Origin of the sequence: Xanthomonas sp. NCPPB 3582, assembly GCF_041475735.2 — a bacterium.
Lineage (GTDB): Bacteria > Pseudomonadota > Gammaproteobacteria > Xanthomonadales > Xanthomonadaceae > Xanthomonas > Xanthomonas codiaei.
The window spans coordinates 2,609,038-2,724,380 of the sequence record NZ_CM192968.1; the positions used below are offsets into that span (position 1 = coordinate 2,609,038).

A 115,343-nucleotide genomic window follows, 5' to 3' on the forward strand; every position below is an offset into this window, starting at 1 on the left:
TTCGGCGTGGACCTGCCGTTGGGTGGCGCCGGCACCATCGTCGGTGCGGCGGTGACGTCGGGCCAGGACCGCGCGCAGATCGATGCCTCGGCCAGCCGCCTGCGTTCGGATCGTTATGCGATGACTGCGTATCTGTACCAGCCCATCGGCCAGGCCTATCTGTCGGGCATCGGCTCGTACGGCATGAGCACGGTGGAGACCGAGCGCAGCGTACAGGCCGGCACCGTCGGCGAGCGTCTGCAGGATCGCCGCCACGACAGCAACTGGTCGCTGCGCGCGGAGGTCGGACTGATGCCGCAGGCAGGGGTGTCGCCGTTCGTTGCCGCGGGTGTGGTCAGCCAGACCCAGGACGCGTTCAGCGAGACCTCGGTGACCGGCCTGGGCCTGAGCGCCGGCAGCGACAGCCTGCGGGCCGGCTATGCCGAGGCGGGCGTGCGCGGTCAGCTGACGCGCGGCAAGTGGGGCCTGGATGGGTTGCTCGCTTACCGCTCGCTGCTGGGCGATCCGAATGCCGACTTCACCGCGTGGTTCACCGGTCTGCCGGAAGCGCGCTTCACTGTCTCCGGCGCTCCGGTCACCAAGCAGGCGGCACGTGCGTCGGTCGGCGTGCGTTACCAAGTCAACGAGGCGTTTTCCGTCTACGGCAACGTGGGTGCAGAACGCGCAAGCTCCAGTGCCGACAGCATCAATGCCAATGTCGGCCTGCGCTGGCAGTTCTGATCGCCTACGCGTGATCGTGTCCACGTGCCCGTCGCTCCGGCGCGTTCGAAGACAGGTACCACAGAGACGCCCCGGCATGCCGGGGCGTATCTGTTTTGCATGGCCGACCATGCAGTTCTGTCGCTTGCAGTCAGTGCGGTGCGATCAGTTCATCTGGATCGGCTCATCGGACGCTGGCGATCAGAAGCTCCAGCCCCAGGTTACCTGCCCGCCATAGGCGGTCTGGCCATCGCCTTCGAGCCCTTGCAGCGACAACGACATGCGGCTGTTCGGGGAGGTGATCAGGCTCACTCCCAGCTCACCGATCACCGCGTTCTTGGCCAGCGTGACGCTCTGCACCGCAAACTGCGCATCGGTGCCGAGGAAACCGGCAGAGCGCTGCACGGCGCGATCGCCGAACGCATGCCGCCAGCCCAGCGAGGCATGCAGCGCCGCCTGCTGACCGAGCGCCCAGCGCCCACGCACGCCCAGCGTGCTGGTGATGAACTCGTCGGTGGCACCCGCCACCGCCAGCCCGGCAATCCCGCCGCGCTCGCTGAAGCCATCGGTCTTCAGGCGGGTGTAGTCGGCGGCCAGGAACGGGGTGTAGACCGCGTCGCCGCTGCGCAGTTGCCAGGACGCTTCCAGCGATGCGGCGATCGCGGTGGCGTCGTAGTCGCTGGTGAGGCGTTCTTCGAGCACATCGGGCAGCAGCACACGGCGCGATCCGTCCACCCGGTAGTCGGCGTAGTCCAGCGCTCCCTGCAGCGAGAATGCCGACCACGCCGCCTGGGCGTACACGCCGGCATGCGTGCCCTTGATGTCGGCGCGATCGCCCCACTCGCGCGACCAGCTGTCGATGTCCTGACTCCCCACGGCAACGCCGACCACGCTGCGCTCGCCGACGCGACGTTCTGCACCGGCCATGACGCCGTTGTCCTCGCGGCGCACCGCGTACGTGTCGGCGTCGCCATCGACGCGGTTGGGCAGGCTGCGTCCGGTGATCCAGACCGTGGTCTCGCCGATCCGGGTGTCCTGGCTGTCGCCACGCAGGTGGCTACCGATGCCGCTGGTGAGGAAACGGCTGTCCAGCATCGCGGTGGCGGTACTGGCATGGCTTTCTCCCGACAGCGACGCGAAGGCGGTGGCCAACGCGGTGGGGTCGTCCGGCAGCCGCACGACCGACTGATACACCGGGCTGGTCACCGGCAGGCCATCCACGGCGGATGCCGCGGCCTGCTGGTTGGGGGTGGTGACCGTGTCGATCATTCCCACGGTGTTACGCCCCAGGAAGATCGACAGCCCGGTGGCGGTGCTGTTGAAGTTCGGGTCGACGAAGGCGTAATCGGCGACGACGTTGCTGAATTGCCCGCTCACGCCACCGGCTGCATTGATCACCGGGATGTCGGTGAACAGCGGCCACTCGGCGGCACGCACCATCTGCAAGGTGCTGCCTGGTGCCACGGTGGCTGCACCGCCCACTGTCACCGGCGTCACGGCTCCATTGGCTCCTGGCGCGACCTGCACGGTGGACCCGCTGCCGATCGTGGCATTGCCGCTGACACTGACGCTGCCATTGGCGCCGCCGATGAGCAGGTTGCCGCCGGACAGCACGAGGCTGCCGATGGTGCCGTTGCCGGTGAGCGTACCGCCCGGCCCCACGGTGACCGGCCCGCCAAGCGCGGCGCCTGGATTGGCGAGGTTGCCCACGCTCAAGGTGCCGGCGTTGACAGCTGTCGCACCGGCGAAGCCGCCGCTGTCCGCCGTGATCAGGAGTGTGCCGGTGCCCTCCTTGACCAGGCTCCCAGTGCCCGACAGGACTCCTGCGTAGGTACCGTTCGCGTTCTGCAGGAATACCAGCGCACTGGTGTCGACGATGTTGCCTTGCAAGCTGTCGGTATCGCCAATCAAGGTACCCGCGCTGACGGTGGTGCCCCCCAGGTAGGTGTTGGTGCCATCCAGGGTCAGCGCACCGGTGCCGGTCTTGATCAACGAGCCGCTGCCGGTGATGTTGCCGGCGAAGGTGCCATCCCCGGCCTGGTCGAACACCAGCACCGCATTGTCGAGGATGTTGCCCTGCAGGCTGCTGGTGTTGCCCTGCAGGGTGCCGCTGGCAACGGTGGTACCGCCGCTGTAGGCATTGCTGCCGGCCAGCGTGAGGACACCGGCACCCTGCTTCACCACGCTGCCGACGCCGCTGATGGCGCCGGCAAACGTGCCGTCGCCGGCCTGGTCGAACACCAGCACCGCATTGTCGACGATATTGCCCTGCAGGCTGGTGGTATCGCCGATCAGAGTCCCCGCACTGACCAGGGTGCCGCCGGTATAGCTGTTGGCGCCGGTCAGCTGCAGTGCGCCGCTGCCGGTCTTTTCCAGTGAGCCGGTGCCGCTGACCACGCCTGCATACACGCCGCCGCTGCCCTGGTTGAACACCAGCGCCGCAGTGTTGGCGATATCGCCCTGCAGGCTGCTGGTGTCGCCGATCAGGCTGCCGGCGACGATCGTGGTCCCGCCGGTGTAGCCGTTGGCGCCGTTGAGCAGCAAGGCACCGGCGCCATCCTTGACCAGGCTGCCGGTGCCGGTGATCGAGCCGGTAAACACGCCATCGCCAGCCTGGTCGAACACCAGCGTGGCGTTGTCGACGATCGCTCCCTGCAGGCTCGCATTATTGCCGACCAAGGTGCCTGCATCGAGCGTCGTACCACCGCTGTAGGTATTGCTGCCGGCCAGCGTCAGCGTCCCGGTGCCGGTCTTGATCAGCGCGCCGCTGCCGGCGATAGCGCCGGCCAGGCTCAGGTCAGCCGGGGTAGCGACGGTCAGCGCAGCGCCCAGGTTGATCGCGTTGCCCAGCGCGGCGGCAATCGCATTGCTGAGCACCGAATCGCCAGTCACCGACAGCGCGCCGCTTCCCAGCGCCGTGTTGCTGCCGACCAGTAGCGTGCCGGCGTTCAATACGCTGCCGCCGGTGTAGCTGTTGTTGCCGGCAAGGGTGAGCGTGCTGCTGCCGTTCTTGATCAACCCACCCGCCCCGCTGACCGTCCCGGACAGCCCCAGGTCGTTGCTGCCGGGCAGCGTCACCGCACCATCGAGCACCACCGCGTTGCCCACGGTCAGCGCCTGGTTGCTGTCGATGCTGGTGCCGCCGGCGGCGGTCAGCACGCCGCTGCCCAGGGCCTGCGCATCGCCCAGCACCAACGTGCCGCCGCCCAGCGACGTGCCGCCGGCATAGCTGTTGGCGGCATCGAGCACCAGGGTGCCGGTATCGAGTTTCTGCAGGGCGCCAGCGCCGCCGATGGCAACGTCGATGGTGCCGGTGACGCCGGGATCGACGCGGATGATGGTGGTGGCGGCATTGGCGCTCAGCGCACCGGCGCTGGCATCGTTCAGCACATAGCCATCGGTGAGGAACTGCATGCCGGTGATGCCCTGGGTGCCCTGCACACCCACGGTACCGGCGCTGCCGCCGAAGACGGCAAAACTGTTCTGCCAGGCATCGTTGGTCAAGCCGTCGATCGCGGTCCAGTTGGTGGCAGTGCCGGTCCACGTCCCGCTGCCGCCGTCGATGGCGCCGTTGGCGACGGTCTGCGCGCCATCCCAGAACTGCACGTTGCTGCCGGGCGAGAGCACCACCACGTTGACCTGTTGGGCAAGCGCCGTCTGCAAGCTCAGCTGGGTGGGATCCACGCTGCCGGGCAGCGTGCCGATGCTCATGCCGTTATCGGTCAGCGCACCGGTGTAGTCGATCAAACGGTAGACGCCACTGCCGAAGCCGCCGATGTCGGTGATGTTGAGCGTACCGTCCAGCGTGAGGTTGCCATTGACCGCCAGCACGCCGGTCTGGCTGGGGATTCCGAGGAAGGCGTCGAGCGTGGCATTGGGAGCCATGCTCAGGCTGCCGGTGGTCAGCAGTGCGCCGCTGCTCACCACCAGGCGGCCGCCATCGTTGACGGTGACTGCGGCATCGACCACACCGCTGCCGCTCAATGTGCCGCCACTGCCCACGCTGACGCCGCCAGCGCTGGCCAGGGTGCCATCCACGTCCAGCGTGCCGCCGATGACCTGGGTGGTGCCACCCAGCGCGCTGCTGCCGGTGAGCTGCAAGGTGCCGGTACCGGCCTTGTCCAGATTGCCGGCACCGCTGAAGCTGCCGGCAAAGATCCGGTCGCTGTTGTCGCCTCCCAGTTGCAAGCTGCTGCCGCCGGCAATGGCGACATCGCCCAGCCCGCTCACCGCGCTCAGGTTGGTGCTGCTGCCCAGCGCCAGTTGCGCACCAGCCGCCACATCCACCGTGCTGGCGCCCCCCAGGGTGCCGCCGGCGGAGGTGGCAAGCACGCCGGCCTGCACGCTTACCGGACCACTGAAGCTGTTGGCGGCGGACAGGGTCATGGTTCCGAGCCCGGTCTTGGTGAGTGCGCCGGTACCGCTGAGCGTGCCGGTCAGCGCCAGATCGGCGGCGCTGGCGATGGTCAGATCGGCACCGAGATCGACGTTATTGCCCAGTGCCAGCGCAATTGCATTGCTTAAGGTGGAATTGCCCAGCACCGACAGACTGCCCGTCCCCAGGGCGGTGTTGCTGCCCACCGCCAGGGTACCGGCATTCAACACGCTGCCGCCGGTGTAGCTGTTGTTGCCGGCAAGGGTGAGCGTGCTGGTGCCGTTCTTGATCAACCCACCCGCCCCACTGACCGCCCCGGACAGCCCCAGATCGTTGCTGCCGGGCAGCGTCACCGCACCGTCGAGCACCACCGCGTTGCCCACGGTCAGCGCCTGGTTGCTGTCGATGCCGGTGCCGCCGGCGGCGGTCAGCACGCCGCTGCCCAGGGCCTGCGCATCGCCCAGCACCAGCGTGCCGCCGCCCAGCGACGTGCCGCCGGCATAGCTGTTGGCGGCATCGAGCACCAGGGTGCCGGTGTCGAGTTTCTGCACGCCGCCGATCCCGGAGATGGCGACATCGATCGTCGCCGTTGCACCGGGGTCCACGCGAATGGCGGTGAGCGGCGCGGTGACGTTGAGCGCACCGGCACCGGCGTCGGTCAACCGATAGCCATCGCTCACGAACTGCAGGCCACCCAGCTCCTGCGTGCCCTGCACGCCCACAGTGCCTGCCGTACCGGAGAACACCGCAAAGTCGCCCTGCCAGGTGCTGTTGGCCGAGCCATCCTGGCCGGTCCAGTTGGTGGCGGCACCCCACACCCCCGAGCCACCGTCCACCGTGCCGTTGGCAACGGTCTGTGCGCCGTCCCAGAACTGCACGATGCTGCCCGGCGCCGTCACCACCAGGTTGATCTGCTGGCCGATGGCGGTCTGCAAGGCCAACTGGCTGATGTCGACGCTGCCCGGTATCGCGCCGAACAGCATGCCGTTGTTGGTCAGCGCACCGGTGTAATCGATCAACCGATACACACCGGTGCCGAAGCCGCCGATGTCGGTGACATTGAGCGTGCCATCCAGGGTGAGATTGCCGTTGACCGCCAACAGGCGCGTGGCGCTCGGCGCGGCCAGCGCGACATCCACGATCGCGCCCGGTGCCAGCGTCAGGCTGCCCACGCTGAGCGATGCGCCGCTGGTCAATGCCAACCGGCCGCCGTTGCCGATGGTGGTGTCGCTGGAGACGCTGCCGTTGGGGCCGGAACCGGTCAGCGTGCCGCCGAGCGCAACGTTCACCGCACTGGTGCCAAGGCTGCCGACCACATCCAGGGTGCCACCGCTGACCTGGGTCGCACCACCAATCACGCTGTTGCCGAGCAGACGCACGATGCCCGTGCCGATCTTGTCCAGGTTGCCGCCACCGCCGAGGCTGCCGGCAAAGTCGCCGCTGCCCAACTGCAGGGTCGCACCGGCATCGGTATCCACGCTGCCCGCACCGGCCAGCGCGTTGATCAGGCCACCGTTGGTCAGGTTCAGCGACGCGCCAGCGGCAACGTCGACCAGGCTGGCATTGCCCAGCGAGGCCGCGGTGCTGGCTACCACCGTTCCGCCCTGGATCGCCAGCGGGCCGGTGTAGGTATTGCTGCCACTCAGCGTCAAGGTGCCGAGACCGGTCTTGGTGAATGCGCCGGCACCGCCAATGGTGCCGCTGGCCAGCATGTCCGCCGCGTTGTCGATGGTCAGCGCGGCGCCCAGGTCGATGTCGTTGCCGAGGGCCACGGCGATCGCATTGCTCAGCACCGAATCGCCGATGACCGACAGGCTGCCGGTGCCGAGCGCAGCATCGGCGCCGACCGCGAGCGTGCCCGCCGCGAGCGTGGTGCCGCCGCTGTAGCTGTTGCCCGCCGTGAGCGCCAGTGTGGCCGCGCCGTTCTTGATCAGGCTGCCGGTGCCGCTAATGACGCCATTCACCGCCAGATCGTTGCTGCCGACCAGGCTGAGCTGGCTGTTCAACTGCACGGCATTCCCGATACCCAGCGCCGTGTTGGCATCCAGTTCCGCCGCACCGGCGACCGTCAGATCACCGATGCCCAACGCATTGCCGTTGCCCAGCACCAGGCGACCGGCGTCGAGGGTGAGGCCGCCGCTGAAGGTATTGGCGTTGCCCAGGCTCAGGGTGGCGAGGCCCTGCTTCTGCAGGCTGCCGGTGCCGCTGATCACGCCGTCCAGTGCGATGTCCTGCGTCCCTGGCAGCGTCAGCGCACCATTCAACGCCAGCGCGTTCGCCAATGTCACCGCGCTGCTGGCATCCAGCGACGTACCGCCAGCGGCGGTGAGCGTACCTGTCCCCAGCGCCGTGTTGCTGCCAACCACCAGGGCGCCGGCCTGCAACTGCAAGCCGCCCGACCAGGTATTGGCGCCGCTGAGCGTGAGTGTTTGCGTGCCGTTCTTGATCAGGCTTCCGGCACCGTCGATGAGGCCGGCCAGGCCCAGGTCCTGCCCATCGATGCCCAGCGCGCCGTTCACCGTGATGGCGTTCTGCAAGGCGACCGCGGTGCTTGCGTTGAGCGTGGTGCCATCGGCGGCGGTCAGCGCGCCGGTCCCAAGCGCGGCATTGCTGCCGACCACCAGCGAACCGGCATCCAGCAGCGTTCCGCCGGTGTAGAGATTGTTGCCGATCAGCGTCAATGCACCGGTGCCCTGTTTGACCAGACTGCCCGTCCCACTGACGGTGCCGGTCAACCCGAGGCTGTTGTTGCCGGTCAGCGACAGCGCGCCATTCAACGCGACATCGTTCGCCAGGGTGATGGCGCTGGTCGCCTGCAACTGCGTGCCGTTGGCGGCGGTCAACACGCCGCTGCCCAGGCCCGTGCTGCTGCCGACCAGCAAGGCGCCTGCATTGAGATCCACGCCGCCCGCAAAGGTGTTGGCACCACCCAGGCTCAACGCCGCGTTGCCGTCCTTGACCAGCCCCCCCGCCCCGCTGACCACGCCATTGAGCGCGAGCGCCTGACTGCCGCCGATCGCCAGATCCGCATCCAGCACGACGTCATTGGCGAGCGTGCGCGCCGCCGTGCCATCGAGCAGGCCGCCGGCAACGGTCAGGGCGCCGCTGCCCAGCGCCGTATCGCTACCCAGCAACAGGCTGCCTGCGGTCAGCCGTGTGCCTCCGGCATACGTGTTGTTCCCTGCCAGGGTCAGGCTGGCGGGGCCGAGCTTGTCCAGGCCGCCGGCGCCGCCGATGGTGCCGGTGAGCGTGAGCGCATTGCTGCCGCCGATGTTGACCAGCCCGGTCAAGGCGATGGCATTGGCAAGCGTGCTGACCGCGAGGGTATCCAGCGTGGTGCCGGCAGCGGCAGTGAGCGCACCGATGCCAAGCGCAGTATTGCTGCCCAAGTTGAGCCGGCCCGCACTCAGCGTGGTGCCGCCGCTATAGGTGTTGTTGCCGGTCAGGGCCAGATCCCCGCTCCCGGACTTGACCAGGCTGCCGGCGCCACCGATGCCGCCGCCAAGCGTCAGTGCCTGCGCGCCATCGAGCGTGAGTGCCCCGGCATTCAACGCGATCGCATTGTTCAACGTGGTTGGCGCGCTGCCTTGCAGGGCGGCATTGCCGGTGACCGTCAGGGTGCCGCTGCCGAGCGCGTTGCCGTTCGCTACCTGCAAGGTGCCGGCGTTGAGCGTGGTACCGCCGCTATAGGTATTCAGGCCACTGACGGTGAGCGTGCCGGCACCGAGCTTGTTCAATGCGCCCACGCCGCTGATGGTGCCGGCCAGGTTCAACGCGGTCCCATTGCTGGCCAGGCCCAGCGTGCCTGTCAGCGACATCGCATTGGTCACTGTCGCCGCGGTGCTCGCATCGAGGGTGCCGCCGCTGGCAGTGAGCGTGCCGGTGCCCAGCGCCGCATTGGCGCCGACCACCAGCCGCCCATTGCTCAGGGTGGTGCCGCCGGTATAGCCATTGCTGTTGGTCAGGGTGAGATCGCCGGCGCCGCTCTTGATCAGGCTGCCAGCGCCATTGATCACGCCGCCCAGGGTGAGTGCCTGCGTGCCGGTCCAGCTCAACGGCCCGGCGAGATTGACGGCATTGCCCAGCGTCAGCGGGGCGCTGGTGCTCAGGTTGGACGCACCGGTGACATTCAATGCGCCGCTGCCGAGCGCAGCGGTGTTATCGAGCTGCAGCGTGCCTGCTGCCAGCGTCGTGCCGCCGGCGTAGGTGTTGGCGCCACTGAGCGCAAGCGTGCCGGTGCCCGTCTTGGCGAGTCCACCGCTACCTGACAGCACACCGGTCAGTGTCAGCGCATTGCCGCCGGCGCCCAGGCCCAGCGTGCTGTTCAACGCGAATGCATTGCCCAGCGTCAACGGCGCGGTGGTATCCAGCAGGCCGCCTGCCGCAGTGACTGTCCCGCTGCCGAGCGCACTGGCAGTCTCCAGCACCGTGGTCCCCGCGCTCAGCGTGGTTCCCCCCACATAGCTGTTGGCGCCGCCCAGGGTGAGCGTGCCTGTACCGGTCTTGTTCAAGGCGCCGGTTCCGCTGACGACGCCACCAAGGCGCAGGTTGTTCGCGCCGCCGATGCCCAGGGCGGTATTCAACACCACTGCATTCGGCAGATCGAGTGCGGCACCGGCCAGCAAGCTGCCACCGGATGCGGTGATGGCGCCCGCTCCCAACGCGTTGTTGTTGCCGACCGTCAGGGAGCCGGCAGCCAGAGTCACGCCGCCGGTGAAGGTATTGGTGCCGGTCAGGCTTAGCCCACCGGTGCCGGTCTTGATCAACGCTCCGCTGCCGCTCAACGGACTGCCGATGGTCAGCGTGTTGGCGCCTTGCACGGTCAGGCCACCTGCGGCTAACGCGATGCCACCGGTCGGCGACAGCGTCAGGCCGGTAGCGGTGGCTTCCAGCGTGCCGCCGTTGGCGGTAATGGCGGTGCCCAGCTGCGCAGGCGTGGCAAATCGCAGCACGCCGCCGTTGAGCGCGCTGCTGCCAAAGTTGCTTGCACCGCCCAGTGTCCAGGTCCCGCTGTTGACGCGCAGGCCGTTGAAGTTGATGTACTGATCCGTACTCAGCGTACCGGTGCCAGCATTGCCGCTGCCTGTTCCGCTCACCGCGTTCTGCGCGACCAGCGTGTTGCTTCCCCCGGCGCCACCATCGACCACGCCGGTTCGCGCAAAGCTCAGCAGGCCGCCGGGACCGAGCAGTTCCAGGCCGAGCCCACCGGCGGCACTGACGCTGCTGCCGGTCACCGCCGTGAAGGTATTGGCGCTGTTGACGCCCATCGCCACGCTGCCGTTGATGGTGCCGGCATTGATGAAGGTATTGCCGGCGGCGGACGACTGAAACCCGACGCGTCCTTCGATGGTGCCGGTGTTGACGGCGTTGACGGTACCGCCGCCGCTGACTGCGATCACCGGGGTGTCGGCACCCAGGATCGACAGGTTGAGCAGCGGTCTGCTGCTGATCAAGCCGGCATTGTTGATCTGGACCGAGCCATTGCTGGCCGAGGTGATCCCCAGCGCCATGCCGTCGAGATTGAGCAGGTTGGCGCCGAGCAGCCCGCCGGTGCCGTAGATGCTGCCGCCCGCAAGATTGTTGGCAATCACCGATGTCGAGCTTGCGTTGCCCATGGTGACGCCGGTGGACAGCACCGACAACAGGCCGAGCACGGAGGGGTCGATGGAGCCGCTGTTGTTGAGCGTGGCATTGGTGCCGCCGAGTGCGATCGCGGTGCCGCCCAACAAGCCGGCGGTCATTTGCGTGCCGGCCACCACGTTGACGGTCAGATTGTTTGCGTTGCTGGAGAAGGCGTTGCTGGTGATCGCCAGACCGCTGCATGTGACGGTTGCGCCCGCGGCGGGAATCGCAGGCGTGCAGGCTGCCCAGACCAGCGAGGGGCTGGCGGCTCCTGCAGCCAATATCACCAGGCCCGGCAACGTGCGCCGCCCGGCGCCAGGCTTGCGTCGACGACGTACCAGTTCATGGGTCACCACCCAGTTGCCGATGGCTGCGTTCCAGACAAGCGCAAATGCACGATTCATCCTGCTTCCCCTGATAGCCGCCCACGCGCACGCGCCGATGGATGCGCCTGCTTAATGTCGGCAGTGGATTGAGATTCGATTTTTATCAAGCAAAACACCGGCCATTTCCGCCTCATGGAAGGCGAAAGGGTGATTAATACCAATCGCAAATTCAGTGGTGGAGATTAGTAGTCGAACCCATACTATTGAAACTGTGCCGAATATCACTAACCATGCACCCATCCGGTGAAACAAAATCAATGTGTCGAATAGTTCGCTTGCGCCCGCTTCCGTGCATTCAGGGAAGCCAGTCCGACCCAAGCAATAGTAGAGAATGCTTATTGATCGAAGATCTTTGCGATATTTCAGGACATGAGGCACCTTTCCAACTGCGCTTGGCAGCGACTGGCAGCCTGATGCAGGCGTTTCACAGCGATAGCGAGGCGAACCATTGCAATATATTGAAGAGCACGCCATTCCGATCTGCAGTCGAGCCATTCGGTGCCCGATTTTCACATGTGCCTGCTTGTTGGATAAGACCAATTCCAAGCGGCAAGCCAGGCTGGAAAGGATTCGCTTGGAAGGCGATATGTCAGGACGTTATTTTCGTCGAGCCCGGTTGCTCACATCCGGATACCGGCTTGCGTTTATCCTGTTCACGGCCATGCTGGGATTCATCGATCCACGACCGGCGTTGTTCCAGAAGGTGTGCGGTGTGTGACTTTCGACACGGAGTCTGACCAATGACGCTTGGCACGGGGGACAAATCGCAGGAACGCCATTCCGACTGGTCGGGGGTTCCAATCGACCTGGGCGGCATGGAGCCGCTCGAACAGATCGCACGTCTGCTGTGTCACGCACTGGTCGCCCCGGCGGCGGCACTCACCATCACCGAGGGCGGCCGCATGCGTGTGCTCGCGGCGCGCGGCATCGATCCAGGCCATGTCGAACAGGCGATTGCGCTGTGCCCATCGCCACTGGGTTCGATCAACGGTGTCGCAGAACTGATCGAGTGCGATGCACTGGAGCCGATCCAACTCGGCGACGCGGCCTTCCCCGGCTTGCCTGCGCGGTTTATCGCCTGTGTTGCGGTCGGCGCGCCGCAGACCGGCATCTTCGGCACCTTGTGCGTCATCGATTCGCGCGAGCGCCGTCTGGCCAGCCAGGAGCATCAGCAGCTGCGCATGTTCGCCAATGTGGCCGCTGCGCAGCTCGAACTGCAGTTCGGTGCGGGCCGTCGCGAGCCGCATAGCGGGCTGTTCAATGCGCGCCAGCTGCAGTCGGATCTGGATGCACTCGCCCTGGGCAGCCACTGTCTGCCCACCATCGCCGCCTTCATCGAGGTCTACGACACGCAGGCGGCCAACGAGGCGCGCCAGGCGCTGGGGATGCAACCGCTGGAGGAATTGATCCGGCATGCCAGCTACGTACTGACGCGCGCCTTGCGCGGCAAGGCGACGGTCTACCATGTGGCACCGATGCGCTTTGCGTTCTTCCTGCTCAACTCTGCGCCCGACGAGATGGAAGACCTGCTGCTGGATCTACGCGACATGCTGCAGAAGCCGGTGGACGCGGCCGGGGTACCGATGTCGCTGACCTTTCATGCCGGTGTGGTCCGTTTTGCACCGCAGCAGCCCGATACCAACGATGCGATGCGCAAGGGCCTGGTATCGCTAGGCGATGCGATCAACAACCACGCCGTGGTGTGCTGGTACAGCGCATCGCAGGACGATGCCATCCAGCGCTCGTACCGCCTGGCGCTGGATGCGGAAAAAGCGCTGGATGCCGGCGATTTCCGTCTGGTCTTCCAGCCGCGCATCAGTCTGGAAGACCTGTCGGTGACCGGATTCGAAGCATTGTTGCGCTGGCACCACGCCAGCCTTGGGCCGATTGGCCCGGACGAGTTCATTCCCCTGTTCGAAAAGACCGCACTGATGTGCACGGTCACCAACTGGGTGATCGAACATGCCCTGCTGCAGCTGGCGCAGTGGCGGGCGCAAGGGCTGGATTTCTCCGTCTCGATCAACCTGTCCTCGCGCGATTTCGGCAACACCAATCTGGCCGCGGACGTGATCAACCGCTGCAACGAACTGGCGATCCCGACTACGCGAATCGAACTTGAAATCACCGAAGGCCGCTGGCTGCGCAGCAACGTCGAGGCGATTCCGCGCCTGCGTGCACTGCGCGAGGCCGGCGTGAGCGTGGCCATCGACGACTTCGGGACCGGCTACAGCAACTTCGGGTACCTCACCGAATTGCCGATCAACGTTCTCAAGCTGGACCGCTCGCTGGTCACCGGTATCGCCACCAAAGCCGGCATGCAGATGCGCGCAGAAGCGGTGGTGCGGCTGGCCAGTGCGCTGGGCTACCGCACCGTGGCCGAAGGCATCGAGCATGCCGACGAAATCGCCCTGCTGCGCAGCTGGGGCTGCGACGAGGCGCAGGGATATCTGCTGTCCCGGCCGATGGAAGCGCACCTAGTGGCTGGGTACGTGCAGCAGGCCGCAGAACGACAAGGCCTTCCCTGAAACGACGAAACCGGCATGCAGATCGCGCCGGCTCGACCAGCAGTCAGCCTCCCCACCGTGATGGAAGTCCTTGCACACGCAGGGCATGCGTCCTCAGGGAGCCGACAGCGCGTAGTCCAGCGCAGCGCAGATCGCCGCCACCTGCGCCGCATTGCATTGCGCAGGCGTGGCGCGCGGGCTGTCCGGGTACACCTCGGTGGTGGTGCGATAGCGCGCATCGGTCACGCCGGCGCACAGACCCAGCCGCCGCACCGGATAGTTGATGACGCCATGACCCACCACCGGCGAGCCGATGATCTGCCCCTGCGCATCAGCCGGCGCGATATGCGTGACCCGGGCCACCGCGGCGATCACCGCCTGTTGAAAGGCGGGCTGCGGGTCTTCGCTGTCGCCGACCAGGTAGAACCCATCCGGAATGCTGCCCGGCACGAACGCCACGCCATCGCGTGCCGCCAGCGCAGGGCGGAACTCGCTCTCGTCGCTGTCGGTGGTCTCATGCAGGTCGATATGCACCAGCATCTTGCCGGCGGTGTCGGCGACCAGCTGCATCAGCGCTGCCGACTCGGCGGCCGGGCTGTCGTCGCGGAACGCGCGGTTGGGATCGATCGCCTCGGCATTCCAGCGTTGGATCCGCTCGTAGCCCCAGGGATTGATGCAGGGAGCGACCAGCAGGTTCAACTTGCCCGCATAGTCGGCACCGCGTTGCTGCAGGAATTGCAGGGCGCCCTGCACTCCACTGGTTTCGTAACCGTGCACGCCGCCGGTCACCAGCGCGCACGGCAGCGCGCTGTCCCATGTGGCGCTGCGCAATGCCAGCAGCGGGTACTGCGTGGATCCCGCCGCAATCGTTCCGTACTGCACGCGCGTATAGCCATCGCCCAGCACCTCGATGGCCCGTACCACCTCGGCTGCGTAACTGCGCTGTATCCGCTGCCTGGCGCGCCACGCGCCGCGCTCTTCATCGCCCCACGCCTGGCCTGGGGTACCGATCGGATAGCCGAGCTGTGTCTTCATCGCCAAGGTTGCGCCATTGGAAAGCGCCCAAGGGTACGCGCTGGGCATGCAGAAAGAAAAATCCAGGCTGCGTGGCGGCTCAGAGCGCGGCCACTATGAGCACAGAGGTCTCGCTAACGGTGGCGGGCGAGACTGCATATGTGGATGTGCGGCGCGGCAGGGGAACTCACGACGCACAGCTTCCACTTCGCGCCGCTGCCTTGCCGCGATCTCGGCCGCCATCGGTCCACAGGCGTCTCGCGTCTGAGGGCAGGCGGATACCTCGCCCCCCATGCCACTGCGATGCCTGCAAATTTTGCCTGCAGCGCACCGCCTTCAACGCCGACACGGAAAATTTTCCTGCAATCGATGGTGAAAAGGAAAAGACCCGGCAAAAATTTCCGCACCGTTCGTGACGCGTTGTGCAACAGGCGTTTGCCCGAGTCGATGTCCCGCAAACCGGTCTGATGCACCCGATCCGGTACGCCATCATGCAATCGATTGCCTACCGGGGCGCGCCAGATATTTGCCTGCTGCCCCTTCAAACAGCAGGCCCTGCGCCATACCGGCACAGGACCTGCGCCCCTGAAAGCGGCGAATGGAGCGTAGCGCGCATTCGCCAGATGCCTGCGAACGGCGTGCTCGGAACGGGAGCGGGTGCGGTACCTGCCGATTCCGGGCGCCGACCGCGCCAGCCTGGCGGGTGCACAGGCGTTTTGTCAGCCGCTCCTGGCAGCATGCCTTGCATGCTGCCACTCGGTCATGCGGATTCTTCCTGCGGCTTGGCCTGCTTGGAGCGACCGCCCTTGCTGCCGATGCGCGACATGTGATCGCGGTCGCGACTTACTGCCTGGCCGCCCTTGCGGCCTGCCTCGCGTGCTTCGTCGCTGGTGAATTCATGCGCATTGCCGCTGGCGTGCGCAGCCTTGCCACCGCTGCTGGCCAGTACGCGACGCTTTTCCGGGTCCAATGCGGCAAAACCGCGCCGGCTACGAGTACTGTTCTGTGCGTCTTCCATTGTGCCTCCTCTCGATGCATCGGGTACGTCATTGGGTAATGTTCATACCGCAACAATCGTGCCAACCCGCAAAAGCAGGCTATACGGTGGCAAACGGGCACATGCAGGAAAAAACCGCTGCGCTCGCTGCGCAAATCTTGCACACCTTCACAGCCAATCCGGCTGCGCTGCGCCGTGCGATGGGTAGCGCTACCACATGGATGCACTCATCGGCCCTATTCCGCAATCCGCTCTTCGGCACCGGTGGTACACGGGCTTCTGCAGTCCGCCGGAGCGTGACCCCGACCAGGCGGCAATGCGTCACGGTAACGCGCCATGGCGCGTTCGGCGTTCAACCGGGATCGCCGACAGTGCGGGATGTCGATGACCACCACCTGCCATCGGGACGATCAACGGCACACGCGTGGATTCCTCAGCCCAGGCGCCGGCCCGCCATGCAGCTACGGCGCTGGCCGGCCTGACCGGGTGAGGTCGGCGCACTCACCTGGTGGGCGATCGATCGGCCTGCAGGTGCGCAGGCGACCGGCAAGGCCGTTCCAGCCCCCGCGCGAGCGGATGGGAGTGCGAACGGCGCATGCCGGGCAGGCTGCAAGACGTCAGCGATCGAACCAGCGCGTTGCTGTCCTGCTGCGCGGCCGATGTCGCGTCACCCCTAGCCCACTGCCTGTTCCAGAACCGGAGCAAGGCGATCGTCGCAAGCGGCCGACGCCTGTGTGAGCGCATCGCCCACCAGCAGCAGGGTCGGCAGGCCCGGCAGCAAGGCCGCTGCAGTGGCGCCCAGCTCGCCCAGCGTGGTGAGGCGGCGTTGTTGCTCGGGACGTGTGGCCGCCTGCACGATGGCTGCCGGCGTACTGGCTGGCAGATGCGCCAGCAGCGCCGTCGCCAGCGCATCAGCGCGCCGCAGGCCCATGTAGATGCCCAGCGTGGTGCCGCTGGCGGCCAGCGCGCCCCAGTTCGGCTCGCCGTGGTCGTGCGTATGCGCAGTGACGAAGGTGATGCCGTGGCAATGATCGCGATGGGTCAGCGACACTTCCAGCGAGGCGGCGGCGGCGAACGCGGCGCTGACCCCATTGATCACCTGCACGCCGACGCCGGCGCGGCGCAGGAAATCGATCTCTTCGCCGGCCCGCCCGAACAACAAGGCATCGCCGCCCTTGACGCGCACCACGCGCAGGCCCTGCAACGCATAGCGACGCATCAGCCGGCAGATGAACTCCTGCGGCGTGGAGCGGCAACCGCCGCGCTTGCCGACCCGGATCACGCGCGCCTGCGGCGCCAGCTCGACGATGTCGGGGTTGGCCAGATCGTCGAGCAGCAGCACCTGGGCCGCTGCCAGCGCCTTGACCGCCTTGATGGTCAGCAACTCCAGATCGCCGGGGCCGGCAGACAGCAACACCACATCACGCGCGCAGGAAGGTGTGACGGACATGAAAGATCTCGCAGTGTGTGGAGGAAGATGGAACATCAGGCCAGCCGCGGTTGGCGGCAGAGCCGGGTCAGTTGCGGAACGCAGGAGCCGCAGACGGTGCCGCAGCCCAGGCGTTGTTTGAGCTGCGCCACATCGGCGCCATCGTCGATGGCCGCATGGATCGCCGATGCCGCGACGTTCATGCAGGTGCAGACGATCGGATCGCTGGGCGCCGCAGGCGTCTGCGCGAACACCGCCAGCCGCGCGCCGCGCCAGGGCTTACCCGCCAATGCGGTGGTCAGTAGCGCCTGATTGGCCTGGCTGGGTTGCGCGGCAGTGAGCAACAGTCCGTCGATATGACTGAGCCCGTTCTGCATTCGCCAGCCGACGCGGCGCATCAGCCCGCGGCGCAGGTCTCGATACTCCAGAACATCGGCGCCAGCCGGCAACTGCAGCGCGGCGACCAGCCGATCGATCCACGCTGCGTCCGGCGCTCGCTCGCAGGCGGCGTGCAACACCGCCCACTCCCCGGCCGACTCGGGCAGCGGTTCGGCATGCAGCCGCAGGCTGGCATAGCCGCACTCGCGCAGTAACGGCTGCAGCGCCTGCTGCAGCGCCAGCGCATCACCGCGCCGTGCCGCCAGCAGATGCCAGCCGAACGCGGCCTTCTCCACCCGCACCGCCGCGTGCTTGAGCTCGGGCTGCTGCGAGCGCGCGTCCACTGCCGGCGTACTCACTTCGTTGATGCCGCCGCTGGAAAGCGTCTGCCCGCTCCAGTGCATCGCTGCGAACACGGTACCCGAGCGCAGCTCGTCGGACAGTTCCAGCGGCAGCACCAGCGCGCCACGCTTGCTGGCCACCTGCACCAGTTCGCCGGCCACCAGTCCGCGTCGCGCCGCATCGTCGGGATGCATGCGCAAGGCCGGTTCCGGGCTGTGCGCGAACGCAGCCGCCACCCGCCCGGTGCGCGACATGCCATGCCATTGATCGCGAAGGCGACCGGTCAACAGCCGCATCGGAAAGCGCGCCGAGGTCGCCTCGGCCACCTTGCGATAAGCGGTGGCATGGAAGCGCGCGCGCCCGTTGTCGGTGGCGAAGACGCCATCGGTGTAACGCCGCGCCTGCCCCTGCGTGCTGCCGGCGGGAAACGGCCATTGCTGCGGACCGTTGTCCAGCACTGCGTAATCCAGCCCGCCGATATCCAGGTCGCGGCCCACCGTCAATGCGCGGTGTTCGTCGAACACCTGCGCAGTGGTGTCGAAGGCGAACAGCCCGGCCGCGGCGCCGGGTTGCAGCTTCGCCTGCAGCCGGCGTGCCACCTCATTGGCAATCCACCAATCCGCACGCGCCTGGCCCGGCGGCTCCACCGCCTTGCGCACGCGGGTGATGCGGCGCTCGGAGTTGGTCACGGTGCCGTCCTTCTCGCCCCAGCTGGCGGCAGGCAGCAGCACATCGGCGTACGGCACGGTGTCGGTGCCGGAAAACGCATCCTGCACGACCACCAGCTCGGCCTGCTCCAGCGCTGCGCGAATGCCGGCCACTTCCGGCATCGAGTGCACGGGATTGGTGCACACGATCCACACCGCCTTCAGCGTGCCGGCACGCAGGCGCTCGAACAACTCCACGGCCGGCGTGCCTGGCGTGGCACTGATGCGCCCGGCTGGCACGCCCCACAGCGCTTCCACCTCCGCACGATGCGCGGCGTTGCCGATCTCGCGGTGCGCGGCCAGCATCGTCGCCATGCCACCGACCTCACGCCCACCCATCGCGTTGGGCTGGCCGGTCAACGAAAACGGACCTGCACCGGGCTTGCCGATCTGCCCGGTGGCCAGATGCAGGTTGGTCAACGCCAGGTTCTTGTCGGTGCCGTGCGCGGACTGGTTCAAGCCCATGCAATACAGCGACAGCGCCGCCGGGCTGCGCCCGAACCACTCGGCCGCCTGCACCAGGTCCTCGTGCGAGATCCCGCAGATCTCGGCGCTCATGCGCGGGGTGTACTCGCGCAGCATCCGCTTGAGGGCGTCGAAGTCCTCGGTGTGCGCCGCAACGAAACGCGCATCCACCAGACCCTCCCAGATCAGGTGATGCAGCATGCCGTTGAACAGTGCGACGTCGGTCCCGGGTTCGATCGCCAGGTGCAGGTCGGCCATGGCCGCGGTATCGGTGCGGCGCGGATCGACCACGATCCAGCGGATCTCCGGGTTGCGTGCGCGCGCGTCTTCCAACCGGCGAAACAGCACCGGGTGCGCGTAGGCCATGTTGCTGCCGGCGAACAGCACCGTCTGCGCCAGATCCAGGTCCTCATAGCAGGTGGGCGGGCCATCGGCGCCCAGCGCCAGCTTGTAGCCGGTGACCGCGCTGGACATGCACAGCCGCGAATTGGTGTCGATGTTGTTGGTGCCGAGCAGGCCCTTGGCCAGCTTGTTGAAGACGTAGTAGTCCTCGGTGAGCAGTTGCCCGGACAGATAGAACGCCACCGCGTCCGGGCCATGCTCCTGGACGATGGCCGCCAGTTTGCTGGTGACATGCTGCAGGGCCTGATCCCAGCTCACCGGCGCACGCGGCGCCTGCCGATGCCGACGCAGTTCGGGGGCAAGCACGCGCCCCTGCGTGCTGGCGGTGGTCTGCGGCAGCGCCAGACCCTTGCTGCACAGGCGACCGTGATTGGCCGGGTGCTGCGGGTCGCCTTCGATGCCCACGATGCGCTCGCCGGTATCGTCGTGCTGGCTGTGGATCAACACGCCGCAGCCGACACCGCAGTAGCAACAGGTCGAGCGCGTGATGCGGTGCATCGGCGATGCCGCTGCTCCCTGCGCAACGGTCTGCGATGCCGGCGGCGTCAGGCCCTCGCTCATGCGGCCGGCTCGGCAACGGCCTGCGGCTCGGGCACCGGCTGCAACACGATCCATACCGCGCCGGCATCCACCTTCACCGGATACCGGGGCGCGCAGCCCACGTCCGGCGCGCAGGCCTGCCCGCTCTGCAAGCCGATCGCCCAGCCATGCAATGGGCAGGTGACCGTATCGCCGGCCACGATGCCCTGCGACAACGGACCACCCTTGTGCGGGCAGCGATCGCGCAGCGCAAAGACCTGATCGCTGGCAGTGCGGAAGATGGCGATCGGCGGCAGGCCATCGACCTCCAGCACGCGCGCACCCAGCGTCGGCAACTCCTGCAATGCGCACACATGCACCCACGCGTGATCGGGCATGCTCATTCCTCCACCGTTGCCGCAGGTGCTGCGATGCGCAGCGGTTGATACTCCTGGCGACGCTCGCCAGCGATGCGCGCCTTCCATGGGTCGACCAGGCCTTCGAGCGAAAACAGCAGTCGCTCGTACAGCGCTCGCCGGTTTGCCGCGTCCTCCACCACCTGCGCGCGGATGTAATCCAGGCCCACGCGTGCGATGTAGTGCACGGTGCGGTCCAGGTAATAGGCCTGCTCGCGGTACAGCTGCAGGAAGGCGCCGGTGTATTCGCGCACCTCCTCGGGCGTGCTGACCTTGACCAGGAAGCGCGCCACCTCGGTCTTGATGCCGCCGTTGCCGCCGACATGCAGTTCCCAGCCCGAATCCACCGCGATGATGCCCACGTCCTTGATGCCGGATTCGGCGCAGTTGCGCGGGCAGCCGGACACCGCCAGCTTCACCTTGTGCGGGCTCCACATATTGGCCAGCATGGTTTCCAGGTCGATGCCCATCTGGGTGCTGTTCTGGGTGCCGAAGCGGCAGAATTCGCTGCCCACGCAGGTCTTCACCGTGCGGATGGACTTGCCGTAGGCATGGCCCGACGGCATGCCCAGATCGCGCCACACATCCACCAGGTCTTCCTTCTTGACCCCGAGCAGATCGATGCGCTGGCCGCCGGTGACCTTGACCATCGGCACCGCGTACTTGTCGGCGACATCGGCGATGCGGCGCAGTTCGCCGGCATTGGTCACCCCGCCCTTCATCTGCGGAATCACCGAGAAGGTGCCGTCCTTCTGGATGTTGGCGTGGGCACGCTCGTTGATGAAACGCGATTGCGGGTCGTCGATGGCTTCATGCGGCCAGGTCGAGAGCATGTAGTAGTTGATCGCCGGCCGGCAGGTGGCGCAACCGTTGGGCGTGCGCCATTCCATGAAGGCATAGGCCTGCGCATGGGTGAGCAGCTTGTGCTCGCGAATGGCGCGGCGCACCTCGCCGTGGCTCAGGTCGGTGCAGGCGCACACGGCCTTGGTCTTGGGAGTTTCCTGGAAGTTGGAGCCCAGGCAGTTCATCAGGATCTGTTCCACCAGACCGGTGCACGAACCACAGGAACTGGCTGCCTTGGTGTGCTTTTTCACCTCGTCGACGGTGAACAGGCCTTGTTCGCTGATCGCCTTGACGATCGTGCCCTTGCACACGCCGTTGCAGCCGCAGACCTCGTCGCTGTCGGCCATGACGCTGGCGCGGTCCTGGCCGCCGGTGCCGGCATCGCCCAGGGCGCTTTCGCCGAAGATCAGCTGATCGCGCTGCGCCTGGATCGGCGTGCCGTCCTTGAGCAACTTGAAGTACCAACCGCCGTCGCTGGTGTCGCCATACAGGCAGGCCCCCACCAGCACGTCGTCGCGGATCACCAGCTTCTTGTAGACGCCGCCGGCCGGGTCGGACAGCACGATTTCCTCGCAACCATCGCCGCCCATGAAATCCCCGGCGGAAAACAGATCGATGCCGGTGACCTTGAGCTTGGTCGATGCCACCGAACCGCGATAGATGCCGATACCGAATTGCGCCAGATGGTTCGCGCACACCTTGGCCTGCTCGAACAGCGGCGCCACCAGGCCGTAGGCGATGCCGCGATGGTTTGCGCACTCGCCCACCGCATACACGCGGGGATCGAAGCTCTGCAGGCTGTCGTTGACCACGATGCCGCGCGAGCAATGGATACCGGCTTCTTCGGCCAGACGCGTGTTCGGGCGGATGCCGGCGGCCATCACCACCAGGTCGGCCGGGATTTCGCTGCCATCGGCGAACTTCACCCCCACCACCTCGCCCTGGGCATTGCCGAGCAGCGCGCTGGTGGCGGTATTCAGGCGGAATTCCAGCCCGCGCGCGCGCAGTGCCTGCTGCAGCAGGTTGCCGGCCACCGGGTCGAGCTGGCGTTCCAGCAACCAACTGGCCAGGTGCACCACGGTGACGTCCATGCCGCGCAGCTTCAGCCCGTTGGCCGCTTCCAGGCCAAGCAGGCCGCCGCCGATCACCACCGCATGCTGCTTGCTGCGCGCGGTATCGATCATGGTGCGGGTGTCCTGGATATCGCGATACCCGATGACACCTTTCAGATCGTTGCCGGGAATCGGCAGCACGAACGGTACCGAACCGGTGGCGATCAGCAGCCGGTCGTACTCGGCTTCGGTGCCGTCGGCGGCGATCACCCGGCGGCGCACGCGGTCGATGCGCGTCACCTCCTTGTTCAGATGCAGATGGATCCCATTGTCGCGGTACCAATCCAGCGGATTGAGCACGATATCGTCGAACTCCTGTTCGCCGGCCAGCACCGGGGAAAGCAGGATGCGGTTGTAGTTGGGATGCGGCTCGGCGCCGAACACGGTGATGTGGTACATGCCCGGCATCAGCTTGAGCAGCTCCTCCACGGTGCGGATGCCGGCCATGCCATTGCCGATGACGACGAGTCTGGGTTGCTTCATTGCCTGGATTCCTGTCGACATGTCAGACGCGTGCCGTGCCGGCGGTGGACCATTCGCTGCGCCACTGGGTCTTGACGCCTGCCAGGAGTCCCCAGCCGCCCAGCGCGAAGGCAGCGAACAGCCACATGCCCAACGCATAGCTGCCGGTGTGCTGCTTGAGCACGCCCAACCCGGCCGCAAGCGCAAAGCCACCGATGCCGCCGGCCATGCCGATCAAGCCGGTCATCACCCCGATGTCCTGGCCGAAGCGCTGCGGCACCAGCTGGAACACCGCGCCATTGCCGGCGCCCAGGCACAGCAACGTCAACACGAACAGCGCCAGCGTGATGGTGGCGCCTCCGGCACCGAACCCGGCAATACCCACCAGCGTGGCAACCAGCAGATACACCGCCAGCAAGGCGCGCGTGCCGCCTACGCGGTCGGCGATCACGCCACCCAACGGACGCATCACCGAGCCGGCCAGCACGCAGGCCGCAGTGGCCCAGCCCGCGGTGCGTGCGTCGAAATCGAACTGGTCGTGGAAGTAGCCCGGCAAGGCGCTGGCAAAGCCGGAAAAACCACCGAAGGTGATCGCGTAGAACAACATGAAACGCCATGCGTCGCGGTTGCCCACCAGCACGCGGCCGTAGTCGGACCACTGCTTGCGCGCGACCGGCGTTGGTGCCTCCTTGGCAATCGACGCAAACACGATCAGCGTCAGCACCAACGGAATGCATGCCAGTCCGAACACGTTCTGGTAACCGAAGGCGGCCGCCAGCATCGGGGCGAACAACGCCGCCAGCACCGTGCCGGAATTGCCTGCACCGGCGATGCCCATCGCCGTGCCCTGATGCTCGGGCGGATACCAGCGCGATGCCAGCGGCAACGCCACCGCAAACGACGCACCGGCAATGCCGAGCAGCACACCCAGCAGCAGCACCTGCCCCATGCTGTGCACGCCCAGCTGCCAGGCGCCGAACAGCGCAGCGATCACCGCCAGCTGCGCCACCATGCCGGCGCGCTTGGCGCCGATGCGATCGGCGAACATGCCCAGCACCAGGCGCAACACGGCCCCGCACAGGATCGGCACCGCCACCATCAGGGCGCGTTGCTGCGTGTCCAGGCCCAGCGATTGCGCGATCGGCACCTGCAAGGGACCGAGCAGGTACCACACCATGAAACTCAGGTCGAAATACAGGAAGGAAGCGAACAAGGTGGGCGTGTGCCCGGATCGCCAGAACGAGCGCTGCATAGAGACCTCTTGGAATGCGATGGTCAAAAAAAACGGCGCCCCTCCGGTAGACCGGAAGGACGCCGTTGCCCTGGATGCGTGCGGATCGCCGTTGAACCGCTGCACCGTGTACGTCTTGTTGCAGGTACGCCGTTGCACCTGCACGTAAGCACTACGCAATCACCATGCCAACTTTTTCACCCGTGCATCACGGCCACACAAGTTGTTGAGAAATAAGTGATTTGCTTATGGGATACCTGGCTTTTCGGGAATGCGGCCGTGCCGATGGCAGCGCTCGATTCCCGGCTTTCGTGCAGCGATGCACCAAACGTGTGCGGCGCATTCTGCGGCGCTGGGCAAGTCAGGAATTCGCAATCGCGCCACCGATTACGCGCGCTCCAAGACACGCAGCGCTACCAGCAGCTCGCTCGTCCCATGCACACCGACCCTCTCGACCGGTCCTTGCCCGCTCAGCGTCGCGGGACCTTATGCGGCATGGATGCCGCATAAGAGCCTCCACGGATGGATTCACGGCGTGTCCCGCGATGGTGGGCGGGCAAGGGCCCTGCAGCCACGCCTCAGATCAGCAGCGTCGCACGCCGATCATCGCAAGCGCGCAGGCACATCAATCCAAAGGCCTGCAGAAGAAGCGCAAGTCCACCAACAGATCCTCAGACACATGTATGGGTCTGAGGGACGCGAGAATCAGCCGCCTCAAGGCGTGTCGAACAAGAGGTTGCTGCGATGATCGCTGTCCGGCACCGCCACGCCCACGCGCGCCGCGGCACGACGGTAGTTGTCCAGGCGATGGATATCGCGTAACCGCGCGATATCCTCGTCGTGGATGGCATGCCATCCCCAGCGCTGGAACTGGCTCAGGAACCATTCGCCGTCGGACAGCCACGGCATGTTCACCGCACCATCGCGATGAAAGGCCAGTGACGTCGCATCGATACTGGGCGCATCGGCGTCGGCATCCAGGCACGCCGCCAAATGCGCTGCCGACACCCCGATATGCTGCGGTTCGGCCAGCCACTGCGCACACTGCGCGCGGTGGTCGGGCCCAGCATCCAGCCAGCGGCAGGCCTCCAGCACGCAGGCCGTCAGCTGCTGCGTCAGGTCCGGCTGCAGGGCGGCGAATTCGCGCCGGCACGCCAGCACCTTCTCCGGATGGCCGGGCCACAGCTCGCCGCTGCGGATCACCCGTGCCCCCACGCCTTGCGCCTGCGCCACCGCTGCCCACGGCTCGCCGGAGCAATAGCCATCCACCAGCCCGCTGCCCAGTGCGTCGGGCATCTGCGGTGGCGGAATGCTGAGCACATCGACATCGCGCATCGGATCCACCCCGCCTGCGGCCAGCCAGTAGTACAGCCACAATGCATGCGTGCCGGTGGGAAAGGTCTGCGCGAACACCGCGCGTCGTCCCAGGCCGGCCAGTGCCTGCGGCAACGCCTGCCCGTCGGCCAGCGCCTGCGCCAAGGTTGGCGCCAGGGTGATCGCCTGACCATTGTGGTTGAGCGTCATCAGCAAGGCCATCGCGCATTGCGGCCCGGCAATGCCCAGGTCGATGGCGTAGACCAGGCTGGCCAGCGCGTGGGCGGCGTCCACCTCGCCCGCCAGCAGCCGATCGCGCACGCCCGCCCAGGAGGCCTGCCGTTGCAACTCCAGGTGCAGGCCATGCGCGTGGTCCAGCCCCAGCCGCTGCGCAGCCACCAGCGGCGCGCAATCGATCAGCGGCATGTAGGCCACACGCAGTATGGGAAGGTCGGCTTGGCTCATCGGTTCATCCCAGCAATTCGGCCATGGCCACGATGCGTCGCGCCACTTCGGCCAGCTTGACGCCCTGCTTCATCGCCTGCTGGCGCAGCGCGGCATAGGCATCGGCCTCGCTGAGGCCGCGTTTCTCCATCAACAGGCCCTTGGCGCGATCGATCTGTTTGCGGTCCTGCAAGGCCTGCTGCACGTCGTCTAGGCGCTTGCGCATGCTGCTTTCGTGCGCAAACCGCGCCAGCGCCACCTGCACGATCGGCGCCAACCGCGCCGGCGCCAGGCCATCGACCACGTACGCGGTGACACCCGCACCCACTGCAGCGTGGATCAAGGCATCGTCGCCATCGCCGGAAAACATCACCACCGGTCGCGGCGCATGCGTGTGCAGCATCGACAACTGCTCCAGGGTGTCGCGCGAGGGCGAATCCACATCGATCACCACCACATCCGGCTGCTGGCTCTGCACCGCATGCAGCAGCGCACCCACCGAGGCCACATCGTCGAGCACCGTATAGCCGGCGCGCGTCAGCGCCTGGCGCAATTGCCCGATCGGCTTTTCGGTATCGTTGACCAGCAAAACACGCATTGGCGGCAGCGAGGCGTGTGGACGTGACCCGATGGTGCCATGCAACATGCCGTTGGTGCGAGTCATCTTTTGGAGAGTGGGCCGATGCCGTTGTTTCCGTTGTTCGCCAACCTGCAGGGGCGCGCCGTGCTGGTGATCGGTGGCGGCGAGGTCGCCACGCGCAAGGTGCTGGCGCTGCTCAAGGCCGGCGCACGGATCCGCCTGTCCGCGCATGCGCTCTCGCCCGAGCTGGCGGCCCTGATGCAGGCCGGTCGCTTCGAGCAACTGGGGGGCGACTTCGATCCGGCCTGGATCGACACGGTGTGGCTGGTGGTCGCGGCCACCGACGACACCGCCTTGAACCAACGCGTTGCTGCTGCCGCCGGGGCGCGTCAGCGCCTGGTCAACGTGGTGGACGATGCCGAGCTGTCCACCTACCAGGTACCGGCGATCGTGGACCGCGACCCGCTGGTGATCGCCATTTCCTCGGCGGGCGCCGCCCCGATGCTGGCACGGCGCCTGCGCGAGCGGCTGGAACGCGAGCTGGATGCATCGGTAGGCCGCTTCGCCGGCCTGTTTGCGCAGCATCGCGAGCGCATCCGCAGCCAGTTCCCGGACATGAACCGGCGCCGGCGCTGGTTCGATCGCGTCATCGACGGCCAGGTGCCTGTGCTGCTGCAGGCCGGCGACGAGGCAGCGGCCGAAGCCGCATTCATTGCGGCGCTGGACGACGCCGGCACGGTGCCAGCGCGTGGCAGCGTGCAGTTGGTGGGCACCGGACCGGGCGATCCGGGCCTGCTCACCCTGAAGGCGCTGCGTGCGATGAACCTGGCCGACGTGCTGGTGGCCGGCGACGACATTCCCGATGCGGTGCTCGAACTGGCGCGCCGCGACGCCTCCCGGCGCAGCATGCCGCACGCTGCCCAGGCGCAGCTGTCCCTGCTGCTGGAACTGGCCAGCGACGGGCTGCACGTGGTCGCGTTGCGCAGCGGCACCGGCTACGACGACGACGCCGCCGCACCGATCGAAACCGCATTACGCGCACAGGGGCTGGTGTGCGAGCGCGTGCCGGGGATCTACCAGGAGCGGTGCAAGCGACCTGCGGGGTGATCGCTTGGGCGGCCATCGCTTGGGCAATCACGGCGTGGGAGCACGGCGCGCCGTTCGGTACGCCGCATAAAAACAGCTTGCGCCTGGCCTTCAAACCTCGATGAAAGACAGCGTACAGGGCAGCAACACAGCTGGCCCGGCAGGTTATTCCTTGGGAAACCGCTTGCGCGCACTGTCGCGCACATCGATATCGAAGGTCACCTGCAGCGCCATGTGTTCTGCATGCCCGGCGCCCGCGTCGAAGCTGAAATGCAGGCCGTCGCGGCTGGGCAGGCGCCGCGCGTGCTCTTCCAGGGCATCGCGCGGCACCAGCAATTGCCAATGCTCGGTGGCGCAGTTGTAGGCCGCATGACCACCGGTGAGACTCACACTGTGCCGTACCAGGCGCGCGCCTTGCCCGCTGGGCAGCCGGCTCAGGTTGTCGACGCTCTGCCCGGCCAGCAGCGCCGCCAGCTCGTCCTCGTCGATGCGAAACCGCACATGCTGGCCTTCAATCTGGATTTTCATGGATGAGCTGACTCCACTGCTCGGGCGTATTGCAATTGACGAACGCGGCGCGTTCGCTGGCGGTGACAGCCACGCGATGGCAATGCAAGGACTGCTGCAGGCCACGCAGCGAGCGTGACGACGCAGCGCCGGCCATCAGGACCGCCAACGCGTCCCGCACGGTGGTGTCCACGCATAGGCGCATCGGCAGCATCTGCGCTTCGAAGCTCACGCAGCGCTGTCGTACCGGCGCCAGCAACCGCGCCAGCAGCGGCGTGGATAGCAACGGCATATCCACCGGCACCACTACCAACATGGTTCCATCGGCGACACGATCGATCACGCTTGCCAGCCCGCCAAGCGGCCCCAGGTCGGGCTGCCTGTCCGCGATGCCGGCGTACTCGGGGCGATCGCCGCTGACCAGCACGTCCTGCGCGCCCGCTGCGTGCAGCAGGGCCTGCATATGCGCAATCAACGGCTTCCCGTGCCAGCGCAGCAAGGCCTTGTCCTGCCCCATCCGCGAGGAGCGGCCACCGGCCAGCACCACACCGGTCCATGCCGATGCCGTGCTCATGCAGCGCCTGGCCTCACAGCGGCGTGTTCGCGCCGGCTCACGGCAGCACCGAGGGTGCCGCCGGCTGCAGATGCCCCAGCCCGAACACGGCCACCTGGGTGCTCGCTGCCGCGGTGTCCTCCTGCGGCTCCAGCACCGCCCACACATCGGCCTGCAACAACGGGGCGACGCGGAAGGATTCCTGCTGCGGCAGGATCTGCACGCGCAGCTCTCCCGTTGCGGTGCACTGCAATCGTGCGCGCAGATGCTGGCGCCAGGTCGGCCTTGCCTGCATCGGCGTCTCCAGGGCCACGCGCATGCCGCGCTCGGCAGGCATGCCCAACAAGCCGCGCAAGGCCGGCTCGACGAAGAACCGCAGCCCGGCGGCACTGGCCATCGGATTGCCCGGCAGGCCCATATACAACACCCCGTCGGGAAACCGCGCCAGCAGCACCGGTTTGCCCGGTCGCACCGCGACCTTGTGAAACAGCACGCTCGCGGCATGCCGCGCCAGCGCGTCGGGCACGAAGTCGTAACGCCCGCGCGAAACGGCACCGGTACTCAGAATCACATCGGCACCGGCACTGCGTGCCTGTGCAAGCGCCGCATCGAAGGCCGCATCGTCATCGCCCACCTGCCCTTGCCACACCAGCTGTGCACCTGCCGCATGCAACTGGCTGCGTAGATAGCTGCTGGTGCCATCGCGTATCTGGCCGTGCTGCAACGGCTGTGAGCAATCGCTGATCAATTCGCGCCCGGTCGCGATCAGAGCCACGCGCGGGCGACGCACGACCCGGATCTGCGCGCAGCCCAACCCGGCCAACAGCATCAGGTGCGCGCCACGCAGCACGGTGCCCGCCTCGATCACCACGTCGCCCAGGCGCACATCCTCGCCGCGGCGACGAATATGCTGCCCCGCCCGTACATCCGCGCGAAGGCGAAACCGGATGGGGCGCGCGCCATCGTGTTCTAGCACATGCACCTGTTCGATCGGCACCACCGTGTCGGCACCTGCAGGCACGCCGGCACCGGTCATGATTTCCCACGCCCCGCCCTCGGCGGCGGCAAGTGGATCTGCTCCGGCGGCCAAGGTATCGGCAACCAGGTGCTCGCTTCCGGCCATCGCACCAAGTCCGCGTGTGGCGATCGCAAAACCGTCCATCGCACTGTTATCGAAGGGCGGCAGCTCCGCCGGGCTCGACAGTGCCTGCGCAAGCACCCTGCCTTCGGCATCGGCGCTGTGCACCCATTCGCTGGCGAGCGTGGCAACCTGCTGATGCACGATGGCGAGTGCTTCGGCGTAGCTGATCATGAACGACACTGCCGACCGATGGATGACCTGGCTAGGATACCGGCCCGCCCTGTGACCGGTATAGCCGCAGCGCTGGAGCGAATTTGCCGCGGCGACTGCTTACGCGAACGCAAGCCGCGCAGCGATCGGCGCCTTGCCCAGGCGAGCTGTGTCCATCATCGGGCGTCGCGCCCGACAGCCACGCGTGCCGGCGATGCCTTGCCGACACGACTGCCGAATGCCACTCAAGGTTGCGACCCTGCAGGCAGAAACGGCAGACGCGGCGTGTAGCGCGTGCACACACAGCCCCCTGTGCGCGCTTGCCCAGACCGCACGCATCCGGCGGTTGCCCTCACGCCTCAATGGTCACTGGTCTGCTGCTGGCGACTCGCACGCTTTTTCGTCGCTGCTTTCCGCGGCTTCGCCACCTTGGTCGGCGTTGGGGTTTTTGCCACGCTTTTGCTTGTCGCCTGACTAGCAGTGGTGTTCTTGGCCGGACGCTGCGATGCGCGCTTTGCCGGTGTCGGAGTGCGCGACTTGCGCATTGCCGCCTTCTTGGCGACCACCCGCTTGCGAGTGCCCGCAGCCGCTTCGACCGCGGCGTCCGCCTGCACTGCTGCCTCCGGCAGGCGCACGCGGATCCAGGTCGGTGCATGATCGCTGGCCTTTTCCAGAGCGCGCACCCATTTATCCACACCCGCATCCTGCAGGCCGGATGCCAGTGCGTCATTGAGCAGCAAATGGTCGATCCGCAGGCCGCGGTCGCGCGCAAAGTGCTGGCGGAAATAGTCCCAGAATGTGTAAGGCGCCGCGGCGCCGTGCACTGCCAGCAGGCTGTCGGTCCAGCCCTGCGCCAGCAGCGTCGCGTAGGCCTTGCGGCTCTCCGGCTGCAGCAAGGCGTCCTTGCGCCATCCCTTGGGATCGTAGATATCCGCATCGGTCGGCACCACGTTGAAATCGCCGATCAAGGCAACCGGATGCGGCAACTCCACCAACGTTCTGGCATGACGGATCAATCGCTGGAACCAGGCCAGCTTGTAATCGAATTTCGGCCCCGGCTGCGGGTTGCCATTGGGCAGATACAGGCAGGCCACCACCACGCCGTGGATCGCCGCTTCCAGATAGCGGCTTTGTGTATCGCCAGGGTCCCACGGCAAGCCGCGTCGGATCTCCACCGGTTCTGCATCGCGTGCCAACAACGCTACGCCGTTCCAGGACCGCTGCCCCTGCCAGATCACGCCATAGCCGGCGTCACGTATCGCCCGCTCCGGAAATACCTCCTGGGCGGCTTTCAGTTCCTGCAATCCAACGATGTCCGGCTGTTCGCGCTCGAGCCATTGCAGCAGATGCGGCAGACGGCTGGCGATACCGTTGACGTTGAAGGTGGCGATCTTGCGCGTGATCGGTGCCATGGCGTCCCTGCGAGGTGTGGGTCAACGGGATACAGCCGCATCGTGCGGATAAATGACATACAGGCTCAGACGAGCCGGAGCCGTTTCGCAAGCTCCCGCAGGTGCCTGCGCCTGCGGGCCACCGCTGTTGCGAAACGTCGCTTGCCGAGCCAACGAGCGATTACCGACTGCGCAGCAGGAGAACATGGCCGTCGATCGGCGCGCCACTCAACACCGGGCGGCTGCGCCGCCGACATCACGCTCCAGGGTCGGCAGGCCCCAGCTGATGGGCGGCAAGGAGTTCTTCGATTCGTCTTGCGATCTGCGCAGCCTGTTCCGGCGAATCGGCAGCGCCGCTGATTGTCTCAGCACGTGCATGGAACACATCCCAGAAATCATCCGGGTGTTGCTTGCGGATCTGGGGCAATTGCTCTGCCAGCTCTTTCAGTTGCGCATCGATGTCGGGAGCCATGCGGATTTCCTCTCACATTCAAACGGCCGGGGGCACGCAGCGTTGGGCATCAGGCCGGGCTGCGCGCCGCTGGGAAGTTGCCCACACCACGGTATCCAGGCACGGAACCAGTATGCGAACGTGGATCGGGTACGGACATGGCTCCACCCTACTGCCGCGCCGGTGAGCCTCACGCCAACGCGTGGTGCAGCCAGCACGCGCCGCATCGCAAACGGCCGGGCACCCCGGCCGGCCAGGTGTTGGAGCACCCAGCTGCCTGCATGGCTGGCTAAGAGCAGCTAGCAAAACGACTGCGCGGCCGCCAGGCGGGCGCGGTCGGTGCTCGGTGCGGCATGTACCACTCGTACACTGCGGTTCCTCCGCGCCGTCCGCACCCACCTGACGACCGCTCGCTACGTTTTGTTAGCCGCTCTTAGTCGCGATAGCGAACTGAGCCGCTGCAACGCATAGATGATTGGTTGCATCGCGCAGCTGTGCCCACAGCTACCCGGCACCGCAGCGCCATCGAGCAAGGCATCGTGACTGCGGTCGCGCCGCGGCGGCGCCCTCGCGTGGCCAACGTCCTCGAGCAGCGGGCATCTGGCTCGCTTGTGCCGGTCACGCGATGCTCGCCACGCATAAGCGATCGAGTGCGGATTCCTTCCGATGTCGCCGTCAGCCGTCTGCAGCCGCAACCCGGGTCGAACCGCGCAGGCTGGCGCAGGTACAGCGAGCGCTGCACATTGCGCACCGGCGTTGCGCGACAATAGCGCCATGAGCAGCCACGACATCTCCCCAGCCGATGCGCGCGCGCGCGCCCTGCAGGGCGCCTTGCTGATCGATATCCGGCAACTGCACGAGCGCGCCAGCGGCCAGGCCGAGGGCGCCGCGGCCATCGCACAAGGCGACCTGGAAGCTGAGCCCAGCCACTACCTGCCCGAACGGGCGCGCGAGATCGTCTTGATCTGCCAGAGCGGCAAGCGTTCTGCGCAGACGGCCGCGACCTTGCGTGCGCGCGGGTTCACCCAGGTGAGCTCGGTGCTGGGCGGTACCACGGCGTGGCAAAACGCCGGCTTGCCGGTAGTGCGCCCGACGCTGCCTGCGGACGAGCAGGATTTTCTGGAACGCTATTCGCGGCACTTGCGGCTGCCGCAAGTCGGCTTCGACGGCCAGCAGCGACTGGCAGGTGCGCGCGTGCTGCTGATCGGCGCCGGCGGCCTGGGCTCGCCGGCCGCGTTCTATCTGGCGGCTGCGGGGGTTGGACACTTGCGTCTTGCCGACGACGATGTGGTCGACCGCAGCAATCTGCAGCGCCAGATCCTGCATACCGAAGACAGTGTGGGCATCGCCAAGGTCGACTCGGCGGCACGACGCATTGCCGCGCTCAATCCGCGCGTGCACATCGATGCAGTGCAGGCACGGGTCACCGCCGAGAATGTGGAGGCCTTGCTGCAGGACGTGGACGTTGTGGTCGATGGCGCCGACAACTTTCCCGCGCGCTATCTGCTCAACGATGCCTGCGTCAGACTCGGCAAACCGCTGATCTACGGCGCCGTGCAACAGTTCGAGGGCCAGGTGAGCGTGTTCGATGCGGGCCGCAATCGTGGCCATGCGCCCTGCTACCGCTGCCTGTTCCCCGAGCCGCCGCCGCCCGAATTCGCACCCAGCTGCGCCGAGGCCGGCGTGCTTGGCGTACTGCCCGGTGTGATCGGCCTGCTGCAGGCGACCGAGGCGGTGAAGTTGCTGCTTGGCATTGGCGACAGCCTGGCCGGGCGCCTGCTCAGCTTCGATGCGCTGTCGATGCGGTTTCGCGAAATCCGCCTGCCGCCCGATCCGCAATGCCCGGTCTGTGCGCCAGGCACCCCGTTTGCGGGGTATCCGGATTACGCCGCATTCTGCGGCAGCGCCGTCGATTGACACCCACCACCGTGCTACCTGTTTGCCGACCGGCGCAGCGTTGTCGCTGCGCGGATCGTGCACATCGGCGCCCCATGGAGTCACACCGATCCGCACGCGCCTACAGCGCGTAAGGAATCACCCGTACGATCTCGCCGGCTTCGAAACGACGCGCCTGCTCCGGCAGCACGATCAGCGCGTTGCTGTCGGCGGCGCCACGCAGCAGATGCGAGGCATCGCCACGACGCGGCAGCGCGCTCAGGCGTCCATCGGCGCCGCACTCCAGCCGCCCGCGCAGGAACTCCAGCCGTTCATGCCGCTTCTCCCAAGGACTGGCCAACGCGGCATTCCACAGCGGCCGCGGCTCGCTGCGGCCCTGCAGGCCATCCAGCAACGGCACGCCATAGGCGATCAGCGTCGCCAGCACCGAGACCGGATTGCCTGGCAGCCCCAATATCACGCAGCGGCCGATCTGCCCCAGCACCGCCGGCATGCCCGGGCGCATGCGTACGCGCCAGAAATGGATCTGGCCCAGTTCGCCGATCAGCCGCGGCAGATAATCCTTTTCGCCCGCGGACACGCCGCCACAGGTAATCACCACATCGAACGCCGCCGCTGCATCTTCCAGCATGGTACGGATGCGCTGCGGATCGTCCGGCAACGTCGGCCACGCGGTGGGCGCATAGCCCAGCGCCCGCAGCTGCGCCATCAGCATGTCGCGATTGCTGTTGTAGATCTGTCCGGGGCCCAGCGGCATGCCCGGCTCCACCAGCTCGTCGCCGGTGGCCAGCACCGCGATGGTGGGCCGCGGCGCCACCGCCAGCCGCGAGACCCCGAGCGCCGCCGCCAGACCGATGCGGGCCGGAGTCAGCACCTGCCCGGCCTGGATCACCAGATCGCCGGCACGCACATCGCTGCCAGCCAGGCGCACCGAGGCACCCGCGCCAGGCGCAGTACGGATGAGCACCAGTCCATCGCGCTCTTCGGTGTCTTCCTTGGGCACCACGGTGTCGGCACCGGCCGGCAGCGGCGCGCCGGTAGTGATGCGCAGGCATTGCCCTGGACCCAGCGTGCCGTCCCAGCATTCGCCGGCAAACTGCTCGCCGACCAGTTGCAGGCGGGTTTGCTCATTCACCAGATCGACGTGGCGCAGCGCAAAGCCGTCCATCGCACTATTGGCGAACGGTGGCAGCGCCAGCGGGGCAATCAGATCGCCGGCACAGATGCGCCCATCGGCACGCGCGGTGGCGATGGTTTCGTCCGGCGAACGGTTGGCGCCCGCCACGGCATGCAGGATCTGCAGCGCCTGCGCGTAGGCAATACGGGTGGGATAGTCGTTCATGCCACGAAGGATACCAGCGCCTCGCGAAAGGCCGGTGCGCAGCAGCACCTCGGAAGACATGGCTGCATCTGACACACGACACGCAGCGGCTCAGGCGCGGCTGCATGCGTCGTCGACATCACGACACGCATGCGCGAGGTGGTAACGGTCTTACTTGCCCTTGACGTGCCGCATCAGCCGCCGCTTGCGCGCAATCTGGCGGTCGGTCAGCGGGTTCTTCTTGCCTTCGTATGGATTGGCGCCTTCACGGAAGATGAAACGCACCGGCGTGCCGACCAGCTTGAACCGCTTGCGGAAGAAGTTTTCCAGATAGCGCTTGTACGACTCGGGCAATACCTTCAGGCGCGTACCATGCACGATGAAGGTCGGCGGGTTCGCACCGCCAGGATGCACGTAACGCAGCTTGGAGACATGGCCACGGATGCTCGGCGGCGGATTGGTCTCGTAGGCGATTTCCAGCGCCTGGTTCACTTCGCTGGTGCTGAATTCGTGCGTGGCCGAGGCGTGCGCGCGATGGATGGCCTGGAACAGCTCGCGCATGCCCGAGCCATGCAGCGCAGAGATCCGCACTGCCTCGGCCCAGTTCACGAAGCCCAGCTTGCGCGACAGCAGGTCTTCGGCCTGTGCCCGTTGGTAGTCGCTCTGCCCGTCCCATTTGTTGATCGCCACCACCAGCGCACGGCCGGCATCCAGGATCGCGCCGAGGATCGTCGCGTCCTGATCGGTCACTCCTTCGGTGGCATCGAGCATCAGCACCGCGACCTGGCATTGCTCGATCGCCTGCAGCGTCTTGAACGCGCTGAACTTCTCCACCGCCTCTTCCACCTTGCCGCGACGGCGCAGGCCGGCGGTATCGATCAGGCGGTATTGGCGATTGTCGCGTTCCAGGTCCACCGCGATCGAATCGCGGGTGGTGCCAGGCACTTCGGAGGCGATCATGCGCTCCTCGCCCAGCAACCGGTTGACCAGTGTGGACTTGCCCACGTTCGGCCGCCCTACGAAGGCGATGCGCACGCGCGCCGGGTCGTTGTCCAGCAGCTCGCCCGATCCTTCTTCCGGCAGGCGCGCGCCGACTTCGTCGAGCAACTCGTCGATCCCCTGCCGATGCGCGGCAGACAGCGCCACCACATCGGAGAACCCGTAGCGCGCGAATTCCGAGCGCACGGTTTCTTCGTCGGTGCCATCGATCTTGTTGATCACCAGCACAGTGGGGCGCGCCAGTTTGCGCAACCAGGCCAGGATCTCGTCGTCCAGCGAGGACGCACCTTCGCGGCCATCGACCACGAACAACACCAGATCGGCTTCGCCTGCGGCGGCACGCGCCTGACGCGCGGTGGCGCCGGCCAGGCCCTCTTCCTCGCCGGCGATACCGCCGGTATCGACGACGATGAAGGGTTGCTGCTCGTCGAGACGGCAGACACCGTAATTGCGGTCGCGGGTGACGCCAGGCTGGTCGTGGACCAGCGCGTCACGGGTGCGCGTCAGCGCATTGAAGATGGTGGACTTGCCGACATTGGGCCGTCCAACCAGGGCGACCAGGGGCAGCATCGCAAGGTCCTTATTGTGCCAACCGGAAGGCGGAGAGATCGCCGTCGGTATTTTGTACCAGCAGAATGCCATCGACGACCACCGGCTGCGCCAGCAGCGTGTCGCGTCCAGCGCGAGCGCGCGCGGCCAGTGCACCGTCGCTGAGCTTGAGCCAGTGCAGGTAGCCCTTGTAATCGCCGACCACGGCATAGTCGCCCTGGATGGCCACGCCGGTGAGCGAGCGCCGCGCCAGGGCAGCCTGCGACCACATCGCCGCACCGCTGCTCTTGTCCAGGCCCCACACCGAACCGGCATTGTCGGACACCACCACCACGGCCGACGACACACCAACGCCACCGGCGCCGCCGTGATCGCGCGTCCACAGCGGACGGCCGCTTGGGCCTTCCAGCGCCAGGGTTTCGTTCTTGAAGCTGGTGGCGTACAGCGTGGTGCCATCGAGCACCGGCGCACCGTCCACGTCGGACATGCGCTCCAGCTCGGTCCGGCCTTCCGGCACGCCAATGGCCTGCTCCCACAACGGGCGGCCATCCTGCAGTGCCAGCGCGCTCAAGGTGCCGCTGTCGTTGCCCACGAATACCACGCCCGGGCCGGTCACGATCGGCGCATTGCCACGCACCGACAAGGTCGGGCCTTCCTCGGAGTGGAACCAGCGACGCTCGCCGGTGGCGGCATCGAACGCGGTGACGCGGCCGTCGTTGCTGCGCACCAGCACCAGGTTCTGCGCGATCGCCGGTGCGGCGATCACTTCGTTGGGCACCTTGGCGCGCCACTTTTCGGTACCGTCGGCCTGGTTCAGGGCAATCACATCGCCAGACAGGCTACCGATCACCACCAGCCCTTCGCCGACCCCGGGGCCGCCGGACAGGCGCTGCTTGAACTTGCGATCGTTGCGCTCTTCCTTCTTGGGCTCGTATTCCCACACGCGCTTGCCGGTCTGCAGGTCGAGCGCCTGCACGCCACCGGCGATCGCCGCGGCATAGACCTTGCCGTCGGCCACGGCCGGGCGCTGACGCACACCGATATGTCCCTCGCCCTTGCCCACCCCGGTGGACCAGATCTTGTCGACCTTGACCGAGGGTTCGAACTTCACCAGCTCGGCCGGTTCCTGCGCCTTCTTGGCAGCAGCGTCCTTCCCGGCAAACCAGCCCTTGACGGTGCTGCAACCCGCCAGCGACAGACCCATCACGGCAACCAATGCAACGCGCTTGTACATATCAACCTGCTTCATCAAATCTGCTCCGCCGGATCGGGCACCTTGCCGCCCACATCCATCAGCTTGGTTTCCAGCAAGCGGCGTTGCGGCGAGGCCACATCCACCGTAGGCAGTGCCCGGGTATACAGCGCACGCGCCTCATCGGGCTTACCCTGCGCGACCAGTGCATCGCCGCGGATTTCCAGGCTGGCATGGTCCTGCGCATCGGCCAGCAGCTTGATCGCTTCGTCCGGCTTGCCGCTTTCGATCAGCACGCGCGCCAGGCGCTGCTGCACGATCTGCTTGAGCTCGCCTTCGGCGGGCACGTCACGCAAGGTCTTGATCGCTTCGGCGTTCTTGCCGGCGTCGACCTGGGCCTTGGCCAGACGCAGCGCCGCAAGCTCGGCGTAGATGCCGCCCTTGCCGTCGTCCAGCGCCACGATGTCCTTGGCGGCCTTGTCCAGGTTCTTGGCCTGGATCGACTTCACCACCGCCTCGTAACGGGCGTTGGCCTCAACCAGTTCGGTATTGGTGCGTTTCTGCCACCACTGCCAGCCCAGGATCAGTGCCAGACCGAGCAGGACGCCGCCCACCAGCCCCGCACCATTCTTTCTCAACCAGGAACGAACGCGTTCGCCTTGTTCGTGTTCGTCCAGCAGATCGTCGATCGCCATGCGTACTCTCGCTCCGTCATCCCGGAGGCGCGGAACATCAAAAGGGAAAAATGAAAAACCGCAGTCCGCTTCACTCGGAAGCAGGCACCACGGAGCCGTCGGAGGATACCGCAAAACGTGCCACGTTAGCGCGCTGGAACGGTTTCACATCGACGATACTGCCGCCTTGCTGAACCTCTACCGCCGATGCGTTGCCCAGCACGACGCGGCCCACCTGGCCCGGCGAATAGCTGCGACGTTCGCCGGCGCGAATCAGCGCCTTCTCCACCGGGCTGCCATCCGGCGCCAGGATCTGTACCCAGCTGTCGCCACTGAAACTCAGCGACAGGCTGCCGCCCTCGGCGGGCGCTGGCGTCTCGCTGGCCGGGGTCGCGCGCGGCACCGGGGTCATCGAGGCGATATACGGTGTCGGTTGCTCGCGCGGCGCGGTGGCAGGCTGGGCCGGGGCGGTGGGCTTGGCGGCCACCGGCATGCTGTCCAGCGACACGGTGCTCGGCGGCTTGCCGTCCAGGTGCGAGCGGGTCGCATACCAGACCGGCACCGCGAATACGCCGGTGATCACGACATACATCGCCTTGCGCGCAGTACTTTCGAAGATGCGGCGCGCACGCGGCGTATGGGTATGGCTGACCAGCTTGACCGGTTCGACCGGCGCGATGGTGGCCTGTTGCAACAGCGGCTCCAGGTCGACCTGCAGCAGGCGCGCATAGCTGCGCAACTGCCCGCGCACGAACACCGGCGCGCCCAGACGCTGCCAGTCTTCCTGCTCCAGCGAACGCACCACGTGGGCCGGCATGCGCAGCTTGGCCGCCACATCGTCCACACTCAGACCTGCCGCCTCGCGCGCGTCGCGCAAATGCTGTCCGCAGCCCTTTTCCTGCTCGAAAGGGTTCGGATTGGAATCACTGATCACAATGCATTGGCCCCGGGATTAGCGGTCGCTGCGTCAGGAAATTCCTTGACCAACCGCTGTTGGTAACGGCCGGCAGCTACCTTGTCGCCCAGCCCTTGCTCAATCTGAATGGCGAGTTGTAACACGGAAGCCGTTGCCGGTGCAGCCGCAAGCCGCCGTTCGATAAAGGCACGCGCTTCGAAATAGGATTTCTGCCCTACCTGGTACCGGGCCATCGACTCGAGCGCATAGGGGCTGTTCGCATCCAGCTCCAGCGCCTTGCGCAGATCACGGAAAGCACGATCCGGCTGACCGGCCTGCAATGCGCATCCGCCGACATTCGCAAGCGCGGGCGCTGGCGCGTAGCCTGGGTCCTGCAAGGCACGGTCGAACCAGGCGAGCGAGTCAGCTGCCTGACCATTGGCGCAAAGCCATGCGCCATAATTGTTGAGAACGTCGCCACGCTGTGGCGCCAATTCTGCAGTACGACGGTAGGTTTCGCCGGCAGCCGGATTGCCCTGACCCTGCTGTATGACACCAAGGAACATCAAAGCTTCCACCGAATTTGGCGATTTTTTCAACACGTCGCGAACCTGCCGCTCGGCGCCTGCATAATCACCGCTCTGGATACGGTTGTTCGCCAACCCAAGTCGCTGATCCTGTGCAATCCGCTCGCGGGTGGCTGCGCTATCACGAAAATCGTAGCTGGGGGCGACCTGCTCTACGCTCCTGATCTTTCCTGGTTTGGCATTGCGCCCGCCGCAGCCGACCGCGCACAGCGCGATCGCCACGGCGGCCATTAACGCGAGTTCACGCTGCCGCATCTCGATCGGCCTGCCCTTCCAATGTGCGGCGGAACTCCGCCTGGCGACGGGTGCGATCCATGACCTGGCCCTTGAGCTGCCCGCAAGCTGCATCGATGTCGTCGCCGCGGGTACGGCGCACCATCGTCAGCACCTGCGCGTCGAGCAGGATCTTCTGGAATGCACGGATCTCGGTCTCGCCGGAGCGCTCGTAGCGCGTGCCGGGGAACGGGTTGAACGGAATCAGGTTGACCTTGCCGGCATCCTTGGACTGCACCGCATTGTCGAACTGACGCATCAACCGCGCCAGCTGGCGCGCATGCTCCGGCTGGTCGTTGATGCCCTTCATCAAGGTGTATTCGAAGGTCACCGAATCGCGCTTCTTGCTGCCACGCAGGTAGCGGGCGCAGGACTCCATCAACTCGGCGATCGGGTACTTCTTGTTCAGCGGCACCAGGCTCTCGCGCAAGGTGTCGTTGGCAGCATGCAGCGACACCGCCAGCGAGACATCGCTCTCGGTGGACAGCCGGTCGATCATCGGCACCAGGCCCGAGGTCGACAGCGTCACCCGCTTGCTGGCCAGGCCGTAGCCCAGGTCGTCGCGCATCACGCTCATCGCGCGCACGACGTTGTCGAAATTCATCAACGGCTCGCCCATGCCCATCATCACCACGTTGGTGAGACGGCGTTGCTGGTGCGGCACGTTGCCCAGATGGCGCGCCGCCACCCACACCTGCCCGATGATCTCGGCGGTGGTCAGGTTGCGGTTGAAGCCCTGGGTGGCGGTCGAACAGAAGGTGCAGTTCAGACCGCAACCGACCTGGGAGGACACGCACAGCGTGCCGCGGCCCTTGTCGGGGATATAGACCGTCTCGATCGCATTCTTGCCGTCGGTGCCCATGGCCAGCAGCCATTTATGGGTGCCGTCGGCGGAGGGCTTGTCGAAGACGACGTTCGGGACCAGCACCTCGGCATGCTGGTGCAACTTCGCACGCAGCGCCTTGCCGAGGTCGGTCATCTGGTCGAAATCGGTGACGTAACGGTGGTGGATCCACTTCATCACCTGATGGGCACGGTAGCGCGCTTCGCCGAGGGTCTCGGCGAAGAAGCGCTCCAGTCCCTCGCGATCGAGGTCGAGCAGGTTCTGCTTGCGCACCGGCGCTGCGGGGACGGGGATGTCCTGCAACACGGAGGGGATCACGACCTCATTCACGATTCGACTCACTCGGCCTCAGCGCGAGACCACTTCGGTGGCGGCAAAGAAATACGCGACCTCGTTGGCTGCGTTCTCGACCGAGTCCGAGCCGTGGGCGGCGTTGGCATCGATCGAATCGGCGAAGTCGGCGCGGATGGTGCCCGGCGCAGCGTCCTTGGGATTGGTCGCGCCCAGCAGGTCGCGGTGCGCAGCAACGGCGTTCTCGCCTTCCAGCGCCTGGATCATCACCGGGCCGGAGATCATGAACTCGACCAGCGCGTTGAAGAACGGACGCTCGCGGTGCACGGCGTAGAAACCTTCGGCCTCACGACGCGACAGCTGCTTGTACTTGGCGGCAACGACGGTCAGGCCGGCCTTCTCGAAACGGCTGTAGATTTCGCCGATGACGTTCTTGGCGACCGCGTCGGGCTTGATGATGGAAAGGGTGCGCTCCAGCGCCATGGGGAGTTCTCCGTTGGGCGGGCCACTGAAGGCCCGAGGTTATCATGAAAAAAACCCGCGTCAAAACGCGGGCTTAGGCTTCTTTGCAATGGTCAATTCTATCTCGTCGGGTATTTGTTTGCATACCGCCCCCTGAATCGTGCTGCAGCGCCGCATGACCGGGGCACGATTCTGGCCGTAGACTCAAACAATCGTTTGATTGAGCCTGACCCGGACGCATGCCCAAGCCAGCCCACTTCTCCACCAAGGACCGCATTCTCGGTGCGGCCGAGGAGCTGTTCGCCCAGCATGGTTTTGCCGGCACCTCGCTGCGCCAGCTCACCACCCAGGCCGACGTCAACATCGCCGCAGTCAATTACCACTTCGGCTCCAAGGAAAACCTGGTCAACGAGGTGTTCCGCCGGCGCATGGACGAGATGACTGCCGCACGGCTGCAGCAGCTGGAAGCGGCGAGGAAGTCGCACCCCGGCGAACTCACCGCGGTACTGGCGGCGTTCGTCGAGCCGGCGCTGGCGATGGCGCAGGACCGCCAGAACGGCGGCGCCTTCGTGCGCGTGATCGCCCGCGCCTACGCGGAAAAGAACGACAACCTGCGCAAGTTCCTGTCCGACCACTACGGCCACGTGCTGCGCGAATTCGGCAAGGCCATCGCCGCCTGCGTGCCAGGCCTGAGCAAGGAAGAGCTGTACTGGCGCCTGGACTTCCTGGCCGGTGCGCTGACCTATGCCATGGCCGATTTCGGGCTGATCAAACGCCCGGCCGGCGTCAGCGAGGCCGAGCATCGCGCACGCGCGGCGCGCGAACTCATTCAGTTCGCGGAACCCGGTTTCCGCGCTCATTCCACACCGTAAACGTTCCACCAAGAGGCCAATCGCTATGTCCAATCCGTTGCTAGTCCGTCGCGCCGCCGTGCTCGGTGCCGGCGTCATGGGCGCGCAGATCGCCGCCCACCTCACCAATGCCGGTGTCGACACCGTGTTGTTCGACCTGCCTGCCAAGGACGGTCCGGCCGACGGCATCGTGCTCAAGGCCATCGCCAACCTGGGCAAGCTCAGCCCCGCCCCGCTGGCCAGCAAGGCGCTGGCCGAGGCGATCACGCCTGCCAATTACGAGAGCGGCCTGGAGCAGCTGCGCGATTGCGACCTGATCATCGAGGCGATCGCCGAGCGGATGGACTGGAAGCAGGACCTGTACAAGAAGATCGCCCCGTTCGTTTCCGAGCATGCGGTGCTGGCCTCCAACACCTCCGGCCTAGGCATCAACAAGCTGTCCGACGTGCTGCCCGAGCAGCTGCGCCACCGCTTTTGCGGCGTGCACTTCTTCAACCCGCCGCGCTATATGCACCTGGCCGAGCTGATCCCGGCCAAGGGCACCGACAAGGCCGTGCTGGAAGGGCTGGAAGCGTTCCTGGTCACCACCCTGGGCAAGGGCGTGGTGTATGCGAAGGACACCCCGAATTTCATCGGCAACCGCATCGGCGTGTTCTCGATCCTGTCCACCATCCACCACACGCAGGCATTCGGCCTGGGCTTCGATGAAGTGGACGGCCTGACCGGCCCGCTGGTTGGCCGCCCGAAGTCGGCGACCTACCGCACCTCGGACGTAGTCGGCCTGGACACCATGGCGCACGTGATCAAGACCATGGGCGACACCCTGCCGGACGACCCGTGGCACCAGTATTTCAAGGCGCCGAAGTGGCTGGACGCGTTGATCGCCAAGGGCGCGCTGGGCCAGAAGGTCGGCGCCGGCATCTTCCGCAAGGTCGGCAAGGACATCGTGGTGCTGGACCTGGAGAAGCAGGACTACCGTCCGGCTGATCGGGCCGCTGCGCCGGAAGTGGTCGAGATCCTCAAGATCAAGAACCCGGCCGAGAAGTTCGCCAAGCTGCGTGAAAGCCAGCACCCGCAGGCGCAGTTCCTGTGGGCCACCTTCCGCGACCTGTTCCACTACAGCGCCTACCACCTGGCCGACATCGCCGAGACCGCGCGCGATGTGGACCTGGCGATCCGCTGGGGCTACGGCTGGTCGCTGGGCCCGTTCGAAACCTGGCAGGCCGCCGGCTGGAAGCAGGTGGCGCAGTGGATCGCCGAAGACATTTCCAACGGCAAGAGCATGAGCAGCGCGCCGCTGCCGAACTGGGTATTCGATGGTCGCGACGGCGTGCATGGCGCCGAAGGCTCGTACAGCCCGGCACGCGACGCCAAGCTGCCGCGCTCGGCGCTGCCGGTGTACAAGCGCCAGCGTTTCCCGGACCCGCTGCTGGGCGAGAAGTTCTCGCCGGGCGAGACCGTGTTCGAGAATGACGGCGTGCGCATGTGGCACGACGGCGACGATATCGCCGTGGTCAGCTTCAAGACCAAGATGAACACCGTCTCCGATCACGTGCTCGACGGCCTGCAGGAAGTGGTGGGCCGTGCCGAGAAGGGCTTCGCCGGGCTGGTGATCTGGCAGCAGAAGGAGCCCTTCTCTGCCGGTGCCGATCTGTCCGGTGCGCTGGGCCTGCTGCAGGCCGGCAAGTTCGATGCGTTCGAAGCGCTGGTCGCCAACTTCCAGGCCACCAGCCAGCGCATCAAGTATTCGCAGGTGCCGGTGATCTCGGCGGTGCGCGGCCTGGCGCTGGGCGGCGGCTGCGAATTCCAGATGCATAGCGCCAAGACCGTGGCCTCGCTGGAGAGCTATATCGGCCTGGTGGAAGCCGGTGTCGGCCTGCTGCCGGCCGGTGGCGGCCTGAAGGAAATCGCCGTGCGCGCTTCGGTGGCGGCGGGTCCGGGCGGCGATGTGTTCGCCGAGCTGAAGAAGACCTTCGAAACCGTGGCAATGGCCAAGGTCTCCAATTCGGCAGTCAATGCGCAGGAGCTGGGCCTGCTGCGCGCCACCGACAAGATCGTCTTCAACAGCTACGAGGCCCTGCATATCGCCAAGGCCGAGGCGCGCGCGCTTGCCGAAGGCGGCTACCGCGCCCCGCTGCCGGCACGCCGCATCCAGGTGGCCGGCGACGTCGGCATCGCCACCTTCAAGATGCTGCTGGTCAACATGCTGGAAGGCCGTTTCATCAGCGAGTACGACTACGAGATCGCCAGCCGCATCGCTACGGTGGTCTGCGGCGGCGAAGTCGATCGCGGCGCGCTGGTGGACGAAGAATGGCTGCTCAAGCTCGAGCGCAAGCACTTCGTCGAACTGGCCCAACAGGAAAAGACCCAGGCGCGGATTGGGCACATGCTCAAGACGGGTAAGCCGTTGAGGAACTGAGATTCGGGATTGGGGATTGGGGATTCGTAACAGCGGGTCCCAAGCCCTCCAACGATTCTCGCTTCCACCAAATTCATCCGCCGGGCAGGAACATTCGGGCACGCGAGTTCGCTTTGACGAATCCCCAATCCCGAATCCCAAATCCCGGCTATCGGAGATAGCCATGAGCAAGCAGATTCAAGAAGCCTACATCGTCGCCGCCACCCGTACCCCGGTGGGCAAGGCGCCTAAGGGCGTGTTCCGCAATACCCGTCCCGACGACATGCTGGCGCACGTGTTGCGCGCCGTGGTCGCACAGGCACCGGGCATCGACACTTCGCGCATCGACGACGCCATCATCGGTTGTGCGATGCCCGAGGGAGAGCAAGGCATGAACGTGGCGCGCATCGGCGTGCTGCTGGCCGGCCTGCCCAATTCGGTGGCTGGCCAGACCATCAACCGCTTCTGCTCGTCCGGCATCCAGGCCGTGGCGATGGCGGCCGACCAGATCCGTCTGGGCAATGCCGACCTGATGCTGGCCGGCGGTACCGAGTCGATGTCGATGGTGCCGATGATGGGCAACAAGGTCGCGATGTCGCCGAGCGTGTTCGCCGACGACCATGTGGCCATTGCCTATGGCATGGGCATCACCGCCGAGAAGGTGGCCGAAGAATGGAAGGTCTCGCGCGAGGATCAGGATGCATTCGCGCTGGCCTCGCACCAGAAGGCCATCGCCGCGATCGCCGCTGGCGAGTTCCGTGACGAAATCAGCCCCTACGAGCTGACCGCGCACCTGCCCGACCTGGCTGGCAACACGATCCAGTTGCGCAAGAAGCTGATCGACACCGACGAGGGCCCGCGCCCGGATACCTCCCTGCAAGGCCTGGCCAAGTTGCGGCCGGTGTTCCGTAACGGCCAGTTCGGCGGCAGCGTCACCGCCGGCAACTCCTCGCAGATGAGCGATGGCGCCGGTGCGGTGCTGCTGGCCTCCGAGCAGGCGATCAAGGATTACGGCCTGACCCCGCTGGCACGTTTCGTCAGCTTCTCGGTGGCAGGCGTGCGCCCGGAAGTGATGGGCATCGGCCCGATCGCGGCCATTCCCAAGGCGCTCAAGCAAGCCGGCCTGACCAAGGACCAGCTCGACTGGATCGAGCTCAACGAAGCCTTCGCCGCACAGGCGTTGGCGGTGATCCGCGACAGCGAACTGGACCCTTCCAAGGTCAACCCACTGGGCGGCGCGATCGCACTGGGCCACCCGCTGGGCGCCACCGGCGCGATCCGTGCCGCCACCCTGGTGCACGGCCTGCGCCGCCGCCGGCAGAAGTACGGCATGGTCACCATGTGCATCGGCACCGGCATGGGCGCGGCCGGCATCATCGAAGCGCTGTAAGGCACTGGGCCGCGCATTGCGGGAACGGCGGTCGCGTCGCTCTCGTCCTGCCGGTCAGCCGGTCAACGAAGGCGTGCGCAAGCACGCCTTCGTTTGTTCTGTCGATGCTGACCAACGTCACGCCTCGTGCCGCACCGATAACACCACCGTGCCTTGCAACCAGAGCTGCCGGTCGCACGCCGGCGATGGCTTCATCCTATTGCTGTGGTTGCAGACAGCGCATCAGACCGACATGTCGAGGTCATTGCCGCGCTGACAGGGGGATGGGCCAGACCACACGCGGCCCGCGCACCGGCCGCCGCAAACCACTGCTGCATGCAGCGCGGCCTCGCGCTACCGGCGCGACGCCATTACAGGCCGCAGCTTAGCGCGCAACCAGCCATTGCCCGGCGCGCGCGCCGGCAAACACCAATGCCAGCCCGGCCATCAGCGTCACTGCCAGATAGAGCCCGATCATCGTGCTGCGATCGCTGCGCGCAAAGACCAGGCATTCCATCATCAACGACGAGAACGTCGTCAGCCCACCCAGCACCCCGACGATCAGCAGCGCCCGCAGCGGCCAGCTCGACGGGCCGCGCGCCTCCAGCCACACCAGCAGCACGCCGGCGAAGAACGAGCCGACCAGGTTCACTGTCAAGGTGCCCCACGGAAACCCGGCGCCGAAGCGCTGCAGCAGCGATGTACCGATCGCAAAGCGCAGGCCGGAGCCGAGCGCACCGCCGGTCATCGCCAACAACAGTTGCTGCCACCACACCGAGGCGCTCATGCGCGCACTACCCAACCGGCCGGCGGGGTGTTCGAAACAGTCGCCTGCAGCATCGGCATCGTCATCCTCGGTAGAAAAACGCAGCTGGGGCATAGAACTGCCGCCACGGCGTGGCAGTGACAGGCATCAGCTGCGTAGTGCGTGCGCGCGGCCAAAGAAGCAAGCCCACCTTTGCCCCAGCGATTATGCGGTGGGCTTGCGCGCCTTGTCAGCCCGCGCCTGCTCGCGCGCAGCGCGCAAGCGGTCGAGCTTTTCCTTGAGCTTGATCTCCAGACCGCGCGGCACCGGGTTGTAATAGACCTGCTCGCCCATCGCGTCCGGAAAGCCGGTCTGGTCCAGCGCGATGCCGCCTTCGGCGTCATGGTCGTACTGGTAATCCTGGCCGTAGCCGAGTGTCTTCATCAGCTTGGTCGGCGCGTTGCGCAAGTGCAGCGGAACTTCCTGGGTACCGGTAGCGCGCACGTCGGCCTTGGCCTGGTTGAAGGCGGCATAGCCGGCGTTCGACTTGGCGGTGCTGGCCAGGTACAGCACCAGTTGCGCAAAGGCCAGCTCGCCTTCCGGACTGCCCAGACGCTCGTAGATGTCCCAGGCTTCCAGCGCCATGCTTTGCGCGCGCGGATCGGCCAGGCCAATATCCTCGATCGCCATGCGGGTCAGCCGCCGCGCCAGATAAGCCGGATCGCAGCCGCCGTCGAGCATGCGGGTGAGCCAGTACAGCGCCGCATCCGGGTTGGAGCTGCGCACGGACTTGTGCAGGGCCGAGATCTGGTCGTAGAACTGCTCGCCGTTCTTGTCGAAACGGCGGGTGCGGTCGGCCAGTACCTGCAGCAGGGTCTGCGGCGTGATCTCCCCACCCTCGCCCGCGGCCAGCTCGGCGGCGATCTCCAGCAGCGTCAACGCGCGACGCACGTCGCCGTCGGCAGCACCGGCGATCTCCAGCAAGGACGCCTCCGCGACCCGGATGCTTTCCTGCCCCAATCCGCGCACGGGATCGTGCAGGGCGCGCTGCAGCGCCTCGACGATGTCCTGCGGCGACACCGATTCCAGCACGTGCACGCGACAACGCGACAGCAACGCGGAATTCAACTCGAACGAGGGATTCTCGGTGGTCGCGCCGACGAACAGGATGGTGCCGCGCTCGATATGCGGGAGGAAGGCATCCTGCTGCGCCTTGTTGAAGCGATGCACCTCATCGACGAACAACACCGTGCGCCGGCCGCCGGCAAAACGCTGCGCCGCTTCGGCCAGCACCTGGCGCACATCGGGCAATCCGGACAGCACTGCGGAAATCGCCTTGAATTCGGCATCGGCATACTTCGCGAGCAGCAGTGCCAGGGTGGTCTTGCCGCACCCGGGCGGGCCCCACAGGATCATCGAATGCACGCGGCCGGACTCCACCGCGCGACGCAGCGCACTGTCGGGCGTCAGCAGGCGCTTCTGCCCCACCATCTCGTCCAGCGTGCGCGGACGCATGCGCTCGGCCAGCGGGCGCAGGTGATCGGCATCGGCGCTGAGCAGATCGGCTTCGGGAGCGATGGGGAGCTTGGTTCGTGCCACGCGGCATTGTATCGCGTCGTCAGCGACCCTCTGCGAAGAAGGCCACTGGCTGCTTGCTTGCTGCAAGCGACGGCCTATTGCGCGTCGCCCACCACATCCACGCCCTTGGCCGGCGTGTAGCGGAAGGTGTCGGCGGCGAAGGCAGGATTGCGCTTCCAGCCGCTGAAACTGATCGCGGTACGCTGCCCCACCGCGTCCACCACCTCCATCTTCGCCAGGCCGTCCTTGCCGAATCCCAGCGAGGCCATCTGGAAGCTCGCCTCGGTATCGACCTTGGGCGTCAACGACAACCACTGCAAGCCGTCGCGTGGCGCGGCCTCTTCGCTGACGTCGTACTGCTTGTCCAAGCGCGCCGGATCGATCAACGCAACCAGCGGGCTGTTCTGCTCTTCGCTGCCCTGCGCGCGCACGGTCACCTGCTCCAGGTCCGGATCGAACACCCAGACCTTCTTGCCGTCGGCCACGATCAGCTGCTTGTAGGGCTTGGCGTACTCCCAGCGAAACTGGCGTGGCGCCGACAACGCCACCCGCCCGCTGGAGCGTTCCTTGACCCGGCCATTGGCATCGCTGACCTGCTGGCTGAACTGCCCGTCCAGGCCCTTCAGGCCACGGGTGAAGCTGTCCAGCTCCTGGCGCGCACCGGCGAAAGCGGTACTGGCGAACAGGGCGGTGGCAAGGACGGCATAACGGAGTTGGCGATGCATCGCGGTCTTCCAGAAAGGACTGGGTCAATTCTGAAGCTTCATAGATGAATGGGCGAGCGCTATCGCGCTGTCGCGTTCATCTGAGGCGTGTGCAGGTGCCGTGTGCTCATTGCGCCGTCTGCACCCTGGCCAGGTCGCCGTAGACGATCTGGCCCCGGAAGCCACGACGCACCTGCTGGTAGAGCTCGCGAAACGCGCGGTAGTCCTGCGGCTGGCACAGGGCCAGCGGACCACGTACGGCAGCGCGCTGCAGCCGGTGCACGGCGGTGACGGTCTGCCCCTGCCGCGTCCACTCCACCGCGTACTCGCCGGCGGCATTGCGGAACTGGCTGCTGCGCGGGATGGCGATGATGGGTACGGTATCGGGCAAGGTCACCACATAGGTTTCCTCGCGCACGCTGTCGTTGCAGTAGAACGGGGTCAGATTGTCTTCGGCCGAGGTGGTCGTATAGACCGCGCGCGTGGATTCGGCGCCAGGCATGTCCGGCAAGGTCATGCCGCCGACCACCGAAAAATCCACCGCATCGCTGGCCTGGAAGGCATAGCGATAATTGAACGGCGTATCCAGGTCCAGCGGATCGCCCTGGATCAGCAGATCGCCGGTGCCCACGAAGCCGGACTGGGCAATGATCGATTCCTCGATGCGGTTGCGGTTCTGCGCATTGAGCTGCACGAACATCGCGCGCAACCCCACTTCGCCGGTCTGCCCGCTATCGAGCGTGGTCAGCCCCTGCAGGCCGCCTTGCGGGGTGAAGCGATATTCGGTCCGCGCGACGTAGCGATTGACCTTGCGGTCGTTCGGCGGCGTGTGAGTGACCTTGCCGTCGCGCGTATGCACCACCGGCGCGCCCAGATCGCCGGCCGGCAGTTGCCCGAAGCGCGCATACGGGTTGGTGGAATCGACGTACAGATCGAAGGCCGGAATATAGGTGATGGCGTGATTGAAACGCCCCAGCACCGGGATCGCCGGCAAGGTCGGCCCGCCCTCGGCACCGATGAGCACCGGCGTGCTGGCGATGCCCTTGGCCGCCAGCAGCGCTTCCAGGATCACCGTGTGGTCCTTGCAGTCGCCGTAATGGTTGGCCAGGATGCTGTCGGCGCTGTTGGGCTCCAGCCCGCCATTGCCCAGGTACACCGCCACGTAGCGGATATTGCGTGCCACCCATGCGTACAGGGCCGCCGCCTGCGCACGCGGCTCGCCGATGCCCTGGGTGATCTGGTCGGCCAACGCCTGGATCGCCGGGGTGACCGCCGCCGCCCGCCCGCCCTTGACGTGATACGCCAGGCCCATTTGCGACCAGCTATCGAAGGTGCTGGCCATCAAGGTGGGGCTGAACTCCCAGCTCGCCGCGCTCCAGTTCTGGTTCTTCATCGGCGCGGTACGTTGATACCGCCATTCCCAGCGCGCCTGATCGCCGCGCACCACCGGCTTGGTGCCGCCCTGCAGCCCACGCACCGACAGATGCATCGGCAACGACTTCGGCGCCACCAGCGTGACCACCGCATCGTCGTACTGCGCAAACACGCTGAAGGTCTCCCACAGGCTGAAATATCCGGGGAAATACGGGGTGTTCTGCGCCCGCCGTACCCGGTAGACGATGCGTGCGCCCGGGGCCAGGTTCGGGAACACCACCACCTTGACCTTGCGGTCGGCGTACATCGCCGCCGAGGCGCTGGAGTAGCTTTCCTGGGTATAGATCTTGTCGCTGGCCACATCCTGGCGCAGGCCCTCGGCGGTGACGGTATAGGCCTGAAGCACCTCGAGCGTTTCCATCTTCTCGCTATAGCTCAGGCGCACCTGGCTGAACTGCTCCACCGCCGACTTGGTCTTGAGCAGGATCTCGTATTCGTCTGTCTCCACGCTGCTGGCGTCGGCGCGCACCTCGTAGTCGGCGCGATAGCGCACGAAGCTGTAGTTGGTGTCTGCCTGGGCGCGAACGGCCGCCGGGGCAGGAGCGGCCTGCTGCTGGGCCTGGGCCTGGGCCAGCAGCGGCGCGCAGAACAACAGCACGAGCAACAACAAGGGACAATGCAGCATGGGTCTCGATCACGACAGGCCAAGGTGGCGCGTACTGCACAGGGTAGCCGTTGTGCCCGGCAATGACAGGCATGGACTTCCAACTCTGCCGCATCGCTGCGCATGCCCCTGCCGACAACGCGGCGGTGGGCGTGCTTGCGGCACCTGACGCCGGACGACGCGCTGCAGTGCTCCAGCACCCACTACACGCCATCCGACTGAGGCCTGCAGCAGGTACTCCCGCCAGGTTCGCCCCGCGATGCCGCCCCGGCGCCGCGCAGGACGGCGGTGACCGCCGCGCTACTTCGGCGGCGGCGGTGCCAGCACGCTGCGGTCGCCGTTGTGCTCGGGCGGGCTGACCACGCCAGCCGCTTCCATCGCCTCGATCAGGCGCGCGGCGCGGTTGTAGCCGATCTTCAACCGCCGCTGCACGCCGGAGATCGAGGCGCGCCGGGTCTCTGTGACGATGCGCAGCGCTTCGTCGTACAGCGGGTCGGATTCGTCGCCGCCACCGCCACTGCTTTCGGGCAAGCCGGTGGCGCCGACCACGGTGCCGTCGCCCATGGTCTGCACTTCGTCCAGCACGCCTTCGACATAGGACACCGGTCCGCTGGCCTTGAGGTGCTCGACCACCCGATGCACTTCCTCATCGCTGACGAAGGCGCCATGCACGCGGTCCGGCAGCGCGGTGCCCGGCGGCAGGTACAGCATGTCGCCGTTGCCCAGCAGCGCCTCGGCGCCAGACTGGTCCAGGATGGTGCGCGAGTCGATCTTGGAGCTGACCTGGAACGCCACGCGGGTCGGGATATTGGCCTTGATCAGGCCGGTGATCACGTCCACCGACGGCCGCTGCGTGGCCAGGATCAGATGGATACCGGCCGCACGCGCCTTCTGCGCCAGGCGCGCGATGAGTTCTTCGACCTTCTTGCCGACGATCATCATCATGTCGGCGAATTCGTCGATGAAGATCACGATGAACGGCAGCGTCTCCAGCGGCCGCGGCGCCTCGCCCAGTTCCGGGTTCGGCTTGAACAGCGGATCCATCAGCGGCTGGCCGGCGTCGATGGCGTCCTTGACCTTCTTGTTGAAGCCGGCCAGGTTGCGCACGCCCACCGCACTCATCAGCTTGTAGCGGCGCTCCATCTCGGCCACGCACCAGCGCAGGCCATTGGCGGCCTCCTTCATGTCGGTGACCACCGGCGCCAGCAGGTGCGGGATGCCCTGGTAGACGCTCAGCTCGAGCATCTTCGGGTCGATCATCAGCATCCGCAGTTCCTTGTGCGAGGCCTTGAACAACAGGCTCAGCACCATCGCATTGACCGCCACCGACTTGCCCGAGCCGGTGGTACCGGCAACCAGCAAGTGCGGCATGCGCGCCAGGTCGGCCACGGTCGGGCGGCCGGCGATGTCCTTGCCCAGGGCCAGCGTCAGCGGGCTGGCCGACTTGTCGTATTCCTTGGAGCGCAGCAGTTCGGACAGGAAGATCATCTCGCGGCTGACGTTGGGGATTTCCAGGCCGATCACCGACTTGCCCGGAATCACGTCCACCACGCGCACCGACTTCACCGACAGCCCGCGTGCGATGTCCTTGTCCAGCGAACTGATCTGGCTGACCTTGATGCCCGGCGCCGGTTCGATTTCGAAACGGGTGATCACCGGACCCGGGTAGGCCCCGACCACCTGCGCCTCGATGCGGAAATCCTTGAGCTTGAATTCGATCTGCCGCGACAGGGTTTCCAGGGTCTCTTCCGAATAGCCCTTGGCCTGCGGCTTGGGGTCGTCCAGCAGCGCCAGCGGCGGCAGGTCCGAGCCATCGGTGCTCACCCCCTGGAACATCGGGATCTGGGTGTCGCGCTTGGCGCGCTCGCTCTTCTCCACCACCGGTGCCGGTGGCGGCTCGATCTTGACCGGCTCGCGCTTGGCCTGCTTGACCGCATCGACCTTGCGCACTTCCTCGCGCTCCTCGCGCATCACCCGGGTCTGCTGCCACTCGCTGGCCTGGTGGGTCTTGCGCTGCATCAGCGGCCCCAGCGCCAGCACCCACTTGCCGATGCGCTCCATCACCGCGAACCACGACAGGCCGGTGGCCAGCGTGATCGACACCAGCAGCAGCACCACCACGAACAGGTTGGCGCCCAGGGCGCCAAAGCCGGAGCTGAGCGAGCCGCTGACCAGCTTGCCGAGAATGCCGCCGGCCTCGGCCACCTCGCCCTGGAACAGGCGCAGATGCAGGAACCCGGTCGAAGAGATCAGAAAGCCCACCATGCCCACCAGCCGCAGCGCCGGCCCGAGATCGCTCTGGCTCTGCTCCTCGCGCTCGCCGATCAGCGCGATCCAGGCCACCGCGCCCAGGATCACCGGCAGCAGGAAGGCCACGTAACCGAACAACTGCAGCAACACATCCGCGGCCATGGCGCCGAACCGGCCGCCCATGTTGTGGATCGGCGCGACCAGGTTGCCCGTGCGCGACCAGCCGGGATCGGTGGCCGAATAGGTGAACAGGCTGGCCAGCAGATACAGCAGCAACGGCGCCACTGCGATCAAGGCCAGATCGCGCCACAGCTTCTGTCGGCGCGGAGTGTCCGCCACCGCCGTCTTGCGCGACGACGCTTTGCCCTCTGCGGGCTTGCTGCGTTCGGGAACCTGCTTTGCCACCTGTAGCCAGACCTTAGAAAAATGCTGTTAGTGGTTGATAATAAACGACTGAGGCCGCGGTTACAGCAGTCGAGCGACCCGACGCTTGCCGGGCCGTGCGGAAGTCAACGAAAAACGCCGCACAAGGCGGCGTCGGACACGCAACGTGGGGCAACCATGCCATCTGCGGTTCAAGCAGTTCCATCGCGCCGCCTTGATTCACCGGGTGGGGACCGCCACTCTATGCCGCCACGGGGGCGCGATCGACCTGCGCCAACCCCATCAATTCCTAGATCGCGAGTATACATGAGCGCCTCTTCTGCCAGTCCCGCCAAGCATTCCCGCCTGCTGATCCTGGGCTCCGGCCCGGCCGGCTGGACCGCCGCGGTGTACGCCGCCCGCGCCAACCTCAAGCCGGTGGTCATCACCGGCCTGCAGCAGGGCGGCCAGCTGATGACCACCACCGAGGTGGACAACTGGCCGGGCGACCCCCATGGCCTGATGGGCCCGGACCTGATGACCCGCATGCAGGCGCACGCCGAGCGCTTCGACACCGAGGTCATCTTCGACCACATCCACACCGCCGACCTGTCGCAGCGCCCGTTCCGGCTGGTCGGCGACAGCGCCGAATACACCTGCGACGCGCTGATCATCGCCACTGGTGCCACCGCCAAGTACCTGGGCATTCCCACCGAGGAGGCCTTCAAGGGGCGCGGCGTCTCCGCCTGCGCCACCTGCGACGGATTCTTCTACAAGGACCAGGACGTGGTGGTTGTCGGCGGCGGCAATACCGCGGTCGAGGAAGCGCTGTATCTGTCCAATATCGCCCGCAAGGTCTACCTGGTGCATCGCCGCGACACCCTGCGCGCCGAAAAGATCATGCAGGACAAGCTGTTCGCCAAGGTCGCCGCCGGCAAGATCGAAACCGTCTGGCACCACGCAGTGGACGAAGTGCTGGGCAACGATGCCGGCGTGACCGGCGTACGGGTCAAGTCCACCATCGACGGCAGCACCCGCGACATCGCTGCGCACGGTTTCTTCGTGGCCATCGGCCACCACCCCAACACCCAGCTGTTCGATGGCCAGCTGGCGATGAACAACGGCTACCTGGAGATCCGCTCCGGCCTCAACGGCGCAGCGACCGAAACCTCGGTGGCCGGCGTGTTCGCCGCCGGCGACGTGGCCGACCAGCACTACCGCCAGGCGATCACCTCGGCCGGCTTCGGCTGCATGGCGGCACTGGATGCCGAGCGTTATCTCGACAAGGGCGTCTGAGGTGACCATCGAGCGCCGGCCGCGCCCTGCGACCGGCCGGCCCTGCGGGCAGTGCGGGTGAGCGTCACCGCCCGCTGGTGCCGCCGGCTGGACGAAGTGCCGGCTGGCGCATGGGATGCCTTGCACGATGGCACGCATCCCTTCATCGGCTACGCGTTTCTGGAGGGACTGGAGCGCGAAGGCTGCCTGCGCCCGGACTGGGGCTGGAACGCGCTGCATCTGACCCTGTGGGAGGGCGACACACTGGTCGCCGCCGCGCCGGGCTACCTGAAGAACAATTCGCACGGCGAGTTCGTGTTCGACCACGCCTGGGCGCATGCGTATGCGCGTTACGGGCAGGCGTATTTCCCCAAGTGGCTGTGCGGGGTGCCCTACTCGCCAGTAACCGGGCCACGCCTGCTGGGCGCGCCCAAGTGGCGACCGCAGCTACTGGCGGCGATGCGCGAGCTGGTCGAGCGCAGCGGCCTGTCGTCGGCGCATGTGAATTTCCACCGCGCAGACGAAGACACCGCCTTCGATGGCGACTGGCTGGAACGCAACGACCTGCAGTACCACTGGCACAACAGCGCCGGCTGGGCCGACTTCGAGGCCTTCCTCGGCGCCATGGACCACAAGCGGCGCAAGAACATCCGCCAGGAGCGGGCCAAGGTGCAGCGCGCCGGCATCCGTATGCGCGTGGTGCATGGCAACGAGGCCAGCCAGGACGACCTAGCCGCGATGTACGGCTTCTATCTGAAGACCTTCAACGAGTACGGCAACTCGCCCGCGCTCACGCCGCAGTTCCTGCAGCACCTGGCAACGGCCATGCCGCGCCAGCTGGTGATGTTCCTGGCCGACCTCGACGGCCGCCCTATCGCCGGCGCGCTGTGCCTGCGCGGCCACGACACCTTGTACGGACGCTATTGGGGCGGCGAGGCCCTGCCCGGCCTGCACTTCGAAACCTGCTACTACCAGGGTCTGGAGTATTGCCTGCGCGAAGGCCTGGCCCGCTTCGAGCCCGGTGCGCAGGGCCAGCACAAGATCGCGCGCGGCTTCCTGCCGACGCTGGTGCGCAGCCGCCACTGGATCGCCGACCCCGGCTTTCGCGAGCCGCTGGCGCAATGGTGCGCCGATGAGCGCGCGGCGGTTGCCCAGCATGCCCTCGAACTGGCCGAGCACAGCCCGTTCCGCGATTGAGCCGGCATGGCGATATCGCCCGACCCAACGGCGCCAAGCGAAGCCTCGTGTCGTAGCGCTACCGGCAGGCACACGGAGCGGCAGCGAGCCGGGCGGCGGGACCGAGACCGAGCCACTTGCTTGCAGCGTTGCGACACGACACGATCGCAACGACCATCCATTGGGCGATCCGGCCACTCGCCGCTGAGCGAGACCGCCACTACGATCTTCGCGCCAGGCCCTACACTCGCCGGATGTCGCGTGCCCTTCCCTTTTTGCTTTCCGCCGATCCGGGGGCGCCGTTTCCGCCTGCCGAGCAGGCATTGCGCGAGCCGGACGGCCTGCTGGCGATCGGCGGCGACCTGTCGGTGCCGCGCCTGCTCAATGCCTATGCGCATGGCGTGTTCCCCTGGTTTTCCGATGGCCAGCCGCTGCTGTGGTGGAGCCCGGACCCGCGCATGGTGTTCCGCACCGATGGCGTGCGCCTGTCCTCGCGCTTCAGGCGCCAACTGCGCACCAGCACCTGGACTGTGCGCGCCGATACGGCGTTCGAGCACGTCATCGCAGCCTGCGCCGCCATCCCGCGCGCCGGCCAGGACGGCACATGGATCACCCGCCCCATGCAGCAGGCGTACATCCGGTTGCACCAGCTTGGCCATGCGCATTCGCTGGAAGTCTTCGACGGCGCACATCTGGTGGGAGGCATCTACGGCGTGGTGATCGGCCAGATGTTCTTCGGCGAAAGCATGTTCAGTGCGCGCAGCGGCGGCTCCAAGGTGGCCCTGGCCGCCCTGGCCGCCGACCTGCATGCCCGTGGATGGCCGCTACTCGATGCGCAGGTGGAAAACCCCCACCTGCTGAGCCTGGGAGCACAACGCCTGCCGCGTACCGAGTTTCTGCGGTACGTGCAGCATCAGGTGGCGCAGCCGGAGCCGGCAGGCAGTTGGTCTGCGCGCTACGGCGAACGTCTGGCGCGCGAACTCTGTGAGGTTCGCTTAACATAAAATTTGCACCACGGGGAGATGGGGCGTAAAATGCCGTCCCTTACGGCCCTGCCGGGCCAGCCGTGATTGCACAGGATTACATGTCGAAAGACGACTCCATTGAATTCGAAGGCAGCGTCAGCGAGACGCTCCCCAACACCACGTTCCGGGTCAAGCTGGAAAACGGGCACGAGATCATCGCCCACATCTCCGGCCGCATGCGCAAGAACTACATCCGCATCCTGACCGGCGACCGTGTCAAGGTCGAGATGACGCCGTACGACCTTACCAAGGGCCGTATTACCTACCGCATGAAGTAAGCGGTTTTGGTGCTGAGACGCGAGGCGGCCCATGGCCGCTTTTTGTCGTGCCTGCGATTTGGAATCTGGCACTCGCCATAGGACTTGAGGGTTTGCCGGTCGGCGCATGAGTGGCGGCACGCCGGTGGGCGGCAATGTCCTGTGCAGCTCCACGCGAGGCTCGAACTGGCTGTGGGCGGGTTCGCATACCGGCAAGTCGCTGCGACGCCAGCGACATGGCGCTCCCGGCACCCGCCGACATCTGCCGACATCAAGGTCGCCGCGCGTTCAAGCCGGCCGTACCACATCTGCGTGCGTTTCAAATCAGAGCGGCCTCCCGGTTCTGGGCGGCTGGTGTCTTGTCACAGATCAGCAGACACAAAAAAGCCGCTCGCAAGAGCGGCTTTTTGTTGGGGCAGGACTGCGATCAGTCGACCGTGGCAGGCAACAAGCGCTCCGGCTCCGGATGCGCCTCCACCACCAGCTCGCCATCCTTCACATCGATGTTGACGCGACCGCCCTCCACCAGCTTGCCGAACAGCAGCTCGTCGGCCAGTGGGCGCTTGATCTTCTCCTGGATCACGCGCGACATCGGGCGTGCGCCCATCAGCGGGTCGAAGCCGTGCTGGGCCAGCCAGTCGCGCGCGGTCGGGGTGGCCGACAGCGAGACATGCTTTTCCTGCAACAACATTTCCAGCTCGATGATGAACTTGTCCACCACGCGCAAGATGTGATCGAAGCCCAGCGGCTGGAACTGCACGATGGCATCCAGACGATTGCGGAACTCCGGCGTGAACCCGCGGCGAATCGACTCCATCGCATCGGTGGAGTGATCCTGCTTGGTGAAACCGATCGACCGCCGCGATGCCTGGGTGGCACCGGCATTGGTGGTCATCACCAGGATCACGTTCTTGAAGTTGGCCTCGCGCCCGTTGGTGTCGGTAAGGATGCCGCGGTCCATGACCTGCAACAGGATGTTGAAGATGTCCGGGTGCGCCTTCTCCACCTCGTCCAGCAGCAGCACGCAGTGCGGCGTCTTGACGATCTTCTCGGTCAGCAGGCCACCCTGGTCGAAGCCGACATAGCCCGGAGGCGCACCGATCAGCCGGCTGATCGAATGGGCTTCCATGTACTCGGACATGTCGAAGCGCACCAGTTCGATCCCCAGCTGCAGCGCGAGCTGCTTGGTGACCTCGGTCTTGCCGACGCCGGTCGGGCCGGCGAACAGGAAGTTGCCGATCGGCTTTTCCGGATTGGCCAGCCCCGAGCGTGCCAGCTTGATGGAGCCGGCCAGCGTTTCGATCGCCGGGTTCTGCCCGAAGATCACCATCTTCAGGTTGCGCTCCAGGTGCTGCAGCACGTCCTTATCGGTCGCACTGACCTGCTTGGCCGGGATCCGCGCCATCTTGGCGACGATGGTCTCGATTTCCTCGATGTCGATCAGCTCCTTGCGCTTGCCTTCCGGCAGCAGGCGCTGGCGCGCACCGGCTTCGTCGATCACATCGATCGCCTTGTCCGGCAGCAGCCGGTCGCCGATGTGCTTGACCGACAGGTCCACCGCCGCCTGCAAGGCATCGTCGGCGTAGGTCACGCCGTGATGCGCCTCGTACTTGGGCTTGAGGCCCTGCAGGATCTCGAAGGTCTCGCCGACGGTCGGCTCGACAATGTCGATCTTCTGGAAACGACGCGCCAGGGCGCGGTCTTTCTCGAAGATGCCGCGGTATTCCTGGAAGGTGGTCGAGCCGATGCAGCGCAGCTCGCCCGAGGCCAGCGCCGGCTTGATCAGGTTGGAGGCGTCCATGGTGCCGCCGGATGCCGAACCGGCACCGATGATGGTGTGGATCTCGTCGATGAACAGCACCGCATTCGGCACCTTCTTCAGCGCGGTCAGCACGCCCTTCAGGCGCTTCTCGAAGTCGCCGCGATACTTGGTGCCCGCGACCAGCGCCCCCAGGTCGAGCGAAAAAATCACTGCGTCGGCCAGCACTTCCGGCACGTCGTTGTCGACGATGCGCTTGGCCAGGCCCTCAGCGATCGCGGTCTTGCCCACACCTGCTTCACCCACGTACAGCGGGTTGTTCTTGCGGCGGCGGCACAGCACCTGGATGGTGCGCTCGATCTCGTCGGCACGCCCCACCAGCGGGTCGATCTTGCCGTTGCGCGCCTGCTCGTTGAGGTTGGTGGCGTACTCGGCCAGGGCGTCGCCCTTGCCTTCGCCTTCCCCACCCTCGCTCTTGGGCTCGCCGTCGGACGCGGACGGCTGCTCGCCGTCTTCGCCCAGCTTGGCGATGCCGTGGGACAGGTAGTTGACGATATCCAGCCGGGTGATGTCCTGCTGGTTCAGGAAGTACACCGCGTGTGAGTCCTTCTCGCCGAAGATGGCCACCAGCACGTTGGCCCCGGTGACTTCCTTCTTGCCCGAGGACTGCACGTGGTAGACGGCGCGCTGCAGCACGCGCTGGAAGCCCAGGGTCGGCTGGGTGTCGCGGCCGTCGTCTTCGGCCAGACGCGACACCGAGGCCTCGATGGCCTGTTCCAGGTCGTTGTGCAGGCGCAGTTGATCCGCACCGCAGGCCTTGAGCACGGCCTGCGCGGAGGGGTTGTCCAGCAGCGAGAGCAGCAGGTGCTCGACGGTCATGAACTCATGACGCGCCTCGCGTGCTCGCTTGTAGCACTGGCCGATGGTTTGCTCTAGGTCTTTGCTGAACATTGGTCACTCCGAACGGCTGTTGCCAACAATATGCGGCTTTTGTCGGGATTTTCCACAACCCTATCGAATAGGTATGTTCAGACGGCGTTAGCACGCGATTGCAGTCACACTGTTGCGCTGCTGGAATGATCCGATATCGGTCTCAGCTCTGTTCCATCGTGCACAGCAGCGGGTGCTGGTTCATGCGCGAAAACTCGTTGACCTGCGCGACCTTGGACTCGGCGACTTCGCGGCTGTAGACCCCGCAGACGCCGCGCCCACGGGTGTGGACGTGCAACATGACCTGGGTGGCGCGCTCCAGGTCCAGATTGAAAAACTGCTGCAGGACGGTCACCACGAAGTCCATCGGGGTGTAGTCGTCGTTCAACAGCAACACCTGGTAGCGCGGCGGTGGCGCCACCTCAGGCTTGCTGGCTTCGACCGTGAGGCCGTGATCGTGTTCGTGGGAGGTCTTCCGAGGCATCCGGTCATTATACGGTTCATCGCCGCACGCATTGGACGATTTGCGCCGCGGCCCGCACAATTTGTCTCTGATTCCATGGCTTGCCCTTGATGACCGATTCCCTGACCGCGCCTGCACTGGCGCCGTCGACCACCGCCCACACGCGTCGCTGCACGCCCCGCCCCGCCCTGCGCCGCCTTTCCGGCTGCCGTCCTGCCGCGGTACCGGACCGTGCGCTGCCGCGCACTGGAGCCTCCCCATGAGCGCGCAGGAACAGCGCTGGCATCCGGACGTCACGGTGGCCACCGTGGTGGTGCGCGACGGACGCTTGCTGCAGGTGGAAGAGCGTATCGGCGGCCGCCTGCTGCTGAACCAGCCGGCCGGGCATCTGGAGCCGGATGAGAGCCTGCTCGAGGCCGCCGTGCGCGAAACCCTGGAAGAGACAGGCTGGGACGTGCGGCCGACCCACTTCATCGGCACCTACCAGTGGCTGGCGCCGACCGGCCAGTGCTATCTGCGTTTTGCCTTCGTCGCCGATGCGCTCACCCACCGCCCCGAGCGCAGCCTGGATACCGGCGTGGTGCGGGCGCTGTGGATGACACCGGAGGAATTGCGTGGCGCCAGCGAGCGCCTGCGCAGCCCGCTGGTGTGGGAGGTGGTGGCCGACTATCTGGCCGGGCAGCGGCACCCGTTGGCGCTGGTGCGGCACGTCGCATGAGTACGCCACGCATCGTGGTGGGCGTGTCCGGCGGGGTGGATTCGTCGGTGGCGGCCTGGCAGCTGGCGCGACAGGGCGAGTCGATCGCCGGGCTGTTCATGCAGAACTGGGCCGACGATGGCAGCGGCGATTGCCGCGCCGAAGACGACCGCCGCGACGCGGTCGCGGTCTGCGGGGTACTGGGCATCCCCTTCCACTTCCGCGATTTTTCCGGCGAATACTGGAGTGGCGTGTTCGAGCACTTCCTGGCCGAATACGCCGCCGGGCGCACTCCCAATCCCGACGTGCTGTGCAACCGCGAGGTCAAGTTCAAGCATTTCCTGGAGGCGGCGCAGGCGCTGGGTGCCGAGCGCATCGCCACCGGGCATTACGCCCGGGTTGCCTACAGCGGCGGTCGCTGGCGGCTGCTGCGCGGTGCCGACCGGAGCAAGGACCAGAGCTACTTCCTGCACCAGCTGGGGCAAACCCAGCTGGCCGCCACCCTGTTCCCGATCGGCGAACTGGAGAAAAGCACGCTGCGCCGCATCGCCCAGGACGCCGGCCTGCCGACCCATGCCAAGAAGGATTCCACCGGGATCTGCTTCATCGGCGAGCGCGACTTCCGCGAGTTCCTGGGCCGCTACCTGCCCGCGCGCACCGGCGAGATCCGCGACCCGCAGGGCCAGCGCATTGCCGAGCACCCCGGCGTGTTCTATTTCACCCTGGGCCAGCGCGAAGGCCTGAACATCGGCGGGGTGCGCGGCCGTGCGGCGGCGCCGTGGTACGTGGTGGGCAAGGATGTGGCCAGCAACGTGCTGTACGTGGACCAGGACCGCGACAGCCCGCTGCTGCAGTCGCGCTGGCTGCACTCCGAGCTGGCCCATTGGGTCGCCGGTGCGCCGCCGGCACGCAGCTTCAGTTGCACCGCGCAAACACGCTACCGGCAGCCGGACGAGCCGTGCATGGTGGAGGTGCAAGACGACGGCAGCGTGCAGGTACGCTTCGAGCGGCCGCAGCGGGCGGTGACGCCGGGGCAGTCGCTGGTGCTGTACGACGGCGAGCAATGCCTCGGCGGCGCGGTCATTGCCGCCACCGATGCGCCGCTGGAGCGTCAATTGGCAGGATCTTCTTCTTCCCCCGAGGGTGTGGCTTGATGAGTGTTTCCATGGATCACCGTGTGCTGGCGTTGGCCGGCGTTGCCCAGGCCCTGCAGCAGGTGCGGCGGATCGCCGAAACCGGGCATTCGGAGGCGGCCACGGTGCGCACCGCCATCGACAGCGTGTTTCGGGTGGATGCGGCCTCGCCGGAGGCAGTGTACGGCTCGGCGGCGGCCCTGGCGCCCGGCCTGCGCCTGCTGCACAACTACTTTCGCAACCAGGGCCAGGACGAGGTGTTGCCGCGGCTGGCGCTGGCGGTGCTGCAACTGGAGCGCCGCTTTGTGCGCGACAACGCGACCGTGGCCACGGTCTCCAGCGGAATCGATGCAGCGGCGCGTCAGGCGCGGAGCCTGGGCGATAGCGCGCATCCGGATGTGTTGAGCTCGCTGGGCGGGCTCTATGCGCAGACCATCAGCCACCTGCGCCCCAAGGTCATGGTGCAGGGTAATCCCCACTACCTGGGCCAGGCCGGCGTGGTGGCGGAGATCCGCGCGCTGTTGCTGGCGGCGGTCCGCTCGGCGGTGCTATGGCGGCAGATGGGCGGCAGCCTGTGGGATTTCCTGTTCGCCAAGCGCGCGATGAGCGAAGCGGTGGATCGCGCGCTGCGTTGAACAGCGCGGAAATGCCGGGTGAAAACGCCCGCAGTAACCGCTAGCGCCTGCCAGTGACGGCGGCATGCGCAAGACGAGATGGCGATCGTCGCTAAAGACCACGGGGGTATTGCCGATACAGCAACCGTGACTCTGCCGAGAACGCCCATGTATTCACGTCCACTCATCCGTCTGGCCGCCCCTTTGGCTCTGACCTTGCTGTTTCCATTCGCTGTCGGATTCGACTGGCCCGCTTCGGTGCGCTGGGCGATTCTGGCGACCATGACCCTCAGTTGGTTGGGTTTTGCTGCCTGGGTGACGTACTCCCAGTTCCGGCCCAACCCGGACCAGGCCCGCATCCTGCGCGAGCAGGACCAGCTGCTCAACGAACTGCGTACGTTCGTCAGCAACGAAGTCGACGGTTCGCGCTCGGAAGTCGAGCGTGCCCGCGAACTGATCCGCCAGGCCGTGTCCGGCCTGGGTGGCAGCTTCGAAGCGATGAACCGCAAGTCGCGCCAGCAGAGCCAGGCGCTGGCCCGTATCGTCGACCGTGCCGGTGACGACGGCAGCGCCGGCGTCGACGTCGCCCGCTTCGCCCAGCACGCCAGCTCCCGCATGGAGCAACTGGTGGAAGCGCTGGAACAGGTGAGCGGCCAGAGCAATACCACGGTGCATCACATCGATGAGATGGCCCAGCACCTGGATGGCATCTTCGCGCTGCTGGAAGACGTCAAGTCGATCGCCGACCAGACCAACCTGCTGGCCCTGAACGCCGCCATCGAAGCTGCGCGTGCCGGTGAAGCCGGTCGCGGTTTCGCGGTGGTCGCCGACGAAGTGCGCAACCTGTCCGAACGCTCCACCACTTTCAACGAGCAGATCCGCAAGCTGGCCCACAGCTCCAAGGAATCGATCGCCAAGGTGCGTGAAACGGTCTCGCAACTGGCCTCGCGCCACATGGACCGCTCCCGCGAAGCCCGCCACGAATCGGCCGCCATGCTGGAGAACGTCGCCCAGATCAATGCCTCGTTGGGCGATGGCATGCGCGAAATTTCCGAATGCGCCCGTGCCATCGACGGCAGCGTGGCCGAAGCGGTGCGTGCCCTGCAGTTCGAGGACATCGCCACGCAGACGCTGAGCGGCATCCACACCCACCTCGATCGCCTCACCGCGATCAACCGTGAGGCGGTGGCGCTGCAGGAACTGCTGCATCGCAATGGCGGCGTGTACGACAGCGACCTGGTCGCCGCGCTGGCCAAGGTGTCCAACCGCCTGCGCGACATGCGCGTGGAGTGGGAACGCCCGCCGCACAAGCCGGTGGCGCAGCAGGGCATGGGCGCCGGCACGGTCGAGCTGTTCTGAGACCGATGCCGACCCGCATCCCCTGATCCCGACATTCCCCGGCCCTCCGGGGATTTGTCGTTCCGTACCGACCTGGTGTTTCGTCATGACGCTGCTCGCCCCGACCATCGACACTGTTCCCACCGATGCGCTGCAGTCCGCCGCATTGGCTGCCGCGCATGCCGAGCGCATTGCGCTCAGCGACGCGGCCAGGCCTGTGTTGCGGCGCGTACGGCTGCCGGCCGCGCTGGAACGGCTGGAGCTTGCCGCCCGCGCGGAAGTCAAGGCAATGATCAATCCGCGCCGCGACTGCAGCGAAGACGAGCTGCTGTTCGCCACGGTGGCCTGGGACCTGGGCCTGGACGGCGACGCGGTCGGCGCCTCCGGGCGCTGATGCCAGACCGGCGGGGCGTGCCTCGGCAGGCGCCCGGCCGTGTTGTTAGACTGCCCGATCCCAGGCTCCTGAGCCGTCCGCTTCTTTCGCTCCTCCCCGCATCGCCAATGCCGTGCGTACGCTCCTTGGACACCCTGCCCGGCCCGGGACTCGCTTGCACCGGCTGCGGCTGTGTCAGGTCTGGCCAGGACCGCTACCATCCATCTCACCTCCTGAGCCTGTCGCCAACCAGCGCGATCGGCATGCTGTCTTCTTCGGATTGAGCGCTGGATGCCATGAAAACCAGTTGCCTGGCGTTGCTTGCGGCAGCGCTCTCTCGCTCGGCCAATGCGGCAGATGATGGGGTGTATCTTGAATTCTCTGGGAAGCCCGGCCACCTCATTCGATTGCCCGCCAGCAAACCATCCAGTTTTTGACCGATAGTCGGCACACTCACCAGGTGTGTGTCGCGACCGATCTCGCCGAGACCGACGTAGGCGCATTGGTAGTGCAGGCGTTCGATGCCTCCGGGCAGGAAGTGTCGAGCCGTCGGTACCCCGACTACCGTGGCATCAAGCACTGCTACGGTGCCGATCCGGGCCAGGGAGGCAAGCCCGGCCTGTGGAGGTTTCGCGCAAGCACAGGAGATGGACGCAGCGGGGAACAGACGCTACAGGTCCATGCCAGGCTGGCAGACTTGCCGCTGTCGAACGATCCGGGAACCCCGTATGTCGTTGGCCGCCCGAACCATGATGCAGCGATCCCGCCGGCTGCGTGGCGCGACCGCCTTGTCCGGGAAGTGCAGGTCAATCCGCAAGGCACGGTGACCGAGGTCACCGTGGTGACAGCAGAAGGAGTTGGCTTGAGACTTCGCGACCGCGCGATCGCGGCTGGCTATCTGTCCCTTTTCTTCCCTGATAAACGGCGAGAGCGCACACCGCTGCTCTGAAGACGCGAACTGTCGTTCGAACCGGAATAGGACCGGCACGATGTCGATCGATCAAACTGCATCAGTCGGTGCTTACCGCGTGGCACGGCCACGCCGGCAGTCATCCATGCAGGCACGGGACAACCGCCCTCGTTTCTGGTCGCGCTATCGAGCCAAACTATGGTCTCAGCTGGCAATCACCAGCCGCGCGCCCAGGCGCATGCCGGCTTCGGCCTCGCGCAGCCACTGCGCCATGTCGCGCGGCGACAGCGGGCGTGAGTAGAAGTAGCCCTGGATCTCATCGCAGCCCTGCTGGCGTAGCAAGGCATCTTCCTGCACCGTCTCAACGCCCTCGGCAACCACCTGCATGCCCAGTGCGTGGCCCAGATGCACGATGGCCTGGGTGACTTCGGCGGTGTTGGCGTCGTCGAGCATGCCCTGTACGAAGCTGCGGTCGATCTTCAGGCGCTGCACCGGGAAACGGTTGAGGTAATGCAGGTTGGAGAAGCCGGTGCCGAAGTCGTCCACCGCCAGCAGCACGCCATTCTGTTCGAACAGTTCGAAGCATCGGCGCAGCGAGTCCGAATCGCGGATCAGGGCCGATTCGGTCAGCTCCAGCTCCAGCCGCGACGGCGACCAGCTGTTGTCGCGGCAGATCTCCAGCACGCGCTCGGCAAAGCCGCGCTCGCGCAGCTGCACGGCCGACACATTGACCGCGATGCGGCTGAAATTGAGTCCGGCGCGATCCCAGACCACCGCCTGGCGGCAGGCTTCGCCGATGACCCACTCGCCCAGGCGCACGATCTCGCCGCATTCTTCGGCGATCGGGATGAATTCGGCCGGACTGCACGGGCCATGGCCCGGGCGATTCCAGCGCATCAGCGCCTCGATTGCCGGCGAGGAATCGCCCACGGTGTTGACCAGCGGCTGGTAGACCAGGGTGAACTCTTCGCGCTCGAGTGCGCCCTGCAGCGCATGCTCGAGCTCCAGGCGGCGCTGCGCACGCAGCAGCACGTCCTGGCTGTAGTAATGGAAGGTGTTGCGGCCGGATTCCTTGGCCGCGTACATCGCCGCGTCGGCGGCGCGCAGCAGGCTATCGAAGTCCGACAGGCCTTCCCCTTGCAGCGCGATGCCGATGCTGGCGCCGAGCTTGAGGGTGACGTGGTCCTTGCGCAGCGGTTCGCCCAGCGCGCTGATCAGCTTGCGCGCCACATGGCCGGCATCTTCCGGCTCGGACAGATCGCGCAGCAGTACGATGAATTCGTCGTCGCTGAAGCGACCGAACAGGTCGCTGTTGCGCAGGTGCTGATGCAGACGCGCGGAGGCGAGCTTGAGCAGGTTGTCGCCGGTGGCATGACCGAACGAGTCGTTGATGCTCTTGAAGCCATCCAGATCGATCAGCAGCATGGCCATCACCTGGCCGCGCTCGTGCGCCTCACGGATGGCGTTTTCTGCCTGCTCGCGCAGCAGGAAGCGGTTCGGCAGACCGGTCAGGCGGTCGTAATGCGCCAGTAGCTCGATGCGTTCGTTGGCCTCGCGCTCGCGGGTGACATCGCGGAACAGGGCCACGAAGCGCGGCGGCAGGCCTTCGCGGCGGTCCAGTTCGATGAGGACCTGCACCCAGATGCGCTGGCCGGAATTGCGATAGAAGCACAGCTCCAGTTGCTCGGGCAGGCCGCCATCGGAGATGCGCAGCAGTGCCGCTTCGAAGGCATCGCGCGAATCCTGGGTGTACAGCGCCAGCGCCTGCTCCAGGGTGATGTTTTCCTTGCGCAGGCCGTGGATGCGGTAGCACTCCTCGGTCCACTGCATGCGACGGGTGTCGACCTCGATCTCGCAGCCGCCGATCTTGCCCAGCGCGGACACGCGGTTGAGCAATTCGGTGCGCCAGCGGATCAGGGCGTCGGTCTGGCGTTGTTCGGTGACGTTCTGCAGCTGGCCCAGGACACGCACCATGCTGCCGTCGCCATCGAAGACCGGCTGCGCCCACACCCGCAGGTGATGCGGATTGACGCCGAGCTGGCCATTGATCTCCAGCTCGAAATGGACCGGCAGGCCTTCGTGCTTGATCTTGCGCCAGGCGCTGCGCAATTGCGCAACCGACGGCCGGGCGAGCAGACGCAGCAGGTCGCGGATGCCCTGTAGGCGCAGCTGGGTCATGCCGAGCTGCTGCAGGAAATCCTGCGAAACCCAGAGCTGGTCCTTCAGCGAGTCCCAGCTCCAGCTGCCCATGCTGGCGATCCGCTGGGCTTCTTCGAGCTGGGCCTGCTGCTCGCGCAGCTGCTGCTCGAGCAATTTCTGGTGATGCACATCGGTATGCGTGCCGACCATGCGCAGCGGGCGGCCATCTGCGGTGCGCGAGACCACGCGGCCGCGATCCAGGATCCAGCGCCACTGGCCATCGTGCTGGCGCAGGCGAAATTCGGCCACGTAGGTATCGGTGCGGCCATCCAGATGCGCCTGCACCGCGGCACTGACATGCGCGTGGTCGTCGGGATGGATCAGACCGGAAAGCGCGGTGAGGTTATTCGGCAGCGGCTGCTCGGAATAGCCGAGCATGCGGGTCCAGCGTTCGGAGCGGTACACCACGTCGGCCGGGATATCCCAGTCCCACAATCCGTGGTCGGCACTGTCCAGTCCCATTTCCCAGCGGCTGGTGCCATCGGCACCCATCGGCTCGGGAATGCTCAAGGTGAAGGCCATCACCTGGCCGTGCTCGTCGCAGACCGCACGCAGCCAGCCTTCCAGCCGTCCGCCAGCGGTGCCGGGCAGCACGCAGGCGGTCATGCCGCCGCTATCGGCCACCTGGGCCCGACTGCTCTCCAGTACCTCGGCGTATGCGCCGAGGGTTGCCGGCAGCCCGAGGGACTGCGCAACACGATTGGCCGCCAGGGGCTGGCCATGCGCATCCAACAGCACCACCGCTGAGGTCAGCGGGTGCTGCAGCATGCTTGCAATGACGCCTGAGTCCACTCTGGAACACTCCGAAGGATCGACCCCTGGCTCGGAGTCGCAATGGATAACGGCCGCTCGGCGGATTAGTTGAGGGACCTGTTTCGGGCGCGACCGAACCGGACGCAGTTGCGGCTAAGATGGCCGCATCGCCCAGCTCCTGAGGTCGTTCGCGGACCCATGCACCAACCTGCCGCCGCGCCCGTATTCTCGTCCCCTCCGGTGTCCCGACTTCGCCTGGCCGAGCGCCTGCAGCAAGGCCTGTGGACGCTGACCGGCCTCTACCTGCTGATCGGCGTGCTCTGGCTGCTGCTCGGCAACCGTCTGCTCAACCTGGCCGGCGCCGCCACGCCGGAACGCTGGTCGGACGCCAGCTTCCTGCTGCTGTCCAGCATCGTGATCCACCTGGTGCTGCGGCGTTTCGTGGCCTTGATCGTGGACGAACATGCGCAACTGGCGCAGTCCGAGGCACTGCTGAAGGCCAAGTTCCTGGCGCTGCCCAGCCCGGCCTTCATCTACGACCTGGCCAGCATGCGCATCCTGGATGCCAACCCGGCGGCGCTGGAATTCTTCGGCTGGGAACGCGATGAATTCCTGCAGCAGACGCTACAGGCGATCTGGCCCAATGCCGATGGCGACCGGCTGGAAGAAATCATCACCCAGATCCGTGGCAAGGGCGACACCACCTGCGTGCTCAACGAAGACCTGCTGACGCGCAGTGGCCTGCGGCATGTCGAGGTCCGCAGCAATCAGCTGCACCTGGCCAGCGGCCCTGCCCGCTTGGTGGTCACGGTGGACCGCAGCGAAGAGCGGCAGGCGCAGCACCTGCGCGACGAGGCACTGGAACGCCTGGAAGAAGCGCAAGGCATCGCGCGTCTGGGCTCCTGGCAACTGGATCGGGCCACCGGCCTCGGCCGCTACTCGTCGGCGGTCTATCGCATCCTGGGGCGTAGCGTGCCGATGCACCGCCGCGAACACCGACTGGAAGAGCTGCTGACCGCGTCCGATAGCGCGACCCAGGCGCGGATCGAACGCATGATCGAAGACATGTGCACCGGCGGCGAAGTGCAGATCGACGTGCTGCTGCCGCTGACCGGCGGCGATTCGCAGCCGCGCACGGTGCACCTGCGCGCCGAGAGCGTGAGCCTGCCCGGCGGCGCCCGCCATGTGCACGGCACCCTGCAGGACGTGAGCGAACGCGAACAGTCGCGGCGCCTGCTGCGCGAGCGCGAGGAACAATTCCGGGAACTGGTGCGGGTGCTGCCGGATGGCGTGCTGATCCTGGCCGACGAGCACGTGATGTACGCCAATGCGGCCGGCTCCACCCAGTTCGGCTTCCAGGGCGAAACCATCCTGGGCGAACCGCTGCAGACCCTGGTCAGCGACACCGACCTGCCCATGGTGCGCGACTATCTGCGCGCCGGCAGCGACCGCAACGAACCGGTCTCCAGCGCACGGGCGATGCGTCGCCGCGATGGCAGCACCTTCTACGCAGGCTTGTCGGCCGGCGATATCCGCTATGGCGGGCGCAGCTGCAAGTTGCTGGTGGTACGCGACCTGAGCGAACCCGAGCGCATGCGCGATGCGTTGGCCGAAAGCAACGCCGAGCTGCAGGCGATGGCCAAGCGGTTGTTCTCGCTGCAGGAAGACGAGCGCCGCGCCATCTCGCGCGACCTGCACGACGATATCGGCCAGGCGATCACCGCGATGAAGCTGTCGGCGCATGCGGCGCTGGATGAAGCCGATCCGCAGGCGCGCCGCGAGGACCTGCTTGAAGTGGTGTCGCTGGCCGACAGCACGGTGACCAAGCTGCGCAATCTGTCGATGCTGCTGCGTCCGCCGCAGCTGGATGCGCTGGGCCTGGAAGCGGCCTTGCGCTGGCAGGCGTCGATGCTGTTCCGCGCCTCGCAGGTCCGGCTGGAACTGGATATACAGCCGCTGGACGTGCGCCCCGGCAACGAAATCGAGCAGGCCTGCTTCCGCATCGCGCAGGAAAGCCTGACCAATGCATTGCGGCACGCCTGTGCAGGCGAAGTGCGCATGCGTCTGCACTCGATCGATGGCACCAGCTTCAGCCTGGAAGTCAGCGACGACGGCGATGGATTCGAGCCCGAAGGTCCGCGTGGACTGGGGCTGATCGTGATGCGTGAGCGTGCGCAAACCGTCGGTGGCGTGCTCGCGATAGAATCGGCTCCCGGAGCAGGCACGCGCGTGACGTTGCGCCTGCCCTATCACCCGGCCGGCGAGTCCGTCCACGAAGATGGTGGACGTTGAGTCATGTGGAGCCCTGTAATCCCGCCCGGACTGGAAATTGTCAAGCCGACACGCCTGGGCGCAGGCAATCCCGAACTGCTGCACCTGGTCGACGCAGCCGCCTCCGGCGGCCAGCCATTGATGATCTTCCACGTCGATATCGACCATTTCGCCTCGATCAACGAGAACATGAGTGGCGAGGTCGGCGATCAGGCGCTGACCCTGGCAGCGCGCCGGCTGCAGGAATTTCTCGGTACCCGTGGCAAGCTGTGGCGGCACGGCAGCGACGAGATGGTCATCGTGGCGGTACGCCGCGACGACACGCCGTTGCCGGAGGATTTTGCCGAGGAGATCCGCCAGCAGCTGGAACTGCCGCTGTCGGTGCTGCCGTACACGCTGTTCATGACCGGCAAGGTCGGCATCAGCCTGTGTCCGGAGCACTCCACCTCGCTGTCCACCCTGCTCGACTACGCCGAGGAAGCCAGCTACCAGGCCGCGCGCGAAGGCGGCAACACGGTGCGGCTGTACACGCGCAACTCGGCCACCAACGCGCATAGCGAAAGCATCATTGCGCGGCAGATCGTCGATGCGATTCCACATGGCGAGCTGCGGCTGCGCTATCAACCGCTGGTGAGCGCCCGCGACGGCCGCATCGTCGGCATGGAAGCGCTGCTGCGCTGGCAGTCGCCGACCCTGGGCATGCTGGTGCCCGAGCGCTTCATGCGCACCGCCGAACGCCTGGGCGTGATCGTGCAGATCGGCGAATGGGTGCTGCAGAACGCGGTGCGCCAGGCGCGGCTATGGCGCGACCAGGGTTTCGACGATTTCAGCATTGCGGTGAACGTTTCCACGCTGCAGCTGCTGCGCCCGGGCTTCTTCAACGAAGTGATGGCGATGCTGCAGACCGCCGGCGTGCCCGCGCAGTTCGTGACCCTGGAGATCAACGAGAGCGCGTTGACCAACAACGTCAACTTCGTCCACGAGACGATGGCCAACCTGCGCAACGAAGGCATCAGCCTGAGCCTGGACAACTTCGGCACCGGCGACTCCAGTCTCAGCGCGCTGGTGCGCTACCCGGTGGACCGGTTGAAGATCGACCGCAGCTTCATCAAGAGCGCACCGGCCGGCAGCCGCGAAGCGGCGATCGCGCGCGCCATCATCGCCATGGGCCACCAGCTGGGCATGACGGTGATCGCCAATGGCGTGGAATCGCAGGCACAGCTGGGCTTTTTGCGCCGCAACGACTGCGACATCTTCCAGGGCTACCTGTTCGGCGAGCCGATGTCGGCCGAGTCGGCCGGCATGGCGCTGCGCCGGCGCTACCTGCGCCCGGAATCGTTCGCCGAAAGCCGCCCCGACCGCACCCTGCTGCTGCTGGACGACGAGGAAAACGTGCTGCGCTCGCTGGTGCGCCTGTTCCGCCGCGATGGCTACCGCATCCTGGCTGCCGGCAACGTGCGCGACGCCTTCGACCTGCTGGCCACCAACGATGTGCAGGTGATCCTGTCGGACCAGCGCATGAGCGACATGAGCGGTACTGAGTTCCTGGGCCGGGTCAAGATGCTCTACCCCGACACCGTGCGTCTGGTCCTGTCCGGCTACACCGACCTGGCCACCGTCACCGAGGCGATCAACCGCGGCGCGATCTACCGCTTCCTGACCAAACCCTGGAACGACGACGAACTGCGCGAACACATCCGCCAGGCCTTCCGCACGCATGACGAGCTGCGGAACGGCCGGGAGTAGGGATTGGGGATTCGGGATTGGTTAGAAGCGGAGTGCTGTGCGATTGCTTCAGATAGCCCATTGGCGATCAGCAATAGCCGCTTCTGCGAATCCCCAATCCCGAATAACCAATCCCAGCGCGCCAGCGCTACTTCGGCTGCCGGATCGGCAGCGTGATCCGGAAGCTGGCGCCCTGCCCCGGGACGCTTTCCACGTCGATGCGGCCGTGGTGCTTGTTGATGATGCCGTAGGAGATCGACAGGCCCAGGCCGGTGCCGCTGCCCACCGGCTTGGTGGTGAAGAACGGGTCGAAGATGCGCTGCAACAGGTCCGGAGCGATGCCGGCGCCGCTGTCCTGGAACTGGATCCAGACGTTCTCGGCCTCGTCGCGGCCGGTGGTGACGGTGATCGTGCCGCGCTCGACGATCGCCTGGCCGGCGTTGAGCAGCATGTTCATGTAGACCTGGTTGAGCTCGGACGGCAGGCACTCCACCAGCGGCAGCTCAGCGTAATTGCGCTCCAGCGTCACCTTGTACTTGAGCTCGTTCCAGATGATGTTGATCGTGGATTCGAGGCCGGCATGCAGGTCCACCATCTTCCACGACTCGGAACGGTCCGAGTACGAGAAGTCCTTGAGGTCGCGCACGATGCGGGTCACCCGCTCGATGCCTTCGCGCGATTCGGACATTAGCTGCGGCAGGTCGCGGCTGATGAAATCGATGTCGGCGCGATTGCGGATCTCGTCGATCTCGGGAATCAGCGCCTTCGGGTCCGGCGCCTGCAGCGCGCGTTCGTAGGCCTCGATCAGGGTGAACAGGCTGCGCAGATACTCCTGCAGACTGCCGAGATTGGAGTGCACATACCCGATCGGGTTGTTGATCTCGTGCGCCACGCCGGCGGCCAGTTGACCGATGGAGGCCATTTTTTCCGACTGCAGCAGTTTGTCCTGTGCACCGTTCAACCGCATATAGGCCTGGCGCAGTTCGGCGTGGCGCTGCTGCAGCTCGCGCTCGTAATCCTGCTGGCCTTCGATGTTGTGGAACAGCGCCAGGAAGTGGCCCACGCCCTGTTCTTCGTTGTAGTACAGATGCGCGATGACCACCCGGTCGGCCACCGGCAGGCTGCCGGTCCAGCTGCCCTTGCTGCGCGCCTGGTTCAACGCGTCCGACGGCAGCACCTGCGAGATGCGCTCGCCCAGGTTGCGGTCGTCGGTGGGATCTTCCTTGCACAGGCTCTGTCGCGCAACGGCGTTGGCGAGGATCAGCTGCCCGTCGGCGCGGAACAGCAACACGCCCTCCAGCATCTGGTCGCCAAAGGCGCGCAACGTGCTTGAGGACGGCAACAATGTCTGGTTGAGAAAAAACTTGGCGGTCACGGGACGAGGCAACAGGAGGGACGCCTCAATATACGCCGAACCCTCAAGGTGCCATATCGCCACTTGGTCTTAGAGCCGCGTAGGCAGGCAGGCTGCGCGGGCGGCAGGCGAACGCTGGCGGCATGCGATTGAGCGTAATGCAGCGTGACCAGGATGCGCCCGTCGACAGGCGGACACGACCGCTGCGTGGCAACGCATGTCGATGGATGTCCTTTGGCGACTGTTCCGTTCCGGAGAACGGCGGGCTGTTGCGGCCGGCCGGGTGTTCCGATGGCAAGCCTGCAGGGCCTACCCTCACCCTGGCGTGCTCGAGATCCCAGGCAGCCTTGGCGCGCGCGGTTGGCGCAGCGCAGCTATGTCAGGCAACGGCCAGCGAACGTCCGCCGCGCACTACGTTGGATTGGCCTTTGGCGTCGTAGGACGGCCCGCTCTCGGTGCGGCCCAGGTGACGCAACGCCCAGTTCACTTCACGGCGGCGGCGGGCCAGCAACGCACCATTGGCACGATTGGCTTCGGCCAGCTCGCGCAGGCGCTCTTCCTGCCCTTCGGGCATCGCCGCTTCGAGCGCGCGCAGCGCCGACAGCTTGTCCTGCGTGTGTCGCATCAACCCATCGATGTCGTTCTCGAGTAATGCCTGGCGTTCGCCGGCCAGCGCATCGCTGAGACGTTGCAGGGACTCGTTCACGTTCATCCTTTAAGTCGGGATCAACCCGCCAGTTGCTGATTCAGATCCATCATGCGGCTGGCGATGGCATCCGGATTGATGGTGTAGCTGCCGTTCTGCAACGCCTCTTTCACCGCCTGGACGCGACCGGTGTCGATCGCCGAGGACTGCGAAAGCTCGCGCTGCAGGTTCTGCAGGTTGGTCGCCTCGCCGGTCAGCTTGACGCTGTCGGTGGGCGGGGTGGCGGCAACCGGGGACGCGCGATCTTCGCCGGCCGAGGCGATCTTGCTGCTGGTGGCCGCGGTACGAAGGGTGGCAGCGGTCGGTAGATTGCCTTCGATTTTCTGGGTCATGTCAGGAACTCCTCTACAGGTCGTAGGGGATAACGGCACCCAGAAAAAAAACTTTATAGAAATTTTTTACCTGGAGACGACAACGGTTCCGTTCGCTTCAACAACCCCCTGCACCACCCGCCGCGACGAGGAATTTTCCACCGACACGCGCTCGTTTTCGCCGGCATCGGACAGTGCGCGACCGCTCATGCGCACCTCCAGGCCACCGTTGCGCGAGACCAGTGGTACGGTATCGCCGCGGTGGACCAGCCGCTGGCTGACCAGATCGTTGGCCGAGAGCAACGACCCGGCCGACAGGATGCGCCGGGCGCTCTTGCCCACTGCAGCCACCGGGTCGGCCAGTACCGCACCGGCAATGCGGGCGGCATCGCGCTTCTCGATGCTGATATCGGCCAGGGAGATGGTTTCTCCAGCGCTGATGCCGCGGCGCAGCACCAGCACGTCCTGGTTGCGGCGCACCTTCAGCGGCACGAACAGGCGCCATCCGGCCGGCTGTGGGCACGCCACCTCCACCGTATTGGTACCGGTGGGCTGGGCCTGCAGCGCGATCGGGCAGGCAGGCATGCGCAGGCCAGGATCGAGCGTGGCCTCGGCCTCGGCATCCGGGCCAACGGTAGCCAGTGCCGCAGCACGAATGGAATCGACAGACTGATAGCTCTGGGCCCAGGCCGGAGCGGCAGCCAACAGGATGACAAGCAGGAGCAGGCGCATGGGACCGGATCCGGAGGAAGACGGGACAGACGTTGCAAGCGGCGTGCCTGTTTTTTGCCGGGATTGGGGGAGTCGGGATTGGGGATTCGTGAAAGCGGGTTCGAGCGAATCCCCAATCACCTAATCACGGCGCCTGAGCGAATCCCCAATCCCGAATCACCTAATCCCGGCACTTGAGCGAATCCCCAATCCCCAATCCCGACAGCGCCCCCGACCACCCACAAAGCCCTCAAGTTTCCCGCGGGCGCTGTCGATATCTGCCCCATGACCCACGATCTGCTCAACCGCATCGACCAGCGCACCCGACTGGCTGGCCACAATCGACTGGCCCTGCTGCTGTTCCGGCTGGGCGGACGCCAGCTTTTTGGCGTCAACGTCTTCAAGGTGCAGGAAGTGCTGCGCCGTCCGGAACTGTTCCAGGTGCCGGGCCTGCCGAGCGAATTCGCCGGTGTGGCCGATGTGCGCGGACGCTCGGTGCCGGTGCTGGACCTGGGGTTGGCCATCGGCCACCCCGAGCGCGATTCGCATGCCGAAAACGGCCCCGGCTACCTGGTGGTGGCCGAGTTCAACCGCTCGGTCCAGGGGTTTCTGGTCAGCGGCGTGGAACGCATCGTCAATATCGCGGTGGAAGACATCCATCCGCCGCCGGAACTGGGCGCCGAAGCCACTTATTTGACGGCGGTGACGCGCTTCCAGGGCGAGCTGATCCAGGTCATCGACGTGGAAAGCGTGCTGGCCGACATCGCCAAGGTCAGCAAGGACGTGCAGCTGGATCCATCGCTGCAGCTGGTGGCCTACGACCGGCAGTTCCAGGTGCTGGTGGTGGACGACTCGCGGGTGGCGCGCCAGCAGATCCGCAGCGTGCTCGACCAGCTCGGCGTCTCGGCCACCCTGCTCTCGGACGGCCGCCAGGCGCTGGATCACCTGCTGCAGGTGGCCGCATCCGGCGAGAATCCGGCCGACCGCTATGCGATGGTCATCTCCGACATCGAAATGCCGGCGATGGACGGGTACACGCTGACGACGGAAATCCGGCGCACCCCGGGCCTGCAGGGCCTGTACGTGCTGCTGCACACCTCCCTGTCCGGCGTGTTCAACAACGCCATGGTCGAACAGGTCGGCGCCAACGCCTTCGTGGCCAAGTACAGCGCCCATGAGCTGGCCGATTACGTGCTGGCGCGTCTGAAAGTGGTTGCCGAGGCGGCCTGAGCAAGACCCCACCGCTTCGGTCGGCCGCTGGCCGACTCCCTGCATCGCCGGCCACCTGCCGGCGCTGATGTCGCACACAGCAATTGTCTCGCGAGCAAGCCACTCGCCCGGCCGGCCCGCCCATTCACGTTTGAGGAGCGCCGACTGACCGGCTCCGCCGCGCACAGGACTTGCATCCTGTGAGTCCGATAGCGCGCCGAGCCCCGCACCGATCTGGACGCTCCAAGCCGATCTTCCGGCTTCCTTCGCCATCACGATCCCTGAATGGATCGCACAAGGTATCCGGGCACCGACAGGTGCCCCAGGCGCCCTGCACGCTCGCCGAACCCTCAACCCCTCGTTTCGGCACAAACCTTGCTTCCTCCCTGGCAACACCTCGCGGGAGAGCACCATGTCCAATCCCTTCTCGTCCTTTCTAGGCATCCACGGCGACGCCCTGCCGCTGCGCGAGCAGCGCATGAAGCTCATTGCCAGCAACCTGAGCAACGTGGACACCCCTGGCTACAAGGCCAAGGACCTGAACTTCGACGCTGCGCTCAAGGCGGCCGAAGGCGTGCGTGACGGCACCCTGCTGCAGACCACCGATGCCAAGCATTACGAGATCGGCGGCGGTGCCGGACTCAATCCATTCCAGATCACCCGCGAAGCCGATCAGCCCAGCCTGGACGGCAACACCGTCGATCCCGACGCCGAACGCGCTGCCTACGGCCGCGCCGCGCTGGAATACCGCGCGTCGTTGAGCTTCCTCGAATCCAAGGTGCGCTCGATGCTCACCGCGATCACGGGCCAATAAGCCATGAGCAACCTTCCCATTTTCGATGTCGCCGGCTCGGCGCTGCACGCGCAGTCGGTGCGCCTGAGCACGATCGCCTCCAACCTGGCCAACGCCGATTCGGTGGCGGGCTCGGCCGAGGCCACCTACAAGCCGATCGAGCCGATCTTCCAGGCCCAGCAGAGCCGCCAGGATCCCAGCCTGACCTCGGTGAACGTCAAGGAGATCACCACCACCAACGCGCCGCCGATCCGTCGCTACGAGCCCGGCCACCCGCTGGCTGATGCCGACGGTTACGTGTTCTCGCCCGACGTGGACCCGGTCTCGCAGATGGTCAACATGATTTCCGCCTCGCGCAACTACCAGGCCGGCGTGGAAATGCTCAATACCGCCAAGGAACTGGCACTGGCCACCCTGACCATGGGTCGCTGACCCGTCCCTAGCTGACCCATACCAACGGAAATCTCCAGATGAGCACGATCGGCAGCGATCTCTACAAAAGCCTCGGCCTGAGCACCAGCAGCACGGTCGCCAAGAAGGAGGAGGCGCTCGGCCAGGCCGACTTCCTCAAGTTGATGACCGAGCAACTGCAACACCAGGACCCGCTCAAACCAATGGAAAACAGCGCGTTTCTGGGCCAGCTGGCGCAGTTCTCCACCGTGCAGGGCATCGGCGACCTCAATACCAAGGTCGGCAATTTCACCACCTCGATGAACAGCGATCAGGTGCTCAAGGGCGCTGCACTGGTCGGGCACAACGTGCTGGTGCCGTCGGCGCAGGTGGCCATCGATGCCACCGGCTCGGCCAAGGGCGTGGTCGCCGCCACCTCCGCCGGATTCGTCAATTTCGAAATCACCGATGCCAACGGCACCTTCGTCAAGCAGCTCAGCGTGCCGGCCAGCGCCGCTGGCGAGGTGTCCTTCGCCTGGGACGGCACCGACGCCAACGGCAACCGTATGCCCGCCGGCAAGTACGGCATCACCGCAACCCAGACCGACACTGCCGGTGCCAAGAGCAAGTTGTCCACCTACGTCGATGCACCGGTGGACAGCGTCACGATCGGCTCGGACGGCCTGTATCTCAACCTGACGGGGCTTGGCACGTCCCCGCTCGCCAACGTGCTCCGCGTCAGCTGAGCCGGCAACCGACACTCAAAGGAACTCATCCATGGCTTTCAATACCTCGTTGTCCGGCATCAACGCAGCCAATGCCGATCTGAACGTCACCTCCAACAACATCGCCAACGTCAACACCACCGGCTTCAAGGAATCGCGCGCCGAGTTCGCCGACATGTTCCAGAGCACCAGCTATGGCCTGTCGCGCAACGCGGTGGGTTCGGGCGTGCGGGTCAGCAACGTGGCGCAGCAGTTCTCGCAGGGCAATATCGACCCGACCGGGCGCAGCCTGGACCTGGCGGTCTCCGGCGAGGGCTTTTTCACCGTCTCGTCCAACGGCGCCAAGATGTATACCCGCGCCGGCAACTTCCAGACCGATGCCAACGGCTATGTGATCAACCCGCAGGGTGCGCGTTTGCAGGTGTTTGCGCCCAATCCCAGCGGCAATGGCTTCGATGTCGGCCGCCTGTCCGACCTGCAGCTGCTGACCACCGACAGCCCGCCAAAGTCCACCTCCACGGTCAACCTGGCCTTCACCCTGCCCGGCAACGCCACCGCGCCGGTGGTGACCCCGTTCAATCCGGCCGACGACAAGACCTACAGCCACTCCACCGGCGGCATCAACGTCTACGACTCGCTGGGCGTCAGCCATGTGCAGACCTCCTACTTCGTCAAGACCGCCAACCCGAACGAATGGCAGGTGCACAACTACGTGGACGGCACCGCCGTCGGTGCCCCGACCACGCTGCAGTTCTCCGACACCGGTGCGCTGACCACCCCGGCCAACGGCATCATCGCGATGGACCCGTTCACCCCGAGCACCGGTGCCGGCGTGCTGAACATGCAGCTCAATGTCAGCGGCTCCACCCAGTACGGCGAAGCCTTCGCCCTGCGCGACACCCGCCAGGACGGCTACGCCAGCGGCAAGCTCAACGAGATCAGCATCGACACCAGCGGCGTGGTGTTCGCACGCTATTCCAACGGCGCCGACAAGCCGCTGGGCCAGGTCGCGCTGAGCAGCTTCGTCAACCCGCAGGGCCTGCAGTCGCAGGGCAACAACATGTGGGCCGAGAGCTACACCTCCGGCGCCGCCCGTACCGGCGCACCGGACACCTCGGACCTGGGCCAGATCGAATCCGGCTCGCTGGAAGCCTCCACCGTGGACCTGACCGAGCAGCTGGTGAACATGATCGTGGCCCAGCGCAATTTCCAGGCCAACTCGCAGATGATCTCGACCCAGGACCAGGTCACCCAGACGATCATCAATATTCGTTAACGGCCGGGATTAGTGATTGGGGATTAGGGATTGGCAAGAGCGGGCATTGCATCCAACCGATGCCCGCAGTGCCCCCTCCTTTCCCAGGTCGCAACAGCCCGCTCTTACGAATCCCGAATCCCGACTCCCCAATCCCGGTGCCTCATGGATAAAGCCCTCTACGTCGCGATGACCGGTGCCCGTGCCTCCCTGCAGGCGCAGAGCACCGTGTCGCACAATCTCGCCAACGTCGATACGGTGGGGTTCAAGGCTGCGCTGGCCAATACCGAGGCGTTCAAGATCCAGGGCAAGGGGTATCCATCCCGGATCGATGCCTTGCATGTGGATCAGGGCTTCGATCGCAGCCAGGGCCACCAGAAGGTGACCGGCAACCCGCTGGACGTGTCGCTGCAGCAGGACCGTTGGCTGGCAGTGCAATCGCCGGACGGCAGCGAGGCCTATACCCGCAACGGGGAGCTGGCGCTTACCGCCAATGGCCAGCTGGTCACCGCCAACGGCCATGCGGTGCTGGACGAAGCCGGCAACCCGATGACCATCCCGCCGCACCAGGCGATGGAGATCGGCAGCGACGGCAGCATTTCGATCATTCCGCAGGGCGAAGGTCCGCAGACCATGGCCATCGTCGGCAGGATGAAAGTGGTCGACGCCCCCGCCGACCGTTTGACGCGGCGCCCAGACGGGCTGATGCGCAATACCAGCACCGACCCGGCCCAGGCGTTTGCGGTGGCCACCGGAAAGACCATCAACAGCGGCATGCTGGAAGGCAGCAACGTGGATGCGGCCGGCGCGCTGGTGGAGATGATCCAGCTGCAGCGGCAGTTCGAAATGCAGGTCAAGATCATCAAGAACGGCGACGACAACGCACAATCGGCCAATTCGCTGCTGCGGGTGAGCGGCTAAGCGCGGCGCATGCCGCCAGCCAGCTTGCAATTTGTTGCCAACGCCGCCGCCGACCGTAAGGCGTGTTTGGCGACCGCATTCGGCATACAGAGAAGTCCGGGGCTTCATTACAGAGCGACTGGTCTGCGGCATGGCTGCAGAGCGGCTAGTCCGTGACCTGGCTGGAGGGCCCTTGCCCGCTCACCCTCCCGGGACACGCCGTGAATCCGTCCATGGAGGCTCTTACGCGGCATCCATGCCGCGTAAGGTCCCGGGAGGGTGAACGGGCAAGGACCAGTGAAGATTGTCGGTGCCCGTATGAGAGCAGCGCTCAAAGTGCTTTGTTGATCGCCATTTGGGTCATCAGCAAACTGTCTGGCGCGGTGCCCTCGCCGATTGCGGGACCCTTGGCGGCATGGATGCCGCCACGGAGCCCCCATGGACGGGTTTACGGCGTGTCCCGCAAGCGGTGAGGGCATCGCGCCCTCGACCGACTCAGCTTCTGCCCTGGGTTCTGGAGCCGAGACGCGGCCAACGAGCCTGCTACGCCTGCAATCAAACGAGTTCGCGCCAAGTGATCAGTTGCCCTAACCGGCAACCGACCACTAGGTGATCAGCCACGCAAACGCAACCGCCGGCGGCTTGGCGACTGCCTGCCGCCGCCCCTCCTGCCCTGAGTAGATCGTCGCGCAGCCAGGCGCGTGATCCCGCGCACACCCGGCAGAAATCCGGCGCCACTTTGGCACGCCACGTGCATATACCCACCCGTACCCGGAACACATCCCCGGGTCTAACGAGGAATCGGGTCATGAATCAGGCTTTGTGGGTCGCCAAAACCGGACTGGATGCGCAGCAGACGCGCATGTCGGTCATTTCCAACAACCTGGCCAACACCAACACCACCGGCTTCAAGCGCGACCGCGCTGCGTTCGAAGATCTGCTGTATCAACAGGTGCGTGCACCCGGCGGTTCGACCTCCGCGCAGACGCAGCTGCCGACCGGCCTGCAGCTGGGCACCGGCGTGCGCGTGGTGTCCACGTTCAAGGGCTTCGACCAGGGCAGCCAGCAGCAGACCGGCCGCGCGCTCGACGTGATGGTCAACGGCCGCGGCTTCTTCGAAGTGCAGATGCCCGACGGCACTTCGGCCTATACCCGCGACGGCACCTTCCAGATCAACGCGCAGGGCGAGCTGGTCACCAACAGCGGCTATCCGCTGCAGCCGGGCATCCAGGTGCCGGAAGGCGCGCAATCGCTGACCATCGGCAACGACGGCACCATCAGCGTGACCGTCGCAGGCCAGGCGGCCGCGCAGGAAATCGGCGCGCTGACCCTGACCGACTTCATCAATCCCTCGGGCCTGCAGGCCAAGGGCGAGAACCTGTTCGTCGAGACCACCGCCTCGGGCCCCGCGCAGAACGGCACGCCCGGCTTGAATGGCCTGGGCACCACCGTGCAGGGCGCGCTGGAAGGCAGCAACGTCAATACGGTGGAAGAGCTGGTGAGCATGATCGAGACCCAGCGCGCCTACGAAATGAACGCCAAGGCCATCTCCACCACCGACTCGATGCTCGGTTACCTGAACAACAACGTCTGATCGGTCCGCCGCCCGTCGCCCTCTTAGGAATCCACACCATGTCACGCCTGTCTTCCCTCTCCTCCCTGGGTCTTGCTCTGGCCTGCAGCGCACTGCTGGGCGGTTGCGTGGCCGCAGGCGACGTACGGCCGTTTGCGGAGATGGCCCCGATCGTGCCGGTGGTCGCGCCGGTCGCGCAGCCCACCGCCGGAGCGATCTACGCCGCCGGTCCCGGACTGAATCTGTATGGCGACCGCCGCGCCCGCGATGTCGGCGACCTGCTGACGGTGAACCTGGTGGAGAACACCACGGCCTCGTCCACCGCCAACACCACCGTCAGCAAGTCCGACAGCGTGGACATGAGCACCCCGACGCTGCTGGGCGTTCCGCTCACCGTCAACGGCACCGACGTGCTGCGCAACTCCACCAGCGGCGATCGCAGCTTCGACGGCAAGGGCAACACCGCGCAGAGCAACCGCATGCAGGGCAGCGTGACCGTCACCGTGGTGCAGCGCCTGCCCAACGGCAACCTGGTGATCCAGGGGCAGAAGCAGCTGCGCCTGACCCAGGGCGACGAGCTGGTGCAGGTGCAGGGCATCGTGCGCGCCGCCGACATCGCTCCGGACAACACCGTGCCCTCCAGCAAGGTGGCCGATGCGCGGATCGCCTACGGCGGCCGCGGCGCGATCGCGCAGTCCAACGCGATGGGCTGGCTGAGCCGCTTCTTCAATTCCCGTCTGTCGCCCTACTGAGCCTGCGACCATGAACCTGTCTTCCCTGTCCTTCCGTCTGCTGGCTGCCGTTGTGGCGGCCTGCGCGATCGCCGCGCCGGCCTCGGCCGAGCGCATCAAGGATCTTGCCCAGGTCGGCGGCGTGCGCGGCAACGCGCTGGTCGGTTACGGTCTGGTGGTCGGCCTGGACGGCAGCGGCGACCGCACCAGCCAGGCGCCCTTCACCGTGCAGAGCCTGAAGAACCTGCTCGGCGAGCTGGGCGTCAATGTTCCGGCGAACGTCAACCCGCAGCTGAAGAACGTCGCCGCCGTGGCCATCCACGCCGAATTGCCGCCGTTCGCCAAGCCCGGCCAGCCGATCGACATCACCGTCTCCTCGATCGGCAACGCGGTGTCGCTGCGTGGCGGCTCGCTGCTGATGGCGCCGCTGAAGGGCGCCGACGGCCAGGTCTATGCGATGGCCCAGGGCAACCTGGTGGTCGGCGGCTTCGGTGCGCAGGGCAAGGACGGCTCGCGGGTGTCGGTGAACATCCCCAGCGTCGGCCGCATTCCCAACGGCGCCACCGTCGAACGCGCCCTGCCGGACGTGTTCGCCGGCAGCGGCGAGATCACCTTGAACCTGCACCAGAACGACTTCACCACCGTCTCGCGCATGGTGGCGGCGATCGACAACAGCTTCGGCGCCGGCACCGCGCGTGCGGTCGATGGCGTGACCGTGGCGGTGCGCTCGCCGACCGACCCGGGCGCGCGTATCGGCCTGCTGTCGCGGCTGGAAAACGTCGAGCTCTCGCCCGGCGATGCACCGGCCAAGGTGGTGGTCAACGCACGCACCGGCACCGTGGTCATCGGCCAGCTGGTGCGGGTGATGCCGGCGGCCATCGCGCATGGCTCGCTTACCGTCACCATCAGCGAAAACACCAATGTCAGCCAGCCGGGCGCCTTCAGCGGCGGCCGCACCGCGGTGACCCAGCAGTCGACCATCACGGCCACCTCCGAAGGCAGCCGCATGTTCAAGTTCGAAGGCGGCACCACGCTCGACCAGATCGTTCGCGCGGTCAACGAAGTGGGCGCGGCTCCCGGCGACCTGGTCGCCATCCTGGAAGCCCTGAAGCAGGCTGGCGCGCTGACGGCGGAGCTAGAGGTGATCTGACATGCGTATCGCAGCCTCGCCCATCGATCTCAACCCGAGCACCAAGGCCGATCCGGCGAAGATCGACAAGGTCTCACGTCAGCTCGAAGGCCAGTTCGCGCAGATGCTGGTCAAGAGCATGCGCGATGCGAGCTCCGGCGACCCGATGTTTCCGGGCGAAAACCAGATGTTCCGCGAGATGTACGACCAGCAGATGGCCAAGGCGTTGACCGATGGCAAGGGGCTGGGCCTGTCTGCGATGATCGCCAAGCAACTGGGCGGCCAGACCGGCGGCCCGGCATTGAATACCTCGCTCAACACCGCCGAGGCCGCCAAGGCCTACGCATTGGTCGCCGGCAAGCGCGATGCCTCGTTGCCGCTGCCCGCCCGCGAAGGCGCGGCCAGCGGTCTCGGCGCGACCCTGGGCGCGGCGGCCAAGCTCGGCGCAGGCGCACTGGGCGGCGTGGGCATGAGCCAGGTGCTGGACCTGATCGCCGGGCGCACCGGCAGCAGCGAGGCCGGCGGCGACGATGCCGCCGCGATGAGCTGGCCGTCGGCCAATGACCGCTGGACCGACGTGGCCGCCAGCGATGCCGCCGACGCCAATGCCGCGGTCAACGCCAGCGCCGCCAGCAATGCCGCCGCCAGCCTGGGCGAACGCACCCCGGAAGGCTTTGTCGCCAAGATCTGGACGCACGCGCAGAAGGCCGCGCGCGAACTGGGCGTGGATCCGCGCGCGCTGGTGGCGCAGGCCGCGCTGGAAACCGGCTGGGGCCGTCGCGGCATCGGCAATGGCGGCGACTCCAACAACCTGTTCGGCATCAAGGCCACCGGCTGGAACGGCGCCAAGGTCACCACCGGCACCCACGAATACGTCAATGGCGTCAAGACCAGCGAAACCGCCGATTTCCGCGCCTATGGCTCGGCCGAGGAAAGCTTTGCCGACTACGTGCGCCTGCTGAAGAACAACAGCCGCTACCAGGGCGCACTGCAGGCCGGCACCGATATCCGCGGTTTTGCACGCGGCTTGCAACAGGCTGGCTACGCCACCGATCCGGGCTATGCGGCCAAGATCGCGGCGATCGCCAACGGTCCGACCATCGACCGTGCGGTGGCCGCGATCGGCAACGCGGCGGCCGATCTGTCCAACCGCTATGCCAGTACCGCCGAGCCGGCCGGGCTCGGCACCATCCGCCGCTGAGGTAAACGTCCATGTCCATCATGTCCACCGGGACCAGCGCGCTGATCGCCTTCCAACGGGCGTTGTCGACCGTTAGCCATAACGTCGCCAACATCAATACCGAAGGCTACAGCCGCCAACGTGTGGAATTCGCAACGCGCACGCCCACCGACATGGGCTACGCGTTCGTGGGCAATGGCGCCAAGATCACCGAAGTGGGCCGGGTGGCCGACCAGCTGGCCATCTCGCGGCTGCTCGACTCCGGCGGCGAACTCTCGCGCCTGCAGCAGCTGTCCTCGCTGTCCAACCGCGTGGACGCGCTGTATTCCAACACCGCCACCAACGTGGCCGGGCTGTGGTCGAACTTCTTCGATTCCACCAGCGCGCTGTCCTCCAACGCCTCCTCCACCGCCGAGCGGCAGAGCATGCTCGACAGCGGCAATTCGCTGGCGACCCGCTTCAAGCAGCTCAACGGGCAGATGGACAGCCTGAGCAATGAAGTCAACAGTGGGTTGACGTCCTCGGTGGACGAAGTCAATCGCTTGACGCAACAGATCGCCAAGATCAACGGCACCATCGGCAGCAGTGCCCAGAACGCATCGCCGGACATGCTCGACCAGCGCGATGCGCTGGTGTCCAAGCTGGTGGGCTACACCGGCGGCACCGCGGTGATCCAGGACGGCGGCTTCATGAATGTCTTCACCGCCGGGGGCCAGGCGCTGGTGGTGGGCACCACCGCGGCCAAGCTCACCACCGTGGCCGACCCGTACCAGCCCACCAAGCTGCAGGTAGCGATGCAGACGCAGGGCCAGAACGTCAGCCTCAGCGCCAATTCGCTGGGCGGCCAGATCGGCGGCCTGCTGGAATTCCGCAGCAGCGTGCTGGAACCGACCCAGGCCGAACTGGGCCGGCTGGCCGCAGGCATGGCCAGCACCTTCAATGCCGGCCACGCGCAAGGTATGGACCTGTACGGCGCGATGGGCGGCAACTTCTTCAACATCGGTTCGCCCACCACCGCCGCCAACCCCGCCAACACCGGTAGCGCCGCGCTGAGCGCCAGCTTCAGCAACATGTCGGCAGTGGACGGCCAGAACGTCACGCTCAGCTTCGACGCCGGCGTGTGGAAGGCCACCAATGCCAGCACCGGCTCCACCGTGCCGATGACCGGCACCGGCACCGCGGCCAATCCGCTGGTGCTCAACGGCGTCAGCCTGGTGGTCGGCGGCACTCCGGCCAACGGCGACAAGTTCCTGCTGCAGCCCACCGCCGGGCTGGCCGGCACCCTGTCGGTGGCCATCACCGATCCTTCGCGGATCGCCGCGGCCACTCCGGTCAAGGCTACCGCCACGGTCGCCAACCTGGGCACCGGCAAGATCAGCGACGTCAAGGTCACCAACGCGCAGAACCCGGCGCTGTTGACCCCGTCGTCGGTGGAATTCATCGACGCCAACCAGTACACCATCGATGGCGCCGGCCCGTTCGCCTACACCGCCGGCCAGACCATCAGCGCCAATGGCTGGAGCTTTGCGCTGGACGGCGCGCCCAGGGCCGGCGACACCTTCGGCGTCGGCCCGATGGGCGCCGGCTCCAGCGACAACGGCAATGCCAAATTACTGGCCAAGATCGACGACGCCAAGGCGCTCAGCGGCGGCACGGTCACGCTCAATGGCGCGCTGTCCGGCCTGACCACCTCGGTGGGTTCGGCCGCGCGCGCGGCCAGCTACGCCTCGGATGCGCAAAAGGTCATCGACGACCAGGCGCAGGCCAGCCGCGACTCGATCTCCGGCGTCAACCTCGACGAGGAAGCCGCCAACATGCTGAAGCTGCAGCAGGCCTACCAGGCTGCCGCACAGATGATCTCCACCGCCGACACCATCTTCCAAGCCATCCTGGGCGCCGTACGCTGATGACCGACCGTATCTCTACCAGCATGATGTACAGCCAGTCGGTCGCCTCGATGGGGGCCAAGCAGGCGCGGCTGAATCAACTCGAATCGCAGCTCTCCAGCGGGCAGCGCCTGGTCACCGCCAAGGACGATCCGGTTGCCGCCGGCACCGCGGTGGGCCTGGATCGCGCGCTCGCGGCCATCACCCGCTTCGGCGAGAACGCCAACAACGTGCAGAACCGGCTGGGGCTGCAGGAAAATGCCCTGTCGCAAGCCGGCGACAAAATGGCGCGCGTCACCGAATTGGCGGTGCAGGCCAATAATTCCTCGCTCAGCCCGGACGATCGCAAGGCGATCGCCTCGGAACTGACCGCGCTGCGCGACAGCATGGTGAGCCTGGCCAACAGCACCGACGGCACCGGCCGCTACCTGTTCGGCGGCACCGCCGATGGCAGCGCGCCGTTCATCAAGAGCAGTGGCGGCGTGGCCTACAACGGCGACCAGACCCAGAAGCAGGTCGAGGTCGCACCGGACACCTTCGTCAGCGACACCCTGCCCGGCAGCGAAATCTTCATGCGCATCCGCACCGGCGACGGTACCGTGGACGCGCACGCCAACGCCGCCAATGCCGGCACCGGCCTGCTGCTGGACTTCAGCCGCGATGCCAGCACCGGCAGCTGGAACGGCGGCAGCTACAGCGTGCAGTTCACCGCCGCCGACACCTATGAAGTGCGCGACAGCACCAATGCGGTGGTGGGCACCGGCACCTACAAGGATGGCGAAGACATCAACGCGGCCGGCGTGCGCATGCGCATCAGCGGCGCACCGGCGGTGGGCGACAGCTTCCAGATCGGCCCCTCGGGCACCAAGGATGTGTTTTCCACCATCGACGATCTGGTCGGAGCGCTCAACTCCGACACCCTGACCAAGCCGCAGAAGGCGGCGATGATCAACACCTTGCAGTCGTCGATGCGCGACATCGCGCAGGCCTCGTCGAAGATGATCGACGCGCGCGCCTCCGGTGGCGCGCAGTTGTCGGCCATCAACAATGCCAACTCCCTGCTCGCTTCCAACGAAGTCACGCTCAAGACCACCCTGTCGTCGATCCGCGATCTGGACTACGCCACCGCGATCGGGCAGTACGAACTCGAGAAGGCCTCCCTGCAGGCCGCTCAAACGATCTTCCAGCAGATGCAGTCGTCGACCTTGTTCAACATGATCCGCTGATTTCGCGCAGGAAACCTGCGTTTTGCTTCGCTCCTGCACGGCAGTCCCGGTGCAGGCGGACGGAGTTTATTGCTTGAGTTTTATACCAACGCTAAAGATCCACGGGGTGCTGCCGAATAAACCAAACCCCTTGATACGCAACGCTTACGCTTTTCGTCCTGCGGCAGAAAAACAGTAAAAAGATACTGAATTTCGCTAAAGGTTCCTGACGCAACGCCGTTATTCATCTCAGCAGCGGCAACGGCCAACTTGATGGCCCCCCTGCGGAGGCTCCGGGCAAGTCCCCCTTGCCGGAAAAATCGCTTAGGAGAAATCAAAATGGCACAGGTAATCAACACCAACGTAATGTCGCTGAACGCTCAGCGTAACCTCAACACCAGCAGCGCCAGCATGTCGACGAGCATCCAGCGTCTGTCTTCTGGTCTGCGCATCAACAGCGCCAAGGACGACGCCGCCGGTCTGGCGATCTCCGAACGCTTCACCACCCAGATCCGCGGCCTGGACGTCGCTTCGCGCAACGCCAACGACGGCATCTCGCTGGCCCAGACCGCCGAAGGCGCGATGGTCGAAATCGGCAGCAACCTGCAGCGTATCCGCGAGCTGTCGGTGCAGTCGTCCAACGCCACCAACTCGGCCAGCGACCGTGACGCGCTGAACTCCGAAGTCAAGCAGCTCACCGCCGAAATCGACCGCGTTGCCAACCAGACCAACTTCAACGGCACCAAGCTGCTGAACGGCGACTTCTCCGGCGCGCTGTTCCAGGTCGGCGCCGACGCCGGCCAGACCATCGGCATCAACAGCATCGTCGACGCCAACGTCGATTCGCTGGGCAAGGCGAACTTCGCCGCCTCGGTGTCGGGCGCTGGCGTGACCGGCACCGCGACGGCCTCCGGCTCGATCACCGGCATCTCGCTGGCGTTCAACGATGCCAGCGGCACCGCCAAGACCGTCACCATCGGCGACGTCAAGATTGCCAACGGCGACGACGCGGCAGCGATCAACAAGAAGGTCGCAGCGGCGATCAACGACAAGCTCGACCAGACCGGCATGTACGCCTCGATCGATACCGGCGGCAACCTGAAGCTGGAATCGCTGAAGGCCGGCCAGGACTTCACCTCGCTGACCATGGGTACCTCCAGCGCCACCGGCGTCACCGTCGGTGCCGGCCTGCAGACCGCCTCGGCGGCCTCCGGCTCCGCCGCAGTGACCCTGAGCAACCTGGACATCTCCACGTTCGCCGGCTCGCAGAAGGCCCTGGAAATCGTCGACAAGGCGCTGACCGCGGTCAACTCCTCGCGCGCCGACATGGGTGCGGTGCAGAACCGCTTCACCTCCACCATCGCCAACCTGAGCGCAACCTCGGAAAACCTGTCGGCCTCGCGTAGCCGTATCCGCGACACCGATTACGCCAAGGAAACCGCCGAGCTGACCCGCACGCAGATCCTGCAGCAGGCCGGTACCGCGATGCTGGCCCAGGCCAAGTCGGTTCCGCAGAACGTGCTGAGCCTGCTGCAGTAATCCGCAGCGACGCCTGGCATATCAAGAGCCCCTCTTCGGAGGGGCTTTTTTGTTGCCAAGGCCTTGGCGTCACGCCCTTGACGCTACCGGGGCACGGAAATTGCATAGACCCTGCACGTGAGCGAGACGTGTCGCTGCCGCTAAAGTCCACCCGGATGCGGCCGATACCCGTTTCGTAATCCCTTGCGTCCGCACCCGGACGCTCATGCGAGGAATGCAATATGGCGACGTCCGGCATCACCGGCTCGACACTGGATATCCCAACCCTGGTGTCCACCTTGGTTTCGCGGCGCAAGGATCCTGCTGCGGCGGTGATCAACAAGGCGGGCACGGCGGCCACCACCAAATTGTCGGCCATCAGCCAGGTCAAGAGCAGCATGACCACGCTGAAGACCGCACTGGACAAGGTGACCAGCAGTGCCGACACGCCGGCCTTCAAGGCCACTGTGCAGACCGACGCGGGCTTCACTGCCAGCGCCACCAGTACCGCTGCCCCGGGCAACTACTCGGTGGAAGTGGTGAAGCTGGCCACCGCGCAGAAGCTGTCCTCCGGCGCCTACGTTGCCGATGCGACCGTTGGCAGCGGTACCCTGACCCTGGCTTATGGCGACAAGAGCATCACCGTCGATGTCAGCGGTACCGACAAGCTGACCGACATCGCCGCGGCCATCAACAAGGCGGCCGGCGGCAAGGGCGTAACCGCCAGCGTGGTGACCGCCAATGACGGCCAGCACCTGGTCTTCAATGCGATCGACACCGGCACCAAGGGGGCGCTGACGGTCAGCGCCAGCGACCCGAGCCTAAATGCCCTGACCTTCGGCAATGGCGCTACCGGCGGCATGACCGAAGCGGTGGCCGCGGCCGATGCGCTGGTGCGGGTGGACGGGTTCGAACGTACCTCCAGCTCCAACACCATCACCGACCTCGTGCCCGGTGCCGTGCTCAACCTGACCAAGGCAGCTGAAGGCACCAAGTTCAGCCTGAGCATCGCGCCCGACAGCAGCAGCCTCAAGGGCAACCTGACGGCGTTTGCTGCCGCCTACAACACCGCCAATACGCTGCTGACCAAGAGCAGCAGCTACGACCCCACCACCAAGACCGCCGCGGCACTGACCGGCGATTCGCTGGTGCGGGGCCTGCAGACGCAGTTACGCAACCAGGTGGCAGGCAATTTGAACGAGTTCAAGGCGCTGGGCCTGACCTTGGACAAGGACGGCGTGATGAGTTTCGATGGCAGCAAGTTCGATGCCGCCATCAACGCCGACCCGGATGCAGCTGCCAGCGTGCTGGGCAAGGACAGCAAGTTCGGCGCTGGCATGACCAAGCTGCTGGACGCCAATCTCAACGTCAACAACGGCGCGCTCACCATCCGCTCAGACACGCTCAACAAGGAGATCAAGGGCTACGAGAACGAGCTGGACGATCTCGACACCCGCATGGAAAAGCTGTCGGACATGTACACCAAGCAGTTCACTGCGATGGAGAAGATGATCACCCAGCTGCAGAGCAGCACCAGCTCGCTCAGCAGCCTGCTGACGAGCTGATTTCCGTGATGCAGATCCTCAAGTCCTGTCAGGGTATTGCCGATACAAGAAGGGCCTATCGTGATTTCGGCCTTGTCTTCCGGCAGGAGCGTCGTCGCAGGAGCGCAGCGCTCCGGGACCCGCGAAGGTCAGCCCATTGAGGAGTCATCCATGTACGGTTCCAATCGTCAGTACGCCGAGCAATACCGCAAGGTCGGCGTGTCCACCAGCGTGACCGAAGCCGACCCGCACAAGCTGGTGTCGCTGCTGTTCGCCGGCGCCTGCCAGCGCATCCGTCTGGCCCAGGCCTGCTTGGTACAGGGCGACCAGGCGCGCAAGGGCAAGGCCATCGGCGAAGCATGCGCGATCGTCGGCCATTTGAACGGCTCGCTCGATCACGAAGCCGGCGGCGAGATCGCTGGTAATCTGTCGGCCCTGTACGACTACGTCATGCAGCGCCTGACTGCAGCCAATCTGCACAACGACGACACCGCGTTGACCGAAGCGCTGGATCTGCTCAGCGAAATCGATTCGGCGTGGAACTCCATCCCCCTCGAACAACGCGGCCTTTCCGCCGTTTCGTGAGTCCGACCATGCATAGCGTGCAAAGCCTTCAGGCCGAAATGGCCGACATCCGGATCGCCATGGCGAACGAGGAATTCGAAGTCATGCCGCTGATGCTGGATGCGCACGACCTGCACCTGCGCCAGTACGCGCAGCACGTGGACCTCGACCAGGACCGCGATGCGCTGCAGACGCTGCTGACGATGCACCAGGACCTGATGCGGCTGATGCGCGAGCGCCAGCGCAAGTTGCTGGACCTGATTCGCGCGCAGCGCACCTCGTCTTCGGCCAGTCGCGCCTACGCACGGATCGGCCGGATCTGATGTCCGCACTCGGCACACTCGCGCCCGCGGCCGAGGCCGAGCTGTTTGCCGACACGCTCAGCTGCGAGTTGCGCCTGCCGGCCGGCTTCCGCGCCGGTGGCGACGCCGGTGCGCAAAGCGCCGCAGAGACCCTGCTGCGCAGCCTGGGCCAGGTCGAGGACCTGCGCAGCGAAGAAGCCAGCGAAGACCGCGGCGAGCTGCCGCTGCTGGTACAGCGCATGGATGCCAAGCTGGATCTGATGCTGGCGCTGATCGGCCGCCTGGTGCGCCAGGGCGACAGTGGCCTGGTCCAGAACCTGGTGCATTGGTCGGTGCGCGGCATCCGTCTCAATTGCGCGACCGGCCATGCGGCGGGCACCGCCGGCGTGGTCTGCCTGCAACCGTCCGACTGGCTTCCTGAACTTGTACAGCTTCCCGCACAGGTGCTGGCAAGCGCGGGCGACGGCCACGACCAGTGGGTGTGGCTGCGCTTCGCACCGCTTGCACCGGGATTGCAGGATGCTCTGCAACGTCATCTGTTTCGTTTGCACCGCCGCCAGATCGCCGAAGCCCGCCGCCAGCGTTGAAGTCGCTAGTTGGCGTCAGGCGTCCGGTCGGCTAAGGTGCCCTATACCGAAAAAGGTCTCTTCTGCGCCGTGCGAGTCATCATCGTCGACGATCACACCCTTGTCCGTGCAGGCCTGTCCAGGCTGCTGCAAACCTTCGCCGGTATCGATGTGGTCGGTGAGGCGAGCAACGCGCAACAAGCATTGGATATGACATCCCTGCATCGCCCGGATCTGGTTCTCATGGATCTGTCGCTGCCAGGGCGCAGCGGACTGGACGCGATGACCGATGTGCTGCGCGCCGCGCCGCGTACGCACGTGGTGATGATGTCCATGCACGACGACCCGGTGCACGTGCGCGACGCACTCGATCGCGGCGCGGTGGGTTTCGTGGTGAAGGACGCAGCTCCGTTGGAGCTGGAGCTGGCGCTGCGCGCCGCGGCCGCCGGCCAGGTGTTCCTGAGCCCGCAGATTTCATCCAAGATGATCGCTCCGATGCTGGGCCGCGAAAAGCCGGTCGGTATCGCCGCCCTGTCGCCGCGCCAGCGCGAGATCCTGCGCGAGATCGGTCGCGGCCAGAGCAACAAGGAAATCGCCGCCGACCTGGGGATCAGCGTCAAGACGGTGGAAACCCATCGCGCGCGCATGATGGAGTCGCTGGGCTGCCGGCGTGCGAACGATCTGGTGCTGCTGGCGGCCAAGCACCACAACGAGCTGGTCTGAGCGATTCGCCACACGCCGTTTGCCCGGCCGTCAGGATGGTGAAAGGGGTACCGGGGCCATTTCGGCCTCAAACAGTGACGGAATTCCGTCAGGCACGCTCGAGCTCGCCGAAAATGTCGGGAGATTCCCGACGCGCTGTCGGGAAAATCATGAGTTGCCTCACCCCACTCCCCGATTAGAAACCCGTCGTGTTGTCCTGCAAGATGCGTTCCATCGCTGCTGCATGCAGTGCCCTTCGGAAGCGCTTCGATGAAGACGACCATTTCCGCCCAGCTTGGCCAGCAACTGCACCTCACCCCGCAGCTGCTGCAGTCGATCCGTCTGCTGCAACTGGACGGCATGCAGTTGGAACTGGAGATTCGTCGCGCGCTGGAAACCAATCCGTTGCTGGAGTTGGAAGAGCTGGCCGATAACGGGGACGCGGCCACCACCGACGACGATGGCGCTACCGATGTGGCCGCGTTCGACGAGCTGCCGGAAAGCACGATGTGGGACGTGCAGGGCAGCAGTTGGAACGACGGCGACGACGACCGCATGCAGCGCGTGGCCGCGGGCGAATCCACCGACCCGCATGTGCGCATCCTGCGCGAGCTGGCACTGGACCTGGACGAGGCCGCATTGGGGGCCGCCGCGTTCTGGTTGGAGCATACCGACGATGCCGGCTACCTGACCGACGCACTGTCCACCTTGCAGCAACTCGGCGCCACGCGGTTGGGCATCAGCGTGCAGGCCGTCGAAGCGATCCGTCAGCGCCTGCTGCATGGCGATCCGGCTGGCCTGGCCGCCTGCGACCTGCGCGAATGCCTGCAGGCGCAGCTGGCCGCCCTGCCCGGCCGCGTGCCGGCCCGCCACCTGGCCGGCCGCATCCTGGCCGGCGATCTGGACCTGCTGGCCAGCCACGACTATGCGCTGCTGGCGCGCGCTCATGATGCGGAAGTGGAGGATGCGCGCGAGGCGGTGCGGCTGATCCTGTCGCTGCAACCGCGCCCAGGCGACGACCTGCTGCAAGAAAGCAACGCCAGCGTGATCCCGGACGTGCTCGCCTGGCATGCCGACGACAGCTGGCGGGTGGCGCTGAACCCGGCCACCACGCACCGGGTCAGCATCAACCCGGTGCACGAACGCGCGCTGGCCGAGGCCGGCGAGGCCGCCCAGCCACTACGCGACATGCTGCAGGAAGCGCGCTGGCTGACCCGTGGCCTGTCGATGCGCTACGAGACCCTGCTGCGCGCCACCCGCGCCATCGTCGAGCGCCAGGCCGCCTTCCTGGCCCGTGGCGAGGAAGCGATGGCACCGCTGACACTGAAGGAAATCGCCGACGAGATCGGCATGCACGAATCGACGATTTCGCGCATCACCACCGGCAAATACCTGCAGACCCCGCGTGGCACCTTCGAGCTCAAGCACTTCTTCGCCGTGCGCCTGGAAGGCGCCAGTGTCTCCGGCCAGGCGGTCAAGGCCATGGTGCGCCGCCTGATCGAGAGCGAGCCGGCCGGCCGGCCGCTGGCCGATGAAGCCATTGCCGGCCTGCTGTCGCGCCAGGGCGTTAATATTGCGCGCCGGACCGTGGCCAAGTACCGCGAACAACTGGACATCGCCCCGGCACGCGAGCGCCGCCGCACCACCAAACCGCTGCTTGCGCGAGCGGGATAAGGACTACTATGAGCAAACTCACCGTGCTGCTGGTCGACGACCACGAGGGCTTCATCAACGCTGCGATGCGTCATTTTCGCAAGGTGGAGTGGCTCAATATCGTGGGCAGTGCCGCCAATGGACTGGAAGCGATCGAGCGCTCTGAGTCGCTGCGCCCCAATGTCGTGCTGATGGACCTGGCCATGCCGGAGATGGGCGGCCTGCAGGCAACGCGTCTGATCAAGACGCAGGACGATCCGCCGTATATTGTGATTGCGAGCCACTTCGACGATGCCGAGCATCGTGAACACGCTCTTCGCGCGGGTGCTGACAATTTTGTCAGCAAGCTGTCCTACATCCAGGAAGTCATGCCAATCCTGGAGGGCCTGACGGAAGGAGCCAGGAATGAGTGAGTCCCGCATTCTGTTGATCGACAGCGACGCCGTCCGCGCCGAGCGCACCGTCTCGCTGCTCGAATTCATGGACTTCAATCCCCGCTGGGTCACCGACGGCGCCGACATCAACCCTGGCCGCCACCGCCACGACGAATGGATGGCGGTGATGGTGGGGTCGGCGCAGGACGCTGCGCAGGCCGATAAATTCTTCGACTGGCTGGCCGATGCCAAGCTGCCGCCGCCAGTGTTGCTGATGGAAGGCAGCCCGAGCGAGTTTGCACAGGCGCACGGCCTGCATGAAGCCAACGTCTGGGCGCTGGACACGCCGTTGCGGCACGCACAGCTGGAAGCGCTGCTACGCCGTGCCAGCCTCAAGCGGCTGGATGCCGAGCACCAGGCCGGCGTGCAGCAGGACAGTGGCCCGACCGGCAACAGCGAGGCGGTGACCCGACTGCGGCGGTTGATCGACCAGGTGGCCGCATTCGACACCACCGTGCTGGTGCTGGGTGAGTCCGGTACCGGTAAGGAAGTCGTCGCGCGCGCCATCCACCAGCATTCGCCGCGCCGCGACGGGCCATTCGTGGCGATCAACTGTGGCGCGATCCCTCCGGACCTGCTGGAAAGCGAACTCTTCGGCCATGAAAAAGGCGCGTTCACCGGCGCCTTGAGTGCACGCAAGGGCCGCTTCGAAATGGCCGAGGGCGGCACGCTACTGCTGGACGAGATCGGCGACATGAGCCTGCCGATGCAGGTCAAGCTGCTGCGCGTGCTGCAGGAGCGCAGTTTCGAGCGCGTGGGCGGTGGCCAGACCATCCGCTGCAATGTGCGTGTGATCGCCGCCACCCACCGCAACCTGGAGGCGCGCATCAGCGACGGGCAGTTCCGCGAGGACCTGTTCTACCGTCTCAACGTGTTCCCGATCGAAATGCCCGCACTGCGCGAGCGCGTGGACGATCTGGCCATGCTGGTGCAGACCATCGCCGGCCAGCTGGCGCGCACCGGCCGCGGCGAAGTGCGCTTTGCCGACGAAGCCCTGCAGGCGCTGCGCAGCTACGACTGGCCGGGCAATGTGCGCGAGCTGACCAACCTGGTGGAGCGCCTGGCGGTGCTGCACCCGGGCGGCCTGGTGCGCGTGCAGGACCTGCCGGCCCGGTATCGCGGCGATTTCGCCTCCGCCATTCCGGCCGAGCTGCCGCCGGAACCTGCGATGCTCGCCGCCTCCGGCGATGCCGGTGCGTTGCCGAGCAACGTGGTGACCCTGCAGCCCAAGACCGCCGATGCGGAACCGGCCTCTGCGGCCAGCCTGCCCGACGACGGTATCGACTTGCGCGGGCATATGGCCAACATCGAGCTGGCCCTGATCAACGAGGCGCTGGAACGCACCCAGGGCGTGGTCGCCCACGCGGCGCAGTTGCTGGGGCTGCGTCGCACCACGCTGGTGGAGAAGCTGCGCAAGTACGGCATCGATCGCGAACAGACCGAGCTGGCCAACTGAGCGCAAGGCCGCTGAGGTCCGGCTCGCTGGCATAGCGCTTGCTTCCTCGGATCATCCCGTCCGCAGCTGGGGCTGCGGACGCTTCCCGACATCCACCCGCACCAGCGAGGCATTGATGCCCATACCCGTCACCAGTCCGCTGCTGCCGCCGCTGGAGGAGTTCCTGCCCTACCTGGAACGGATCTGGACCAGCCGCATCGTCAGCAATGGTGGCGAAATGCATCATGCGCTCGAGAAGGCGCTGTGCGACTACCTGGGCGTGCCGCATCTGGCGTTGCTGACCAACGGCACCACCGCGCTGATCACCGCCCTGCAGGCGCTGCGCATCACCGGCGAGGTGATCACCACGCCTTACTCGTTCGTGGCTACCGCGCACTCGCTGCTGTGGAAGAGCATCACCCCGGTGTTCGTGGACATCGACCCGGTGACGCTCAACATGGACCCGTCCAAGATCGAAGCGGCCATCACCCCGCAGACCACCGCCATCATGCCGGTGCACTGCTACGGCACCGCCTGCGACACCAGCGCGATCACGCGCATCGCCGACATCTACAACCTCAAGGTGATCTACGACGCCGCGCATGCCTTCGGCGTGCGCGACGACGGCGGATCGATCCTGCGTCACGGCGACCTGAGCGTGCTGAGCTTTCATGCCACCAAGGTGTTCAACACCTTCGAAGGCGGTGCGATCGTCTGTCCCGACGAAAAGACCTATCAACGCATCGGGCACCTCAAGAACTTCGGCTTCGTCGACGAGACCACGGTGGTGGCGCCGGGCATCAATGGCAAGATGAACGAGATCAGCGCTGCCTTCGGCCTGTTGCAACTGCAGCACATCGACGATGCCATCGCGCAGCGGGGCGCGATCGACGCGCAGTATCGGCAGCGCCTGGGCGAGGTGCGTGGCATCCATTGCGTCGCGCGCTCGGCGCGGTCCAGCGCCAACTATGCGTACTTCCCGATCCTGGTCCAGGACGACTACCCCTTGTCGCGCGATGCGCTGTACCGGTTGATGCGCGAACACGGCATCCTGGTGCGGCGCTACTTCTATCCATTGATCAGCGACTTTCCGATGTATCGCGCCCTGCCCTCGTCGGCTCCGGCGTGGCTGCCGGTAGCGCGTTCGGTAGCTGCGCAAGTATTGTGCTTACCGATCTTTCCCGGCCTCACCGCCGACCAGGTCGATGCCATCGCCGACCTGATCGCCGGCGAACAGACCACATGAGCGCGTCACGCTGTACCGTATCTCCGGACTTTCCCATCTACCACAGGCAACCAGGCGAGATCGCATGACCCAGGCAACGTTTATCGAGAACTTCCTCTCCGCTACCGATTTTCAGGAACCAGTGGAGGTCACGCTGGACACCGTACTGCTGGAATTGCCGGAGTGGGACTCGCTGGCAGCGCTGGGCGTGATCGTCATGTTCGACATGGAATACGGCAAGACCATCACCGGCGAAGACCTGGCCGCGGCCGTGACCGTTGGCGATCTCTACAAACTGACCGAGGCGTAAGCACCATGCCGACCTCCACGCTGCACAACGTCCGCTTTGCCGGCATGGCGACCTGCGTGCCGAAGCGGGTCGTGTCCAACCTCACCGATTGCCGGCCGCAGATCCGCTCCGAACGCGAGCGTCTGGTGCGCAACATCGGCATCGAGACCCGGCGCATGGCTTCGGAATGGCAGTGCTTCTCGGACCTGGCCTTCGATGCGACCGAAGTGCTGCTGGAAAAACTGCAGTGGAAGCGCGAGGAGATCGATGCACTGATCGTGGTAACCCAGTCGCCGGATTACCCGATCCCGGCCACCGCCATCATCCTGCAGGATCGGCTTGGGCTATCGCATGCCACGGTCGCCTTCGACGTCAATCTGGGCTGCTCGGCCTACCCGTTCGGCATCAACCTGCTCGGCTCGATGATCGCCGCCGGCGGCGTCAAGAAGGGCCTGTTGCTGGTCGGCGACCGCAGCGCCAACTTCGAAGACCCGATCTTTTCCGATTCGGGTACCGCCACCGCGCTGGAATTCAGTGCCGACGCGCCGCCGATGCATTTCGACCTCAACAGCGACGGCAGCGGCTACAGGGCGATCATCCTGCCGGTGGGCGGGCACCGTGAACCGGTCGCCATGCAGCACCTGATGCCCTTCCGAGAAGAACCCGATGGTCCCTGGCGGCGCGGCGTGGACCTGATCCTGGACGGCGTGGCGGTGCTGAGCTTCTCCACCCAGCGTGTACCGCCGGCGGTGCAGAAACTGCTCGACTACACTGGCGTATCCAAGGACGAGGTGGATTACTTCGTGTTCCACCAGGCCAACCGCATGATCAACGAGACCATCCGTAAGAAGCTTGGTCTTCCGGTGGAAAAGGTGCCTTCGACGCTGCGCGACTTCGGCAACACCAGCGGTGCCTCGCTACCGGTGACCATGACCGCGCGCATCAACAAGGAACTGGAATCCGGACCCAAGCGCGTGCTGTTGTGCGGCTTTGGCATCGGCTTGTCTTGGGGCACATGCCTGGTGGAGATCGATGGTGCGGTGTTTCCCGATCTGATCGAGTCGTGAGCATGACGGCTGCGATTACAGACGCATTCGGCCTGCAGGACAAGACCATTCTGGTGACTGGTGCCTCCTCGGGGATCGGCGCCGCGGTCGCGACTTTATGCGCGCGGCTAGGTGCGACCGTCGTACTGACCGGTCGCGACCAAGAGCGCTTGAATTCCGTGGCCTCGACCTTGCACGGCGCCGCTCATAGCGTGGTCGCAGGCGATCTCACTGAAGAGGACACCCGCAAGCGCCTGGTGGATGCAGCGCCGGGCTACCACGGACTGGCCTCGTGTGCGGGCATTGCTGCGCTGGTGCCGTTCCGTATGGCTGCCGAGAAACACTTGCAGCAGATGTTGTCGGTGAACTATCTGGCGCCGGTCAGCCTGACCCAGCAGTTGCTCGTCAAGAAGCGTCTGCTTGGCTCTGCGTCACTGGTCTACGTCACCGCGTTGTCCGCACGCGCCGCTCCGCAGGCAGCAGCAGGCTACGCCGCGTCCAAGGCTGCGCTCGAAGCGGCGGTGCGAACGCTGGCCCTGGAGCAGGCCAGGCACGGCATCCGCGCCAATTGCGTCGCTCCCGGGTATGTCGACACACCGATGCTGAAAAAACTAGGTACCGCCGCAGACATGGACGACAAGATCGGGCTTACTCCGCTGGGCCGTATCGATCCGGATGATGTCGCTAAGGGCGTGGCCTACCTGCTCTCCGCTGCCAGCCGCTGGATCACCCGCAGCACCTTGACCATCGATGGCGGCATTTCCCTGCCGATCCGCCTATGAGTCTGGACACCGCCGTGCTCACGATGGACACTGCCTCCGCGCTGCTGCGCGATCTGTATGGATTGCACGGCAAGACCGTGCTGGTCACCGGCGCTTCCAAGGGCATCGGTGAAGCAGTGGCGCTGGCCTGCGCCAACGTGGGCGCGCAGTTGCTGATTGCCGGACGCGACGAACAGCGCCTGCAGGCAACGCTGGCCGCGTTGCCAGGCGATGGGCACCGCCTGTTCGCTGGCGACCTGAGCGAGGCAGCCGTGCTGCAGGACCTGGCCGCGCAGTGCGGGCCGGTCGACGGGGTGGTACACAGCGCCGGCATTCGCGGACTTTCGCCGATGAAGCTGGTCAGCGACAAGTTCTTGCGCGAGGTGATGGATATCAACTACGTGGCGCCGGTGATGTTGACGCGGCATCTGCTGGCGAAGCAGTCGCTGCGCTCCGGCGGCTCGGTGCTGTTCATTTCGTCCATCGCGGCGCTGACCGGCACCGTCGGCGTCGGCCCGTATGCCGGCTCGAAAGCTGCCTTGATCGGCACCTTGCGTCCATTGGCACTGGAACTGGCACGCCGGAAGATTCGCGCCAATGCGCTGTGCCCGGGCTTGGTCGAGACCTCATTGATCAACGAGGACAAGGCCTGGTTCGAGGAAAGCCGCAAGCGCTACCCGCTGGGTATCGGACAACCCGAGGACGTCGCGCTGGCCTGTCTGTACTTCCTCTCCGACGCCAGCACCAAGGTGACTGGGCAGGCCTTCAGCATGGATGGAGGTGTGGAGTTCGCATGACGGCCGATAGAACCACCCCGCCCTCGCACCTGCTGATCATTGGCGCGGGCGGTTTCGCACGAGATATTGCGTCGCTGGCGTATCACGAAGACCCGGCCCACGGTGTCGAATGGGACATCAAGGGCTTCCTGGATGACCGCATGCACCTGCAGGGCACATCGCGCTGGCCGATCGTCGGCGACCCTGCAACCTACCAACCGGCAGAAGGCGACATCTTCATCTGCGCAATCGGTAACCCAGCAGCGAGGCGGCGCTACGCCCGGGCGCTCATCGAAAGGGGCGCAGACTTCATTGTGTTCCACCCGCCACCATCGCGCGAAGCAGCTGTCGGTTACATCGGTCGGGGCAGCGTGTTCGATTCGCGCGTCTCCATCGGCTCGGGCAGCCGGCTTGGTGAATTCGTCACCGTGCTGTCCACCTCGATCATCGCGCACGAGGTCAGCATCGGCGACTACGTGCAGATCGGCAGCTTTGTCTTCATTGGCGGCGGCGTGGTGATTGGCAACGAGGTAACGATCCATCCACACGCCACCATCATTCCCGGCATCCACATCGGCGACGGCGCAGTGGTCGGCGCGGGTGCAGTCGTGGTGAAGGACGTACCAGCCGGCGCCAGCGTGTTCGGCAACCCTGCCCGAATCGTGTTTCAGAAAGACCTTTGACAAGGCAGTGATTCATGCGCTCGCGAATGCACCCCAGGTACTACCTGTCACCGGAGATTTTCGCCCGCGAGCAGGAAAAGATTTTTCGCAAGGTTTGGCTTTTCGCCGGTCTGAAGACCCTGTTGGCTGAGAACAACAACTTCATCACCCGCAAGATCGCCGGCATCCCGGTCGTCATCCAGAATTTCAACGGCCAGTTGCGCGCATTCGAGAACGTGTGTCTGCACCGCAGCGCGCCGCTCCAGACCACGCCGACCGGACGACGTCCACTGGTATGCCCCTACCACGCGTGGAGCTACGACAAGGACGGCGCGATCAAGAACATCCCCGAATGTCGGGCCCTGTATCGCATAAGCCGGGCAGAACAGCAAAAGCTGCGGCTGAGGGAATTTGCCCTGCACGCGATCGGCAACGTGCTGTTCGTCAACCTTGACAGTGACCCCATGCCAATCGAGGAACAGTTCCCCGCGCACTTCATTTCCATGCTGGAAAGCAGCTCCAACCTGTACGACGGCGAGGTGATGGTGACCACCTGGCACTGCAAGTTCAATTGGAAGCTGGCGTACGAGAACCTTCGCGACGGGAATCACCCGCGCTTTGTCCACCCAAAGAGCCTCGCCCGGGAATTCGATTTCATCCCCTACGTCGATACTGAACTGGCGGCCGAAGGCCTCCGTTCCCTTGCCGACACCAGCCCCGCCGGGCTACGCGCCGAGATGCGCCGTTTCAGCTCGGCAAGCGCTGACGCGCCGATCACCAAGCCCAAGCCTCTGCCATTCCATGACATGGTCGAGCGCTGGGGAGAACAGGATGCCTACTTCAACTGGCTGGCTTTTCCCAACATGCATATCGCCTGCCCCAACGGCGGCTATTCCTTTACCCTGGAACACCATATCCCCGTGGCCCCGGACAGGACCGACCTGGAAATCTATTGGTTCACCACGCGCAAGAAGAAGCCTTATGCCTTTTCCAGCTGGAACCTGCTCTGGCACATGCATGGCAGCCGGCTGGTGACAGGCGAGGATGTGGAGATCATGGAACAGGTGCAGTCAGCGCTGCACATGGACGCACCGATGCCGACCCAGGGGGTCTACGAATTCACCAACCGCTTGGTTGAGCGCTGGTACGCAACCCTGATGGAGACAGAACATGGCCTCTAGGTGCGTCATCGGAACCGGCGTCTGCCTGGAGCAGGTCTTCACTGCCTGGAAGCAGGCCGAGCCGCAGGCCGACGTACGCAGGATCGAGGTTTCGCTACGCCCCGACTACAGCTTCGATCTGGACGCGCTAGATGGCCTGGACCCGACTGCGGACAGACTGTTCATCGCCTACGACGAACGCTTCGGCAACTTCAAACGCATGGAGCTCATGCAGCTGGCGATGGCACGCGGCTTTAGCCTGGAGCCTTTCGTCAGCACGTCGGCCGTAGTCGCTGCCGATGCCGTGATCGGCCGCAACTGCTTCATCGGCGACGGCGTGGTGGTCGGCGCAGGCAGCCGTATCGACTACAACACCGTGCTGCATGGCGGGGTCAAGATCGGCGCCGGCGTACATCTGCGCCCCTCATGTTGGTGCGACATCGGCGTCAGTATCGGCCACGGCACCGAGATCGGCGCGCACGCCATCCTGCGTATGGGAGCGGTGATCGGCCCTGGCATCCGCATCGGCCGGCACTGCGAACTGGGCTGGCCACGGCTGTATGACCGGGACGTGCCCAGCCGCACGGTGTACGACACCCGCTATGACGAACCCATTCTGGTCTACGGCCAGTAACAGAGGAGACCCGCTGCGTGCTTGTAGCAGAAAGAAAGCCAACCACACATTCCTCGCCGGCATGGCGAAATGCGGGACCACACCCCTGGCCGGCTGGCTGACACACAACGGGATCGCAAACGTTGTCGATCCGCGCAGATGACACCCTCCTTCCAGCGGATCGGCTCCATCGCGCGCGGGGGCTTCAATGTGGGACGAAGGTGTGAACTTGGCTGACCGCGTGTCTACTGAGAAAACGTGCCTGCCAAGATCTGTTTCGACGCCCCCCTTTCATACCTACGAGAGATGACGTTCATGAACTCAAGAAATGAGCAGCTTCGCCAACGGATTCTACGTATTGCGGAGCAGGAGCGCCCTGCGCTTGAGGATCTCATTGCGCGACTACTCGCGATTGCCGACCGCCCTGCATTCCTCGTCGCTCCCGAGTCCTATAGCGGCATGGTGCATGGTCCGAGAGTCGTTGCCAACCTGCGCCATGTTGTTGCTGCAATTGATGACCAAAGCATCCACCTGGACCGTATCCATGGCGCGCCGCGCTGGAGCAGTCAGGAGTTTCTTGCCAAGGCGGGCCGGTACGCCGATGCAATCGCTATCGATTTCTCCTGCAGCCCGCGCGGACGGGAGTTTGCAACCAACCTCTGCACCAGCGCGGGCATTGAACAACTGAGCATTGCGCCCTCCGTTGATCCGCTGATTCCACGTTTCGAGCAGCGCCCCCTTTTCCTGCTCCAACCGCGCTCGGGCCTTGGCAACATTTATGGCCCACAAATCGTCCAGCGCCCCAGCCATGTCATTGCGGCCGTTGATGACCAGGCAAGCGACAGCGACACTCTTCATGGAGTGCCGCGTTGGAATTCGCGCCAGTTCATCGAACAGGCGGCCCGGCATTCCCAGGCATTGGCCATCGATTTCTCTTACAGCCCAGGAGAGTCGGGCTTGACCCGCAAGCTCTGCGAGCAAGCAGGCATTGAAAGGGTAGATGCCTGTCTCGCGGTTGCGCATTGTGGGCTGTTCGCCGTATACGAGCCTGCGCAAGTCTACCGTCAGCGGACGCTTCTGCGCCTGGACGAATTTCTGCGTTTTGCGGATCGACTGGACGACGATTTCAGTGTCTTTACGCTCTACAGCAACCTGTTGTTCCGCCTGACCTACGATTCCAGCCTTCTGTTGGACTGCTGGGCGACGCCGATCAACGAGTACTTTTCGGAATACGCCGACAGCAGCACTTTCCAGCTGGGCAAGCGTGAACATTTCTGCGATGGCGGCGCCTTCCAGGGTCCCATCGTCCGCAAGTTTTTAGAAGCATCCCGCTATCGCTACGAAAGCATCACAGCCTTTGAACCCGATCGCATCAACTTCCAGCAATTGGAGTCCATCGAGAGCGCCCTCTCCCTTCCCCCGCACAATTTCAAGGCCATCAAGAAAGCCATCTCCAACGAGCATACGACGCTGCGTTTCGAGGAGACGGGAACGGTTTCCAGCCATGTATCGCCAGGTGGCGGAATCTCCGTGGCGACCACACGCCTGGACGACGAACTGGAAAAGTTGACCTTCCTGAAGTTGGACATCGAAGGATTTGAAGCCAGGGCACTGGAAGGCGCATCTCACCTAATCCGTACTCAGCGCCCCCGCATGGCGATTTGTGTCTACCACTACGCCCACGATTTGCTGGATATCGTGGAACAACTGGACAAATTGGTGGATGGCTATCACTTGCGTCTACGCCAGCACTCTCCGGGACACTACTACGACCTTGTTTTGTATGCATCGCCTGTCGCCGGTGCCGCACCGCCGCCCTGGGCAGAGTGAGACCAGGAGGACCGTGGACTTGGAAAAGATAGAGCGATGACTGACGCCCGCAATTTTTCTTTTCAAATCGGCACTTCCTGAATCCACGGAAATCTTGGAATTCATAAAAAAGATAGGGCCTGCTCGCGCGGCTTGGGATTTGCAAGGCAGTCTACGCAAGCGTCGACTTGCATAAGCATGATAAAAACCAGTCACAAACGTCATGAGCCGGGCGGGCAACACGTCGGAAAATTCGACTTTCCAGCTTATCCTTGCATGGGTAGTGTCTTGGCTCGTCATGTACGTCATGTCATCCTTCGGGCGTCCCTAGATCTCGACGGATATCATTCCATCGACGCATCTTGTCAATACTCTGAAACGAGGCAACCACCATGGAAATCTCGGGCAAGACAACGATCGTTCCTGTAGGAACTCAATTCGCGAATGTTGGCGTTGCAGCCGCCAACGTGGTCACGCAAATTGTCGCCCCTGCTACCAACCAGTACGGTCTCGTGATTCGCACATGTAGTCTGAGTGGCGCTTCATCCACAATAGGCCTCGCCGTTTATGCAGATACATCTGCACCATCCGGATATGGGGACGGAACCAAAAGGGTGATATTTCTCGGTGTTGCTCCTCCCTCGGACCATTTGCCCTATCAGGTTTACCTACCTCCTGGCTATGGCGTTTGGCTGGTGACGAACGGAAACGGCAGTATCAACATGACCTATGACGTTTTGGATAGATTGCCCACCGGCCTTTGACTGCCCATCGGCCCAGACCTTGAGTGCATTGCGCCTTCGACGCGTCCGCCGCTGACATGTGAGAAAGCTGCATCGCTGCATTCGGCAGCCTTGTCTGGCATCACCACCTACTGGTCGAGTGGCATTTCCATCGACGACACTGTGCGGGCGAGCAAGGTACGCACGGGTCGTCGATGTGGCGTTCTTCGCTGGACGCCCCCCACCCTGCAGCGCACGCGATCAACGTGACGAGTGTTACCTAATCCCAGTGGCATGCCGCCGAACGGCCACTGCCGCTCTCGGATGCCAAACTGCTTGTGATGAAGCGCACTCATAATGAACACGCATCATGCTTCAAGCGGCATGCATATTGCATAGGTTATCGGCCCGTTCGATGATCCCTGCCTTCCTTGGCGATCGGACCGATTCGCGCCAGCACCTCATCTAGCATCGGACAATTCTTGAATGATCAACTCGGACGACCGCCCGTGAGCTCTCCTGCCTTGGTCAGCATCGTCATGCCGACCTACAAGCCGCGCTACTTTGCGCAGGCATTGGACAGCGCACTGGCGCAGACCTATCCGGCGCTGGAGCTGGTGATCTGCGACGACAATGCCGATGGCGCGATCGAGGAAGTGGTGGCAACGCGGCTGGCCGGTGCGCCCTTCCCGATCCGCTACCACCGCAACACACCGCGGCTTGGCGAGCTCCTCAGCACGATCAAGGGCATTGGCCTGGCGCAGGGCGAATACATCAAATTCCTGCACGACGACGATGTGCTGGCGCCGGAGTGCATTGCGCAGCTGGTGGAGGCGATCGAGCGCAACCCGGGCACGGCGATGGCCTCTTCGCGCCGGCAGCGCATCGATGACGACGGCCAGCCACTGCCGGATATCCCGGCCACGTGTTTTCCGTTCGCCGACGATGTGTTGATCGACGGCCCGGAGCTGGTGTCGTTCCTGGCCGACCACACCATCAACTTCATTGGCGAGCCGAGTTGCGTGCTTGCACGGCGTGCCGATCTGCTGGCGTTGGGCCACGGGCTGATGGCGCTAAACGGCAAGGCCATCGACTGGGTGGGCGATCTGGCGATCTACGTCAAGCTGCTGCGCCACGGCAACCTGGCGTTTCTGGCCAGCCCGCTCACGCAGTTTCGCGTGTCCAGCGCGCAGTTCAGCCAGGCCGGCCGCGATCAGGTCGGGGTCGGCGATCAGGGTCATGAGGACCTGCGCCAGGGCATCCGTCAGCTCGGCTGGCGACGCGAGAGCGGCGACAACCGGCAGGTGCGGGTGGCGCCGCTCAGCCCGCACAAGGCGCGCGTGTTCAAACCGGTGGATCTGGTCAATGCGCTGATGCGCAGCGCCGGCATGGTCGAGCAGGTCTCGCCGGCCACCTGGCTGGGTGTGCGCCATCCCAGCGATGTGCAGCGCGCACTGATCGATGCCCGGCTACAGGCGCATGGCGGCGGGCCGCGCATTGCGGTGATGCTGATCGATCGCGAGGGCGATGCCACGGCCGTGGCCGCCACGCTGGCCAGCCTGCAGGCGCCCGGCGGTTATCCACACCAGCAGGCCTGGGTGCTCAGCGCCTCGCCGGCGCAGGTCCGCGACGCCGAACGTGGGGTGCTGATCGACAGCGACGGCCTGGTGCCGGCGCTCAACCGGGCCGTCGCCGCCCAGCAGGCCATCGATTGGGTGCTGCTGGTCGATGCCGGCGCACTGTTTACCCTCAGCGGCCTGACCGTGGTGGCGTTGGGCCTGCTCGTGCTGCCGGACACCTGCCAGGCGGTCTATGCCGACGAAGTGGTCGCGCTGGACGACCGCCAGCTGGGGCTGGCGTTGCGGCCGGCGCTGTATCTGGACGCGCTGCTGAGCGCGCCTTCCACGCTGTCGCGGCATTGGCTGTTCCGCCAGGCCACGCTGGTGGCCGATGGCGGATTTCCGGAAGGTCCGGGCGCGGCCTTCGAGCTGGATTACCAGTTGGGGCTGGTCGAACGCCACGGGCTGGCCGGTGTGCAGCACATCGCCGAGCCGCTGCTGGTGGCCTCCCCCCAGACCCGGCACGGCGATGCCGACGAACGCCAGGCCATTGCGCGGCATCTGGCCGCACGCGGGTATGTGGACGCGCAGGTACACAGCGCCGGCCCGGGCCGTCATGCGCTGGAGTACCGGCACGCGCAGCAGCCGTTGGTCAGCATTCTGGTGCTGGTCGATGGCCGCCTGGCACAGGTGCAGCGCTGCCTGGAAAGCATCCTGGCCAACACGGCGTACCCGCATTACGAAGTGCTGCTGCTGGACCACGCCAGCAGCCAGCCGGAGCTGCGCGACTGGCTGGCCGGCATCGACACGTTGGGGATGCAACAAATCCGTGTACTGCGCTTTGCCGCCGAGCCGTCGCGCGAAGCGGTCTGCAATGCGGCGGCCGAGCATGCGCATGGGGATGTGCTGCTGTGGCTGGCCGCAGGCGCGGCAGTGATGAAGGCCGATTGGCTGGAGCAGTTGCTCAACCACTCACTGCGGCCAGAGGTGGGCGCGGTGGGCGGCAAGCTGTTGCGCGGAGATGGCACCGTGCACCACGCCGGCCTGTTGCTCGGCCTGGGAGCGCCGGTGGCACGGGCCTTCGAAGGCAGTGCCTTCGACGACTCTGGTTACCTGCAACGCCTGCAGCTGGACCAGAACTATGCCGCGCTCAGTGGCGAGTGCCTGATGCTGCCGCGCCAGTTGTTCCTGGAAGCCGGCGGTTTTGCGCTGGAGCCGGAGCTGGCGCCATGGAGCGATGCGGACCTATGCCTGCGCCTGCACCAGGCCGGCTACCTCAATGTGTTCGCCGCGCGCGCGCAGCTGCTGATCGATTCGCTGGAGCCTCCCGCCGTCACTGCGCTGGACGAAGAAGCGATGTATGCGCGCTGGCTGCCGCTGATGGCCAACGACCCGGCCTACAACCCGGGGTTTTCGCTGGACCCGGGCGCCGGCTTCCAGCTGGCCGACCCGCGCGCCAGCTGGCGTCCACTGCAGTCGTGGCGGCCGCTGCCGCGGGTGATGGCATTGCCGGCCGACATCGAGGGCTGCGGGCATTATCGGGTGATCCAGCCGCTGCGCGCCCTGCGCGAGGCCGGCCTGGCCGAAGGCGTGCTGTTCAACGGCTATCTGGAGATCGCCGAACTGGCGCGTCAGGATCCCGACGTGGTGATCCTGCAACGGCAGGTCGGCGAGGCGCGACTGGAGGCGATGCGGCGGATGAAGGCGCTATCGCGCGCGTTCAAGGTCTACGAGCTGGACGACTACCTGCCCAATCTGCCGCTGAAGAATGCCCATCGCGAACACATGCCCAAGGACATTCTCAAGACCGTACGGCGCGGGCTGGGCCTGGTGGACCGCTTCGTGGTCTCCACCCCTGCCCTGGCCGAGGCGTTTGCCGGGCTGCATCGCGATATCCGCGTGGCGGAAAACCGCCTGCCGCCGCATTGGTGGGAACATCTGCCTGCGCGGGCCGAACGCCAGGGTGGCAGGCCGCGGATCGGCTGGGCTGGCGGCGCCAGCCATACCGGCGACCTGGAACTGATTGCCGACGTGGTGCGCGAGTTGGCTGACGAAGTCGAATGGGTGTTCATGGGGATGTACCCGTTCGCGCTGCGCCAGCAGATTCACCAGTTCCAGCCGGGCGTGCCGATCGATCAATACCCGGCGGCGCTGGCGGCGCTGGATCTGGATCTGGCGCTGGCGCCGGTAGAACAAAACCTGTTCAACGCGTGCAAGAGCAACCTGCGCCTGCTCGAGTATGGCGCCTGCGGCTATCCGGTGATCGCCAGCGACGTGCGCTGCTACCAGGGGACGCTGCCGGTGACGCTGGTGAAGAACCGCTATCGCGACTGGATCGGCGCGATCCGCGAGCACCTGGCCGACCCGGCCGCAGCGCGCGCCAAGGGTGCGGCCTTGCGCGAGGTCGTGCGGCGCGACTGGATGCTCAGCGGCAGCCATCTGGACACCTGGCGAGCCGCCTGGTTGCCGGACTAGCGCAGGTGCGCCGCTGCTGCGTTTCTCCGTTTGCCGTGGAACGAATGTCTGACTGATGTGAATTGACGGCACGCCCTCATCCGGCGCTGCGCGCCACCTTCTCCCGCCAGCGGGAGAAGGAAAGGCTGGTGGCGCGGGGTCTGTTGGTTGCACAGCGACTGGTCGCCCATAGGCTCCCTCCCCGCTGGCGGGGGAAGGTGCCCGAAGGGCGGATGGGGGGCGTGCATCCACACTGACGGAGATGTGCGTTTTCACTCCGATGCCGCGGGTTGCCATGCCTGCTGCCGCGTGGCGATGACGGTGTTGCCCTCATCCGGCGCTACGCGCCACCTTCTCCCGCCAGCGGGAGAAGGAAAGGCTGGCGGCGAGTGGCCTATAGGTTGCACTGCAACTGGTCGCCCACTGACTCCCTTCCCCCGCTGGCGGGGGAAGGTGCCCGAAGGGCGGATGGGGGCGTGCGTCCGCACTGACGGAGATGTGCGTTTTTCACTCCGATGCCGCGGGTTGCCATGCCTGCTGCCGCGTGGCGATGACGGTGTTGCCCTCATCCGGCGCTGCGCGCCACCTTCTCCCGTCGGCGGGAGAAGGGAAACTGGTGGCGTGTGGCCTGCAGGTTGCACAGCACCTGGTCGCCCACCGCCTCCCTTTCCCCGCTGGCGGGGGAAGGTGCCCGAAGGGCGGATGGGGGCAATAGCGCTGCGACGCGACTACGACAGGCGCACAGGCGCACAGGAGCACACCCGCGCCGGAATCCCGGCGCCATTTCGGCACGCCGCTTGCATTGATGTGGATGCCTCCCTGGCAGACCGCACCCATGAGCGATTCCGTCACCTCCATCCTCTCGCAGATCCGCAGCTACCAGAGCCAGATGGGCCAAGGCCCGATGGGCGCGGTGGGCGATGCGGCGCGCGGCAATCAGATCCAGGGGCTGGCCGGGGCACAGGGAACGCCGGCTACGCAGGCGCCGAGCTTCAGCGAGACCCTGCGCGGCGCGCTCGGCAGCGTCAACGAGGCGCAGCAGAAGTCCGGTGCGCTGGCCAAGGCCTTTGAAATGGGCGACCCCAATGCCGATCTGGCGCGGGTCATGGTCGCCTCCCAGCAGTCCCAGGTGGCCTTCCGCGCCACCGTGGAAGTCCGTAACCGTCTCGTCCAGGCTTACCAGGACGTCATGAACATGCCGCTGTAAGGATTGACGACACATGGCACTCGCGATCAGCAGAGAAAACGTGAACCAGAACGCCGAGAAGGCGGGTCAGTGGTTCGACCGTGTCCGCAGCCTGCAGATCACCCGCAAGCTGACCATGATGGCGATGATCGCCGTGGCAGTGGCGGCCGGTCTGGCGGTGTTCTTCTGGTCGCAGCAGCCCGGCTACCAGCCGCTGTACACCGGCCTGGATGAAAAGGGCAATGCCGAGGCAGCCGACCTGCTGCGCACCGCACAGATCCCCTACAAGATCGACCAGGCCACCGGCGCCATCTCGGTGCCGCAGGACCGGCTGTACGACGCCCGCCTGAAGCTGGCCGGCTCCGGCCTGACCGGCAAGGAAACCGGCGGCGGCTTCGAGCTGATGGAAAAGGACCCGGGCTTCGGCGTCAGCCAGTTCGTGGAAAGCGCGCGCTACCAGCACGCGCTGGAAACCGAGCTCTCGCGCACCATCGGCACCCTGCGCCCGGTCCGCGAGGCCCGCGTGCACCTGGCCATTCCCAAGCCCAGCGCCTTCACCCGCCAGCGCGAGGCGGCCAGCGCCTCGGTGGTGCTGGAACTGCGCGGCGGCCAGGGCCTGGAGCGCAACCAGGTCGATGCCATCGTCAACCTGGTGGCCTCCAGCATCCCGGACATGACCCCCGAGCGCGTGACCGTGGTCGACCAGAGCGGCCGCATGCTCTCCATCGCCGACCCCAACAGCGATGCCGCCCAGCACGCCGCCCAGTTCGAACAGGTGCGCCGCCAGGAAAGCTCCTACAACCAGCGCATCCGCGAACTGCTGGAGCCGATGACCGGCCCGGGCCGGGTCAATCCGGAAACCAGCGTGGACATGGATTTCTCGGTGGTGGAAGAAGCCCGCGAGCTCTACAACGGCGAGCCGGCCAAGCTGCGCAGCGAGCAGGTGAGCGACACCAGCACCACCGCCACCGGCCCGCAGGGCCCTCCCGGCGCCACCAGCAACAGCCCCGGCCAGCCGCCGGCACCGGCCGTGGCCGGCGCCCCGGGCACCCCGGCGGCCGCCAATGGCCAGGCCGCCGCACCGGCCACGCCGACCGAAAGTTCCAAGAGCGCCACCCGCAACTACGAATTGGACCGAACCTTGCAACACACCCGTCAGCCGGCCGGCCGCATCAAGCGGGTGTCGGTGGCGGTGCTGCTGGACAACGTCCCGCGCCCCGGTGCCAAGGGCAAGATGGTGGAGCAGCCGCTCACCGCCGCCGAGCTCACCCGCATCGAGGGCCTGGTCAAGCAGGCCGTGGGCTTCGACGCGGCACGTGGCGACACGGTGTCGGTGATGAATGCCCCGTTCGTGCGGGAAGCGGTGGCGGGCGAGGAAGGCCCGAAGTGGTGGGAAGACCCGCGCGTGCAGAACGGTCTGCGCCTGCTGGTCGGTGCGGTAGTGGTGCTGGCGCTGCTGTTCGGTGTGGTCCGCCCCACCCTGCGCCAGCTCACCGGCGTGACCGCGGTCAAGGACAAGCAAGGCAAGGCTGGCAAGGATGGCACTCCACAGAGCGCCGACGTGCGGATGGTCGACGAAGACGACGACCTGATGCCCCGCCTGGAAGAAGACACCGCGCAGATCGGTCAGGACAAGAAGACCCCGATCGCCCTGCCGGATGCCTACGAAGAGCGCGTGCGCGTGGCGCGCGAAGCAGTCAAAGCCGATTCGAAACGTGTCGCACAAGTCGTGAAGGGATGGGTCGCCAGTGAAGCCTGAAACACAACCGATGACCGGAGTGCAGCGCGCCGCGGTGCTGTTGCTGTCGCTGGGTGAAAGCGACGCCGCCGAGGTGCTCAAGCACATGGACCCCAAGGAGGTGCAGAAGATCGGCATCGCCATGGCCACCATGACCGGCATCTCGCGCGACCAGGTCGAGAAGGTGATGGACGAGTTCAACGGCGAACTGGCCGGCAAGACCTCGCTGGGCGTGGGCGCCGACGACTACATCCGCAACGTGCTGATCCAGGCGCTGGGTGCCGACAAGGCCGGCGGCCTGATCGACCGCATCCTGCTGGGCCGCAACACCACCGGCCTGGACACCCTGAAGTGGATGGACCCGCGCGCGGTCGCCGACCTGGTGCGCAACGAACACCCGCAGATCATCGCCATCGTGATGGCGCACCTGGACAGCGACCAGGCCGCCGAGTCGCTGAAGAACCTGCCCGAGCGCACCCGCGCCGACGTGCTGCTGCGCATCGCCACGCTGGACGGCATTCCGCCCAACGCGCTGAGCGAGCTCAACGACATCATGGAGCGCCAGTTCGCCGGCAACCAGAACCTGAAGTCCTCCAACGTCGGCGGCATCAAGGTCGCGGCCAACATCCTCAACTTCCTGGACACCGGTTCGGATCAGGGCGTGCTGGGCGAGATCAGCAAGATCGACGCCGACCTGGCCACCAAGATCCAGGACCTGATGTTCGTGTTCGACAACCTGGTGGACCTGGACGACCGCGGCCTGCAGACCCTGCTGCGCGAAGTCTCCGGCGAGCGCCTGGGCCTGGCCCTGCGCGGCGCCGACGTCAAGGTGCGCGAGAAGATCACCCGCAACATGTCCCAGCGCGCTGCCGAGATCCTGATCGAGGACATGGAAGCGCGCGGCCCGGTGCGCCTGGCCGACGTGGAAGCGGCGCAGAAGGAAATCCTCACCATCGTGCGCCGTCTGGCTGACGAAGGCGCCATCAGCCTCGGCGGCGCCGGGGCGGAGGCAATGGTATGAACGACGTGGTCACCCGCTGGCTGGCGCCCGACCTGCACATGGCCCCGGCCCTGCCGGAGCCGGAGTACGCCGAACCGGCCATGCTCGAGCCGGTGCTGCGCCCGCCGACCCTGGAAGAGATCCAGGCCATCGAGGACGCCGCCCAGCAGGAAGGCTTTGCCCGCGGCCATGCCGAAGGCTTCGCCCAGGGCCAGTCCGAGGTGCGCCGCCTGACCGCGCAGATCGACGGCATCCTGGACAACTTCACCCGCCCGCTGGCGCGGTTGGAAAACGAAGTGGTTGGCGCGCTCGGCGAGCTGGCCGTGCGCATTGCCGGCCAGCTGGTCGGCCGGGCCTACCAGGCCGATCCGCAGCTGCTGGCCGAGCTGGTCGGCGAGGCCGTGGATGCGGTCGGCGGCGCCGGCCGCGAGGTCGAGGTGCGCCTGCACCCGGACGACATCACTGCGCTGCTGCCGCACCTGGCGCCCAGCAGCACCACCCGCGTGGCCCCGGACATGAGCCTGAGCCGCGGCGACCTGCGCGTGCATGCCGAAAGCGTGCGCGTGGACGGGACCCTGGATGCGCGCCTGCGGGCCGCGCTGGAGACAGTCATGCGTAAATCCGGAGCAGGCCTGTGAGCGCCTTGTTGGGAGCCACCCCGGCCGACTGGCTGGATGCCCGCAACCTGCGCCTGGCCACCCGCCTGGGAGGCCTGGGCCTGGACCCGGCCGCCGGCCGCACCCTGATCCGCGAAGGCATCCTGCGCCGCGCGGTCGGCCTGACCCTGGAAGCCACCGGCTGCGAAGCGCCGATGGGCGCCACCTGCAAGGTGGAAGTGGATGGCGGCTGGGTGGATGCGGAAGTGGTCGG

The 115,343-nt window shown here is 65.9% G+C and carries 90 protein-coding genes, 1 other RNA gene and 1 pseudogene (2 of these 92 only partly in view); 57 read left to right on the plus strand and 35 right to left on the minus strand.

From position 1 onward, the window contains the following. Positions 1-720 carry the final stretch of a S8 family peptidase gene (locus ACCQ05_RS11065; protein WP_372390270.1) on the plus strand. The gene continues 2,040 nt to the left of window position 1, outside the view, so 720 of the gene's 2,760 nt are visible here — the last part of the coding sequence; the start codon falls outside the window, past its left edge; it ends in the stop codon at positions 718-720. 180 nt (positions 721-900) lie between these two features. Here the strand turns inward: ACCQ05_RS11065 and ACCQ05_RS11070 are convergent, their stop codons facing one another. Then, positions 901-11,100, minus strand: a complete 10,200-nt coding sequence (locus ACCQ05_RS11070) for an autotransporter-associated beta strand repeat-containing protein (protein ID WP_372390272.1) — start codon at positions 11,098-11,100, stop codon at positions 901-903. Positions 11,101-11,796: 696 nt separating this feature from the next. Between ACCQ05_RS11070 and ACCQ05_RS11075 the strand changes: the two are divergent. Next, a pseudogene (locus ACCQ05_RS11075) lies at positions 11,797-13,607 on the plus strand (EAL domain-containing protein). A 93-nt stretch (positions 13,608-13,700) separates the two neighbouring features. Here the strand turns inward: ACCQ05_RS11075 and ACCQ05_RS11080 are convergent. The 9 genes from ACCQ05_RS11080 to ACCQ05_RS11120 form a co-directional block, all read right to left on the minus strand. After that, positions 13,701-14,621: a M14 family metallopeptidase gene (locus tag ACCQ05_RS11080; RefSeq protein WP_372390275.1), complete on the minus strand. Its 921-nt coding sequence runs from the start codon at positions 14,619-14,621 to the stop codon at positions 13,701-13,703. A 739-nt stretch (positions 14,622-15,360) separates the two neighbouring features. Continuing rightward, a complete protein-coding gene (locus tag ACCQ05_RS11085; protein ID WP_064630009.1) occupies positions 15,361-15,618 on the minus strand; it encodes a KGG domain-containing protein in 258 nt (85 codons plus the stop codon). 652 nt (positions 15,619-16,270) lie between these two features. Continuing rightward, entirely contained in the window at positions 16,271-17,017 is a 747-nt protein-coding gene (gene cobA, locus ACCQ05_RS11090; RefSeq protein WP_228964834.1) for a uroporphyrinogen-III C-methyltransferase, read from the minus strand. 65 nt (positions 17,018-17,082) lie between these two features. Next, the gene (locus tag ACCQ05_RS11095; protein WP_506191551.1) at positions 17,083-19,818 is read right to left on the minus strand and encodes a nitrate reductase; all 2,736 of its coding nucleotides are present in this window, start codon (positions 19,816-19,818) and stop codon (positions 17,083-17,085) included. A 59-nt stretch (positions 19,819-19,877) separates the two neighbouring features. Continuing rightward, positions 19,878-20,243: a nitrite reductase small subunit NirD gene (nirD, locus tag ACCQ05_RS11100; RefSeq protein WP_167394585.1), complete on the minus strand. Its 366-nt coding sequence runs from the start codon at positions 20,241-20,243 to the stop codon at positions 19,878-19,880. Next, positions 20,240-22,657 (minus strand): nitrite reductase large subunit NirB, encoded by a 2,418-nt coding sequence (nirB, locus tag ACCQ05_RS11105; RefSeq protein WP_372394042.1) that lies wholly within the window; start codon positions 22,655-22,657, stop codon positions 20,240-20,242. The genes nirD and nirB overlap by 4 nt, the downstream gene beginning before the upstream one ends. Positions 22,658-22,715: 58 nt before the next feature. Then, positions 22,716-23,885 (minus strand): nitrate/nitrite transporter, encoded by a 1,170-nt coding sequence (locus ACCQ05_RS11110; protein WP_228964836.1) that lies wholly within the window; start codon positions 23,883-23,885, stop codon positions 22,716-22,718. A 732-nt stretch (positions 23,886-24,617) separates the two neighbouring features. Next, on the minus strand, positions 24,618-25,682 hold the full coding sequence (locus ACCQ05_RS11115) for a CmpA/NrtA family ABC transporter substrate-binding protein (RefSeq protein WP_228964819.1): 1,065 nt from the start codon (positions 25,680-25,682) through the stop codon (positions 24,618-24,620). A 4-nt stretch (positions 25,683-25,686) separates the two neighbouring features. Beyond that, on the minus strand, positions 25,687-26,259 hold the full coding sequence (locus tag ACCQ05_RS11120; protein WP_064510879.1) for an ANTAR domain-containing response regulator: 573 nt from the start codon (positions 26,257-26,259) through the stop codon (positions 25,687-25,689). Between the two features lie 84 nt (positions 26,260-26,343). Between ACCQ05_RS11120 and ACCQ05_RS11125 the strand changes: the two genes are divergently transcribed. Further along, on the plus strand, positions 26,344-27,348 hold the full coding sequence (locus ACCQ05_RS11125) for an NAD(P)-dependent oxidoreductase (protein WP_228964820.1): 1,005 nt from the start codon (positions 26,344-26,346) through the stop codon (positions 27,346-27,348). Between the two features lie 144 nt (positions 27,349-27,492). On the opposite strand, the gene ACCQ05_RS11130 is transcribed toward ACCQ05_RS11125, so the two are convergent. The 5 genes from ACCQ05_RS11130 to ACCQ05_RS11150 all read right to left on the minus strand — a co-directional run bounded on the left by ACCQ05_RS11130 (position 27,493) and on the right by ACCQ05_RS11150 (position 31,541). Beyond that, positions 27,493-27,855: a hypothetical protein gene (locus tag ACCQ05_RS11130; RefSeq protein WP_372390279.1), complete on the minus strand. Its 363-nt coding sequence runs from the start codon at positions 27,853-27,855 to the stop codon at positions 27,493-27,495. Further along, complete coding sequence (locus ACCQ05_RS11135) at positions 27,839-28,408, minus strand: molybdenum cofactor guanylyltransferase (RefSeq protein WP_228964822.1); 570 nt, start codon at positions 28,406-28,408, stop codon at positions 27,839-27,841. The genes ACCQ05_RS11130 and ACCQ05_RS11135 overlap by 17 nt, the downstream gene beginning before the upstream one ends. Positions 28,409-28,445: 37 nt before the next feature. Next, complete coding sequence (locus ACCQ05_RS11140; protein WP_372390281.1) at positions 28,446-29,699, minus strand: molybdopterin molybdotransferase MoeA; 1,254 nt, start codon at positions 29,697-29,699, stop codon at positions 28,446-28,448. Between the two features lie 338 nt (positions 29,700-30,037). Next, the gene (xth, locus tag ACCQ05_RS11145; RefSeq protein ID WP_228964823.1) at positions 30,038-31,090 is read right to left on the minus strand and encodes an exodeoxyribonuclease III; all 1,053 of its coding nucleotides are present in this window, start codon (positions 31,088-31,090) and stop codon (positions 30,038-30,040) included. Positions 31,091-31,325: 235 nt separating this feature from the next. After that, entirely contained in the window at positions 31,326-31,541 is a 216-nt protein-coding gene (locus ACCQ05_RS11150) for a hypothetical protein (protein ID WP_104541137.1), read from the minus strand. Positions 31,542-31,873: 332 nt separating this feature from the next. On the opposite strand from ACCQ05_RS11150, the gene ACCQ05_RS11155 reads away from it, so the two are divergent. Both ACCQ05_RS11155 and moeB read left to right on the plus strand, forming a co-directional pair. Further along, positions 31,874-31,949: non-coding RNA, sX9 sRNA (locus ACCQ05_RS11155), on the plus strand. 345 nt (positions 31,950-32,294) lie between these two features. Then, positions 32,295-33,437, plus strand: coding sequence for a molybdopterin-synthase adenylyltransferase MoeB (gene moeB / locus ACCQ05_RS11160; RefSeq protein WP_372390283.1), 1,143 nt, complete (start codon positions 32,295-32,297; stop codon positions 33,435-33,437). A 100-nt stretch (positions 33,438-33,537) separates the two neighbouring features. Here moeB and ACCQ05_RS11165 read toward each other — a convergent pair whose 3' ends face one another. The 8 genes from ACCQ05_RS11165 to ndk form a co-directional block, all read right to left on the minus strand. Then, complete coding sequence (locus tag ACCQ05_RS11165) at positions 33,538-34,758, minus strand: molybdopterin molybdotransferase MoeA (protein WP_372390285.1); 1,221 nt, start codon at positions 34,756-34,758, stop codon at positions 33,538-33,540. A gap of 150 nt (positions 34,759-34,908) precedes the next feature. Continuing rightward, the gene (der, locus tag ACCQ05_RS11170; protein ID WP_228964826.1) at positions 34,909-36,306 is read right to left on the minus strand and encodes a ribosome biogenesis GTPase Der; all 1,398 of its coding nucleotides are present in this window, start codon (positions 36,304-36,306) and stop codon (positions 34,909-34,911) included. Between the two features lie 10 nt (positions 36,307-36,316). After that, complete coding sequence (gene bamB / locus ACCQ05_RS11175) at positions 36,317-37,534, minus strand: outer membrane protein assembly factor BamB (protein WP_228964827.1); 1,218 nt, start codon at positions 37,532-37,534, stop codon at positions 36,317-36,319. Then, positions 37,534-38,172: a YfgM family protein gene (locus ACCQ05_RS11180; RefSeq protein WP_064510836.1), complete on the minus strand. Its 639-nt coding sequence runs from the start codon at positions 38,170-38,172 to the stop codon at positions 37,534-37,536. The genes bamB and ACCQ05_RS11180 overlap by 1 nt, the downstream gene beginning before the upstream one ends. A 70-nt stretch (positions 38,173-38,242) precedes the next feature. After that, a complete protein-coding gene (locus tag ACCQ05_RS11185) occupies positions 38,243-39,085 on the minus strand; it encodes a RodZ domain-containing protein (RefSeq protein ID WP_228964828.1) in 843 nt (280 codons plus the stop codon). Then, on the minus strand, positions 39,082-39,864 hold the full coding sequence (locus tag ACCQ05_RS11190) for a tetratricopeptide repeat protein (protein WP_228964838.1): 783 nt from the start codon (positions 39,862-39,864) through the stop codon (positions 39,082-39,084). Before ACCQ05_RS11190 ends, ACCQ05_RS11185 begins: the two co-directional genes overlap by 4 nt. Before the next feature lie 10 nt (positions 39,865-39,874). Next, positions 39,875-41,080, minus strand: a complete 1,206-nt coding sequence (gene rlmN / locus ACCQ05_RS11195; protein WP_372390287.1) for a dual-specificity RNA methyltransferase RlmN — start codon at positions 41,078-41,080, stop codon at positions 39,875-39,877. An 18-nt stretch (positions 41,081-41,098) separates the two neighbouring features. Then, positions 41,099-41,524: a nucleoside-diphosphate kinase gene (gene ndk, locus ACCQ05_RS11200; RefSeq protein ID WP_372390290.1), complete on the minus strand. Its 426-nt coding sequence runs from the start codon at positions 41,522-41,524 to the stop codon at positions 41,099-41,101. A 218-nt stretch (positions 41,525-41,742) separates the two neighbouring features. On the opposite strand from ndk, the gene ACCQ05_RS11205 reads away from it, so the two are divergent. From ACCQ05_RS11205 to ACCQ05_RS11215, 3 genes are all read left to right on the plus strand, one after another. Beyond that, a complete protein-coding gene (locus tag ACCQ05_RS11205; RefSeq protein ID WP_372390292.1) occupies positions 41,743-42,375 on the plus strand; it encodes a TetR/AcrR family transcriptional regulator in 633 nt (210 codons plus the stop codon). A gap of 25 nt (positions 42,376-42,400) precedes the next feature. Beyond that, positions 42,401-44,773: a 3-hydroxyacyl-CoA dehydrogenase/enoyl-CoA hydratase family protein gene (locus tag ACCQ05_RS11210; protein ID WP_228964830.1), complete on the plus strand. Its 2,373-nt coding sequence runs from the start codon at positions 42,401-42,403 to the stop codon at positions 44,771-44,773. Between the two features lie 163 nt (positions 44,774-44,936). Beyond that, complete coding sequence (locus ACCQ05_RS11215) at positions 44,937-46,142, plus strand: acetyl-CoA C-acyltransferase (RefSeq protein ID WP_372390295.1); 1,206 nt, start codon at positions 44,937-44,939, stop codon at positions 46,140-46,142. 364 nt (positions 46,143-46,506) lie between these two features. Here ACCQ05_RS11215 and crcB read toward each other — a convergent pair whose 3' ends face one another. The 5 genes from crcB to ACCQ05_RS11240 all read right to left on the minus strand — a co-directional run bounded on the left by crcB (position 46,507) and on the right by ACCQ05_RS11240 (position 53,841). Then, positions 46,507-46,908 (minus strand): fluoride efflux transporter CrcB, encoded by a 402-nt coding sequence (gene crcB / locus ACCQ05_RS11220; protein WP_372394044.1) that lies wholly within the window; start codon positions 46,906-46,908, stop codon positions 46,507-46,509. 183 nt (positions 46,909-47,091) lie between these two features. Next, positions 47,092-48,381 carry a replication-associated recombination protein A gene (locus ACCQ05_RS11225; RefSeq protein WP_372394046.1) on the minus strand — a complete coding sequence of 430 codons (1,290 nt, stop codon included), beginning with the start codon at positions 48,379-48,381 and terminating at the stop codon, positions 47,092-47,094. 158 nt (positions 48,382-48,539) lie between these two features. Next, a complete protein-coding gene (gene lolA / locus ACCQ05_RS11230) occupies positions 48,540-49,169 on the minus strand; it encodes an outer membrane lipoprotein periplasmic chaperone LolA (protein ID WP_104541126.1) in 630 nt (209 codons plus the stop codon). 106 nt (positions 49,170-49,275) lie between these two features. Then, positions 49,276-51,207, minus strand: coding sequence for a DUF3857 domain-containing transglutaminase family protein (locus ACCQ05_RS11235; protein ID WP_228963647.1), 1,932 nt, complete (start codon positions 51,205-51,207; stop codon positions 49,276-49,278). Positions 51,208-51,486: 279 nt separating this feature from the next. Then, positions 51,487-53,841, minus strand: a complete 2,355-nt coding sequence (locus ACCQ05_RS11240; RefSeq protein WP_228963648.1) for a DNA translocase FtsK — start codon at positions 53,839-53,841, stop codon at positions 51,487-51,489. Between the two features lie 285 nt (positions 53,842-54,126). Here ACCQ05_RS11240 and trxB point away from each other — a divergent pair, with 285 nt between their 5' ends. The 4 genes from trxB (at position 54,127) to infA (ending at position 57,553) form a co-directional block, all read left to right on the plus strand. Beyond that, a complete protein-coding gene (gene trxB, locus ACCQ05_RS11245; RefSeq protein ID WP_228963649.1) occupies positions 54,127-55,095 on the plus strand; it encodes a thioredoxin-disulfide reductase in 969 nt (322 codons plus the stop codon). Between the two features lie 57 nt (positions 55,096-55,152). Beyond that, positions 55,153-56,271 carry a GNAT family N-acetyltransferase gene (locus ACCQ05_RS11250; protein WP_372390297.1) on the plus strand — a complete coding sequence of 373 codons (1,119 nt, stop codon included), beginning with the start codon at positions 55,153-55,155 and terminating at the stop codon, positions 56,269-56,271. Positions 56,272-56,504: 233 nt separating this feature from the next. Beyond that, complete coding sequence (gene aat, locus ACCQ05_RS11255; RefSeq protein ID WP_228963652.1) at positions 56,505-57,254, plus strand: leucyl/phenylalanyl-tRNA--protein transferase; 750 nt, start codon at positions 56,505-56,507, stop codon at positions 57,252-57,254. Between the two features lie 80 nt (positions 57,255-57,334). Continuing rightward, a complete protein-coding gene (gene infA, locus ACCQ05_RS11260) occupies positions 57,335-57,553 on the plus strand; it encodes a translation initiation factor IF-1 (RefSeq protein WP_002813418.1) in 219 nt (72 codons plus the stop codon). 406 nt (positions 57,554-57,959) lie between these two features. Here the strand turns inward: infA and clpA are convergent, their stop codons facing one another. Together clpA and clpS are read right to left on the minus strand one after the other, a co-directional pair. Then, on the minus strand, positions 57,960-60,242 hold the full coding sequence (gene clpA / locus ACCQ05_RS11265; RefSeq protein WP_104541120.1) for an ATP-dependent Clp protease ATP-binding subunit ClpA: 2,283 nt from the start codon (positions 60,240-60,242) through the stop codon (positions 57,960-57,962). 142 nt (positions 60,243-60,384) lie between these two features. After that, positions 60,385-60,705 carry an ATP-dependent Clp protease adapter ClpS gene (clpS, locus tag ACCQ05_RS11270; RefSeq protein WP_029219836.1) on the minus strand — a complete coding sequence of 107 codons (321 nt, stop codon included), beginning with the start codon at positions 60,703-60,705 and terminating at the stop codon, positions 60,385-60,387. Between the two features lie 238 nt (positions 60,706-60,943). On the opposite strand from clpS, the gene ACCQ05_RS11275 reads away from it, so the two are divergent. From ACCQ05_RS11275 to ACCQ05_RS11300, 6 genes are all read left to right on the plus strand, one after another. After that, a complete protein-coding gene (locus ACCQ05_RS11275) occupies positions 60,944-61,402 on the plus strand; it encodes an NUDIX hydrolase (protein ID WP_372390299.1) in 459 nt (152 codons plus the stop codon). Continuing rightward, positions 61,399-62,535, plus strand: a complete 1,137-nt coding sequence (mnmA, locus tag ACCQ05_RS11280; protein ID WP_228963656.1) for a tRNA 2-thiouridine(34) synthase MnmA — start codon at positions 61,399-61,401, stop codon at positions 62,533-62,535. Before ACCQ05_RS11275 ends, mnmA begins: the two co-directional genes overlap by 4 nt. Next, complete coding sequence (gene hflD, locus ACCQ05_RS11285; RefSeq protein WP_104541117.1) at positions 62,535-63,149, plus strand: high frequency lysogenization protein HflD; 615 nt, start codon at positions 62,535-62,537, stop codon at positions 63,147-63,149. The genes mnmA and hflD overlap by 1 nt, the downstream gene beginning before the upstream one ends. A gap of 147 nt (positions 63,150-63,296) precedes the next feature. Then, on the plus strand, positions 63,297-64,487 hold the full coding sequence (locus tag ACCQ05_RS11290; protein ID WP_104541116.1) for a methyl-accepting chemotaxis protein: 1,191 nt from the start codon (positions 63,297-63,299) through the stop codon (positions 64,485-64,487). An 85-nt stretch (positions 64,488-64,572) separates the two neighbouring features. Beyond that, positions 64,573-64,860 (plus strand): hypothetical protein, encoded by a 288-nt coding sequence (locus tag ACCQ05_RS11295; RefSeq protein WP_228963657.1) that lies wholly within the window; start codon positions 64,573-64,575, stop codon positions 64,858-64,860. Positions 64,861-65,272: 412 nt separating this feature from the next. Beyond that, positions 65,273-65,788: a hypothetical protein gene (locus tag ACCQ05_RS11300; RefSeq protein ID WP_228963658.1), complete on the plus strand. Its 516-nt coding sequence runs from the start codon at positions 65,273-65,275 to the stop codon at positions 65,786-65,788. Between the two features lie 165 nt (positions 65,789-65,953). On the opposite strand, the gene ACCQ05_RS11305 is transcribed toward ACCQ05_RS11300, so the two are convergent. Continuing rightward, positions 65,954-68,740 (minus strand): sensor domain-containing protein, encoded by a 2,787-nt coding sequence (locus ACCQ05_RS11305; RefSeq protein ID WP_228963659.1) that lies wholly within the window; start codon positions 68,738-68,740, stop codon positions 65,954-65,956. A 159-nt stretch (positions 68,741-68,899) separates the two neighbouring features. Between ACCQ05_RS11305 and ACCQ05_RS11310 the strand changes: the two genes are divergently transcribed. Further along, entirely contained in the window at positions 68,900-70,993 is a 2,094-nt protein-coding gene (locus ACCQ05_RS11310; RefSeq protein WP_372390301.1) for a sensor histidine kinase, read from the plus strand. Between the two features lie 3 nt (positions 70,994-70,996). Continuing rightward, positions 70,997-72,718 carry an EAL domain-containing protein gene (locus tag ACCQ05_RS11315; protein WP_104541113.1) on the plus strand — a complete coding sequence of 574 codons (1,722 nt, stop codon included), beginning with the start codon at positions 70,997-70,999 and terminating at the stop codon, positions 72,716-72,718. 127 nt (positions 72,719-72,845) lie between these two features. Here ACCQ05_RS11315 and ACCQ05_RS11320 read toward each other — a convergent pair whose 3' ends face one another. The 4 genes from ACCQ05_RS11320 to flgA all read right to left on the minus strand — a co-directional run bounded on the left by ACCQ05_RS11320 (position 72,846) and on the right by flgA (position 75,800). Next, positions 72,846-74,072, minus strand: coding sequence for an ATP-binding protein (locus ACCQ05_RS11320; RefSeq protein WP_104541112.1), 1,227 nt, complete (start codon positions 74,070-74,072; stop codon positions 72,846-72,848). A gap of 358 nt (positions 74,073-74,430) precedes the next feature. Beyond that, positions 74,431-74,763, minus strand: a complete 333-nt coding sequence (locus ACCQ05_RS11325; protein ID WP_104541111.1) for a flagellar protein FlgN — start codon at positions 74,761-74,763, stop codon at positions 74,431-74,433. A 14-nt stretch (positions 74,764-74,777) separates the two neighbouring features. Beyond that, a complete protein-coding gene (gene flgM, locus ACCQ05_RS11330) occupies positions 74,778-75,089 on the minus strand; it encodes a flagellar biosynthesis anti-sigma factor FlgM (RefSeq protein ID WP_064510812.1) in 312 nt (103 codons plus the stop codon). Positions 75,090-75,155: 66 nt separating this feature from the next. Further along, entirely contained in the window at positions 75,156-75,800 is a 645-nt protein-coding gene (gene flgA, locus ACCQ05_RS11335) for a flagellar basal body P-ring formation chaperone FlgA (RefSeq protein ID WP_228963663.1), read from the minus strand. A gap of 264 nt (positions 75,801-76,064) precedes the next feature. Here flgA and ACCQ05_RS11340 point away from each other — a divergent pair, with 264 nt between their 5' ends. The 37 genes from ACCQ05_RS11340 to ACCQ05_RS11520 form a co-directional block, all read left to right on the plus strand. Next, complete coding sequence (locus ACCQ05_RS11340) at positions 76,065-77,009, plus strand: chemotaxis protein (RefSeq protein WP_104541109.1); 945 nt, start codon at positions 76,065-76,067, stop codon at positions 77,007-77,009. Positions 77,010-77,400: 391 nt separating this feature from the next. Then, a complete protein-coding gene (gene flgB / locus ACCQ05_RS11345; RefSeq protein ID WP_104541108.1) occupies positions 77,401-77,802 on the plus strand; it encodes a flagellar basal body rod protein FlgB in 402 nt (133 codons plus the stop codon). Between the two features lie 3 nt (positions 77,803-77,805). Beyond that, the gene (gene flgC / locus ACCQ05_RS11350; RefSeq protein ID WP_005914451.1) at positions 77,806-78,213 is read left to right on the plus strand and encodes a flagellar basal body rod protein FlgC; all 408 of its coding nucleotides are present in this window, start codon (positions 77,806-77,808) and stop codon (positions 78,211-78,213) included. Between the two features lie 38 nt (positions 78,214-78,251). Continuing rightward, positions 78,252-78,917, plus strand: coding sequence for a flagellar hook assembly protein FlgD (locus ACCQ05_RS11355; RefSeq protein WP_104541107.1), 666 nt, complete (start codon positions 78,252-78,254; stop codon positions 78,915-78,917). 31 nt (positions 78,918-78,948) lie between these two features. After that, positions 78,949-80,172: a flagellar hook protein FlgE gene (flgE, locus tag ACCQ05_RS11360; protein ID WP_104541106.1), complete on the plus strand. Its 1,224-nt coding sequence runs from the start codon at positions 78,949-78,951 to the stop codon at positions 80,170-80,172. Positions 80,173-80,316: 144 nt separating this feature from the next. Continuing rightward, entirely contained in the window at positions 80,317-81,072 is a 756-nt protein-coding gene (flgF, locus tag ACCQ05_RS11365) for a flagellar basal-body rod protein FlgF (RefSeq protein WP_104541105.1), read from the plus strand. Positions 81,073-81,859: 787 nt separating this feature from the next. After that, a complete protein-coding gene (gene flgG / locus ACCQ05_RS11370; protein ID WP_104541104.1) occupies positions 81,860-82,645 on the plus strand; it encodes a flagellar basal-body rod protein FlgG in 786 nt (261 codons plus the stop codon). 38 nt (positions 82,646-82,683) lie between these two features. Next, positions 82,684-83,376, plus strand: a complete 693-nt coding sequence (gene flgH, locus ACCQ05_RS11375) for a flagellar basal body L-ring protein FlgH (protein WP_104541103.1) — start codon at positions 82,684-82,686, stop codon at positions 83,374-83,376. Positions 83,377-83,386: 10 nt separating this feature from the next. Further along, positions 83,387-84,505: a flagellar basal body P-ring protein FlgI gene (locus ACCQ05_RS11380; RefSeq protein ID WP_372390303.1), complete on the plus strand. Its 1,119-nt coding sequence runs from the start codon at positions 83,387-83,389 to the stop codon at positions 84,503-84,505. A gap of 1 nt (position 84,506) precedes the next feature. Beyond that, positions 84,507-85,685 (plus strand): flagellar assembly peptidoglycan hydrolase FlgJ, encoded by a 1,179-nt coding sequence (locus ACCQ05_RS11385; RefSeq protein WP_228963666.1) that lies wholly within the window; start codon positions 84,507-84,509, stop codon positions 85,683-85,685. An 11-nt stretch (positions 85,686-85,696) separates the two neighbouring features. Further along, positions 85,697-87,571, plus strand: a complete 1,875-nt coding sequence (gene flgK, locus ACCQ05_RS11390) for a flagellar hook-associated protein FlgK (RefSeq protein ID WP_372390305.1) — start codon at positions 85,697-85,699, stop codon at positions 87,569-87,571. Then, the gene (flgL, locus tag ACCQ05_RS11395) at positions 87,571-88,776 is read left to right on the plus strand and encodes a flagellar hook-associated protein FlgL (RefSeq protein WP_104541099.1); all 1,206 of its coding nucleotides are present in this window, start codon (positions 87,571-87,573) and stop codon (positions 88,774-88,776) included. Before flgK ends, flgL begins: the two co-directional genes overlap by 1 nt. 318 nt (positions 88,777-89,094) lie before the next feature. Beyond that, entirely contained in the window at positions 89,095-90,294 is a 1,200-nt protein-coding gene (locus ACCQ05_RS11400; protein WP_104541098.1) for a flagellin, read from the plus strand. A 221-nt stretch (positions 90,295-90,515) separates the two neighbouring features. Continuing rightward, complete coding sequence (fliD, locus tag ACCQ05_RS11405; protein WP_372390308.1) at positions 90,516-91,838, plus strand: flagellar filament capping protein FliD; 1,323 nt, start codon at positions 90,516-90,518, stop codon at positions 91,836-91,838. Between the two features lie 150 nt (positions 91,839-91,988). After that, on the plus strand, positions 91,989-92,402 hold the full coding sequence (gene fliS, locus ACCQ05_RS11410; protein WP_029219813.1) for a flagellar export chaperone FliS: 414 nt from the start codon (positions 91,989-91,991) through the stop codon (positions 92,400-92,402). 8 nt (positions 92,403-92,410) lie between these two features. Beyond that, on the plus strand, positions 92,411-92,704 hold the full coding sequence (locus ACCQ05_RS11415) for a hypothetical protein (RefSeq protein ID WP_104541095.1): 294 nt from the start codon (positions 92,411-92,413) through the stop codon (positions 92,702-92,704). After that, positions 92,704-93,270: a PilZ domain-containing protein gene (locus ACCQ05_RS11420; protein ID WP_372390310.1), complete on the plus strand. Its 567-nt coding sequence runs from the start codon at positions 92,704-92,706 to the stop codon at positions 93,268-93,270. Before ACCQ05_RS11415 ends, ACCQ05_RS11420 begins: the two co-directional genes overlap by 1 nt. A gap of 69 nt (positions 93,271-93,339) precedes the next feature. Beyond that, on the plus strand, positions 93,340-93,972 hold the full coding sequence (locus tag ACCQ05_RS11425; RefSeq protein WP_003482986.1) for a response regulator transcription factor: 633 nt from the start codon (positions 93,340-93,342) through the stop codon (positions 93,970-93,972). A gap of 249 nt (positions 93,973-94,221) precedes the next feature. After that, the gene (gene rpoN / locus ACCQ05_RS11430; RefSeq protein WP_372390313.1) at positions 94,222-95,625 is read left to right on the plus strand and encodes an RNA polymerase factor sigma-54; all 1,404 of its coding nucleotides are present in this window, start codon (positions 94,222-94,224) and stop codon (positions 95,623-95,625) included. An 8-nt stretch (positions 95,626-95,633) separates the two neighbouring features. Beyond that, positions 95,634-96,017: a response regulator gene (locus ACCQ05_RS11435; protein ID WP_005997154.1), complete on the plus strand. Its 384-nt coding sequence runs from the start codon at positions 95,634-95,636 to the stop codon at positions 96,015-96,017. Further along, positions 96,010-97,494: a sigma-54 dependent transcriptional regulator gene (locus ACCQ05_RS11440; RefSeq protein WP_104541092.1), complete on the plus strand. Its 1,485-nt coding sequence runs from the start codon at positions 96,010-96,012 to the stop codon at positions 97,492-97,494. Before ACCQ05_RS11435 ends, ACCQ05_RS11440 begins: the two co-directional genes overlap by 8 nt. A gap of 115 nt (positions 97,495-97,609) precedes the next feature. Beyond that, positions 97,610-98,719 (plus strand): DegT/DnrJ/EryC1/StrS family aminotransferase, encoded by a 1,110-nt coding sequence (locus ACCQ05_RS11445; RefSeq protein WP_372390315.1) that lies wholly within the window; start codon positions 97,610-97,612, stop codon positions 98,717-98,719. 64 nt (positions 98,720-98,783) lie between these two features. After that, the gene (locus ACCQ05_RS11450; protein WP_104541090.1) at positions 98,784-99,008 is read left to right on the plus strand and encodes an acyl carrier protein; all 225 of its coding nucleotides are present in this window, start codon (positions 98,784-98,786) and stop codon (positions 99,006-99,008) included. A 5-nt stretch (positions 99,009-99,013) separates the two neighbouring features. Further along, positions 99,014-100,054 (plus strand): ketoacyl-ACP synthase III, encoded by a 1,041-nt coding sequence (locus ACCQ05_RS11455; protein WP_372390317.1) that lies wholly within the window; start codon positions 99,014-99,016, stop codon positions 100,052-100,054. Between the two features lie 2 nt (positions 100,055-100,056). Further along, the gene (locus ACCQ05_RS11460; protein WP_372390319.1) at positions 100,057-100,815 is read left to right on the plus strand and encodes an SDR family NAD(P)-dependent oxidoreductase; all 759 of its coding nucleotides are present in this window, start codon (positions 100,057-100,059) and stop codon (positions 100,813-100,815) included. Further along, positions 100,812-101,591, plus strand: coding sequence for an SDR family NAD(P)-dependent oxidoreductase (locus tag ACCQ05_RS11465; RefSeq protein WP_372390321.1), 780 nt, complete (start codon positions 100,812-100,814; stop codon positions 101,589-101,591). Before ACCQ05_RS11460 ends, ACCQ05_RS11465 begins: the two co-directional genes overlap by 4 nt. Next, a complete protein-coding gene (locus ACCQ05_RS11470; protein ID WP_228963687.1) occupies positions 101,588-102,253 on the plus strand; it encodes a NeuD/PglB/VioB family sugar acetyltransferase in 666 nt (221 codons plus the stop codon). Before ACCQ05_RS11465 ends, ACCQ05_RS11470 begins: the two co-directional genes overlap by 4 nt. A gap of 14 nt (positions 102,254-102,267) precedes the next feature. Beyond that, positions 102,268-103,413 carry an aromatic ring-hydroxylating oxygenase subunit alpha gene (locus tag ACCQ05_RS11475; RefSeq protein WP_228963688.1) on the plus strand — a complete coding sequence of 382 codons (1,146 nt, stop codon included), beginning with the start codon at positions 102,268-102,270 and terminating at the stop codon, positions 103,411-103,413. Then, positions 103,403-104,026, plus strand: a complete 624-nt coding sequence (locus tag ACCQ05_RS11480) for a UDP-3-O-(3-hydroxymyristoyl)glucosamine N-acyltransferase (RefSeq protein ID WP_228963689.1) — start codon at positions 103,403-103,405, stop codon at positions 104,024-104,026. The genes ACCQ05_RS11475 and ACCQ05_RS11480 overlap by 11 nt, the downstream gene beginning before the upstream one ends. A 285-nt stretch (positions 104,027-104,311) precedes the next feature. Continuing rightward, positions 104,312-105,835: an FkbM family methyltransferase gene (locus ACCQ05_RS11485; protein WP_372394048.1), complete on the plus strand. Its 1,524-nt coding sequence runs from the start codon at positions 104,312-104,314 to the stop codon at positions 105,833-105,835. 371 nt (positions 105,836-106,206) lie between these two features. Continuing rightward, entirely contained in the window at positions 106,207-106,578 is a 372-nt protein-coding gene (locus ACCQ05_RS11490; RefSeq protein WP_372390323.1) for a hypothetical protein, read from the plus strand. Between the two features lie 497 nt (positions 106,579-107,075). Next, entirely contained in the window at positions 107,076-110,570 is a 3,495-nt protein-coding gene (locus ACCQ05_RS11495) for a glycosyltransferase (RefSeq protein ID WP_372394050.1), read from the plus strand. A gap of 814 nt (positions 110,571-111,384) precedes the next feature. Next, positions 111,385-111,756: a flagellar hook-basal body complex protein FliE gene (gene fliE, locus ACCQ05_RS11500; protein ID WP_372390325.1), complete on the plus strand. Its 372-nt coding sequence runs from the start codon at positions 111,385-111,387 to the stop codon at positions 111,754-111,756. A gap of 13 nt (positions 111,757-111,769) precedes the next feature. Next, positions 111,770-113,494 (plus strand): flagellar basal-body MS-ring/collar protein FliF, encoded by a 1,725-nt coding sequence (gene fliF / locus ACCQ05_RS11505; RefSeq protein WP_372390327.1) that lies wholly within the window; start codon positions 111,770-111,772, stop codon positions 113,492-113,494. Positions 113,495-113,504: 10 nt separating this feature from the next. Next, positions 113,505-114,494 carry a flagellar motor switch protein FliG gene (gene fliG, locus ACCQ05_RS11510; protein WP_104541080.1) on the plus strand — a complete coding sequence of 330 codons (990 nt, stop codon included), beginning with the start codon at positions 113,505-113,507 and terminating at the stop codon, positions 114,492-114,494. Then, positions 114,491-115,111 (plus strand): FliH/SctL family protein, encoded by a 621-nt coding sequence (locus ACCQ05_RS11515; RefSeq protein WP_104541079.1) that lies wholly within the window; start codon positions 114,491-114,493, stop codon positions 115,109-115,111. The genes fliG and ACCQ05_RS11515 overlap by 4 nt, the downstream gene beginning before the upstream one ends. After that, on the plus strand, positions 115,108-115,343 hold the start of the coding sequence (locus tag ACCQ05_RS11520; RefSeq protein WP_104541078.1) for a FliI/YscN family ATPase. Its footprint extends 1,141 nt past the window's final position; only the first 236 of its 1,377 coding nucleotides appear in the window; it begins with the start codon at positions 115,108-115,110; its stop codon lies beyond the right edge, outside the window. Before ACCQ05_RS11515 ends, ACCQ05_RS11520 begins: the two co-directional genes overlap by 4 nt.

Coding starts and splice junctions, on each gene's coding strand:
- ACCQ05_RS11070 (WP_372390272.1), bottom strand. CDS start 11,100: ATGAATCGTGCATTTGCGCTTGTCTGGAACGCAGCCATCGGCAACTGG.
- ACCQ05_RS11080 (WP_372390275.1), bottom strand. CDS start 14,621: ATGAAGACACAGCTCGGCTATCCGATCGGTACCCCAGGCCAGGCGTGG.
- ACCQ05_RS11085 (WP_064630009.1), bottom strand. CDS start 15,618: ATGGAAGACGCACAGAACAGTACTCGTAGCCGGCGCGGTTTTGCCGCA.
- ACCQ05_RS11095 (WP_506191551.1), bottom strand. CDS start 19,818: ATGCACCGCATCACGCGCTCGACCTGTTGCTACTGCGGTGTCGGCTGC.
- nirD (WP_167394585.1), bottom strand. CDS start 20,243: ATGAGCATGCCCGATCACGCGTGGGTGCATGTGTGCGCATTGCAGGAG.
- nirB (WP_372394042.1), bottom strand. CDS start 22,657: ATGGCCGGCATCCGCACCGTGGAGGAGCTGCTCAAGCTGATGCCGGGC.
- ACCQ05_RS11115 (WP_228964819.1), bottom strand. CDS start 25,682: ATGAGCCAAGCCGACCTTCCCATACTGCGTGTGGCCTACATGCCGCTG.
- ACCQ05_RS11120 (WP_064510879.1), bottom strand. CDS start 26,259: ATGCGTGTTTTGCTGGTCAACGATACCGAAAAGCCGATCGGGCAATTG.
- ACCQ05_RS11125 (WP_228964820.1), top strand. CDS start 26,344: ATGCCGTTGTTTCCGTTGTTCGCCAACCTGCAGGGGCGCGCCGTGCTG.
- ACCQ05_RS11130 (WP_372390279.1), bottom strand. CDS start 27,855: ATGAAAATCCAGATTGAAGGCCAGCATGTGCGGTTTCGCATCGACGAG.
- ACCQ05_RS11135 (WP_228964822.1), bottom strand. CDS start 28,408: ATGAGCACGGCATCGGCATGGACCGGTGTGGTGCTGGCCGGTGGCCGC.
- ACCQ05_RS11140 (WP_372390281.1), bottom strand. CDS start 29,699: ATGATCAGCTACGCCGAAGCACTCGCCATCGTGCATCAGCAGGTTGCC.
- xth (WP_228964823.1), bottom strand. CDS start 31,090: ATGGCACCGATCACGCGCAAGATCGCCACCTTCAACGTCAACGGTATC.
- ACCQ05_RS11150 (WP_104541137.1), bottom strand. CDS start 31,541: ATGGCTCCCGACATCGATGCGCAACTGAAAGAGCTGGCAGAGCAATTG.
- moeB (WP_372390283.1), top strand. CDS start 32,295: ATGAGCAGCCACGACATCTCCCCAGCCGATGCGCGCGCGCGCGCCCTG.
- ACCQ05_RS11165 (WP_372390285.1), bottom strand. CDS start 34,758: ATGAACGACTATCCCACCCGTATTGCCTACGCGCAGGCGCTGCAGATC.
- der (WP_228964826.1), bottom strand. CDS start 36,306: ATGCTGCCCCTGGTCGCCCTGGTTGGACGGCCCAATGTCGGCAAGTCC.
- bamB (WP_228964827.1), bottom strand. CDS start 37,534: ATGAAGCAGGTTGATATGTACAAGCGCGTTGCATTGGTTGCCGTGATG.
- ACCQ05_RS11180 (WP_064510836.1), bottom strand. CDS start 38,172: ATGGCGATCGACGATCTGCTGGACGAACACGAACAAGGCGAACGCGTT.
- ACCQ05_RS11190 (WP_228964838.1), bottom strand. CDS start 39,864: ATGGCCGCCGTGGCGATCGCGCTGTGCGCGGTCGGCTGCGGCGGGCGC.
- ndk (WP_372390290.1), bottom strand. CDS start 41,524: ATGGCGCTGGAGCGCACCCTTTCCATCATCAAGCCCGACGCGGTCGCC.
- ACCQ05_RS11205 (WP_372390292.1), top strand. CDS start 41,743: ATGCCCAAGCCAGCCCACTTCTCCACCAAGGACCGCATTCTCGGTGCG.
- ACCQ05_RS11210 (WP_228964830.1), top strand. CDS start 42,401: ATGTCCAATCCGTTGCTAGTCCGTCGCGCCGCCGTGCTCGGTGCCGGC.
- ACCQ05_RS11215 (WP_372390295.1), top strand. CDS start 44,937: ATGAGCAAGCAGATTCAAGAAGCCTACATCGTCGCCGCCACCCGTACC.
- crcB (WP_372394044.1), bottom strand. CDS start 46,908: ATGAGCGCCTCGGTGTGGTGGCAGCAACTGTTGTTGGCGATGACCGGC.
- ACCQ05_RS11225 (WP_372394046.1), bottom strand. CDS start 48,381: ATGCGTCCGCGCACGCTGGACGAGATGGTGGGGCAGAAGCGCCTGCTG.
- lolA (WP_104541126.1), bottom strand. CDS start 49,169: ATGCATCGCCAACTCCGTTATGCCGTCCTTGCCACCGCCCTGTTCGCC.
- ACCQ05_RS11235 (WP_228963647.1), bottom strand. CDS start 51,207: ATGCTGCATTGTCCCTTGTTGTTGCTCGTGCTGTTGTTCTGCGCGCCG.
- trxB (WP_228963649.1), top strand. CDS start 54,127: ATGAGCGCCTCTTCTGCCAGTCCCGCCAAGCATTCCCGCCTGCTGATC.
- aat (WP_228963652.1), top strand. CDS start 56,505: ATGTCGCGTGCCCTTCCCTTTTTGCTTTCCGCCGATCCGGGGGCGCCG.
- infA (WP_002813418.1), top strand. CDS start 57,335: ATGTCGAAAGACGACTCCATTGAATTCGAAGGCAGCGTCAGCGAGACG.
- clpA (WP_104541120.1), bottom strand. CDS start 60,242: ATGTTCAGCAAAGACCTAGAGCAAACCATCGGCCAGTGCTACAAGCGA.
- clpS (WP_029219836.1), bottom strand. CDS start 60,705: ATGCCTCGGAAGACCTCCCACGAACACGATCACGGCCTCACGGTCGAA.
- ACCQ05_RS11275 (WP_372390299.1), top strand. CDS start 60,944: ATGAGCGCGCAGGAACAGCGCTGGCATCCGGACGTCACGGTGGCCACC.
- mnmA (WP_228963656.1), top strand. CDS start 61,399: ATGAGTACGCCACGCATCGTGGTGGGCGTGTCCGGCGGGGTGGATTCG.
- hflD (WP_104541117.1), top strand. CDS start 62,535: ATGAGTGTTTCCATGGATCACCGTGTGCTGGCGTTGGCCGGCGTTGCC.
- ACCQ05_RS11290 (WP_104541116.1), top strand. CDS start 63,297: ATGTATTCACGTCCACTCATCCGTCTGGCCGCCCCTTTGGCTCTGACC.
- ACCQ05_RS11295 (WP_228963657.1), top strand. CDS start 64,573: ATGACGCTGCTCGCCCCGACCATCGACACTGTTCCCACCGATGCGCTG.
- ACCQ05_RS11310 (WP_372390301.1), top strand. CDS start 68,900: ATGCACCAACCTGCCGCCGCGCCCGTATTCTCGTCCCCTCCGGTGTCC.
- ACCQ05_RS11315 (WP_104541113.1), top strand. CDS start 70,997: ATGTGGAGCCCTGTAATCCCGCCCGGACTGGAAATTGTCAAGCCGACA.
- ACCQ05_RS11325 (WP_104541111.1), bottom strand. CDS start 74,763: ATGAACGTGAACGAGTCCCTGCAACGTCTCAGCGATGCGCTGGCCGGC.
- flgM (WP_064510812.1), bottom strand. CDS start 75,089: ATGACCCAGAAAATCGAAGGCAATCTACCGACCGCTGCCACCCTTCGT.
- flgA (WP_228963663.1), bottom strand. CDS start 75,800: ATGCGCCTGCTCCTGCTTGTCATCCTGTTGGCTGCCGCTCCGGCCTGG.
- ACCQ05_RS11340 (WP_104541109.1), top strand. CDS start 76,065: ATGACCCACGATCTGCTCAACCGCATCGACCAGCGCACCCGACTGGCT.
- flgB (WP_104541108.1), top strand. CDS start 77,401: ATGTCCAATCCCTTCTCGTCCTTTCTAGGCATCCACGGCGACGCCCTG.
- flgC (WP_005914451.1), top strand. CDS start 77,806: ATGAGCAACCTTCCCATTTTCGATGTCGCCGGCTCGGCGCTGCACGCG.
- ACCQ05_RS11355 (WP_104541107.1), top strand. CDS start 78,252: ATGAGCACGATCGGCAGCGATCTCTACAAAAGCCTCGGCCTGAGCACC.
- flgE (WP_104541106.1), top strand. CDS start 78,949: ATGGCTTTCAATACCTCGTTGTCCGGCATCAACGCAGCCAATGCCGAT.
- flgF (WP_104541105.1), top strand. CDS start 80,317: ATGGATAAAGCCCTCTACGTCGCGATGACCGGTGCCCGTGCCTCCCTG.
- flgG (WP_104541104.1), top strand. CDS start 81,860: ATGAATCAGGCTTTGTGGGTCGCCAAAACCGGACTGGATGCGCAGCAG.
- flgH (WP_104541103.1), top strand. CDS start 82,684: ATGTCACGCCTGTCTTCCCTCTCCTCCCTGGGTCTTGCTCTGGCCTGC.
- ACCQ05_RS11380 (WP_372390303.1), top strand. CDS start 83,387: ATGAACCTGTCTTCCCTGTCCTTCCGTCTGCTGGCTGCCGTTGTGGCG.
- ACCQ05_RS11385 (WP_228963666.1), top strand. CDS start 84,507: ATGCGTATCGCAGCCTCGCCCATCGATCTCAACCCGAGCACCAAGGCC.
- flgK (WP_372390305.1), top strand. CDS start 85,697: ATGTCCATCATGTCCACCGGGACCAGCGCGCTGATCGCCTTCCAACGG.
- flgL (WP_104541099.1), top strand. CDS start 87,571: ATGACCGACCGTATCTCTACCAGCATGATGTACAGCCAGTCGGTCGCC.
- ACCQ05_RS11400 (WP_104541098.1), top strand. CDS start 89,095: ATGGCACAGGTAATCAACACCAACGTAATGTCGCTGAACGCTCAGCGT.
- fliD (WP_372390308.1), top strand. CDS start 90,516: ATGGCGACGTCCGGCATCACCGGCTCGACACTGGATATCCCAACCCTG.
- fliS (WP_029219813.1), top strand. CDS start 91,989: ATGTACGGTTCCAATCGTCAGTACGCCGAGCAATACCGCAAGGTCGGC.
- ACCQ05_RS11415 (WP_104541095.1), top strand. CDS start 92,411: ATGCATAGCGTGCAAAGCCTTCAGGCCGAAATGGCCGACATCCGGATC.
- ACCQ05_RS11420 (WP_372390310.1), top strand. CDS start 92,704: ATGTCCGCACTCGGCACACTCGCGCCCGCGGCCGAGGCCGAGCTGTTT.
- rpoN (WP_372390313.1), top strand. CDS start 94,222: ATGAAGACGACCATTTCCGCCCAGCTTGGCCAGCAACTGCACCTCACC.
- ACCQ05_RS11435 (WP_005997154.1), top strand. CDS start 95,634: ATGAGCAAACTCACCGTGCTGCTGGTCGACGACCACGAGGGCTTCATC.
- ACCQ05_RS11440 (WP_104541092.1), top strand. CDS start 96,010: ATGAGTGAGTCCCGCATTCTGTTGATCGACAGCGACGCCGTCCGCGCC.
- ACCQ05_RS11445 (WP_372390315.1), top strand. CDS start 97,610: ATGCCCATACCCGTCACCAGTCCGCTGCTGCCGCCGCTGGAGGAGTTC.
- ACCQ05_RS11450 (WP_104541090.1), top strand. CDS start 98,784: ATGACCCAGGCAACGTTTATCGAGAACTTCCTCTCCGCTACCGATTTT.
- ACCQ05_RS11455 (WP_372390317.1), top strand. CDS start 99,014: ATGCCGACCTCCACGCTGCACAACGTCCGCTTTGCCGGCATGGCGACC.
- ACCQ05_RS11460 (WP_372390319.1), top strand. CDS start 100,057: ATGACGGCTGCGATTACAGACGCATTCGGCCTGCAGGACAAGACCATT.
- ACCQ05_RS11465 (WP_372390321.1), top strand. CDS start 100,812: ATGAGTCTGGACACCGCCGTGCTCACGATGGACACTGCCTCCGCGCTG.
- ACCQ05_RS11470 (WP_228963687.1), top strand. CDS start 101,588: ATGACGGCCGATAGAACCACCCCGCCCTCGCACCTGCTGATCATTGGC.
- ACCQ05_RS11475 (WP_228963688.1), top strand. CDS start 102,268: ATGCGCTCGCGAATGCACCCCAGGTACTACCTGTCACCGGAGATTTTC.
- ACCQ05_RS11480 (WP_228963689.1), top strand. CDS start 103,403: ATGGCCTCTAGGTGCGTCATCGGAACCGGCGTCTGCCTGGAGCAGGTC.
- ACCQ05_RS11485 (WP_372394048.1), top strand. CDS start 104,312: ATGACGTTCATGAACTCAAGAAATGAGCAGCTTCGCCAACGGATTCTA.
- ACCQ05_RS11490 (WP_372390323.1), top strand. CDS start 106,207: ATGGAAATCTCGGGCAAGACAACGATCGTTCCTGTAGGAACTCAATTC.
- ACCQ05_RS11495 (WP_372394050.1), top strand. CDS start 107,076: ATGCCGACCTACAAGCCGCGCTACTTTGCGCAGGCATTGGACAGCGCA.
- fliE (WP_372390325.1), top strand. CDS start 111,385: ATGAGCGATTCCGTCACCTCCATCCTCTCGCAGATCCGCAGCTACCAG.
- fliF (WP_372390327.1), top strand. CDS start 111,770: ATGGCACTCGCGATCAGCAGAGAAAACGTGAACCAGAACGCCGAGAAG.
- fliG (WP_104541080.1), top strand. CDS start 113,505: ATGACCGGAGTGCAGCGCGCCGCGGTGCTGTTGCTGTCGCTGGGTGAA.
- ACCQ05_RS11515 (WP_104541079.1), top strand. CDS start 114,491: ATGAACGACGTGGTCACCCGCTGGCTGGCGCCCGACCTGCACATGGCC.